We start from the raw sequence: 111883 nt of genomic DNA, 5'->3' as shown, positions 1-111883 counted from the left end.
GCGGGGCAGCCACCGGCCTCTTCCTCGGAGGCCTCCTCGTCGCCGCCACCGCGAGCTTCGCCGTGCCGGCCAAGGCGCAGACCGTCGAGAGCCGGCGCGACCAGCCGAACGCCTCGACCCTGCCCTCCGACTTCCCGACCCTCAAGGGCGACAAGGGACGCACGGACGGGCGCACGGAGGCGCGCGCCGAGGACCGCACCGGTGGCGTCGCACCCCCGAGCGCGATCCGCGCGACCACCGCGATCGTCCCGTCCGCCGACCGGCGCAAGGCGTCCGTCACCAACCCCCTCGACCACCTGCCTCCGCAGGACCGGGCCGGCCTCAAGGGGCGCCGGGAATAGGCGGACGTCGCGCTGGTGGGCGCTGGAGCTTCACGGCTCTCGCGACCATTCCGGCGGCGCGGCGGCTGAGCCGAACGCGCTTCGGGGCAAATTTCTACCTCTAGTGGTAGCAAGTATAGTCACAACCCATCATTGCGCTTTGACGATCCTTTAACGATTCGCATCAAACGTCGCGCCTGGATCGCCGCTGGCTATTCTTCTCCCGATTGAAGTCAGCCCTCGTTAGCATTTCTGGATGAGTTTGCGCCTGCGGGCAGAATCGCGCTCCGCACGGACGTGGACGATGTTCAGGCAGGACGAGCGGGGCGGGGTCGCGATCATCCTGGCCTTCGCCCTGCCGATGCTGCTCGTCGGGGTCGGCGGCGCGCTGGAGGCGTCCCGGGAGGCCACCTACCGGAACCGGGTCGCGAGCGCGACGGAGCTCGCCTGCCGGCAGGCCCAGTCCTACGTCAACGCCAACAAGCCCGACGACGTGAAGGTCGGCGACACTTCGAAGACCTACCCGACCCAGGTCCAGGACATCGCCGCCCGCAACTTCCAGGCGAAGGGCCTGACGAGTTCGGCCACGGTGACCGCCACCAACACGGACACGAACGTCCATGTCCAGGCGTCGGGCTCGCAGCCGCTCGTGTTCGGCACGCTCCTGCGCAAGTCCACCTTCTCGGTGAGCATGGCCCGCGACTGCGCCGTGATCTCGACGGCTGTCGCCATCACCACCGGCGCCAACGCGCCCGAACTCCTGATCTCGGAATCCTTCGAGCGGCCCTCCCACAGCGTGAACTACAACAGCTGGGACGTGCTCGGCGGCGCCCGCAACAGCAACACCTGGAACGGCTGGGGCACGGTCGCGGCGGGCATCGAGATCAACGGCCAGCGGGAACTGGCGAGCAACTCGATCCGCTTCGGCGACTTCTTCGCCGAGCTCGACAGCGACTGCAACACGGCCGCCAACAGCGGCGTCTCGGGCTGCCGCTCGAACTCCTCGATGAACCGCACCCTCAACCTGACGGCGGGCAGCTACCAGATCCGCTACTGGTACATCGCGCGCCTGCGCGACGCCGCCCGGCCCGGTCAGGTGATCTGCGGCACGAAGAGCAGCGACGTGGACTGGTACACGGTCGAGGGCCAGACCAACCGGATCGAGGTCTACGTCGACAAGGAGAAGAGCGGCGGCGGCTACAACCTGTCGAACCTGGTCGACGTCTGTGTGCAGGCCGATGCCTGGACCGAGCGGGTGATAAACTTCACCGTGGCCGCCACGGCGAACTACCGCATCACCTGGAAGGCGGCCGGCCGCGAGGACACCTATGGCGGGCTGATCGACTACCTGCGCATCTGCCGCAACGCCTGCCCGGGCTAGGAGGCGGCGATGGCGGATCTCCCGCGGCGGCCCGAGCGCGCGCCCCCTGCCCTCCCCGGCCGCTTCCGCCGCGCGACGCGCGGGTCGCTCGGCGTCGAGATGGCGGTGCTGATGTGGCCGCTCGTCATGCTGCTCGTCGGCATCACCCAGTTCCTGATGCACGCCTACACGCAGGTGCTGCTCTCGAACGCGCTGTTCGATTCCGCGGCGCGCCCCGAGACCGAGCTGACCGCGGGCGACGCCGCCGGCTACAAGACCAAGGTCTGCGCCAAGATCCTGCTCCTGACCCAGGCCGGCTGCCGGGCCCGGCTCGTCGTGGAGATGACGCAGCTCTCGTCCGCCGCGACCTCGGCCACCGCGGTCACCGGCGCCACGTTCAGCCCCGGCGCGACGAAGGACCTGCTGCTGCTGCGCGCGGCGCTCCCTTCCGTGCGCTACGTGCCGTTCCTGCCGGTCCTGACGGCGAAGGCCTCGGTCGTGTTCCGGAGGGCCTGATGGGGAGGCCGCGCCCCCGCTTCCGCCGCCCGTTCCTGCTCCCGGCGCGGGAGGGCAGCGCCATCGTCGAGTTCGCGATGGTGGCCACGACGCTGATCTACCTCGTCGCGGGGGTGATCGACCTCGTGGCGATGTCGGGGATCAACCGGGAGATCGAGCGCGCCTCGACGCAGCTCGCCGCCGCCATCGCGAGCTGCCCGACCGGCGGCTCGACGAGCTGCGTCACCGACACGATGGACCTCTACCGGACGCGCAAGGCCAACGTCCTGATGCGCTACCCCGCCGCCACGCTGAGCATGGCGCAGATCAACGAGGTGAGCGGCGCCATCAAGGTCTGCGCCGGCAACCTCACCTACCTCGACGCGGACGTGCAGACGAGCGCGCTCAGCCTCCTCTACGACCGCGACGTCGGCATCGTCGTGATGATCCAGATGGATTACCAGACGATCTTCCCTTCCGTGACGCGGCTCTTCACCGGCGCGTCGCTGCCGCACCTGCGCGGCTGGTCGGTGGCGGTGCAGATGAGCGACAAGCAGATCTGCTGAGGGCAACCGCGGCCGTGCCTGCGCCGTTGTCCCCGCATCTACGCGGGAGGACGTCATGGGTCTGCTCGATTCGGTGATCGGCGGGGTGCTGGGGCAGGTGCTCGGCGGCGGGCGCGGCCAGGGCCAGGGCGGCGGCTCGGCCGGTATGTCCCCGCTGGTGAAGGCGCTCCTGATGCTGCTGCTGGCCAAGGGCGCGAGCGGCGGCTTCGGCGACATCTTCGGGCGGGGCGGGCCGCGCCACCAGCCCGATTACGAGCCGGGGCCGGAGGACGACCGCGACCCCTCGGGCGACATCGGCGGCTTCAACCAGGGCGGCTACGACCCGAGCGGCGCCCGCCGCGACGGCCCGCCTCCGCGGGAGGGCGATTACAGCGACCTCTCCGGCATGCTCGACGGGCCGGGCGACGCGGGCCGCGCGCCCGGCGCCGGCCCCTACGCCCATCTCGACCGCGAGGCTGGGGATACCTCCGGGCCTGGCGGCCCGGGCGGGCCCGATCTCGGCGGCCTCGACGGCCTGATCGAGCGCTTCCAGCGCGGCGGCCTCGGCGACGTGATCGGCTCCTGGGTCGGCCACGGGCAGAACCGGCCGGTCCAGCCGACCCAGCTCGCCCAGGCGCTCGGCCCCGACACGCTCGACACGCTGGAGCGCCAGACCGGGATGGACCGCGACACGCTGCTCTCGCAGCTCGCGCAGGTGCTGCCGGAAGTGATCAACGGGCTGACGCCGCAGGGGCGGGTGCCGGGTCAGGAGGAGCGGCGAGGTTGGTGAATCTCCATGCACCGATTGGGTGCCAATCTTCCGCACGACAACTGTCGCCACGAGGAAGACTGCGGATCAGGCAAAGACCGACGAGATATTGATCGACAGACTGGCGCCCGACCAAAGCAAATAGAGCCGCCCCGATCTGAGGCGGCTCTATTCGCACGAGGATGATGATTTTACTTAATCCGTGGACCGGACAACAAGAGACGGTTAGTTAACCCGCCGCATCACCAGCGACGCATTCGTCCCACCGAACCCGAACGAGTTCGACAGCACCACGTCCACCCGCTTGCGCTTCGCCTCGTGCGGCACGAGGTCGATCTCGGTCTGGACGCTCGGGTTGTCGAGGTTGAGGGTCGGGGGCAGCACGCCGTCGCGGATGGCCAGCACCGAGAAGATCGCTTCGACCGAGCCGGCCGCACCCAGGAGGTGCCCGATGGCCGACTTCGTGGAGGACATCGAGGCCTTGGCGGCGGCGGGGCCGAGGAGGCGCTCGACGGCCTTCAGCTCAAGCTCGTCGCCCATCGGCGTCGAGGTGCCGTGCGCGTTGATGTAGTCGATCTCGGAGGGGTCGATGCCGGCGCGCTTCACGGCGGCCGTCATGCAGCGGAAGGCGCCGTCCCCGTCCGGCGAGGGCGAGGTGATGTGGTAGGCGTCGCCCGAGAGGCCGTAGCCGACGATCTCGGCGTAGATCTTGGCGCCGCGGGCCTTGGCGTGCTCGTACTCCTCCAGCACCACGATGCCGGCGCCCTCGCCCATGACGAAGCCGTCGCGGTCCTTGTCGTAGGGGCGGGAGGCGCGGGTCGGCTCCTCGTTGAAGCCGGTCGACAGCGCCCGGCAGGCGGCGAAGCCCGCGAGCGAGAGGCGGTTCACGGGCGATTCGGCGCCGCCCGCCACCATGACGTCGGCGTCGCCCAGGGCGATCAGGCGGGCGGCATCGCCCACCGCGTGCGCGCCCGTGGAGCAGGCGGTGACGACCGCGTGGTTCGGGCCTTTGAGCCCGTGCGCGATCGAGACCTGGCCGGAGGCGAGGTTGATGATGCGGCCGGGGATGAAGAACGGCGAGACGCGGCGCGGCCCCTTCTCGTGCAGCGTGATCGAGGCGTCGTAGATGCCGCCGATGCCGCCGATGCCGGAGCCGATCAGCACGCCGGTGGCGTACTGGTCGGCGTCGCTCTTCGGGTGCCAGCCGGCGTCGTCGAGGGCCTCGCCCGCCGCCGCCATCGCGTAGACGATGAAGGGATCGACCTTGCGCTGCTCCTTCACCTCCATCACCCGGTCGGGGTTGAAGGTGCCGTCCGTGCCGTCGCCGAACGGGATCGAGCAGGCGATCTTGCAGGCGAGATCCTCGGTGGCGAAGGCCGTGACCTTCGCCGCCCCGCTGTCGCCCGCGATCAGGCGGCTCCAGGTGTGCTCCACCCCGCTGCCCAGCGGCGTGACCATGCCCAGACCCGTAACGACAACCCGACGCATCGCGCTATCCCGAACCGTTCCGTCACCCATTGAACGGCGGGCGGGACGTTTCGGCCCCGGCCGCGCCGCTCGAAATTTTTTACGCGGAGTTCTTCTCGAGGAACTTCACCGCGTCGCCGACCGTCTGGATGGTCTCCGCGGCGTCGTCCGGGATCTCGACGTTGAACTCCTCCTCGAACGCCATCACGAGCTCGACGGTGTCGAGGCTGTCGGCGCCGAGATCGTCGATGAAGTTCGCGCCCTCGACCACCTTCTCGGGCTCCACGCCCAGGTGCTCGACGACGATCTTCTTCACGCGCTCAGCGATATCGCTCATTGTTGGTCCTCGTGTGTCCATCGTGATGGTGAAGGCGCCGTGGCCGCTCTCCCGTTGCCGGGCGTTTCGCTGGAGCGGCCGGTGTCCGATCGCGTGTCGTCTTGGACTTGCAACCCGCTGAACCGTCAACCCCCCTTGCACGGCTGCCGGGGTGTTAACACAGGGTTCCCGCGCTGGCGAGAGCCGGTTCACGAACCGTTCATCCCTGTGGTTTTCCGAACGTTTTCCTCGGGTTGTGCCCGGGACGGATGACGCGTCGCGGCAGGGTGCGCGGCCTCAATACATCGCCATGCCGCCGTTCACGTGCAGGGTGTGGCCGGTGACGTAGGCCGCCTCGTCCGAGGCGAGGTAGATCGTGGCCGCCGCGACCTCGGCGCCGGTGCCGAGCCGGCCCATCGGCACCCGGGTCAGGATGCCCTCGCGCTGCTTGTCGTTGAGCTCGTCCGTCATCGGCGAGGCGATGAAGCCCGGCGCGATGCAATTCACGGTGATGTTGCGGGAGGCGACCTCGGCGGCGAGCGCCTTGGTGAGGCCGACCAGGCCGGCCTTGGCCGCCGCGTAATTGCCCTGGCCCGGATTGCCGGTGGAGCCCACAACCGAGCCGATGTTGACGATGCGGCCGGAGCGGCGGCGCATCATGCCCTTCACGGCCGCGCGCGAGAGGCGGAAGGCGGCGGTGAGGTTGACCGCGAGCACCTGCTCCCACTCCTCGTCCTTCATGCGCAGGAACAGGTTGTCCCGGGTGATGCCGGCGTTGTTCACCAGGATGTCGAGGCCGCCGAGCGCCGATTCGGCCGCCGGCACCAGCGCCTCGACGGATTGCGCGTCGGCGAGGTTGCAGGGGACGACGTGGACGCGCTCCTGGCCGAGCTCGGCCGCGAGGGCGTCGAGCGCCTCCTGGCGGGTGCCCGAGAGCGCCACGCTGGCCCCTTGCGCATGCAGCGCCCGGGCGATCGCCCCGCCGAGGCCGCCGGTCGCGCCGGTGACGAGGGCCTTGCGGCCGGTGAGATCGAACATGGGCTTGCGTCCTTCGCGTGTGGCGAACGTGTCAGAGCGTGGGGAAGGAAGCGACGTCGTCTGGCGTTCCGACCGGGCTGGCGGCGGCGCCCGGCGCGATGCGCCGGACGAGGCCGGTCAGCACCTTGCCGGCCCCCAGCTCGTAGAACGTGTCGACGCCGCTCTCCGCCATCGCGGCGACGCATTCGCGCCAGCGCACGGTGCCGGTCACCTGCTCGACGAGGGCGGCGCGGATGGCTTCCGGATCCGTCACGGGCGCGGCGCGGACATTCGCGTAGACGGGGATGATCGGCGCCGCGATGCGAACTGCGGCCAGCGCCTCCCGCATCGCGTCCGCCGCCGGGCCCATCAGGCTGCAATGGAAGGGGGCGGAGACGTTGAGGAGCACGACCCGCTTGATGCCGCGCGCCTGCGCGACCGCCACGGCCCGCTCGACCGCCGCCTTGTTGCCGGACAGCACGACCTGCCCGGCGCCGTTGTCGTTCGCCACGTCGCAGATTGCGTCCTCCGCGGCCTCCGCGGCGATCTCGCGGGCGGCCTCCAGTTCCGCGCCGATGAGCGCGGCCATCGCGCCCTCGCCCGGCGCCACCGCCCGCTGCATGGCCTCGCCGCGGATGCGCAGGAGCCGCGCCGCATCCGCCACCGAGACCGTGCCGGCGGCGGCCAGCGCCGAGTATTCGCCCAGCGAATGGCCCGCCACGCAGGCGACGTCCCGGGCGAGGTCGAGGCCGCGCTCGGCCTCCAGCACCCGCAGCACCGCGAGGCTCGCCGCCATCAGGGCGGGCTGGGCGTTGGCCGTCAGGGTCAGGTCCTCGGCCGGGCCCTCGAACATGATCTTGGACAGATCCTGCGCGAGCGCGGCGTCGACCTCGGCGAACACGTCCCGGGCGGCCGGGTGCGCCTCGGCGAGCGCCTTGCCCATGCCCACGCTCTGGCTGCCCTGGCCGGGGAAGATGAGTGCTCGCGCCATGGAAAGCCGCCCGTTCGTCGCTCAGTGCCTTCGAGAAGCGCGGCGCAGTCGCATCGCAGGCCCCCGGGTGTCAACAATGCAGCGCACAAATCCGCCCGACCGCTCAGCTTGTTGCAGGGCGCCAACCGGTGTAAGACGCGCGATCATCTCCAAAAATCCTCGCGTCCCAAGTCCAGGAAGGAGCCGCCGCCGATGGCTCGCGTCACCGTTGAAGACTGCATCGACAAGGTCGAGAACCGCTTCGAGCTGGTCCTGCTCGCCAGCCACCGCGCCCGGCTGCTCGCCGCCGGCGCCCCGCTGACCGTCGACCGCGACCGCGACAAGAACCCCGTCGTGGCGCTGCGCGAGATCGGCGACGAGACCATCACGGCGGACGACCTCAAGGAGCAGCTGATCCACTCGATGCAGAAATACGTCGAGGTGGACGAGCCGGAGGCCGAGACCGTGCCGCTGCTCTCCTCCTCGCCCGCCGCCGCGGCGGTGGCCCCGCAGGCCGCCTCCAGCGACGACAGCGCGGTGCAGTTCGACCGGATGAGCGAGGAGGATCTCCTGCGCGGCCTGGAGAACCTCGCGCCGCCCGTCGAGACGGACGACGAGGGCGACTGAGCCTCGGGCGCACCCGCGCTTCCCCACGAAACCCGGCCTCGCGGCCGGGTTTTTTCGTTCGCGGCCGGAATTCCACGCCCCTGCGACGCCGAGGGTCTGGCGCGCGCCTGTGCGATGCGGGAGACTTGTCGCCCGATCGCGCGAGACACCGACCGCCGAGGTCTCGGGGCGACGCATGCCAGCAGGGGAAGGGTCCGTCGGCGGATGATGCGCCAGTATGAACTCGTGGAGCGGGTGAAACGCTACAACCCCGCCGCGAACGAGGCCCTGCTCAACCGCGCCTACGTCTACGCCATGCGGGCCCACGGCACGCAGAAGCGCGCCTCGGGCGACCCGTTCTTCGCCCATCCGCTGGAAGTCGCGGCGATCCTCACGGATCTGCGCCTCGACGACGCGACGATCGTCGCCGCGGTGCTGCACGACACGGTGGAGGACACCGCCGCCACCCTCGACGAGATCCGCGCGCTGTTCAGCCCCGAGATCGGCGCCCTCGTCGACGGCCTGACGAAGCTGAAGCGGCTCGATCTCGTCTCGAAGCGCGCCGCGCAGGGCGAGAATTTCCGCAAGCTCCTGCTGGCGGTCGCCGCGGACGTGCGCGTGCTCCTCGTGAAGCTCGCCGACCGCCTCCACAACATGCGCACCCTCCACCACATGCCGCCCGAGAAGCGGATTCGCATCGGCGAGGAGACGCTCGACATCTACGCGCCGCTCGCCGGCCGGATGGGCATGCAGGAATTGCGCGACGAGCTCGAGGATCTCGCCTTCCGCAACCTGAAGCCCGAGATCTACGGGACCATCACGCAGCGCCTCACCGACCTCTCGGCGAAGTCCGAGCGGCTCGTGGAGAGCATCGAGCAGGACCTGACGGCCAAGCTCGGCGCCCGAGGCATCAATGCGGAGGTGTCGGGGCGCCAGAAGCGGCCCTACTCGATCTGGTCGAAGATGGAGCGCAAGTCGGTCGCCTTCGAGCAGCTCTCCGACATCTTCGGCTTCCGCGTCGTCGTCGACACCGTGGCCGATTGCTACGGCGCGCTCGGCGTCGTCCACACGAGCTGGCCGATGGTTCCGGGCCGCTACAAGGACTACATCTCGACCCCGAAGCAGAACGATTACCGCTCGATCCACACCACCGTGATCGGGCCGAAGAGCCAGCGCGTCGAATTGCAGATCCGCACCGCGGAGATGGACGAGATCGCCGAGTACGGCATCGCGGCGCACGCCCATTACAAGGAGGCGAACAAGGCGGGCGACGGCTCGATCCACCCGAAGCTCGCCACCGAGAGCGGGGCCTACCAGTGGCTGCGCCGCACGATCGAGCTCCTCGCCGAGGGCGACAGCCCGGAGGAGTTCCTGGAGCACACCAAGCTGGAGCTGTTCCAGGACCAGGTCTTCTGCTTCACGCCGAAGGGCCGGCTCATCGCCCTGCCGCGGGGCGCGACGCCGATCGACTTCGCCTACGCGGTCCACACCGACATCGGCAACACGGCGGTCGGCGCCAAGATCAACGGCCGGATGGCGCCGCTCCTGCACGAGCTCGCCAACGGCGACGAGGTCGAGATCGCCCGCTCGGACGGGCAGACGCCGCCCGCGGCCTGGGAATCCCTCGTCGTCACCGGCAAGGCGCGCGCGGCGATCCGGCGGGCGACGCGCTCGGCCGTGCGGCGCCAATATGCGGGGCTCGGGCGCCAGATCCTCGACCGGGCCTTCGAGCGGGCGGGCAAGAGCTTCTCCGAGGACAAGCTGCGGGGCGCCCTCCCCCGCCTCGCCCGCGGCTCGACGGAGGACGTGTTCGCGGCGGTCGGGCGCGGCGAGATGTTCTCGGGCGACGTCGTGAAGGCGGTCTACCCCGATTACAAGGACGAGCGGCGCGCGGGCGGCTCCGCCGTGCCCCAGCCGCCGGCCAACGGCGCCGGCCGCCTCAGCCGCTCGAAGGACCAGACGATGCGGCTCACCTTCCCCGGCGGGAACGGCGCCGCCGAGGAGGGCCAGGCGGACGCGATCCCGATCCGGGGGCTCGCCGGCGACCTGCCCGTCAGCTTCGCGCCGAACGGCGGCGCCGTGCCGGGCGACCGCATCGTCGGCATCCTCACGCCCGGCATCGGCGTCACGATCTACCCGATCCAGTCCGCCGCGCTCGCCGCGTTCGACAACGAGCCCGACCGCTGGCTCGATGTGCGCTGGGACGTCGAGGCGGGATCGAGCGAGCGGTTTCCGGCCCGGATCGGCCTGCAATCGATCAACGAGCCCGGAACGCTGGCCCAGATCGCCCAGGTGATCGCCGACCACGATGGCAACATCGACAACGTCTCGATGAAGCGGCGCACGCAGGATTTCACCGAGATCGTGATCGACCTCTCGGTCTGGGATCTTCAGCACCTCAACGCGATCATCGCGGAACTGCGCGGCAAGCGCGCGGTGAGCCGCGTCGATCGCGTCAACGGCTGAGCCCGCGCAACCGCGTCTTGCTTGCCTCGTCCCGGCGCCGCTGCCACAAGCGGCCGGTTTCCCTCGTGCCGCGGAGTCCCGACCCCATGAATCCGGAGCAGGTGCTCGAAGAGTTCCGCAATGCCGGCGCCCTGCTGGAGGGCCACTTCATCCTCAGTTCCGGCCTGCATTCGGGCGTCTTCCTGCAGAAGATGGCGATCTTCTCGGAGCCGCCGCGCACGGAGCGCCTGTGCCGGGCGCTCGCCGATGCGATCCGCGCGCGCTTCGGGACGATCGACATCGTGGTCTCCCCGCGATTGGCGGCATCGTCCCCGGCTACGAGACGGCGCGCCATCTCGGCGCCCGCGCGATCTTCGTCGAGCGCGAGCCCGGCGGCCCCTTCCAGCTCCGGCGCGGCTTCGCGATCCCCGCGGGCGCGAAGGCCGTGATCGTCGAGGACATCGTCACCACCGGCCTATCGGCGCGCGAGTGCCTCGCCTCGCTCCAGGATCAGGCGGGCGAGGTCGTCGGCGCCGCCTGCCTGATCGACCGTTCGGGCGGGCGCGGCGAGATCGGCGTGCCGCTCCTCTCACTCGTCACCCTCGATATTTCCGCCTACCCGGCGGACGCGCTGCCGCCGGAGCTGGCGGCCATCCCGGCCGTGAAGCCGGGCAGCCGAGCCCTGCCGAAGGCGTAACGGACCTGCCGAAGGGCAGACGGATCTGGGCGCGCGAAAGCGAACGTGAGGCTGCTGCGCGGCGATCTCAGGTTTCGACTCGGCAGAAGTGAAAGCAACACGTTCTGCAAAGCACTTTACAGGATCGTTGCGGTGGCTTGACACGTATGAGTCTTGGCCACAAAGCTCATTGCAGATTCGTCGAACAAGTGGGTCGGAGAAAACCAGCAGTTTTTACTCGACAAGCCTGAAGCTCGACCTTGTCGCAAGTTTTTTCAAAGTTCTCCATCAATACTCTTCCTGGCGGCGGGAACGCCTCGGCCCCCAGGCACAATTCAGCATCCGCCGCGCGTCCCTGAAGCCGAAGACAGTCGCGGCTATTCCTCCGACCCATCGTTTTTCATAAGCGAACAGCGCCATGAGCACACAACAACGCAGCGCCCTTTTCATCGACGGCGCCAACCTGTACGCGACGACGAAGGCGCTGGGCTTCGACATCGACTACAAGCGCTTGCTGAAGGAATTCCAGGGCCGGGACAATCTGATCCGGGCGTTCTATTACACAGCCATGATCGAGGATCAGGAATATTCCTCGATCCGCCCGCTGATCGACTGGCTGGACTACAACGGCTACCGCGTCGTCACGAAGCCGGTGAAGGAATTCACCGATTCCGCGGGGCGCCGCAAGATCAAGGGCAACATGGACATCGAGCTCGCGATCGATGCCCTGGAGCTCGCCGCCTACATCGACCACATGGTGCTGTTCTCGGGCGACGGGGATTTCCGCTCGCTGGTCGAGGCCATGCAGCGCCGCGGCGTGCGGGTGACGGTGATCTCCACGATCCAGACCCAGCCCGCCATGATCGCCGACGACCTGCGCCGGCAGGCGGACGAGTTCCTCGACCTCGTTCACCTCCTGCCCAAGATCGGGCGCGACCCGGGCGAGCGGAATGCGCGCCCAGCGGGCGAGAACGGACGCCCGTCGCGCGACTTCGCCGAGCGGTCGCCGCCGCGGAGCAATCCGGGCCTCGAGAGCCGCTACGGCATCCGTCAGGGGCCGGCCCCCGACGAGTTCGGCGGGGATTAGGCGCCCGGGGCGCGCAGCCACGCGACGACGTCGGCGGCGCTGCGATCCGGCGGGAAGACCGGATAGAACACCTTCGAGACGATCCCATCGTCCACGATCATCGTCAGCCGCCGCAGCAGGGTCTGCCCCGCGGCGGCGAAGGTCGGCAGATCGAGCGCCTTCGTCAGGGCGAGGTGCGGGTCGGCGAGCAGCGTGAACGGCAGGTGCAGCCGCTCCGCGGCCTCGCGCTGGTAGGCGCTCGTCTGGGTCGAGAGCCCGTGCAGGTGTGCGACGCCGAGCCCGCGCAGCTCGGCGTGGTGGTCGCGGAAGCTGCAGGTCTGCGGGGTGCAGCCGCGGGCTCCGGGGATCAGGTCCCAATCCGGAACGAGGTTCGGGCGCCCCGGCTCGCCGGTGCGCGGATAGGCGTAGACGACGCTGCGCCCGCGCAGCGCCGAGAGCGTGACGCGCCCCCCGTCCGTCGCCTCCAGGGACACGTTCGGCAGGCGCCGCCCGACGAGGTGATCCGCCCCGCCATCATCCTCCGGCACCGGCAGGTCCGGGGGCAGGCTGAGATAGTCCGGTTCCATGGGAAGCCTCCGCGCGCACCCACCGTAGCCGCCAAATCCGCGAACGGCGAGACGGCCACGCCGCGCCCCCTCTCCCGTTCGGGAGAGGGTGGGGGTGAAGGGTGCGACCTCTCCGGATGAACCTGAACCCCTCACCCGGTCGGCTAACGCCGACTCGACCTCTCCCGAACGGGAGAGGTGGGCAGCGCTCGATCCCCGCCCTCTCAGCCCCGGTCCCGCAGGAGCCGGGCCCGGTCGCGCTCCCAGTCGCGCTGCTTGGCGCTCTCGCGCTTGTCGTGCAGCTGCTTGCCCTTGCCGAGGCCGAGCTCGACCTTCGCGCGGCCGCTCTCGTTGAAGTAGATCTTCAGCGGGACCACCGTGAAGCCCTGGCGCTGCGTCGCGCCGATCAGCTTGTCGATCTGGCGACGATGCAGGAGGAGCCGCCGGGGCCGCTTGGTGTCGTGGTTGAAGCGGTTCGCCTCGAGGTATTCGGGGATGTTGGCGTTGAACAGCATCAGGTCGTTGCCCGAGGGGCCCGCATAGGCCTCGCCGATCGTCGCCTTGCCGTTGCGCAGGGACTTCACCTCGGTGCCGGTGAGCGCGATTCCCGCCTCCAGCGTCTCCGTGATGGCGTAGTGGAAGCGCGCGGCGCGGTTGTCCGCGACGACGCGGCGGGACGGGTCAGTTTTCGGGGCCATCGCGCTGTTCGTTCAGGCCGACCGCCGGATGCGGCCGGGCCGGTGCATATGGGGTGGTTCCTCGCCCGCGGCGAGGCCGTTCAGCCCGCGAGCAGCCCGGCGTGGCGGAGCGCGGCGTCGACGATGCGGCGCGTCTCGGCGCCGACCGGCAGGAGCGGCAGGCGCACCTCCTCGCCCATGTGGCCGAGGCGCGCCAGGGCGTACTTCACCGGCGACGGGTTGGTCTCCAGGAACAGGCTCGTGTGCAACGGCAGCAGCCGGTCCTGAATTCGCAGTGCCTTCGCGTAGTCTCCGCCGAGCGTCGCCTCCTGCAGATCCGCGCAGAGGCGCGGCGCGACATTCGAGACGACGGAGATGCAGCCGCGCCCACCGTGCGCATTGAAACCGAGCGCCGTCGCATCTTCGCCAGAAAGCTGGATGAAATCTTCTCCCATGGCTTGGCGTTGCAGGCTGACGCGGTCGAGCTTGGCCGTGGCATCCTTCACGCCGGCGATGTTCCTGAGCTCGAACAGGCGCGCCATCGTCTCGACGCTCATGTCGACCACGGACCGGCCGGGGATGTTGTAGATGATGATCGGGATGCCGACCGCGTCGTTGACGGCCTTGAAGTGGGCGTACAGCCCGTCCTGCGTCGGCTTGTTGTAGTAGGGCGTGACGATGAGGACCGCGTCCGCCCCGGCCCGCTCCGCATGACGCGCGCGCTCGACGGCCTCCGCGGTCGAGTTCGATCCGGCGCCGGCCACGACCGGCACCCGGCCGCCCGCCTCGTCGATGCAGACCTCGACCACGCGATCGTGCTCCGCATGGCTCAGGGTCGGCGTCTCGCCGGTGGTGCCGACCGGCACGAGACCGTGGGTGCCCTGCTCGATCTGCCAATTCACGAAGGCCCGGAAGGCCGCCTCGTCGAAGGCGCCCTCGCGGAACGGGGTCGCCAGCGCGGTCATCGAGCCCCGGAGGCGCGCTTGTGTCTCGGTCATCCTGGCGTTCCCAGCCGTCGGTCTCATCGCTCGCCGGATGTCCGGCCGCTCCCCTCGGGAAGCGGCGCAGACATAGGGCTTCCGCTCCGCGCGCGCAAACAATCTGCGGGTGCGGTCAATGACTTCTTAACGGAGGAGGGGCGAGCCTGGGACATGCGCGCTCCCGTCGGGGACTGATCCGAGCCATGGCGACACTTCCCCGGCCCCCGCTTGCGGCCCTCGCCCTGACGCTGACGGCCGGCGTCGCTTTCGCGGCGACGCTCTCGACGGCGCCGGCCGCGCCGAATCCCGAGACGGCCGCCGCGACGGAGGCAGCCTCCCAGCCGACGCCGCCCGCGAGCGACGCGACCGCGCCCGCCGCCCAGGTGCAGGATGCGAAGGCCGCCATCGACCCGGTCGCGGCGGACGCCCTGCGGGTCGAGACCGCCACCACCGAATCGGCACCGGCGAAGGCGGTCCCATCGACCGCAGCGGCCTACGCCTCCGCCGATCCGGAGACGCCTCTGGCCTTCCCGCTGCCCGATGCCGGCGTGGCGCCGGCCGCGCCGGTGCCCGAGGTGCCGGACCCGGCCCGCGCCGCCCGCGGCGGCGAGACCGACGTGACGCAGCTGCGCCAGGCGATCGACCTCTACCGCAAGGGCAAGGTCTCGGACGGCGACCGCATGCGCGACGGCTTCACCGAGCCGGCGGCGCGCGCTCTCCTCGAATGGATCGCGATCCGCGCGGGCGCCGGCATCGGCTTCGAGCGCACCATGGCCTTCCAGCGCGCCAATCCGGACTGGCCGGCCGGCCCCCTCCTGCGCCGCCGGGCCGAGGAGGCGCTCCTCGCCGAGCGCAAGCCGGCCGCGACCGTGCGCGCCTTCTTCGCCACCGCGCGGCCGTCGAGCGCGCCGGGCCGCTTCGCCCTCGCCCTCGCCTTCCGGGCGGACGGGCTCAACGAGGACGCCGCCGCGCTGGTGCGCGAGATGTGGCGCGAGGACAGTTTCGGGCGCTCGCTCGAGTCGAAAGTGCTCGACGCGTTTCCGGGCGTGCTCACGCGGGCCGACCACCGCTACCGCATGGAGCGCGCGCTCCTGAAGGAGGATTGGGAGACGGCCGGCCGCGCCGCGGCGCAGGCGGGCGGCTCCTACGCCACCCTCGTGCGGGCGCGCCGCGCCGTCGAGGACAAGAGTTCGGGGGCGCTCGCCGCGCTCAACGCGGTGCCGCCGGGCCTGCGCAGCGATTCCTCCTACATCCTGTCCCGCGCGCAGTATCACCGCCGTGCCGACCGGGCGGCGGAGGCGGCGACGCTGCTCGCCGCCGCGCCGACGAACCCCGAGGTGCTCGCAGACGGCGACGAGTGGTGGGTCGAGCGCCGCATCGTCGCCCGCAAGCTGCTCGACCTCGGCGACGCCAAGGCCGCCTACGCGGTGGCGAGCGGCCACAGCGCCCGCACCGTGGAGAAGCGGATCGAGGCCGAGTTCCACGCGGGCTGGATCGCCCTGCGCTTCCGGCGCGACGCGGTGGCGGCCACCCTGCATTTCCGGCGCGCCGCCGACATCGCCGAGACGCCGATCTCGGTGGCGCGGGCCGCCTACTGGCAGGGCCGGGCCGCGGAGGTGCTCGACCAGCCGGCCGACGCCAAGGCGTTCTACGAGCGGGCGGCGCTTCAGCCGATCGCCTATTACGGGCAGCTCGCCCGGGCGAAGCTCGGCCAGACCAGCCTGCCCCTGCGCAGCCCCGCCGACCTCGACGCGGCCGCCCGCGCGGCCTTCGACAAGCGGCTCTGCGTGCGGGCCCTGCGCCTCCTCGGCGAGGCCTCGCTCAAGGAACTGGCGCTCCCCCTCTACATCGACGCGGCGCAGAAGCTCACCGACCCGGCCGAGCTGCAGGCGCTCGGCGACCTCGCCGTCGAGATGAAGGACGCCCGCGCCCTCGTCGCCATCGGCAAGCTCGCCGTGCAGCGGGGCCTGCCGCTCGACGCCCACGCCTACCCGACGATCGGCATCCCGGCCTACGAGGCGTTCTCCGCGGTCCCGCTCGTCGAGCGCGCGATGGTCTTCGCCATCGCCCGCCAGGAGAGCCAGTTCGACCCGCGCGCCCAATCGGGCGTCGGCGCCCGCGGCCTGATGCAGATGATGCCGGCCACCGCCCAGCGCACGGCCAAGCGGGTCAGCACGAGCTACGACCAAGACCGGCTGACGAGCGACCCGGCCTACAACGCCCGCCTCGGCCAGGCCCATCTCGGCGAGCTGATGGAGGATTGGCGCGGCTCCTACATCCTCGCCTTCGCCTCCTACAACGCGGGCGGCGGCAACGTGAAGAAGTGGATCGACGCCTACGGCGACCCGCGCAAGGGCGAGGTCGACGCGATCGACTGGGTCGAGCGCATCCCCTTCACCGAGACCCGGAACTACGTGCAGCGGGTGATGGAGAACCTGCAGGTCTACCGGAACCGGCTCGACGGCAAGAGCGCGCTCCTGATCGAGGGCGACCTGCAGCGCGGCGCGCGCTGAAGGCCGGGGACGGGCCGCTCCCAGGCGATGATCGCGATCTACGCGCCGTTGGCCGTTTGATGATCGCGGCGCGCGCGTTTCGTGAGCGCTCCGAGGACGCAGCCGCCGAGATAGGTCCAGAGCATCAGGGCCGCGCTCTCGACCCAGAATCCGCCCACCCCCGGAACCAGCCCGGCGAGCGCCGCCGCCCCGAGGAGCGAGGCCGCGGAGAGGAGCCCGAGGCCGGTCGCCAGCCCCCGCGGCCAGCCGCCGACGAAGCCGCAGCCGAGGCCGAGGCCGAGCGCGCCGGCAAGGCCCGGCCAGACTCCGCTGACGAGCAGGATCACGCCGTCCATCCCCTCACCCGCGCACCGAGAAGGCGACGGCCCGGACGGCCGCCTCCGGCGTTCCGGACGCGGGCGCGACCTGCTCGGACGCGGCGCCGGCCTGGAGCAGGTACTCGACGATGGCCTGGGCGCGCAGACGCGCGAGGTCCGGCTCGGGCTCCGCGGGGGCGGCCTCCGCCTTGTCGGTCTTGTCGGATTTGGCGGCTTTCGTGGCCTTGCCCGGCGCCTTCTTGTCGGCGGGCGGGGCCTTCGCAGCCTTGTCCTTCGCAGCCTTGTCCTTCGCCTCCTCGGCCTTGTCGATCGAGGCCGTGGTCTGAATCGCGCCGCCCTCCCCCGCCGGCTTCTCGCGCGGCGTTCCGGGCGGGTCGACATGACCCGCGATCTCGATCCTCAGGTCGGGACAGAGCTTGGCGAGGGCGGCGACCGCGTCGAGGACGGGGTAGAAATCCGCGCTGAAGGCGCTCGTGCCCGGCGCGAAATGCAGTGGGTGGGCGCGGGTCTCGGCCGCGAAGTCGCGACGGCAGCTCTCGGCGTCGCGCCGCGCGGGGGCGCCCGGCGTGCCGATGGTGGCGGAGGCGCGCCACGCGGCCGGCACCATCGTGGGCAGGGTCGCGGCGAGGCGGCGACCGCTCTCGGGATAGAGGCTCTCGCCCGAGAGCCTGACGTCCCGGTCGGCCACGGTGAGTTCCCCGTTCGCCAGCAGCGCGAGCTGCGGAATCACACTTCCCAGCACGGAAACGAGGTCGCCAGGGGCGCCCGCGGCGAGGCGGGTCCGGTCGACGACGCGCTCGCGGACGAACCGGGGGCGGATCGCCGCGAGAATCCGCTCGCGCGCGGCGGCATCGGGCAGGTGGCCGGTCAGCGTGACGGTATCCGCATCCCGCCGGAGCGCGACCCGGTAGGGCGACAATGGCGCGGCGCCGACCGCGATGCGGCCGAGCGACACGCCCGGCGGACGACGCTCGCGCAGCAGCGCCTCGACCTCGGCGATTGCCTGTCCGTCGAGTGCGTTGCCCTCGGCCGAGACGCGCGCACCGTCGAAGCTCACGCGCCCATCCCGCAGCAGGCCGGCGGCATCGAGAGCGAACCGCGTGAGCGCATCCGGATCGACCCCCGGCCCGAGACCCCGCGCGGTGCGCGTCCGGTCGTCCACGAAGGCGCCCTCGGCTGCCTCCTGGGCCGCCCTGCGCAGGGCGCTCCGCGCCGCCTCGGAGACGACGAAGCCTGTCAGGATCAGCCCCCCGTCGGCGCGCCGCTCGACGCCGAAGCTGAAATCGGCCACGCGGGGCGGCAGGATCTCGATCCGGCCGGCGCTGAACCCGGCGGGCAGGTTCGCAAGGTCCGCGCGCAATGCATCGTAGGCGTCCGGCCCCGCGGCCTCGCCCTGCAGGGACAGGGTGGTGTCGCGCAACGTCGCGACGGCGCCGGGTGTCAGGGCGCGCAGGCGCGCCACCGCGAAGGCCGCCGCCGCGAGGAAGTCGCGCGGCCCGCCGCGCGCGGCACGCGCGGCGTCGGCGAGCGTGACGGATGCCGGGAGGTCCGAGGTCAGCCGCGTCGCGAGGGCCGTGCGGCCGATCTCGGCCGGGCGGCTGCCCGACAGGTCGATCCGGTCTTCCCGAGCCTGCGTCGCGGTCCAGACGAAGGGTGAGGCCTCCTCGACGAGCCCCACGCTCGACATGATGCGCCGCGTTCCGGGCGTCTCGGACAGATGCCGGAGCAATGTCTCGCGCGACGCGACGTCCGGCGCATCGCCCTCGACATGCAGGTCCCGACCGCGGGCCGCGAGCCGGAACCAGGTCTCGCCGGTCGCGTCCACCGCCTCCTGGCGCCCGATGCCCCCGCGCGCGGCTGTCTCGACCGCACGCTCGACCTCGGGCTGCGCCTGGAGCGTCGCCGCGGCCCAGAGGAGGGCGAGCACTGGCAGGCCGAGGAGCCAGCCGTATCGCTGCCGGAAGGCGGGAGGAAGGAGTTTGGAGATCACGACACGTCCGGTGCAAGTCCTCAGGTGACGCGCTCGCAGCAGAGCGTGCCTTCACGGCAGCTTGAAGGCCATCCCCGCAATCCCCGCCGGGGAGACGCAACAAAAAACCCCGGCCTCTCGGCCGGGGTTCTGACACGCGGGGAGTGCCCGGTGCAGCGACTTAGAAGTCGCGCTGCACGCGGAAGCGGGCCTGGAAGGTGTCTTCCTTCGTGACGCTGTAGAGGGCGCCCGCCACGCCGGCGGCCGCAGTGTTGCGGTCGGCGTTGGCGACACGGCCGTTCAGCGTGCCGACGCGGATGTACTGGGCCTCGGCGCCGATATCGAGATCCTTCACCGGCGACCAGATCAGGCTGGCGCCCGCGACGACCTGGTAGGTGTCGCGCAGGACCGGGCTCAGGCCGAAGCCGAGGGTGCCCGGAGCAGCTGTGATCAGGTTGGTCGTCGGGTAGGCGGTGGCGCCGTTGGCGAGGGTGCCGGCGGCGGTGCCGATGTTGGCGAGGGCCGCACGGACGCCGGACGGGAAGCGCATCTCGCCGTAGCTACCGAAGAAGGCCGACCGCCACTCAGGCGCCCAGTAGTGGAGGTACGAACCGACCACCGTGAAGCTGTTCGACAGCTCGATGCGGCCCGTGTTTGGGTTCACGACGGCGTCGGCCAGCCACTGGTTGAACGGGTTGCCGCCGTAGACCGAGGTCTGGTTGATGTAGGTGCCGGTGAAGGCGGTGTAGCCCGTGTAGATCGAGGCGCCTTCGCCGTAGGCACCCTGCAGGTAGAGGGCGTCGCCGGGGGCGATGAAGGGCGCGTTGATCTTCACGCCGCCCTGGACGGCCCAACCGTAGGTGGTCTGGGCGCCGACGAAGGCGCCGGTCGCGACGCGAGCCGCAGCCGGGCCGCCCACGAAGGTGCTGGCAGCGCCGAGCGGACCGCCGACATTGACGTCCTTGACGGCCGCGGAGAGCTGGGCCGAGCCCCAGGCCGCGTCGTAGCGCAGCGCGCCGACGAAGTCGGGCATGCGGGAGCGCTCGACGGCGTCGATCTGGGTGACGCCGGTCACGACGCCCGCGGCGTTGCGCGAGATGATGATCGGGGTCGGAGCGGTCGTGCCCTGGAAGAAGGCGGACGCCGTGCCGGCGCCGGCCGCCGGACCCGCGACCTGCGAGTAGAGCGGGTTCTTCCGGAACATCGGATCTTCCATCGAGATCGTCGCCGAGAAGCCCTCACCGAACTTCGCCGTGTAGGCGAGGAGGTTCGTGGAAGGAACGTCGGAGCCGAGCGTCGAGGCGATGATCTCGAAGTCGTGGGCGTAGAAGTCGAAGAACGAGGACGCGCGACCGGCGGTCAGGCCGGCGAACTGCACGAACGCCTTGTCGGCAACCACGAATTCCTGCACGCGGCCGAACGTGTCCTGGCCGAAGGCCGGGAAGGCGTTGGCGATGCGCTGCTGCGTGCCCGAGGACATCTTGCTCTGGCCGGTGCGGCTCGCGATCTCGGCGCGGACGAAGGCGCGGAGCGTGCCGTAGCCGGTCTGGGTGCGCGCATCGAGGTTGAGGCGCAGCAGGCCGCGGGACTGGAAGGCGTCGCCGGCGCCGGAGACCTGACGGCTGCCGTCGGTCATGTAGCCGGCCTCGTAGCGGGCGCGGCCCGAGATACGAAGGCAGGTCTCGGTGCCCGGGATGTAGAAGAAGCCGGCTCCGTAGGCAGAGCAGACGCGGACGTACTCGACAGGAACGGCCTTCTTGACGGGAAGGTCCGCGGCCTGAGCCCCTGCGACGACGGTCAGCCCCGCCGCCGACCCCAGAAGAAGGCTCTTCACGAGCTTCATAGTGAAACCTCCAAAAGCTTCGAGACCCTCGGGACCGGACGTTATGTCGGCGCCAACTGCCCGTGGGCGCCGGCTTGTCCGTTCGTCCTTGTATCCCGCGGAGGTCTGGCCCTCCCCGCACGGGCATCGGCCGAACCTTGGGCGGGATTTCATCCCTGCCTTGGCCGTACCATGCGGGAGGGGCCGGCCCGCGGCAACATGGATCCGCGTCTTCAAACCCCCGTGAGGAGGCTTTGCGGGGGGCTGTTGCAGGCCGGCAACGAATCCGGCGGCGATTGAGCTTTCATTTGCTTGTCGCGGGCGAAGATTCCCCGATCGAAAGCCGACTTCGCGAATTCGTGGCAGGTATCGCCCGCAAATTGAGCGATCGGGAGAAAGTTAATCGCGGGCCGATGCAGCCTTTCGAATCGCAGTCGGCTCGGCGCCTTCAGGCACCGGACGTCTCGCGCAGCATCTCCAAGGTGAGCCAGCGCTCCTCCGCCGCGGCGAGCTCCGATTCCGCCTCGACCAGCGTGGCCGACGCCTTCTCGAACCGGCCCGGGTCGCGCGCATAGAGGTTCGGATCGGCCAGGATCTCGCGCAGCTTGACGATCGCCCTCTCCAGCTTTTCGATGCGCGCCGGCAGGGTCTTCAACTCGTGCTGCTCCTTGAAGCCGAGCTTCGTCCGCGCCGCGCTGGTCGCGGGCGCGTCCCCGCCCGACGGGCGCTCGCGGGGGGCCGATCTCGGCTTTGATGCGGATCGAGCCTGCACCCCGGCGCCGCGCTGGGTCACCATGTCGGAGTAGCCACCCGCATACTCGATCCAGCGCCCCTCCCCCTCGCTCACCAGCACGCTGCCGACGACCCGGTCGAGGAAGTCGCGGTCGTGGCTGACGAGGATCAGCGTGCCCGCGTACTCGCCGAGCATCTCCTGCAGCAGGTCGAGGGTCTCGAGGTCGAGGTCATTGGTCGGCTCGTCGAGGACGAGCAGGTTCGAGGGCTGCGCCAGCGCCTTGGCGATGAGGAGGCGGTTGCGCTCGCCGCCCGAGAGCACGCTGACGGGCGTGCGTGCCTGCTCGGGCGTGAACAGGAAGTCCTTCAGGTAGCCGATGACGTGTCGATTCTGGCCTCCGACCGAGATCGTGTCGCCGCGCCCGCCCGTCAGCACCTCGGTGACGGTCAGTCCGGGTTCAAGCACGGCACGCGCCTGGTCGAGCAGCATCATCCGGAGATTGGTGCCGAGCTGGATGGCCCCCGAATCGGGTTCGAGCTGCCCCGTGAGCAGGTTCACGAGCGTCGTCTTGCCGGCACCGTTCGCACCGACGATGCCCAGCCGGTCGCCGCGGGCGATGCGCAGCGACAGGCTGTCGACGATGCGCCGCGCGCCGTAGGATTTCGCGGCCGCGCGCGCCTCGACGACGATGGTGCCGGAGGTCTCGGCCTCGGTGGAGGTCATCGTCACGGTGCCGACAGGCCGGCGGTCCTCCCGGCGCTGCCTGCGCAGATCGTGGAGGTTGCCGAGGCGCCGGACGTTGCGCTTGCGTCGGGCGGTGACGCCGTAGCGCAGCCAGTCCTCCTCGGCGGCGATCTTGCGGTCGAGCTTGTGCCGGTCCCGCTCCTCCTCCTCGAAGAAGGCGTCCCTCCACGCCTCGAAGCCGGAGAAACCCTGCTCGATGCGGCGCGTGGTGCCGCGGTCGAGCCAGACCGTCGAGCGCGACAGGGCGGAGAGGAAGCGGCGGTCGTGGCTGATCAGGACGAGGGCGGAGCGCGTCCCCTTCAGCTCCGCTTCGAGCCACTCGATCGCCGGCAGGTCGAGATGGTTGGTCGGCTCGTCGAGAAGCAGGATGTCGGGCTCGGGCGCAAGCGCCTGAGCGAGTGCGGCGCGGCGCCCCTCGCCGCCGGAGAGCCGGCGCGGATCCTCGTCGCCGGTGAGGCCGAGGCTCTCCAGCAGGTAGCGGGCCCTGTGCGGATCGTCGCCCGGGGCGAGGCCAGCCTCCGCGAAGGCGAGAACCGATTCGTAGCCGGCGAAGTCGGGTTCCTGCGCGAGGTAGCGGATCGTCGCCCCCGGCTGCACGAAGCGCACGCCGCGGTCCGGCTCGACGAGCCCGGCGGCGATGCGCAGCAGGGTCGATTTGCCGGACCCGTTGCGCCCGACGAGGCAGGCGCGCTCGCCGGGCGCGATTGCGATCTCGGCGCGCTCGATCAGCGGCGTGCCGCCGAAGGTGAGCGCGACGTCCTGAAGGGTGAGGAGCGGGGGTGCAGCCATTCGCGGGCTTATGACAGCGCGCGGGGCCGCGAACAATCGAGCGGCCCGCCCCTCAGGCGGTCGGATTTGCCGGGCCGGTCGGCGCGGGATCGGGCGTGATCCGCGGGGATTCTGCCGGATCGTTGATCGGGATCTCGGCCGGACGCGTGCCCGGCGCCTCCTGTGGCGTCCCGCCCGGAATCTCCGGGCCGGGACTGGGCGTCGGGGTCTGCGGCGGCTCGTAGGGAGTCTCCGGAATCGGAGCCTCGGGGATCGGACCGGGGTTCGACATGCGCGACGTTCCTCTGGATTTCAGACAGGATATCGTCGCCAACGGGCCCTCAGGTGCGGCGGTTCCTCGTGGAGCGGGGCCGCGATCCCTACTTCTTCGTCAGCAGGAGGTTGCCCTCCTTGCCGAGCGACTTGCGGATCTTCTCGGCGAAGAGCGCGAGCAAGAGCGGGAGCCGCACCTCGACCCGGACGCTGTCCTGGCCGACGTCGATCTGGCCGTCGACGCTCTGCGTCAGCGCCGAGAGGGCGAAGTCGAGCCGGTCGCCCGTCCAGGCGAGGTTGCCGATGGTGACGCCGCTCTTGCCGAGCAGCGCCCGGCCCTGCTCCACGCCCGTCTCGATGCGGCGTCGGGCCTCGTCCCGCCCGAGCTCGTGCGGGATCTCGACGATGAGGGGCTTGGCCATCTGCGGGTTTCGTCCTTCTCGGGCTGTCCCGCTCAGATGGGGCCGGCCGGAGCCTGCGACAACGCCGGGCGCTGGGATGCTCAGTCGACGACCTGGAGCGACACGTAAGTGGTGCCGCCCATGCCGAGCGCCCGGGCCGAGCCGCGGGACAGGTCGATGATGCGGCCGCGGACGAAGGGGCCCCGATCGTTGATGCGGACCACGACCGATCGCCCGGTGCGGGCGTCGGCGACCCGGACGCGCGTGCCGAAGGGCAGGCTGCGATGGGCGGCGGTCAACCCGTTCGGATTGAAGCGCTCGCCATTCGCCGTCCGGCTGCCGCTGCCGTACCAGGACGCCGCGCCGGACTGTGCCGAGGCGGTGTTCAGGGCAGCGACGGAGAGGACGGTTCCGAAAATGGCGGCGGCGGTCCAGCGAACGGGCTTCGTGTGCATCCCGCATTCCCTTGTTGTTGATGATGACCGCGGAAAATGAAGCGGATCTCGTCCAAAATGAGACGCCGTGTTTTGCACGCCGTTCAGCCTCGGTTCAGGCTAATTCCCCAGCGGAAACTCGGCCGATTCAGCGAAAGTATCGCGCAAGGACTGATTTCTTTCCAGGAACTTGGAGGGATGATCGCGATACATCGCGCAACTGGCGTCGCAAGAAGACCGATAGTCGAGCGAAAACGGCGATCGCCGCGTCGAGATCTGCGCTGAGCGAAACCCTGCCCCTCGAGATGTGCGGGAACCGGATCCGAGTTGCCCTATTGGCTGCGATTTCAGGGACGGACTTTATCCGAGCGCGCGCGGAACACGCGCTCGCGCGAATGCACGTGTCGTGGGGACGGCTCCAGTTGCCTTCACAGAGCCTCGAATTGCCACGGGTCAGCGCCCCCTGAGGTGAAGCGCGCGTGTACGAAGCACAGCGACAATCTATCGCCCATTCCTGCTTGCATCACCGCGTCTTACCGCAGTGCAGCGCAGGCATTGCACCGATGAACTTCGTGAACCCGGCAAAATCTGCAGCCCCAAATCGAGACGCATTTTGCCGGAGCCGGCAACCCGACCTTTACCCTACCCGCAGCATGGTGCCCCGGTCAGTCGCGTAACCGGTGTTTGCCATGGCTTCCCCGCGTACCGTGGTCGCCGGCGCCGCCGCCCGGAAACAAGTCTCGCGTACCGGGCGGCTCGCGTCGGCGCCACGGATGGGTCTCGTACCCGCCGTCCAGCGTCTTCCCGTCGACGATATCCAGATTGGCGACTGCATCGCCGCGATGAACAGCCTGCCGGCTGCCTCGGTCGACTGCGTCTTCGCCGACCCGCCCTACAATCTCCAACTCGGAGAGGGCTCGCTGCTGCGCCCGGACCAGAGCCGCGTCGACGCCGTCGACGACGATTGGGACAAGTTCGCGAGCCTCTCGCAATACGACGCCTTCACCCGTGACTGGCTCACGGCCGCCCGCCGGGTGATGAAGCCGAACGCCACGCTGTGGGTAATCGGGTCCTACCACAACATCTTCCGCGTCGGCAGCGTGCTGCAGGATCTCGGTTTCTGGATCCTCAACGACATCGTCTGGCGCAAGGCCAACCCGATGCCGAATTTCCGCGGCAAGCGCTTCACGAACGCGCACGAGACGCTGATCTGGGCATCGCGCGATCCGAACGCGAAGTACACCTTCCACTACGAAGCGCTCAAAGGAGGCAACGAGGACCTCCAGATGCGCTCGGACTGGTTCATCCCCCTCTGCACGGGCGAGGAGCGGCTGAAAGGCGCCGACGGCCAGAAGGTCCACCCCACGCAGAAGCCGGAAGCCCTGCTGGCCCGGACGCTGCTCTCCGCGACGAACCCGGGCGATGTGGTACTCGACCCGTTCTTCGGGACCGGCACGACGGGCGCGGTCGCCAAGCGCCTCGGGCGCCGCTTCATCGGCATCGAGCGCGAGACCGTCTACGCGGACGCCGCCCGCCGCCGCATCGCCGCCGTCGAGCCCCTGTCGCAGGCGGCGCTTGCCCTGGCGCCCGCCAAGCGCGCCGAGCCGCGGGTGCCCTTCCTCAGCGTGATCGAGGCCGGCCATGTCCGCGCTGGCGAGACGCTCACCGACGCCCGGGGCCGCTTCAAGGCGGTGGTCCGGCCGGACGGGACCGTGATGACCGGTCCGGTCAGCGGCTCGATCCACAAGATCGGCGCGCTCGTCCAGGGCCTGCCCGCCTGCAACGGCTGGGATTTCTGGCACGCGGAGCGGAACGGCCGGCGCGTCGTCATCGATACCTTCCGCGCCGAGATGCGCGCGCAGATGGGCTGAGGCCCCGCGGGCCCTCTCAGCGCTTCGACGAGCGGGGCCGCCGCGACCGCGTCGGGGGCCTCGGAGCGGGCGGCGTCTCGCCGCCGGCCTCGTCTCCCCCGTCCTCATGCTCCGCGGGCCGCGCCGCCGGTCGCGGCGCCGGCTTCGGCACAGGCCGGAAGCGCGACGGGGACGCCGGCTCGGGCGCGGGCGGCTCTGCAATGGCGAGGAGCGGGGCCGGCTCGGGCTCCCGCTTCGGCCGCCCGCGCGGCTTCCGCTCCGCCTCGGGCTTCGGATCGAAGGCGTGGGCCAGCACCTTCCTCATCAGTCCGGGCAGCGGTTCCTCGGCAAGGTCGCGCCCGGCCGTGAACCGCATGCCCTCCGGCGCCGACGTGGCGAGGCCAACCCGGGCATGGAACACGGTGAGTTCCAGCGGGAAATGCGTGAAGCCGTGGCGGACGAGGCCGGGCAGGCGCTTCCAGCGCGCGTCGAGGGGCGCGTCCAGAAGGGCGCGGGCCGGGTCGTAATCGGGCTCCCACGGGCTCATCGGCGGCTCGGCCATCGCCCCGAGGAGGCCGCCCGCGGGCCGGGTCCGCAGGAGGATCGCCTCGTCGCCGCTGCGCACGGCGACGAAGGCCGCACCCCGCCGCAGCGTACCCTTCACCGCCCTGACCTTGCGTGGGAAGGTCTCCTGCAGCCCAAGATCGCGGGCGCGGCAGGGCAGCATCCACGGACAGAGGGCGCAGGCCGGGCGCTTCGGCGTGCAGATCGTGGCACCGAGATCCATCACGGCCTGCGCGAAGTCGCCCGGACGGTCGGCCGGAACCAGGGCCTGCGTCAGCCGGCGGATCTCCGGGCGGCTGCCCGGCAGCGGCGCCTCGAGCGCGAAGAGGCGCGTCATCACCCGCTCGACATTGCCGTCGACCGCCGCCTCCTGCCGATCGAAGGCGATCGCCGCGATGGCACCGGCCGTGTAGGCGCCGATGCCAGGGAGCTTGCGCAAGCCCTCCGCCGTGTCCGGGAAGCGGCCGGCGATCGCCACGGCCTTGGCGCAGGCGTGGAGGTTGCGGGCGCGCGAGTAGTAGCCGAGGCCCGCCCAGGCCGACATCACGGCCTCTTCCGGAGCCCCCGCCAGGGCCTCGACGGTCGAGAAGCGCTCGAGGAAGCGCGCGAAATACGGCTTCACGGCCGCGATCGTCGTCTGCTGCAGCATCACCTCGGAGAGCCAGACCCGGTACGGATCCGGCCGCTCGCCCGGCAGCGCCCGCCAGGGCAGGACGCGCCGGTGCCGGTCGTACCAGTGCAGGAGGTCGGCGGCCCGAGGTTGGCCGGTCTGGGTGCCAGGCTTTGCCATGCGCGCCGGTGCATAGCCTTGCGTCCGCGCCTCTCCAAGGGGCTGCCCGTCGGCACCGCCTGAACGAGGCAGGTTTCCCGAAAGCCTGCCCGCGCTACACTGCACCGAAGCAACCGTTCTCTATCTCGCACTGGCAATCGCATGGCGCGCGTCAAACCGCTCGGCGAACTCATCGAGGCCTGCGTCGGCCCTGCCTTCGCAGCGCAAGGTTTTGCCTCGACCGACATCCTGGCGGCGTGGCCCGACATCGTCGGCCCGCGCCTCGCCCGCTTCTGCCAGCCCTCGAAGCTCGAATGGCCGCGCCGGCGGCGCAAGGACGAGGAGGGCCGTCCGGAATCCGGCACCCTCGTCGTGCGCGTCGAGGGCGTCTTCGCCCTCGAATTGCAGCATCTCGCCCCCGTGGTGATCGAGCGGATCAACGCGCATTACGGGTGGGCCTGCGTCGGGCGCATCGTGATGAAGCAGGGCCGCGTCGGGACGGCAGGGCGCCGCGCGGAGGCGGCGCGCATCGATCCCGCCCGCCGTGGCGAGGTGGCGCTCGCCGTCTCGAAGATCGGCGACGAGGCCCTGCGGGACGCCCTCGACAGGCTGGGGACGGCCGTGGTCGCGTCGGCGCCGAAGCGCTGAGGGCCGCCCAGGGGCTGCCCAGGGCGACAGCGCGGCGCCTTGCCACGATCATCCCGAGATTCTACCGCAGGCCCTATCTCTCGCAGGATCTGCCACCGGAGCCCGTCACGACATGATCACCCGGCGCGACGCCCTCAAAGCCACCGGTCTCGCCCTCGGCGCAGCCGTCCTCCTGCCGAGGCTGACCCTCTCGGCGCTCGCTGAGAGCGAGAACGTCGCGGCCCTGATGCAGCCCGGCCCCCTCGGCGACGTCTGGCTCGGGCCGAAGGACGCCAAGGTCACGATCATCGAGTACGCCTCGATGACCTGCTCGCACTGCGCTGCCTTCCACCGCCAGACCTGGCCGGTGCTCAAGGAGCGCTACATCGACACCGGCAAGGTCCGCTTCACCCTGCGCGAATTCCCCCTTGATCCGCTCGCCACCGCTGCCTTCATGCTGGCGCGCTGTGACGGTGACGCGAAGTACTACCCGATCACCGACCTGCTCTTCGACCAGCAGGCGAACTGGGCCTTCGTCCAGAAGCCGCAATCGCCCGTCGACGCCCTGGAGGCGCTGCTGCGGCAGGCCGGCATCTCGAAGGAGAAGTTCGAGGCCTGCCTCAAGGACCAGAAGCTCTACGCCGGCATCAACGCCGTGAAGCAGCGCGGCCTCGACACCTTCAAGGTGGATTCGACGCCGACCTTCTTCATCAACGGGGAGCGCTACAAGGGCGAGATGTCGATCGACGGCATGGAGAAAGTCATCAAGCCGATCCTCGGCGCCTGACCGCCGGATCCGGGGGGCCCGCGACCGGCCGGGCCACCCTTCCGCGCAAGGGCCGAAGAACCTTTCGGACAATGCGCGTCGAAACCGTGTTTCTCGAATGAATACAATAACTTAAGTCGTATACCACTCGCCTTGACACCCAAGAAGGGCGAAACTATGGTGCGCCGCGCTTGAAGGGGGCGTTCCAGCCGGTTCCTCTCGCTCTCGCCAATGTTGTGAGTATCGCCGTGAGCGGCAACGACACGCGAGACGGGGAGGAAAACGGTCGGGCAGCGGCACCGGACAGCGATCTCTCCGCGAGGCTCAGACGTCTCGAGACGCAGATTGAACGGAAGCGGCCCTCGGCCTCTCCCGGTCCTTCGTCGCGTTCCGGGTCTACCGGGCCGTCCCCCCTCGGGCAGGCGATGCGACTCTCCACGGAGTTCGTCGCCGGCGTGATAGCGGGGGGCATCCTCGGCTGGATCTTCGATCATCTTCTGGGGACTAAGCCCTGGGGCCTGATCGTGTTCCTGATGCTGGGCTTCGTCACGGGCGTCTACAACGTGATGCGCGCGTCCGGCTTCGGCGGACGGCGCTCCGGACCGGACGACCGGCGGGGATCTTGAGAGACGGCAGGCTTCACGGGACGGCCCGGGGCGGAATCCCGGGGCGTCCGGCTGACAACAAGGGACGGAAGCGGGCATGGCGGTCAGTGTAGACCCGATCCACCAGTTCGAGCTGAAGCCGCTCGTGTCGCTGGGGCACATCGGCAACCAGGAAATCGCCTTCACGCAGTCGGCGCTGTACATGTTCGCAGCGGTCGGCGTCATCGCGCTGATCACGATCGTGGCCACCTCCAGCCGCTCGGTGGTGCCGAGCCGGATGCAGTCGCTGGCCGAGATCTTCTACGAGTTCATCGCCGACACGCTCCACCAGGCGACCGGCGACGAGGGCAAGCGCTTCCTGCCGCTCGTCTTCTCCCTCTTCATGTTCGTGCTGGTGCTCAACCTGTTCGGGATGATCCCCTACGCCTTCGCGGTCACGAGCCACCTCATCATCACCTTCGGCCTCGCGGCCCTCGTGATCGGCGTCGTCATCGGCTATGGCGTCATGAAGCACGGCTCGCACTTCTTCGGCCTGTTCGTGCCGTCGGGTGTGCCGAAGCCTCTGCTCGCGATCCTCGTGCCGATCGAGATCATCTCCTTCGTGTCGCGGCCGATCAGCCTCTCCGTCCGTCTCTTCGCGAACGTTCTGGCTGGCCATATCGCGATGAAGATCTTCGCGTTCTTCGTGGCGGCGCTGCTTTCCGCCGGCGCCTGGAGCGTGCTATCGCCCCTGCCGCTCGCACTGACGATCGCGCTCACCGCCCTCGAGTTCCTGGTGGCCGCGCTGCAGGCCTACGTCTTCGCGACGTTGACGGCGATCTACCTCAACGACGCTCTTCACCCCGGCCACTGACGGTCGGCTCCACCCGCCGAAAGCGATCACTCGTTCTTCCAACACCTCAGGAGTTTCTCATGGATCCCGTCGCTGCGAAGTACATCGGCGCCGGCCTCGCCTGCCTCGGCATGGCGGGTGCGGGCATCGGCCTCGGCAACCTCTTCGGTCAGTTCCTCGCCGGCGCCCTTCGCAACCCCTCCGCGGCCGACGGCCAGCGCGCCACCCTGCTCCTGGGCTTCGCCCTCACCGAGGCGCTCGGCATCTTCTCGCTGCTGATCGCGCTCCTGCTGCTCTTCGCCGTCTGAGATCGGCGGACCCGCTGCCTCCGCGGCACCGGCCGCGGAGAGCCGCTCGACACGGGTGAGCGCTCCGAATGTGCGGGGCGCTCCTTTTTCATCAGCCAACGGACGAGGCCATGGCGCAGCCCAACGCACTCACCACCCCCCCGCCTGGCTCCGACACGCATGTGGGCGCGCACAGCGAGCAGCCCGCGCCGCACGGGGGTGCCTTTCCGCCCTTCGAGAGCCACACCTTCCTCTCGCAGCTGGTCTGGCTCGCGCTCGCCTTCGGGCTCCTCTACTACCTGATGGACAAGGTCGCCCTGCCGCGGATCCAGGCGATCCTGCACGACCGGGCGAACCGTCTCTCCTCCGATCTCGACGAAGCCCAGCGGATGAAGGCCGAGGCCGACGCCGCTGGCGCGGCCTACGAGAAGTCGCTCGCCGACGCGCAAGCCAAGGCCCGCGACATCGCGCAGGAGACCCGCAACGCTCTCGCCGCCGAGGCCGAGACGAAGCGCAAGGCCCTCGAGGCCGACCTCAACCAGAAGCTCGCCGCCTCCGAGGCGACCATCCGCCAGCGCACCGGCGAGGCGATGGGCAACGTCCGCGAGATCGCGGGCGAGACCGCTTCGGCCATCGTGGAGCGCCTGACCGGGCAGGCGCCGGACGGCGCCAGCCTCGACCGGGCGCTCGATCGCGCCGCCACCGCGCACTGAGACGGGAACGACACCGATGCTGATGACAGCGGAATTCTGGGTCGCCGTCGCGTTCGTCGTCTTCCTGGCGATCGTCTGGAAGGTCGGCGGGTTCGGCATGATGACCAAGGGTCTCGACGGCCGCGCCAAGCGCGTCCGCTCCGAGCTCGACGAGGCGCGCCGCCTGCGCGAGGAGGCCGCCGCGGTGCTGGCCGACTACAAGCGCCGCCGCACCGAGGCCGAGCGCGAGGCCGAGGCGATCGTCGCCTCCGCCCGCGAGGAGGCAGAGCGCATCGCCGAGGAGGGTCATATCCGCCTCAACGACTTCGTCGCTCGCCGCACCAAGACGGCCGAGACCAAGATCGCCCAGGCCGAGGCCCAGGCCGCCGCCCAGGTACGGGCCGCGGCGGCCGACGCCGCCGTGCGGGTCTCGGAGACGATCCTGCGCGAGCGCATGCAGGGCGAGGCCGCTCAGGACCTCGTCCGCCTCAGCCTCGGCGAGGTGCGCAACCGTCTGCGCGCCTGATCTGCGCCGACGCCCTTCGAGAAGCCGCCTCCGGGCGGCTTTTTCGTTTCGGAAGGCCGGGCACTCGAAAGGCAGCCATGCAGCCGATCATCGAGATCGAGAATCTCTCGAAGACCTACGCGTCCGGCCTCGCAGCGCTGAGCGAGGTGAGCCTCGCGATCCGACGGGGCGAGATCTTCGCGCTTCTCGGGCCGAACGGGGCCGGCAAATCGACCCTCATCAACATCGTCTGCGGCATCGTCACGCCGACCTCCGGCCGGGTGCGGGCGAACGGGCACGACATCCTGAGCGATTACCGCGCCGCCCGCCGGACGATCGGCCTCGTGCCGCAGGAACTGACGACGGACGCCTTCGAAACCGTCTGGGACACGGTGAGCTTCACCCGCGGGTTGTTCGGTCTGCGCAAGGATCCCGGCCATATCGAGCGGGTGCTGCGCGACCTCTCCCTGTGGGAGAAGCGCGACAGCCGCATCATGACATTGTCGGGCGGCATGAAGCGGCGCGTCCTCATCGCGAAGGCGCTCTCGCACGAGCCGCAGATCCTCTTCCTCGACGAGCCGACCGCGGGCGTCGACGTGGCGCTCCGCCAGGACATGTGGCGGCTGGTGCGGCGCCTGCGCGAGCAGGGCGTCACCGTGATCCTGACCACGCATTACATCGAGGAGGCCGAGGAGATGGCCGACAGGGTCGGCGTGATCCGGGGCGGACGCATCATCCTGGTCGAGGAGAAGGCCGAGCTGATGCGCAAGCTCGGCCGCAAGCAGCTCACCCTCCAGTTGCAGGCGCCGCTCTCGGCCCTGCCCGAATCACTGTCCGGGTTCGAGCTCGAACTCGCCGGCGGTGGACAGGAACTCGTCTACACCTACGACACCAAGGGCGAGCGCACCGGCATCACCGGGCTTCTCACGGCTTTGTCGGCCGCCGGCATCCGCTTCAGCGATCTCAACACCAGCCAGAGTTCGCTGGAGGACATCTTCGTCGACCTCGTGAAGGAGCGCGCATGAACTGGCACGCGGTCCGCGCCATCTACGGCTTCGAGATGGCCCGGTTCTGGCGCACCTCGATGCAGAGCATCCTGGCGCCGGTCATCTCGACCTCGCTCTACTTCGTGGTCTTCGGTGCTGCGATCGGCTCGCGGGTCAGCGCGGTCGACGGGGTGCCCTACGGGCTCTTCATCGTGCCCGGCCTGATGATGCTGGCTCTCCTGACGCAGAGCATCTCCAACGCCTCGTTCGGCATCTACTTCCCGCGCTTCGCCGGCACGATCTACGAGATCCTGTCGGCGCCGATCTCGCCAGTCGAGGTGGTGCTGGGCTATGTCGGCGCGGCGGCCTCGAAATCGATCCTGATCGGGCTCATCATCCTGGCGACCTCGGCCCTGTTCGTGCCGCTGCACATCGAGCATCCGGCCTGGATGGTGGCCTTCCTGCTGTTGACCGCGATCACCTTCAGCCTGTTCGGCTTCGTGATCGGGTTGTGGGCGGACGGGTTCGAGAAGCTGCAGCTCGTACCGCTTCTCATCGTGACGCCCCTCACCTTCCTCGGGGGCAGCTTCTACGCGATCGAGATGCTGCCGCCCTTCTGGCGGGTGGTGAGCCTGTTCAACCCGGTCGTCTACCTGATCAGCGCCTTCCGCTGGAGCTTCTTCGGCAAGGCCGACGTCAGCCTCGGCGTCAGCGTCGCGATGACCTGCCTGTTCCTCGCCCTCTGCCTCGGCCTCGTCACCTACATCTTCCGCACCGGCTACCGGCTGAAGAGCTGATCCGTCAGGGCCGCGCGGCGAGGAAGGCGAGAACGCCGTCCCGGTGGGCCTTGGCGCCGACCGCGGTGCTGTGGTCGCGGTCGGGGAGCTCCAGCGCCCGGGCGTTCGGCATCAGGGCGGCGAGGCCCGCGGCGGAGCCCGCCACGGTGTCGAGGGTGCCGACGGTGACGAGGGCCGGCACCTCGATCTGGGCAATCTCGGCCCGCGACAGGGTCTGGCGCGAGCCCCGCATGCAGGCGGCGAGCGCCCGCAGGTCGCTCTTCGTCTGCTCGGCGAAGGTGCGGAAAGCCTGCGCGGTCGGATTCGGGGCCGGCGTGCCGGGGGGCGCCTCCAGCGCCTCGGCGATGCCGCTCGGAAGCCCCCTCCCCTCCACGAGATGCATCCCGAGGCCGCCGAACAGGGCCGAGCGGACCCGCTCCGCATGGTCGAGGGCGAGGTAGGCGGTGATGCGGGCGCCCATCGAGTAACCCATGATGTCGGCCCGCGCGATGCCGAGATGGTCCAGGAGGCGCCGCGCGTCGCCCGCCATCGCCTCGGAGCTGTAGGCCGCCGGATCGTAGAGCTTCTCGCTCTCGCCGTGGCCGCGATTGTCGAGGGCGACCACCCGGTAGCCGGCCTGGCTCAGCGTCTTCACCCAGAGCGTGTTGACCCAGTTGACCACGTGGTTCGAGGCGAAGCCGTGGATCAGCAGGACGGGATCGCCCTTGCCCAGGTCATCTCCGCCGCCGACGGCCGGCACGTCGATATAGGCGATGGTCACGCCGTCGGAATCGAAGGTCTGCATCTCGTCGCCGCCTCTCGGATCGTCGCCGACCCGCTTAGATCAGCCGAGCCGCGCGGCGCAATGCGCCCGCGGCTTGCGGCGTGACGATCCGGCTGGCATCACCATCGTCGATGAAGGACACGCAGCCCTACGGAACCTACGCGCCCGCCGGTCTCGTCGCGCGCATCGCCGATCGGACCGGGCGGTTCTCGCCGGATACCTGGCGCGGCCGCCGGCTCGCGCTGGCATTGCGCCGGCTCGCGATCACGCTGCTGCGCGGCCAGCCCCTCGACGTGGAGCGCTTCGGCGCCCGGATGCGGCTCTATCCCTACAACAACAACTGCGAGAAGAAGGTGCTCTTCACCCCGCAGTTCTTCGATCCGAAGGAGCGCGCCCTCCTGAAGGAGCGGCTGCCGCAGAACGGCGTCTTCCTCGACATCGGCGCCAATATCGGCGCCTACGCGCTGTTCGTGGCGGCCTTCGCCGGACCGCGCGCCCGCATCCTCGCCGTCGAGCCGCAGCCCGACGTGTTCGACCGGCTCACCTACAACATCGCCCAGAACCCGTTCGGTACCGTGAAGGCCATCGCCTGCGCGCTCGCCGACCGGGCGGGCGAACTCACGCTCTTCATTGACCCGCGCAACCGCGGCGAATCGAGCCTCAAGATCGTGGGCACCAACGAGGGCGCGCAGATCAAGGTCCCGGCCATGACGCTGCTCGATCTCGTGCGCGGCGAGGGCATCGAGCGGATCGACGCGATCAAGCTCGACGTGGAGGGCGCCGAGGATCTGATCCTGGAGCCGTTCCTGCGTGAGGCGCCGCCCGCGCTGCTGCCAAAGCTGCTGCTCGTGGAGAACGGCACCGACCGCTGGCAGCTCGACCTGCCGAAGCACCTCGAGGGCTACGGCTATCGGGAGATCACCCGGACCAAGCTGAACTTGGTGTTCGAGCGAGGGGCGTGAGGTAGAGGCTGGCTCAATCCGGCGTGACCACGGGGATCGCCTCGGCGATCGCCACACCACGCTCGTCGATCCGGCAACGATGGGCGTGCACCGCGACGCCCGCTTCTCGCGCCGCTCGGAACGCCCGGTCGAAGGCGGGGTCGATGTCCCGCGCCACGTCGAAGGCGGCGGCGTGCATCTGGACCACGATGATGACGACGGCTCGGCCGCCCGCCGCCACGACCGCGGCGAGCTCCTCCATGTGCCGGGCGCTGCGCGCGGCCTTGCAGTCGGGAAACTCCGCGAGCCCCGGGCGCCGCATGAGATGGCAGTTCTTCACCTCGACATGGCAGGGCGGCAGGCCCTCCGCCGTGGCGAGGAAGTCGACGCGGCTCGCCCGCCCGTACCGGACTTCCGGCCTGAGCGCCGTGTAGCCTGCCAGAACGGGAAGCCGCTCCTCGCCGAACGCCTCGGCCACCAGGGCGTTCGGGCGCATCGTGTTGATGCCGACCCATTGCGGGCCACCCGGCAGGTCCGCCTCCACCAGTTCCCAGGAATAGGCGAGCTTGCGGCCTGACCCGCTGGCCGGGGACAGGAGCACCCGGCTGCCCGGTGCGATGAGCCCGAGCATCGCGCCGGGATTCGCGCAATGGGCGGTGACCACCGATCCGTCCGCGAGCGCCACGTCGGCGAGGAAGCGCTTGTAGCGTTGGACGAGGCGTCCCTCGATGAGGGCGTGTGGAAACTGCATCGAAGACCTTGGGATTGGCAAGCGCGGCGGGAGATCCCGCATTTTCCCCGCCCTGGCGATGCGACGCAGTCGCGCTAAGTCGGTGGGACCCGCCCTCCCGCCCCGATCCTGATGACGACCGACCCGCACGCCGTGACCGCCGCCATCCTCGTCATCGGCGACGAGATCCTATCCGGCCGGACGAAAGACAAGAACATCGGCTCCATTGCCGACTACCTCACGGCGGTCGGCATCGACCTGCGCGAAGTCCGCATCGTGCCGGACGAGGCGCCCATGATCGTCGAGGCGGTGAACGCGCTTCGCGCCCGGTACACCTACCTCTTCACCACCGGCGGCATCGGACCGACGCACGACGACATCACGGCCGATTGCGTGGCGGAAGCCTTCGGAGTCGGCATCGACGTCGACCCGAGGGCGCGCGCGATGCTGCTCGAACGCATCAAGCCCGAGGATCTCAACGCCGCGCGCCTGCGCATGGCCCGCATCCCGGACGGCGCCGACCTCATCCCGAATCCGATCTCGAAGGCGCCCGGCTTCCGCATCGGCAACGTCTTCGTGATGGCGGGCGTGCCGGCGATCATGCAGGCCATGCTCGACGAGATCGGCCCGACGCTCCGGACCGGCGCCCGCGTGATCTCGGAGACGATCGAAGTCGGCAACATCCCCGAGGGGGCCTACGCCTCCGATCTCGCTTCGATCGCCGGCGCGCATCCGGGCGTCTCGATCGGCTCCTATCCGTCGATGACGCAAGGCGGGTTCCTCAATCGGATCGTGGTCCGCGGCAAGGACGCCGCCGCGGTCGCGGCGGCGCGGGCCGAGATCGCGGCGCTGGTGGCGCGGCTGCGCGCGTGAATGTTCACACCGTCGGGCGGCGGCCCGCCAAGCTGAGCGGAGACGATGACGGAGCGGGACCGAGCCGAAGCGATCGCCAAACACGATGCGATGATCGATGCCGTCGACGAGATCGGCCGGCCGGACGCCTTCGTTCTGCACGAGGTGATCCGCCACGAGGGCGACGAGGAGTTGCGCCGGCACGGGCTCGCCCTCTTCCTCTCGGCCTTCGCCGCGGGCCTCAGCATCGCCCTGTCGCTAATTGTCCCGGGCGTGCTGAAGGCGCACCTGCCCTCGACCGAGTGGGCGAAGCTCGTCACCACGATGGGCTACGCGGTTGGCTTCCTCGTCGTGGTGCTCGGGCGCCAGCAATTGTTCACCGAGAACACCATCACGCCGATCCTGCCCTTGCTCCACGACCGCTCGGCGAAGACCGCGTTCCGGGTGCTGCGCCTGTGGGCGATCGTGCTCGCCGGCAACATCCTCGCGACCGCCGCCATCGCCACGGTGCTGGCGCACTCGGACGCCTTCGGGCCGGGCGTGACGGCGGCGTTCGCCGAGATCAGCCACCACACCATCGCCTTCCCGTTCGGAGCGACCGTGATCAAGGCGATCTTCGCCGGCTGGATCATCGCCCTGATGGTGTGGATCCTGCCCGCGACCGGCACCGCGGCGCCCTTCATCATCCTCCTGATGACCTGGCTTGTCGCGATGTGCGGGCTCGCCCATGTCGTGGCGGGCTCGGTCGAGGCGTTCTTCCTGGTGGCGAGCGGCGCCGCCACCCTCAGCGACTACGCCTTCCGGTTCTTCCTGCCGACGCTCATCGGAAACGTGTTCGGCGGCGTCGCCCTCGTCGCCGTGCTGAATTACGGGCAGGTCGCGCCGGAGGTCGAGGAGAACCGGGAGGTCGAGGCCGGGCCGGCCGAGCGCTGAACCCGCTCAGGTCGCCGTCCTGTCCGCGTCGAGGGCGCCGCGGACATAGCCGCGCGAGATCAACCGGTCGCGGCGCAACGTCCGGCGCTCCGCCTCGCAGAGATCGGTTAAGGCGTCGCGGATGATCGCTAGCATGGCCGCCTCGGCGTCCCCTCGGCGGCGTCGAGATAGGCTGCCGCGATGGCCTCGACCGTCGGCGGGTGAGTGGATTCTGCGCTTCGTGCCGGGGCCATCGGGTGTCCTGTCGTGCGAACAGAACAAGAACACGCCACGGCGACAGGGGCTCGGTCAAGGGTGGCGCGGTTGCGAAACTGAACGAATGCACACGCTGACGCTCCGGCCGGGTTCAGACGAGCCTGCGGATGATCGCGCATGACGTCAGCCGCGCGATCCCGCCGGCCCGTCCCGGAGCCAGAATTCCGTGTCGAGTCCGATCCTGTTGCGCCTCTGCGGCCTCGCGGCCGTCGCGCTCGCCGGTAGCGCCCACGCTGCCGATTTCGACGCTCCCTATCCGCCGCGCGGCGGCGAGGTGGAGTTCGAGCGGGCCCCGCCACCCCCGCCTCCGCCGCCGGAGCCCCGACTTCACGGGCCGCGCTTCACGGCCGGCCCCCGATTCGAGCCGCCGGTCGACGAATGCCGGGTCATCGTGAAGCGGCGCCTGGACGCCTATGGCGACGAGGTGGTGCGGAGGGTGAAGATCTGCGACGAGCGGCCGGGCTTCGGCGGCGTCCCGCGTTTCAGCCGCGGCGATTACGATCCTCCGCTCCCGCCCGCTCCGATCCCGCATGCCGGCTGGGACGGGCCGCGCTGGTAGGATCGGGACCGGTTCGGCAGGCCCCCTCTCCCGGGTCGGGAGAGGGAATCCGCGGTCTCGACGATCAGGCTCGCGCCGGCGCCTTCTTCAGGGCGGCGGCGAAGGCCTTGAGCTGGCGGTTGAGGTCCGCCAGCTCGTTCAGCGCGATGGTCTTGTGGCCGTCCTTGACGGCGCGCTCGATGTCCTCGACCTGCGAGGCGGCCAGCCGCCTCAGCGCATCCGCGAGTTGCTCCCGATTCATCGCCGCTCCCCGTCTCCGCTGCGCGTGGCTCTCGGGCCCGTGATAGGGCGCCTATGCTTAACCGCAGGTTTTTCAGGGCGCGCCGAGGCTGAAAATCAGGTGCGCCAGGGATGCGCCGGCAACTCGGTCGCGCCGATCGCGCTGGCGCCGGCCTCGGCCACTGCGTGGTCGTTCTCGACGGTCGATCCGCTGACGCCGATGGCGCCCGACATCACGCCGTCCTTGTCCACGATCGGGATACCGCCCGGGAACGTGATGAGCCCGTCATTCGAGTGCTCGATGCCGTAGAGCGGTCCGCCGGGCTGCGAGAGCTGGCCGATCTGTCCGGTCGGCATGCCGAAGAACAGGGCCGTCTTGGCCTTCTTCTGCGAGATGTCGATCGAGCCGACCCAGGCATCGTCCATCCGATAGAACGCCTTCAGGTTGCCGCCCGAATCGACGACGGCGATGCACATCTGGGTGCCGAGCTCGACCGCCTTGGCGCGGGCAGCCTCGATGGCCTCGTGCGCGTCCTCGATCGTCACGTGCATGGCAGATCTCCTTCGAGCTTGGCCGCTGAACGCGGCCTGCGGGGAATGGCTAGGGGTGGCGGCCGGTTCCGTCGCCGGGACGGCGGGACAGCCACGCGACGGACACGTAGGCGCCGAGCCAGGAGCCCAGCGCCGCGAACGTCACGTAGAACGCGTTCTGCGTATAGCTGATGACCGCGAAGGCGGAGAGCAGGTACCAGATCGCGCTCCAGTTCGCGGCCCGGACCCGCTGGCGGGCGCCCACGGCCGCGTTGAAGAACACGTAGGCGGCGTCCGTCACACCGGTGGCGATGAGGACGCCGAGGGCGACGAGGGGATCGATCGATGTGATGGACATGGGCGGCTCCCGGCGCCGTCCTGCCTCTGAAGGGAACGCTGGTTCGGAGCGGCGGCATGATGGCGGACTGGTCGAGCCAGGATGCGCCGGGTCGCGCCGGGCCCGCAACGGATTGCCGTTAGCGTACGGGCCCGGGGCGTCTGGTGACGCGCGCCCCGGACCCCATGCCGGCATCCCGGTCACGCCTGCGGCGCGCCGGGATGCCTTGCGTCCTACTTCGCGTTCATCGCATTCGCCTTCTCGATCAGCGCCTCGGCCATGCGGATCGAGGCGATGTCGATGAGGCGGCCGTCGAGGGAGACGGCGCCGCGGCCGGCTTTGGCGGCCTCTTCCATCGCCTCGAGGATGCGGCGGGCCTTGGTGACCTCGGCCTCGGAGGGGGTGAAGACCTCGTTGGCGAGCTCGATCTGGGTCGGGTGGATCGCCCACTTGCCCTCGAAGCCCAGCGCCGCGCAGCGCTTGGCCGCCGAGACGTAGCCGTCCGGATCCGAGAAATCGCCGAAGGGCCCATCGATCGGGCGCAGGCCGTAGGCGCGGCAGGCCACCAGCATCCGGTTCTGGGCGAAGAGCCACGGGTCCTGCCAGTGGGTCTGGCGGTTGCCGCCCTCGTCCTTGTCGGTCAGCACGCTGTAATCCTGGTTCACGCCGCCGATCACGGTCGAGCGGGCGCGGGCCGAGGCCGCGTAGTCGGCGACGCCGAAGGACATCGCCTCAAGGCGCTTCGAGGATTGCGCGATCGCCTCGACATTCGCCATGCCGAGCGCGGTCTCGATCAGCACCTCGAAGCCGATCTTCTTGTCGCGCTTCTTGGCCTGCTCGATCTGGGTGACGAGCACGTCGATGGCGTAGACGTCGGCCGGCACGCCGACCTTGGGAATCAGGATCATGTCCAGGCGGGGACACGCCTCGACGATATCGACCACGTCGCGGTACATGTAGTGGGTGTCGAGACCATTGATGCGGATCATCATGGTCTTGTTGCCCCAGTCGATCTCATTGAGCGCCTGGATGATGTTGGTGCGGGCCTTCTCCTTGTCGTCGGGCGCCACGGCGTCCTCGAGGTCGAGGAAGATCACGTCCGCGGCCGATTTCGACGACTTCTCCATGAAGGTCGGGTTCGAGCCGGGCACGGCGAGTTCCGAGCGGTGCAGGCGCGGGGTGGCCTGCTGGATCAGGGTGAAGCTCATCGGGGTCCTCCTTGGTGTTATGAAATTCCGGCGGGCAGCTAGGGCGCGGCCCGCACACGTTGCAACCAGTCGTCCGGCAAGCCCTGAGACAGGGCAGCCGGATCGTCGGCTCATCCGGTGGCGCCGAAGCCCACCGCGATGCAGTTGATCGAGAGGAGCAGCGCGGATTTCACCGCCTCGCGCTTGTCCTCGTCCTCCTCGCTGCGGAAGCGGCGCAGCAGCTCGACCTGCTCGCGGCTGACTTGGTTGATCGTCGGCAGGCGCTCGTTCAGCCGGTCACGGAACAGGGGGAAGCGCTCGGCGAGATCCCGGTCGCCGCTGACGCGGAGCGCCATCTCGCAGGTGAGGCGGTACTCGTCCTCGATCATGCGGAAGATGTTCGTGCGCACGCTCTCGTCCGGCACGAGGCTCGCATAGTCGCGGGCGATCTCCAGATCGACCATCAGGAGCGTCTTCTCGACCTCGTCGAGGATGAGCCGGAACAGGCGCGAGTCGCGGAACATCCGCTTGAGCTGCATCTCCCCCTGCGCGCCGCGCACGTCGAGGAAACTCTGGAGCCCCGAACCGACGCCGTACCAGCCCGTGATGACATGCCGGTTCTGCGACCACGCGAACACCCACGGGATCGCCCGCAGGTCGCCGAGCGAGCGGGCGCCGAAGCGGCGGGCCGGCCGCGAGCCGATGTTGAGGAGCGCGATCTCGTCGAGCGGGCTCGCGCAGCCGAAATAGGTCACGAGATCCGGGTGCTGGATCAGCTTGACGTAGGCGGCGCGGCTCGCACCCGAGAAGGCTTCCAGCACGTCGTCGAACTCGGCCCGCGGCAGCGAGGCCGCCTCGCGCTCGGATTTCAGGGCATGCTCGAAGACCGAGGAGGCGAGAAGCTCCATCTGATAGGCCGCCGTGCCGCGGTTCGCGTACTTGAAGGAGACCACCTCGCCCTGCTCGGTGGTGCGGAAGCGCCCGTTGATCGAGCCTGCCGGCTGGGCGGCGATGGCCCGCGCGGTCGGAGCGCCGCCGCGGCTCACCGAGCCGCCCCGGCCATGGAAGAAGGCGATCGGCACGCCGAGATGCTTGCCGAGCAGGGTGAGCTTCGACTGCGCCTTGTAGAGTTCCCAGTTCGAGGCGACGAAACCGCCGTCCTTGTTCGAATCCGAGTAGCCGATCATCACCTCCTGCACGCCGCCCTGCCAGCGGGTGGAGCGGCGCACGACGGGAATCGCGAGCAGCTCCTTCATGATGACGGGCGCGGCGCGCAGGTCGTCGATCGTCTCGAAGAGGGGCACGATCGGCAGCGGGCAGATCTCGGTGCCCGCCGTGTCGAGGTAGATGCCGGCCTCCTTGGCCAGCAGGTAGGCGCCGAGGATGTCGGGCACCGAGCGCGTCATCGAGAGGATGAAGGCGCCGAAGGCCTCGCGGTCGAGCTGCTCGCGCATCTCGCCGACGAGGGCGAAGGTCTCCAGCGTCTCGCGGGCATCGTCCGGCAGATCGTCGAAGGAGCGCTCCGGGTTGCGGGGCTTGGCGAGCTCGGCCAGCAGCCACGCCTTCCATTCCGGCGCCTCGACGTCGGGCGGGGTCTTGGCCTCCCCGTATTGCTGCCGCCAGAGGGCCTGGAGCGCCTTCGTGGTGCGGGTGCTGTTCTCGCGCAGATCCAGCCGCACGGTGGAGAAGCGGAAGATCTCGACCATCCGCCGCACCGGCCGGACGAGGTCGGTCGCGAGCGAGTCGCATTTCGAGTCGGCCAGCCCCTGCTCCAGGGTGCGCAGGTCGTTGATGAGGCCGTCCGCGCTGGGATAGTCCGGGCCCGGGGCGCGCCGACCTTCGTTGCGGGCGATCGTCGCCTCGAGCTTGCGCAGGATGCAGGTTAGGAACTGGCGGAACGCCTCGCCGGGGTTGCGGCCAGCGATGGCCTTGGCGTCCCCGCTCTCCGCGAGGAGATGGGCGAGTTCCCGCTTGAAGCTCTCCGGCACCGGCAGCGAGCGCTCGGTGAGGGAGAGCATGCGGCCGAGCCCGTTCACGCCGTCGCGGTAGCGGTGGAGCGAGGCGAGGGCGTTGCGCTGAAGCGTCGCCCGGGTGACACTGGCGGTGACGTAGGGGTTGCCGTCGCGGTCGCCGCCGATCCAGGAGCCGAACTGGAAGAAGGCCGGCACCTCGAACTTCTCGTCCGGGTAATATTGGGCGAGGCTCTCCTCCAGGGAGTAGAGCACCTCCGGCAGCATCTCGAACAGCGTCTCGTCGAAGAAGTGCAGGCCCCAGGCGACCTCGCGCTCGACGGTCGGCTTCTCGAGATGCAGCTCGCCCGTCATCCAGACCAGCTCGATCTGGTCGCGCAGATCGTTCATCAGGCCGTTGCGCTCGCGCTCGGTCCAGCGGGGCAGTTCCAGCTCGCGCAGCAGCAGGTAGATCCGGCGGAACTTCTCCAGCACGGTCACGCGCTTGCCCTCGGTCGGGTGCGCCGTGATGGTCGGGCGGATGCGCAGATCCTTCAGGAGGCCGTGGATGTCGCCGGCCGCGATGCCATTGGAGGCGGCCTCGGCCAGGATCTTGCTGAAGCTGCCGCCGAGCGCCGCGCGGCCCTCGTTCCGCTCGATGTGGCGGCGGCGGCGCATCGCGGCGTTCTGCTCGGCGATCGAGAGGAGCTGGAACCAGATGCCCTGCACCTGCAGGGCTCGGGCGAGAAGCTCCGGCGAGAATTCCGAGATGTTGGCGTTGCCGTGCAGGACCACCTCGAGCTCGGGCTCGTGGCGGCGCGCGACGTCGAGCAGCGCGTGGAACAGGATGTCGAGCGCCTCCTTCGAGGAGGTGCCCGTGATCACTGGCGGCGCGAAGACATGGTCGACCGCGGCGCCCGGCGAGGCATGCAGGGTATTGGTCATGGCTGATCGGGCCTCCCGCGCGACGGCAGCTCTCCTCCCCCTTGCGGGGAGGAGTCGGAGGTGGGGATGGCGCAGGAGGCACCGCGGAGCCTCGCGCGGAACCACCCCCACGCGGGATCTTCGATCCCCAGCCCCATCCCGCAAGGGGGAGGGAAATGCGTGCGGCTCACGCCGCGCGCTTGCGCATCACCTCGGCGACGGTCGCGCCGAAGGAACCCGGGTCCGGCGCCACGGTGAGGCCGTAGGACCGCATGATCTCGGCCTTCTCGGCGGCACTGTCGCCGGTCGCCGAGATGATGGCGCCCGCATGCCCCATGCGGCGGCCCTTCGGGGCGGTGAGGCCGGCCACGAAACCGATCACCGGCTTCGTCATGTTTTCCTTGATCCAGGCCGAAGCCTCGGCCTCCTGCGGACCGCCGATCTCGCCGATCATCAGGACGGCGTGCGTGTCCGGATCCTGCTCGAACAGCGCGAGATGATCGAGGAAGGAGGAGCCGTTGATCGGATCACCGCCGATGCCGACCGAGGTCGAGATGCCGATCCCTTCCGCCTTCATCTGCGAGGCGGCCTCGTATCCGAGGGTGCCGGAGCGCGAGATGATGCCGACATTGCCCTGCAGGTAGATATGGCCGGGCATGATGCCGAGCATCGACTTGCCGGGCGAGATGATGCCGGCGCAGTTCGGCCCCACCACCATCGAGCGGCGGTCCTTCGGGTAGCGCATCAGGTAGCGCTTCACCCGCATCATGTCCTGGGCGGGGATGCCGTCGGTGATCGAGCAGATCAGCCGGACGCCGGCGTCGGCCGCCTCCATGATCGCGTCCGCCGCGAAGGGCGGCGCCACGAAGGTGATCGTCGTGGTGGCGCCCGTCTCGCGCACGGCCTCCTTCACGGTGTTGAACACCGGCACGCCCACATGGGTCTTGCCGCCCTTGCCAGGCGTGACGCCGCCGACGACGTTCGAGCCGTACTCGATCATCTCGCGGGCGTGGAACGTGCCCTTGTCGCCCGTGATGCCCTGAACGAGGATCGGGGTCTTCTCGTCGATGAGGATGCTCATTGGTCTGTTTCCTCCCGTCCGCTCAGTGGGCTGCCTTGGCGCCCTGGCAGGCCCGAACGGCCTTCTGGGCGGCCTCGGTCAGGGTGTCGGCGGTGATCAGGTCGAGCCCGCTCTCCGAGAGGATCTTCTTGCCTGCCTCCACGTTCGTGCCCGCGAGCCGCACCACGAGCGGCACGTCGATCTTCACCTCGCGCGCCGCCTTGACCACGCCCTCGGCGATCCAGTCGCAGCGATTGATGCCCGCGAAGATGTTGACGAGGATCGCCTTCACGTTGCGGTCGGACAAGACCAGCCGGAAGGCGGTAGCGACGCGCTCGGGCGATGCGCCGCCGCCGACGTCGAGGAAGTTCGCCGGCTCGCCGCCTGCGTGCTTGATCATGTCCATCGTCGCCATGGCGAGGCCGGCGCCATTGACGATGCAGCCGATCTCGCCGTCGAGGCCAATGTAGTTCAGATTATGCTCGGCGGCCTGCGCCTCGCGCGGATCGCTCTGGGACGGGTCGTGCATGTCCGCGATGTTGCGGCGGCGGAACATGGCGTTGTCGTCGAAGGACATCTTGGCGTCGAGCGCCAGCACCCGGTCGTCCTTCGTGACGACGAGCGGGTTGATCTCCAGCATGGTGCCGTCGCAATCGCGGAACGCCCGGTAGGCGTTCATGATGGTTTTCACCGCGGCCGAGACCTGCTTGATGTTGAGCCCGAGCTGGAAGGCGATCTCGCGGGCCTGGAATTGCTGCAGGCCGACCGCCGGCTCGACCACGACCTGGATCAGGGCCTCGGGCTCCTTGGCGGCGATCTCCTCGATGTCCATGCCGCCGCGCTGGGAGGCGATAACGCGGACGCGCTCTGCCTTCCGGTCGAGGACGTAGCCGAGGTAGAGCTCGCGCTCGAACGGGTCGGCGGTCTCGACGTAGACGCGCTGGACGGGCTTGCCGTCGGCGCCGGTCTGGATGGTGACGAGGCGCTTGCCGAGCAGGTCCTTCGCCGCGTCGCGCACCTCGTTGTAGGTGCGGCAGAGCTTGATCCCGCCGGCCTTGCCGCGGGCGCCCGCATGGATCTGGGCCTTCACGGCCCAGAACGAGCCGCCGAGCTCGGTCGCCGCGTAGACCGCCTGATCCGGGCTGAAGGCGACGGCACCCTTCGGCACGGCGACGCCGAAGCTCGCGAGCAGCTCTTTGGCTTGGTACTCGTGAACGTCCATCCGAGACCTCCTTTTCTGGCGCTTCCTTGCGAGCGATCATCCCGCAAATTTCATTTCGCGGGAAGCGCTCCAGCGTTTATATTTTTTTGCATTCTCTTTAAGTCTGCCTTGATAGGCGACCGGAATGCTTTTCGTATTCAGAGTTTCACCGTCCCCGGCGGCAGGAACCGGGGACGAAACTGGTGAGCCGGCTCGGCTGACCTTCGCTCAGTTCACCTTGGCCCTGACGACCTCATAAACCTTCTCGTTCAGCGCTCCGGCCTCCGCGAGCAGACCTTCGAGCTCCTTGAGACGCTCGTCGGCGAAGCCACGATCGTCGAGGCCCTTGGCGTTCACGTAGACGTTGAGCGCCGCGCTGCGCAGGCCCGCATAGGCCGACAGCACGGCAACGCCCGCGTCCGAGATGACGTTGAGGTTGCCCTTGTCCGCCGTGATCGCGGCGAGGTCGATCACCTCGCGGCAGACGCGGCAGCAGGCGAGCGGCACGTCGGTGGCGGTCTTGAGGGCCGCCTGGATCGTCTCGGACCGGGCAGCCTTCTCAGCGTCGGTGTTCTTCGGGAGCCCGTAGGCGGCCATCACCGCGTCGAACGCCTCGACGTCGTCCGCGATCATGCCGGTGAGCGTGGCCCGCAGCGCCTCGGACTTGGCCAGAACCTCCTTCAGCTCGGCCTCGACCTCGACGTACTTCTTCTTGCCGATGGTGAGGTTGCACACCATCGAGACGAGGGCCGCGCCCATCGCGCCGGAGATGGCGGCGGCACCGCCGCCGCCGGGTGTCGGGGCCGAGCTCGCCAGCCCATCGAGGAATTTCGAGATGGTCTCGTTCTCGGCCATGCTTATCTCCCCTCAGGCCATCTTCTTGGCCAGCGCATAGATCTCCTCGGCATCGAGCACCTGCTCGGTGTTGTCGAAGAGCTGGCCGACGCAGGCGCGGTGGAGCTTGAGCTTCAGGCCGCCGATGCCGAGGGCGCCGAACGACCGCTTGCCGTGGCGCTCCTTGCCCTTGTCCATGGCCTCGATGCCGCCGAAGCCGAGCGGGGGCTGGGCATTGTAATCGGCTACGAACTCGATGCTCGCCTCGTCCTTCCAGGCGTCCTCGGGCAGGAGTTCGAGACCGATGGCGCCGGCCGAGAACACGATGTTCTGGCCCTTCACGGCCCGGGCGCGGGAGCCGGCATCCGGCGTCTCGACGGCCGCCACCTTCACGTTGAAGCGCTTGTTGATGGCGTCCGCCGCGGCCTGGGCCTTGTCCAGCGAGCGGCCGGCGACGGTCACCTGCGCGCCCTCCTTGGCGAGCAGCGCGGCGGAGCGCATACCGACCGGGCCGGTGCCGGCCAGCACGATCGCCTTCTTGCCCTCAAGCGAGCCGGCAGCCTTGGCGACGAGCGCGACGCCCGCGGCCGCAGTGGTGTTCGAGCCGTTCGAGTCGAGCATCGTCGAGACGCGGAACGGGCCGAAGAAGCGCTTCTTGACCGCCTCCAGCACCGCCTCGCCGGCCGCCATGTTGCCGCCGCCCACGAAGATCGCGGTCGACTTCTTTTCCGAGCCGCCGCGGGTGTAGATCGTCCCGTCGACGAGAGCGCCCACGGTCTCGGGGGTCACGTTGCCGTAGCCCGTGATGTGGTCGGCGCCGCCGTCGTAGCCGACCACCGTGTCGAACACGCTCGGCACCGGATCCGTGTCGAACAGGAAAAGCAGCTTCTTCATTGGTTGTCCCTTCGTCCGCGCGGTTCGGCGCGGTTCAGCGTTTCCCAAACGGGCGCGAGCGCCCGGTTTGATCCCGGCAAATGGTCAGACGAGCCCTCACGGCCTCCGTCCCGCCCGCGCCTCCTCGTCGAGGTGCGGAGCGACAGGGAAGCCCGGATCAGGCTTCCCCACCGGCTCGATCCCTGAAGCCGCCCGAGGGACCGCCGACGCGGCACCTCAAGACACGGTCACGGCTGGAACGCCCGCCGTCTCAGGCCTCGACCACGTTCTTCGGCGAGCCCGCCACGAATGCCTCGACGTTGTCGACGAGCTGGTCGGCGAGAATCTGCATCGCCTGCTTGCTCGCCCAGGCCACGTGGGGCGTGACGATGAGGTTCGGCAGGTCGGCGTCGCACAGGATGTTGCCATTCTTCGGCGGCTCCTGCGCCACCACGTCGAAGCCCGCACCCCCGATGGTGCCGTTCTTGAGAGCCTCCAGCAGGGCCTCCTCGTCCACGAGGCCGCCGCGGGCCGTGTTGATGAGGATGGCGCTGCTCTTCATCTTCGCGAGCTGCTCGCGCCCGATCATGTTCTTGGTCTCGGGGGTGAGCGGCACGTGCAGCGTGATGACGTCGGATTCCTTGAGGATCGTCTCGAAGTCGACGAGCCCGTCCTGCGGGAAGACGTCGTAGGCGATGACCTTCATGCCGAGCGCCTCTGCCCGCTTGGCGATCGACTTGCCGAGGGCACCGTAGCCGACGATGCCGAGCGTCGATCCCGCGATGTCGTAGATCGGGTAGTCGAAGTAGCAGAACTGGGTCGACTTGTTCCAATCCCCCGGCGGACCGAATTGGCGTAGGGCACGATGGCGCGGCGCAGCGCGAACATCAGCGCGACGACGTGCTCGGGCACCGTGTTGAAGGCGTAATTGCGGATGTTCGAGACGGTGATGCCCTGCGCCTTGGCCTGGGCCTTGTCGACGACGTCCGTGCCGGTGGCGGCCACCGCGATCAGCTTCAGCTTCGGTAGCTGCTTCAGGACCTCGGCGCGCATCGGCACCTTGTTGATGAGCGCGATCTCCGCATCCTTCAGGCGCTCGACGATCTCCTCCGGCGTCCAGGTCGACTCGTACTCGGTGTACTCGTGCGGGAAGTTGAATTCGCGCACCTTGGCGTCGAGGGATTCGCGGTCGAGGAAGACGATTTTCTGCGTCATGGAGAACCCCTTTCAGAACCGGGCGGCCGGCGTGGCGTCCGCCCGGCCTTCGTCCGTGTCTCTACGCGAAGCGGGGCCGGCATCGGCCGGCCCCGTTCGGGTTTTCCACTAGGCCTTCGAGAGGGGGTTCTCCCGCAGGTAGCTCGACGCGGCGGCGACGCCCGAGCCGGGGGTCACCTTGATGCCGTTGTCGAGCATCGACATCTCGGCGCCCGCGATGGCGCCGAGCAGCGACAGCTCGTTCAGGTCGCCGACATGGCCGATGCGGAACACCTTGCCCGCCACTTCCGACAGACCCGCGCCGAGGGCGAGGTTGTAGCGGACATAGGCGTGCTTGATGATCTTGGCGGCGTCGACGCCCTCCGGCACGACGATCGCCGTGACGGTGTCGGAGTTCCACTTGGCATCCTTGGCGCAGGTCTTCAGGCCCCATGCCGCGACGGCCTGGCGAGTCGCCTCACCGAGCACCGCGTGCCGGTGGTAGACGTTCTCAAGACCCTCCTCGAACAGGCAGTCCAGCGCCTCGCGCAGGCCGTAGAGCAGCGGCAGCGGCGGGGTGTAGGGGAAGTAGCCGGTCGGGTTCGCCTTCCGCTGGTCGGCGTAATCGAAGTAGACCTTGGCGAGGCGATCGTTCTTGCCCGCCTGGCTCTCCGCGGCCTGCAGGCCCTTCGGGCTGATGCAGGCGACGCCGAGGCCGGCCGGCAGCATCAGGCCCTTCTGGGAACCCGCGATCGCCGCGTCGACCTTCCACTCGTCGGCCTTGAAGGGCAGCGAGCCGATCGACGACACGCCGTCGACGAAGAGCAGCGCCGGGTGGCCGGCCGCGTCGATCGCCTTGCGCACGGCGCCGATGTCGCTCGTCACGCCCGTGGCGGTCTCGTTGTGGACCACCATCACGGCCTTGATCTCGTGGTTCTTGTCGGCGCGCAGCGCCTCCTCGATCCGCTGCGGGTTCGCACCCGTGCCCCAGGTCTCCTCCTGGACGATCACGTCGAGGCCGAGGCGCTGCGCCATGTCGATCCAGAGATGGCTGAACTGGCCGAAGCGCGAGGACAGGACCTTGTCGCCGCGGGCCAGCGTGTTGCAGAGCGCGGATTCCCAGATGCCGGTGCCGGAGGCCGGGAACAGGAAGATGGTGCCGTCGGTCGAGCCGAAGACCTTCTTGGTGTCCTCGAACAGGGGCTTCGTCAGCGAGGGGAAGTCGACCGAGCGGTGATCCTCGGACTGCACCAGCATCGCGCGCAGCACGCGATCCGGGATATTGGTCGGCCCCGGCACGAAGAGATGGTTACGACCCGGCCGTCTCGTTGCCGCCATGTTGTGTCCTCCGATTTCCTAAACTGCTGGCCGGCCCATCGGCCGGCGCCAGAATGATGTCAGTGAGCCAGCGTCGCTCGGTGATGGCCCGTGGTTGCCGCGATCCGCGGGGCAGGCCCCTCGACCGCGAGGGTCGTCGGGGAGGTCGCGGACCGAGATGGTACGGTCCTCGCGGATCCCGTCGTCCGGGACGAGCCCGTTTCAGGGGCCGCGTTCCGTTCCGCCGACGTCGTCCATCCCAGGTCGGATCATGGCGCTGAGCGGAGCGGCGGGGCAGCCCCGCGGTCGCGGCACGGTTGCATGCCGGTCGCCTCCGATGAGCCGAGAGCCTCAATGCGTCGAGCCGGCCGCTCTTGCAAGCACTCCCGACGCGACTTGGACACCTTCCTTCCTGCCGCCGTTGATCCCATTGGCCGTTTCCGGCACCGAGCGAGCCCGGTGGTCTCCTTGGCCACGATTATGACCGCCTTCGCCGAGGAAGGAAAACTCAAAAAACTTGGGCGTGCGTCCAAAAAAATTGTCGTGCACTGCAACGTAAGCCTGTGCATGCGCTCAGTTTTCTTCGGCATCGCAACATGAGGCCGTCAGCGTCATCAAACTGATACGGGAATCCGGTTTGGCTCTGGCCGTGACCGTCGCCGGGAGACGCCCGTGGCCGAAGAAACGGAGAAGGCGATCCGCGTCCGGACGCTCTTCCTGTCCGACATGCACCTCGGCACGAAGGGCTGCCAGGCCGGCCTGCTGCTGAACTTCCTCAGGGATTACGACGCCGACGAAATCTACCTCGTCGGCGACATCGTCGACGGCTGGCAGCTCCGCTCCGGCTGGTACTGGCCCCAGGCGCACAACGACGTCGTGCAGAAGCTCCTGCGCAAGGTCCGAAAGGGCACGACCGTCGTCTACGTGCCGGGCAACCACGACGAGTTCCTGCGCGACTACATCGGCACCACCTTCGGCGGCATCGAGATCGCCGAGAGCCGGATCCACACCGCGGCGGACGGCAAGCGCTATCTCGTCATCCACGGCGACCAGTTCGATATGGTGGTGCGCCACGCCAAGTGGCTCGCCTATCTCGGCGACGGGGCCTACACGCTGGCGCTCTCCATCAACACGGTGCTCAACAAGGTCCGCCGCCGGCTCGGGCTCGCCTACTGGTCGCTCTCGGCCTGGGCGAAGCTGAAGGTGAAGAACGCGGTCAACTTCATCGGCAAGTTCGAGGAGTTCCTGGCGGCCGAGGCGCGCCGGGTCGGCGCCGACGGAGTGATCTGCGGCCACATCCACCACGCTGCGAACCGCGAGATCGACGGCCTGCGCTACCTGAACACGGGCGATTGGGTGGAATCCTGCACGGCGATCGTCGAGCATTACGACGGAAGGATGGAGGTGCTGCACTATCCGAGCCTGCTGCGCGCCCGCGAGGCGGAGGCCGCAGCGGAGCGGATCGCCCTGCAGCAGCAGGACGCGGCGCCGGGCCGGCGTGCCGTCGCGTGAGGCTCCTCATCGCCACTGACGCCTGGCACCCGCAGGTCAACGGCGTGGTGCGCTCGCTGGAGCACATGGCGCAGGCCGGACGCGGCCTCGGCGTCGACCCTGTCTTCCTGACGCATCAGGATTTCCCCTCGCTGCCCCTGCCGGGCTACCCGGAGATCCGCCTCGCCTATGCGGCGCGGCGCAAGCTCGAGGCGCGGCTCGCCGCCATCGCGCCGACCCACATCCACATCGCGACCGAGGGGACGGTGGGCTACGCCGCTCGGCGCTGCTGCCTCGCTCAGGGGCGCCCCTTCACCACGAGCTACCACACCCGCTTTCCCGAGTACCTCGCCGCCCGGGCGCCGGTGCCGCAGGCGTGGAGCTACGCCTGGCTGCGGCGCTTCCACGGCGCGGCGAGCGGCACGATGGTGAGTACCCCCTCCCTTGAGCGGGAGCTGACGGGGCGCGGCTTCACGAACCTGATGCGCTGGACGCGCGGCGTCGACACCGACCTGTTCCGGCCTCAGGATTCGGACGCGCTCGAAGGGCTGCGGCGCCCGCTGTTCCTGTTCGTCGGGCGCCTCGCGGTCGAGAAGAACGTCGCGGCGTTCCTCGCCCTCGATCTGCCGGGAACGAAGGTCGTCGTCGGCGACGGTCCGGACCGCGCACGTCTCGCGGCGCTGGCGCCGGAGGCCCGCTTCCTCGGAACGCGCACGGGCGTGGATCTGGCGCGGATCTACGCGGCGGCCGACGTCTTCGTCTTCCCGAGCCTCACCGACACGTTCGGCATCGTGCTCCTGGAGGCGCTGGCCTGCGGCCTGCCCGTCGCCGCCTACCCGGTCACGGGTCCCGTCGACGTGGTGGGTGAAACGGGGGCGGGCGTGCTCGACGCCGACCTCCGGCGGGCTGCGCTCGCCGCGCTCTCGATCCCGCGCGCGCGTTGCCGTGAGGAGGCGCTGCGCTACACATGGGCCGAGAGCGCGCGCCAGTTCTACGCGAATGTCGAGCTTGCCCATCAGCGCGGGGCCTCGCGCGAGCGCACGGAGAAAAGCACGGCGGCGGGCATGGTCGAGCTCGGCTAGGCCGGCACTCGGGAGACGGTGACGCGGACCGTCGATGATGCGAAGGGAGAGGCTCGCCCCACCCTCCCACGAGTTCGCCCCATGCCTCCCTTCGACCCCGCGCGCGCGGCGGATTATCCCGTCGTCATCGGCTGCGACGAGGTCGGGCGCGGCGCGCTGTGCGGCCCGGTCGTCGTGGCCGCGGTCTGGTTCGAACCGACCGCCCTGCCGCCCCCGATCCTCGGCCGGCTCGACGACAGCAAGCGGTTGAAGCGGGCGCAGCGCGAGGCGCTGGCACCCCTCATCCGTGCGCATGCGCGCGTCGCCGTCGCGGCGGGCTCGCGCGCCCTCGTCGACCGGCTCAACGTGCGGGCCGCGACCCTCGACGCGATGGCCCGAGCGGTGGCGCGGCTCGGCCTCGACGCGTCCGTGATGGTCGATGGCCGGGACGCGATTCCCGGGCTCGGGGACACCTGCCGGGCCGTGATCGGTGGTGACCGGCTGGTGCCGCAGATCGCCGCCGCCTCGATCGTCGCGAAGTGCCTGCGCGACGACCTGATGCGGACGCTCGCCCGCCGCCATCCTGACTATGCCTGGGATCGGAACGTCGGTTACGGCACCGCCGCCCACCTCGCCGGCCTCGCCCGGATCGGCCGGAGCCCCCACCACCGGATCAGCTTCACGCGATCGTTCGGCGCCTGACCTGCTCAGAACAGGCTGAGTTGCGCGCCCGGCGGCGCGAAGGCGTCGGCGTTGAGCGTGACGCGCTCGCCCGCGTAGCCGAGCCGGGCCTTGGCGAGCCGCATGCGCTCGACGATCAGCTCCGCGTAGGCTCCCTCCCCAACCATGCGACGCCCGAAGGCCGCGTCGTAGACCCTGCCGCCACGGGCCTGGCCGATCAGCGAGAAGACGTGGCGGGCCCTGTCGGGATAGTGCTCCGCGAACCAATCGGAGACGAGGGCATCGAGCTCGTGCGGCAGGCGCAGCAGCACGTGGTTCGCCTCCCCTGCCCCGCGTGCTCGGGCCTCGGCGAGGATCGCCTCGATCTCGTGATCGTTGAGCGAGGGGATGATGGGCGCCACGATCACCATCACCGGGATGCCGGCCGCGCTCAGCCGCTCGATTGCTTCGAGGCGCTTCCTCGGATGCGGGGCGCGCGGCTCCATCCGGCGGGCGAGCACCGGATCGAGGGTGGTGACCGAGACCGCAACCTTCACGAGACGCTCCGCCGCCATCGCCGCAAGGATGTCGATGTCCCGGGTCACGAGGTTCGACTTCGTGACGATGCCGACCGGGTGGCGGAAGCGGGCGAGCACCTCCAGCACGCTCCGGGTGATCCGGTGGGTCCGCTCGATCGGCTGGTAGGGGTCGGTCGCCGTGCCGAGCGCGATCGTGCGCGGGCGATAGCCCGGCGCGGAAAGCTCCCGCTCAAGGAGCTTGGCCGCATCGGGCTTGGCGAAGAGGCGCGTCTCGAAATCGAGGCCCGGCGAGAGCCCCGCATAGGCGTGGTTCGGCCGCGCGAAGCAGTAGATGCAGCCGTGCTCGCAGCCCCGGTAGGGGTTGATCGACCGGTCGAAGGGGATGTCCGGCGAGGCGTTGCGGGTGATGATGTGGCACGCGCGCTCGGGCAGGACGTGCGTGCGCAGGTGCGGCGTCTCACTGGGCCCCCAACCATCGTCGAAGGATTCCCGCCGCGACCGCTCGAAACGCCCCTCGGGATTTGCGGTAGCTCCGCGCCCGCGCCGGGCGTCGGCCTCCACGCTCGTCCCGGCCAAGCGGCGCGCAGGCCCGGCATCGACGTGCTCCAGATATCTCGGCATACGGTCGGATCTCGCCTCGGGTTGGGGCGATAGGACTAGAACATAACAAGAACACAAGCGAGGCCGCCTGCCTCAATTTCGAGCATTCCCGACGCCTTCTCCACGGGAGAGTCGCGGCACCGTCGAAGACGATGCTTTCGCCTATCTCTTTTGCGCGAAAATGGTTTATGGGCGCGCATGATCTCCGCCTTGACCTACGTGGCTCGACCGGCAGATCCGGACGCGATCGATCGCCTTGCGGACACCCTGAGCGCGCTCGTCACGGGGGTGGCCGCCGGCCTGATCGGCGATGCCGTGATCGTCACCGCCGTGCCGAACGAGACCGTCGCGACCGTGGCCGAAGCCACGGGTGCGGCCCTCGTGGTGCGCCCGCGGGGCGGCAGTCCCTGGGCCGCGGGTGCCCGTGGCGTCCGGCGCGAGTGGGTTCTGTGCCTGGAGGCGGGCGACGTCCCGGCCGAGGGTTGGATCCGCACCCTCGACCGCTTCGTGAACACCGCGCGGCCCGACGTCGCCCTGGCGCGGCTACGCCGGCCCCACGCGAACCTGCCTGCGCGCCTCGCGACGAAGGGCGAGCGCGTGCTCGGCGTCAGCGCGCCGCGCCCCGGCGACCTCGTGCGCCGCGAGCGCCTCGTCGCCGGCCCGCACTTCTCCCCGCGCTTGAAGCCGCGGATGCTGATGGCGCGGCTGGAACGGGCCTGAGGCTCGTCAGACCGCCACGGACGCGCCGCGGCGCAAGTGCTCGTCGAGGCGGGGCATGATCTCGACGAAATTGCAGGGCCGATGCCGGTAGTCGAGCTGCTGGGCGAGGATGCCGTCCCAGGCGTCCTTGCAGGCACCGGGCGAGCCCGGCAGGACGAAGACGTAGGTGGCGTTGACCACCCCCGCGGTCGCCCGCGACTGCAGGGTCGAGGTGCCGATCTTGTCGTAGGAGATCCGGTGGAACACCGCCGAGAAGCCGTCCATGCGCTTCTCGAACAGCGGCTCCAGGGCTTCGGGCGTCACGTCGCGGCCGGTGAAGCCGGTGCCGCCGGTCGTGATGACGACGTCGATTCCGGGATCGCGCGACCAGGCCTCGACCTGCCCGCGGATCGCCGGGACCTCGTCCGGCGCGATGGCGCGGGCCGCGAGGCCGTGGCCGGCCTCCGTGAGCCGTTGGACCAGCGTGTCGCCCGAGCGGTCGTCCTCCGGACGTCGCGTGTCCGAGACCGTCAGGACGGCGATCGAGAGCGGGATGAAGCTGCGCGCGGCGCTGGGGCTGGGCATGAGAGCGGACTCGCGAGGACTTGGCGGGGACGGTTCCCCGGATCGGACGTTGAGATAGGCTCGGCGGCGGGACCTGGAAAGCGGGCCGTGGAAAGGGCTTCGTCAACTTCTGCGCGTCAGACTACGAGCTCTCGACCCCGCGATGCCGACCGTTCCGCAGCAGCCTTGAAGCGCCCCCTCGACGATCTGACGGCCGGCGCGCGCCGGCCGCCGCACGGCATAGCGGACTGGCCCGGCAGCCGGCACCATTCCGTGATCGAGCGGCCGGCAACCCTGCCGGACGGGCGACCCTGGCCGCGCCTGCTCATCGTCACGGTCTCGGACGGGTCGGAGGCGGGCCTGGCCGACACGCTCGCTTCAGTCCTCGCCCAAGGCTATCCGGAGGCGCGTCACGACGTGCTGCCGGCGCGTGCGGCTGAGGCCGGGTCTTTCACCCCCTCCGACGGGTCGAGCGATCATGTCCTGATCCTGCCGGCCGGCGACCTTCTCGCACCGGGTGCCCTCGTCGCCCTCGCGCTCGAGGCCGCGCTGACGGGCGCCGCCGCGGTGGCGGGCCTGCGCGTCCGCTACGGCTCGGGCGTGACCGGCCTCGACGTGCCCTCGCTCCGCGGCGCCGCTCCGGCCGCGGATGCCGCGCCCTCGGGCGGCGAGATCCTGTTCGCGCGCGTGCACCTCGACGGGACTGCGATGTCCAGCCCTCCGGCCGCGCTCTGGACTCGGCTTGCGGCGTCCGGCGCGCGCCTCGCCCGGATCGGGCGGCCGGTCCTGCTGCAGCGCGCGCCGGAGCCGCCGCCGTGCCGGGGGTTGTCGATCGTGTCGCTCACCGGAACGGGGCGCCGGGGTGGGGCCGGCATCGCGCAGCGCCGCCTCGGGGAGGCCCTGGTGCTTGCCGGCCACCGCGTCGCGCCGATCGTACTGACCGACGAATCGCCCGCGGCAGCCGCGGAGTGGACCGACGCTTTCCCGCGTACCGAGGCGGCGATCCGGGATGCGGCGCCCGACCTCGTCATCGCGGGCAACCTGCACGGGGCAACCCGTAGCCTCGACATCCTGGGGCGACTGGGCACGACGATCCCCGTCGCGCTGGTACTGCACGACCTGTTTCCGCTCACGGGACGCTGCGCCTACCCGAAGGGCTGCACGCGGCTCGCCGCGGGCTGCGACGCGGCCTGCCCGACGCCGGACGAGTACCCGCAGCTCCGGCGCGGTCGCATCGCCGGCCACCATGCGGGCAAGCGCGCCATCCTCGGCGGCGCGAACCGGCCGCTGCTCCTCGCCAATTCCGAGTGGACGGCGGCGCGCGCGCGGGACTACGCGCCCGAAGGCGCACGCGTCGGGCAGATCGCCCTCGCCTTCCCGACCGGGATTTTCGCCCCCGGCGACAGGCGCGCCCTGCGCCGAAGGCTCGGCCTGCCGACCGATGACGTCCTGGTGATGTTCTCCGCCGTGATCGTCGACGCACCCGACAAGGGCGTCGCCGATCTCGTCGCCGCCCTGCGGCGCGTGGCGCGGCCCGGCATCGGCTTCGTCGCGATCGGCCGTCTCGATGACCCGGACCGCCTCGGCCTGCCGAACCTGCACGCCCCCGGCCCGATCGCCGAGGAGGCGGAACTCGCCGCCTGGTACGGCGCCTGCGACCTCCACGTCACTGCGAGCCGCCTGGAGACCCTCGGGCAGACGCCGATCGAGGCGGGCCTGTGCGGCACGCCGACCCTCGCCTATCGGGCGACGGGCCTCACCACCGCCGTGATCGACGGGGTGAGCGGGCGGCTCGTACCTGAGGAGCCCGGCGCGCTCGCCGCCGCGCTGGAAGAGCTCGTGGGGGATGCGGACACACGGCAGCGCCTCGGCGCCTTCGCGCGGATCGCCTTCGAGAACCGCTTCAGCCACGCCGCGGCGGCGATGTCCCTCGACGAGACTCTCGTCCGTGCCGGGCTCCTGCCGCCGCGCGGGGGGCGTCTGCGCTTCGCCCCCGCGATGCTCGCCCGCTTCGCCATGGCCGCGGAGCGCCACGGGGGCGAGGGCGGCACCGTCGACGCGCCCTCGCCCCGGTTCGTCCGGCGCCTGAGGCGCGTGAAGCACGCCGTTCTCGGCCGGAACCTGCCGTTCTGGATGCGCCGGAGCCTCTACTTCGCAGCACGGATGCGCGGCGCCCTGCGCCGGGCGGGAGCCGGAGCGTGAGGCCCCGCCGCATCTACGTCGACCAGACCCATATCCGCGGCCACGTCACGGGGATCGAGCGGGTCGCACGCGACCTGTTCGCGCCGGAGCGGCTCAGCCCTCACGAGGTCCGGCTCGTCCGGAGCCGTGGCCTGCCCGGGCTGCTCGCGGCCCAGCAGATCGGGATGCCCTGGAAGGGAATGAGGGAGCGCGACGCGCTCCTCGTCTTCCCGGGCTTTCCGCCCGGCCCCCTCTGCGCGCTGCTCGGCGAGCGCTGCATCCTCTACGTCCACGACACCTTCCTGCTGACGCGGCCGCAGGACCTGAGCTGGAAGAGCCAGCTCTACATGGCCCCGAGCTTCGCTCTGGCGATGCGCTACGGCCGGCGTTTCCTCGTCAACTCGCGGAGTACGGGAGCGGAATTGCGCCGTGTCTGCCGGCAGGATGCTCTCGTGGCGCTCCTGCGGCCCGCGGCCGGCGACGTGTTCGGGTTGGCGGACCTCCCCGCCCGGCCCTTCGCGAGCGCGCACGGCGAGCCGCTGCGCCTCCTCGCGATCGGCACGATCGAGCCGCGCAAGAACTACCCGGCCGCCCTCGCGATCATTGCGGCCCTCAACCGCATGGGCGTTCCCGCCGAGCTTCACATCGTCGGCCGGGTGGGCTGGGGGCGTCATCCCTTCCTCGACGACCCGCCGCCCTTCCTGACGCTGCACGGATACGTGGACGATGCGGGCCTGCGCCGCCTCGTCGAGACGAGTCACCTCCTGCTCTCGACCTCGAAGGCGGAGGGGCTGGGGCTCCCGCTGCTGGAGGTCCAGCACGGCGGCCTGCCCGTGGCGGCGCCGATCGGAGCCGTGTTCGAGGAAGTGCTCGGCGCGTCCGGCCTGTTCCTGCGCCCAGAGGATCCGGACGCTGCGGCCGCTTCGATCGCCGGCTGGGCGCGGGACGGCCGCCTCGCCGCGGCCGCGAGCGCCGCGCGGGCGAACGTCGCGGCCTGGAACAGGGAAGCCGAGGACGACGCCGCGCGATTCCGTGACTTCCTGGCGCGCGGACCAGCCGCTTACGCAAAAAGCGGCACCGTTGCGACAACGTGAAGCTGTGAAAGACACATTTTCGCGTTCTCGTTCGATCAGTGGTGGCAACCGGATTAATCTTAATCGTCGGTAACTGCCGATGATCTCGCGTTTGCACCGCCATGACTCCCGCGCGACAAGACATCCGCGCCGCGGCATGGTCTATCTCTCCGGCATGGCGGTTGCGACTGGTTGTTCGTTCGTCACCGTCGCTGGAAGAACCGTTCCGATTCGGCACGGGACGCCCAGAGGACGGGTCCGACGGGGCCACGCGTCCGCCCGGGAGGTTCCGGGACCGGACAGGTCAGGGGACGAGGCAGATGTTCGACTTCGCGACACCGATCCGCGGCGAGCCGGTGCAGGTGGTGCTCCAGCAACCGGACCACGAGCAGCCGAGCCTGCGCACGATCCTGCGTCGGCTCTGGAGCGGGGTGAGCTTCATCCTGCTCGGCGGCCTGTTCATGCTGGCGTTGGCAGTCGCGGTGATGGGCCTGCTGACGCCGAGCTACACCTCGACGATCCAGATCCTGATCGACCCGTCCGACCTACGCGTCGTCGAGAACGAGATCAGCGCGCGCACCCCCCAGGCCGATGCCGGCGTCTCGATCGCCGAGAGCCAGGTGCGGGTCATCCAGTCGGACAATGTGCTGCGCCGGGCCATCGGCACGGTCGGCCTCGCCGACGACGACGAGTACGTGAAGCCGGATTCCGACAACCCGGTCATCGTCGGGCTGAAGCGGGCGCTCGGGATGGTGCCCCCGCCCGCGAGCCGCGACCCCGTCAACCTCGCCCTCGATACCCTCCGCCAGAAGATGATCGTGCGCCGGGCCGAGCGCACCTTCGTGATCGAGGTCGCGGTACAGTCGCGCGATCCCGAGAAGGCGGCCCGCATCGCCAATGCGATCGGCGACGCCTATTTCGCCGAGGAGGCGGGCGCCCGCACCGAGGCCGCGCGCCGCGCGTCCGACTCGCTCACCGGGCGGCTGAACGCCCTGCGCCAGGACGTCGAGGCGGCCGAGAGCAAGGTCGTGCGCTACCGCGAGGATAACCGCCTCGTCGCATCCTCGGGCCGGCTCCTCACCGACCAGCAGCTCGGCGACCTGAACCAGCAGCTTGTCACGGCCTCGATCAAGACGGCGGAGGCCCGCTCGCGGCTCGACCAGGCCAAGAAGATGAAGGTGGGCGATGCCGGCACGGCGCTGCCCGAGATGCTGCAATCCCTCGAGATGCAGGCGCTGCGGCAGCAATACGCCACGCTCTCGCGCAACACTGCCGAGCTCGCGACCCGACTCGGCGAGCGCCACCCCGCCATGGCCGAGCAATACGCCCAGCAGCGCGACCTCCAGCGCATGATTCAGCGCGAGAAGGAGCGCATCATCGAGACGACGCAGAAGGACTACGACCGCGCTGCGGCGAGCGAGGCGGCCATCCAGAAGAATCTCGAGCGGGTGAAGACCGAGAACGCTGCGAGCGACCGCGCGAATGTCGGCCTGCGCGAGCTGGAGCGGACGGTCGAGTCGCGCCGCGGCATCTACGAATCCTTCCTGCGCCGCTCCCGGGAGGCCAGCGAGCAGGAGCGGCTCAACAACTCCAACGTGCGGGTCATCTCCCCCGCGACGCCGGCCCGCGAGCGGACGTGGCCGCCCTCTCCGAAGGTGGTTCTGCCGGTGGCCCTGATGCTCGGCCTCCTGCTCGGGGCCGGCATCGCCCTCGCGCTCGGCGCCGACCGCGACCGGCGACAGGCGCAGCGCAGGCACGTGGCCGCGCCGCCGACGCCGGTTCCGGCCCGCAGCTTTCGGGCGGCCGATGCCTGAGATCGAGCGCGCACCGCCGGCGCATGGGAGCCATCACCGCCTGTTCGGCCTCGACTTCTCCACCGCCGCCCCCGCGGAGATCCTCGCCGAGGCCGCCGCCCGGCCCGCCGCCGCCGCCCGCCTCGTGGTGACGGCGAACGTCGATCACATCGTCCTGCTCTCCGAGAACGCGGCCTTCCGCGCCGCCTACGAGAGCGCGGCGGCGCGCACCCTCGACGGCATGCCGCTTGTCTGGTTCTCCCGTCTCCTCGGACGGGCGGGGGCGCGGCGTGTCACGGGGCACGACCTCTTGGCCGCCGCGCTGGCCGAGCCGCCGGATCCAGAGGCCAGGATCTTCCTCGTCTGCCCGACGCCCCTTGCCGGCGAGGGGCTGCGGGCACGCCTCGTCCGCGCCGGGCACACCCCCGAGGCAATCGCCATCGCGGTACCGCCCTTCGGGTTCGAGAACGACGCGGCCTACGGGCAGCAACTCGCCGCGCGGGTGCGCCAGCACGGCACCACGCTCCTCGTGATGGGCGTCGGCGCGCCGAAATCGGAGATCTGGGTCCACCGCCAGGGCGCGGCGCTCGGAAGCCCGGTGACGCTCGCGGTCGGCGACGCCGTCAGCGTCGCGGCCGGCCTCGTGCCGCGGGCGCCGCTCCTGATGCAGCGGACCGGCTTCGAGTGGCTGTTCCGCTTCCTGCACGCTCCGCAGCGCCTCTTCCGGCGCTACTTCGTGCGGTCCTGGCGCTTCCTGCGCATCGCGGCGCAGGATCATCGCGCCGGGTCCGACAAGGCAGCGGCGCCGCGGGCGCGCTGAAGTGAGCCAGTACCTCGTCCTCAAGGCCCTGCACGTGCTCGGCGCCGCAATCCTCCTCGGCACGGGCACCGGAATCGCCTTCTTCATGCTGATGGCGCATCGCACCCGGGACGCGGCCTTCGTGGCGAGAACCGCCGCGACCGTGGTGGTGGCGGACGCGCTCTTCACCGCAACCGCGGTGATTGCGCAGCCGGTGACCGGCTACCTCCTCGTCCGCGAGACGGGCCGGTCCCTGACGGAGGGCTGGATCGCGCTGTCGCTCGGGCTCTACCTCGTCGCCGGCCTGTTCTGGCTGCCCGTGGTCTGGATCCAGGCACGGATGCGGGATCTCGCCGCGGAGGCGGCGCGCGGCCGCGGACCGCTGCCCGCGACCTACCATCGCCTGTTCCGGCTCTGGTTCACCTGCGGCGTCCCGGGGTTCGGATCGGTCCTGGCAACCGGCTGGCTGATGATCGCGAAGCCGTCCCTGTGGGGGTGAGCATGGACGTCCCGGCGCGGATCGCCGTTCTCGGCGCCTCGGGCCTGATCGGCCAAGCCCTCGCCGAGGCGCTGGCGCAGGAAGGATTTCCGGTCACCGCCATCGCTCGACGCTTCACCACGGCGCAGGCCACTTCCTTCGGCGCAGACGCCTGCCCTTGCCCCGTCGTCGATCTCGACGAGGCGGCCCTCGCCGGCCTCATCGCGCGGCATCGGCCGGACATCGTCGTGAATTGCCTCGGCGTGCTGCAGGACGGGCCGCGGGGCACGACCCGGGACGTACACGACGGCTTCGTCGCCCGGCTGCTGACGGCGATCGCCGCGCAGGACCGCCCCATCCTCCTGATCCATCTGTCCATCCCGGGGCGCGAGGCGGACGACGAAACGGCCTTCAGCCGGACGAAGCGCGAGGCCGAGCGCAGGATCGCGGGATCCGGCTGCCCATCCCTCGTCCTGCGGCCGGGCTTCGTGATCGCGCCGGGGGCCTATGGCGGCAGCGCCCTGATCCGTGCGCTCGCCGCCGCTCCGGTCGCCCTGCCGGAGGCGGTCGGCCGCCGCCCCTTCGCCGTGACGGCGATCGAGGATATCACCCGCACCGTATCCTCCGTAGCGCGGCGCTGGCAGGCGGGCGAGCAGGAGTGGCGGGCGGTCTGGGACGTCGTCGAGGCCCCGCCCTCCGAGGTCGGTGCCGTGGTCGGGGAGTTCCGACAGCGCTTCGGGGGCGCGAGCCCGCGCCTGACGCTCCCCGCCCCGCTCCTCGCGGCCGGCGCCCGGCTGGGCGACGCCGCGGCCTTCCTTGGCTGGTTGCCGCCGGTTCGGACGACGGCTCTGCGCGAGATGATGCGGGGCGTCGAGGGCGATCCGCGATCCTGGATGGCCGAGAGTGGGCTGGCGCCGACCGGCCTCGCGCGGACGCTCGCGCGCCTGCCCCTCACCGTTCAGGAGCGCTGGTTCGGCCGACTCTACCTCCTGAAGCCGCTCGTCATCGGCGTCCTCGCGGTCTTCTGGTGCGCCTCCGGGCTGATCGCGCTGATTCCGGCCTTCGCGCCGGCAACCGCGATCCTGACCGCGCACGGCATCCCCGACAGTCTCGCCCGCACGATCACGCTCGTCACCAGCCTCGCGGACATCGCGGTCGGCCTCGCGATCGCGGGCCGCCGCAGTTGCCGGGCCGGGCTCACCGCCGGAATCCTCCTGTCCCTTATGTACATGGTGGGGGCCGCCCTGCTCGCGCCGGACCTCTGGACGGAACCGCTCGGCGCCCTCGTGAAGACCGGGCCCGCGATCGTCCTGATGCTCGTCGCCCTGGCGACGCTCGACGAGCGCTGAGGCAGCGCCGCCCCGTCAGCGCGCGGCGAACAGGTCCGGCCGGCGCAGGCGCAGCGTCTGGACGAGGACGAGCGTCTTCATGTCGCTGAGTTCGCCGCGATCGCTCATCGCGGCCAATTCGGCGAGCGGCACCTCGTGCACGGTGATCGCCTCGTGCTCGTCGGCGACGCCGCCGCCCGGACCGGACCGGTCGGCGGCCGAGAACGCCCCGAGGAACAGGTCCATCTGCTCGGTCGAGATGCCCGGCATGCTCCAGCCGCGCACCACCCATTCGAGCGGGCCGAGCACGATCCCGGCCTCCTCGAATACCTCCCGGCGCGCGCCGTCCTCCGGCTCCCCCTCGTCGAGCAGGCCGGCCGGCGCTTCCAGGAGTTCGGGCAACCCGTCGGCGTAGAAGGCGGGCGCGCGGAACTGCGAGATCAGCACGGCGATGCGGCGCTCGGGATCGTAGGGCAGCACCCCGACGGCGCGGCCGTGATCCTCGATTTCCCGCTTGATCGGCGTGCCGTCGGGCATCGCCACCTCGGCCACGAGGAACCGGCTCCAGCCGTCGTGCACGGTGCGGGTGCCGCGGATGATAGGTGCCATGCCTCGATGCCTCCGCCGGGCCCGTCACGGGCCGATTCCGTCGGGCGTCTAGGAAAACCTTGTCGCAGGAATGAGGCGGGATCTATCCGCCGCCCCGGCGGATCGTGAAGCGCAGCGTTCCGTCCGCGCGCTCCTGCGCATCGAGCCGGTCGCCCTCCTCGCGGACGAGGTTCGGGATGTCGATCGCCGCCATCGGGTCGGTGCAGGCCACGACGAGCCGCGTGCCCGGAGGAAGGCCACGCAGGACCTTCCGGGTGCGCAGGACGGGCAGCGGGCATTTGAGGCCGCGCAGGTCCAGCTCGATCGGCATGTCGCCCACGCGAAAACCCCGCCGACGGCGGGGTGCCGTCGACGGGGTGTTTAGACGATGGCGGCTGCCGCGTCAGGCGGCGCGCCGATCGGGCTCAGTAGCCCCAGCCGTAGGCCGGGTAGCCGTAGCCACCATAGCCGTAGGCGGGATAGCTGTAGCCGTAGCCGTAGGCCGGGTAGCCGCCGTAGCCCGCGCCGTAATAGCCGTCGTAGTAACCGTAGCGGGGCGCCGAGCTCGCGGCGATGGCGCCGCCGATGATGCCGAGGGCGGCACCGGCCGCGAGTGCACCGCCGACGCCGCGGCGATAGCCGTAGCCGCGATAGCCGTAGCCGCCGCCGCGCCAGCCGACGCCGCGGTAGCCGCCGTAATAGCCGCCACCGCGCCAGCGAACCTGATCGACGTTACCGGCGGGTCCGCCGACCTGGGACGCGTTGAGGGCCGGGAGCGGCGCCGCCTCGGCGGCGGTGAAGGACCCGGCAGTCATGCCGATCGCGGCAGTGCCTGCGAGGGCGAGGGTCATGATGCGCGACATGCGAACGATCTCCTGAATCGAAGCCGTAGTGCCGTAGGAACGACGTCGCCCCGCTTCCGTTCCGCCGTCCTCGGCTTCCCCGTCCCTCTCCCGGTGCCATCACGCACATGTGTACAGTCAGGCTGGCCGGGATGGGCGTCCGGGCGATCCTGGCAGGCCGAACCGGTCGTGTCGAAGGGTCAGAACACGCATGTCTCGAAGGCGGGCGCGACCGAGCGCCCCCAATCTCCCTCGTACGCGGCGAGATGCTCCTCCGCCTGTGTCCGGCCGGCGGCGACGATCGCTTCCAGGGGTTGCAGGTAGACCGTTTCATCGCGGCCCGCGGCGTCGCGTCGCGCGCGGGTCTGGAGGCCGGAGCGGGCGATGGCGAGCGCCTCCGCCGCCACCTGCCCGAGGCTGCGGCCCGCCACCGGCGTCGCGAGTCCGAGCCGCGGCGCGGTGGCTCGCAGAGCCTCGCGCTCGGCCTCGCTCCAGGCCTTCGTCAGGTCGAGGGCGGCATCGAGGGCGCCCTCGTCGTAGAGGAGACCGGTCCAGAAGGCGGCCTGCGCCGCGATCATCGCCGGGCCGCCGACATCGGACCCGCGCATCTCGAGGAATCGCTTCAGGCGGACTTCGGGAAAGGCGGTGGACGCGTGGTTCGCCCAGTCCGAGACGGTCGCGTACTCGCCCGGAAGCTGGGGGAGCCTCCCGGCCATCAGGTCGCGGAAGGAGGCGCCCGAGACGTCGTGGTAGGTGTCGCCGCGCTTCACGAAATACATCGGCATGTCGAGGAGCCAGTCGACATAGGCCTCGTAGCCGAAGCCGGGCTGGAACGCCGCCGGCAGCATGCCGGTGCGATCGGCATCGGTGTCGCGCCAGATCTCAGAGCGGCGGGACAGGAAGCCGTTCGGTCGCCCGTCCGTGAAGGGGGAGTTCGCAAAGAGCGCCGTCGCCACGGGCTGGAGCGCGAGGGAGGCGCGCATCTTGCGCGCCATGTCGGCCTCCGAGCAGAAATCGACGTTCACCTGGACGGTCGCCGTGCGCAGCATCATGTCGAGGCCGAGCGAGCCGACCTTCGGCATGTAGGCCGCCATGATGCGGTAGCGGCTCTTCGGCATCACGGGGGTCTCCTCCCGCGTCCATTTCGGGCTCATGCCGAGGGTGAGGAAGCCGATACCGTGGGGCTCGGCGGCGCGCGCCGTCGCGTCGAGGTGGTCCTGCAGCTCCCGCACGGTGGCGTGGACGTCGGGCAGCGGCGCGCCGGAGAGTTCGAACTGGCCGCCGGGCTCGATCGAGATGCCCCCCCCTCCGCCCCGCGAGCCCGATGATGTTGTCGGAATCGACGATCGGCTCCCAGCCCGTCTCGCGGGCGAGCCCTTCGAGGAGCGCGCGGATGCCGTGTTCGCCGGAGTAGGGCACAGGGGTGCTTCCGGCGCGGTAGAACGGGATCTTCTCGTGCTCGGTCCCGATCGCGAACCGTTCGCGCGGCTTCTCGCCGGCAGCGAACCAAGCAATCAGTTCGGCGCGCTCGGTCAATGGGGTCGTGTCGGACGTATCGCGCGCCATGCGCTGCCTCGTCGTGCGGGATCGGTCGGGAGAGCGAGAGGTGCGCCGATCATCCGTACGGACGCGCCCATCAGCCTGATGTCGTGTCCTTAATCCAGCCCGCAAGGCGCGACAACGCGAGGCGGGGGCAGCTGCATTGCGCAGGACCGGCCGGGTGCACCGGCTTCCGGGAGGCCGGCACGCTCGATGTGCGTCCGCGCACGCGCTGACGGCGCGCAGAGGGTGCTCAGCGCGCGTCGCCGAGGACGGCTTGGACGAGGGTCATCACCGCGACGGCTGCCGTGTCGGCCCGCAGGATCCGCGGGCCGAGCGACAGTGCCACCGTGTTGGGGCGGGCCGCGATGAGGGTCCGCTCGTCCGGCGCGAAGCCGCCCTCGGGCCCGACGAGCACCGCGAGCGGGGGTGGTGCGATGGGATCCGCGATGGCGCGCAGGGCCGCGACGGGGTCGGCCACCGCCGCCTCCTCGTCGCAGAAGACGAGGAGGCGCTCGGGCGAGAGGTCGGCGAGGGCCACTGGCAGGCGTGCCGCCTCGGGCAGGTCGGGGATCGCCAGGATGCCGCATTGCTCGGCGGCCTCAATCGCGTTCGCGCGCAGCCGCTCGGCGTTGATCCGCTCGCCCTGCGTGAAGCGCGTGAAGACGGGGCGGATCGTGCCCGCACCCATCTCGACGGCCTTCTGGGCGAGGTAGTCGAGCCGCGCGGTCTTCAGTGGCGCGAACAGGTAATGCAGGTCGGCCCGAGCGGGTTGGGGCCGGGTCTGCGCTTCGAGGATGAGGTCGGCGCTCTTGCGGCCGGTCGGATCGAGGCGGGCGCGCCACTCGCCGTCGCGGCCGTTGAAGACGAGAACCGGGTCCTCCGGCGTCCGGCGCAGGACGGTGAGGAGATAATTCGCCTGCGCCCGATCGAGGGGCAGGCGCGCGCCGCGCCGAGATCGGCCTCGACGAAGAGGCGCGGAGCAGTGAAGTCGTAGGCGGCCATGGGGGCGAAGTCGCGTGGCGGAGCGGTCCTGTCAACGCACCCTGACGAAACGTTGCAGAAACGTTACACCACGGTCTTTTCGCGGATTTGCCCACGCGTGATCGGCGCCACCGGTTTGCGGCTCGAATGACGCCACATTCCTATGCAGAACCGAGCCCAAGCAGAACGGAACGATCCGGAACCCGCCGCCGGGCGGATGATCGCGCTTCTCGCGCGGACAAGCCGGCGGATCGGACGACGGCGCCAAGAGGGAAGACGGCATGCTCACGAAATCCATCGCCACCCTGGCCGCAGTGCTGACGGGCGCCGTGTTCTTCGGCGGCGCGGCCCTCGCGCAATCGGCCGATTGCGGCGCGATCCAGCAGACGCTGAAGACCCGGCAGGAACTTGTGGCGAAGGCGAACGCGGCCTCGCAATCGAAGAAGAAGATGACGCCGCAGGAGGCGTGCGCCCTGTTCGGCAAGCTGCAATCCAACGGCGCCGAGGGCGTCAAGTGGATCACCGCCAACAAGGAATGGTGCTCCATCCCGGATTCGTTCGCGGAAGGCTTCAAGGCCGACCACGTGAAGGTCTCGGGAATCCGCACCAAGATCTGCACGGTCGCCGCGCAGGCGAGCAAGATGGAGGCGCAGGCCCGCGCGCAGGCTGCGGCGGGCGGCGGCCAGGGCCCCGGCGGTCTCCTCGGCGGACCGGGCCTGAGCGGCTCCTTCAAGATGCCGCAGGGCGCGCTGTAGGATCGAAGCGCCTCGGCCGTCGCACCCGAACGCGCCTCCCCTCCCCGCAGGGGGAGGAGAGATGGCGTCGATGAACAGCCCCCACCGCATCCCCTCCCGCTTCGCCCGGCTTTTCCGGTGAACGGCCGCCCCCTTGAGGAGGGCCGGGTCGCCGATGCGGTCGCGGGGCACTGGGTCGATCGCCTCGCGCCGCGGCGCGCGCGGCCCTATCTGCGGCTCGCGCGGATCGACCGGCCGATCGGCTGGTGGCTGCTCGTTCTGCCCTGCTGGTGGTCGGCGGCGCTGGCGGCGACGGCCGCGGGGCGGCCCTATCCCGATCCCTGGCACCTCGTCCTGTTCCTGATCGGCGCCGTCGCGATGCGGGGGGCCGGCTCGACCTACAACGACATCGCCGACCGCGATCTCGACGCGCAGGTCGAGCGAACGCGCTCGCGCCCGCTCCCCTCGGGGCAGGTGAGCACCAAGGAAGCGGCCGTGTTCCTGGTCGCCCAGGCCCTCGTCGGTCTCGCGGTGCTGCTGCAATTCAACGGCACCGCCATCCTCGTCGGCATGGCCTCGCTGGTGCCGGTGGCAATCTACCCGTTCATGAAGCGGTTCATGTCGATGCCGCAGGCCGTCCTTGGCCTCGCCTTCGCCTGGGGCGCGCTGATGGGCTGGGTCGCCGTCTTCGGGCGGCTCGATCTCCCGGCCTACCTGCTCTACGCGGGGGCCGTCGCCTGGGTGATCGGCTACGACACGATCTACGCGGTTCAGGACATCGAGGACGACGAGATCGCCGGCATCCGGTCCTCGGCCCGCCTGTTCGGGGCGCGGCTGCGCCTCGCGGTCGGGTTCTGCTACGGGGCCTGCGCCCTGCTGATCGGCCTCGCGGCCATCGCGGCCGGCGCGGAGGCCCTGGGGTTTGCCGGGATCGCTCTGTTCTCAGCCCATCTCGGGCGGCAGGTCCTGCGGCTGCGCGAGCGCGACGGCCGGGGGGCGCTCGCCCTGTTCCGGTCGAACCGGGACGCGGGCCTGATCCTGTTCGCCGGCCTCGCCCTCGACGCGATCGTCAGGGCCTGGGCCGCCTGAACTCACGAGCGGGCGATGATCTCGTTCTCGCCCCGGTGGATCAGCGGACGCACCGGCAGTCGGCCGGTCTTCCGGCGCACGAGGAAGCGGGGGCGCCGGCCGCCGAGGAGCCCGCAGCGGCGGCGCATCCGGGTGGTGCCGAGCGCCACGCGGCCGATCTGGCGGGAGACGAGGCTCAAGGCCCCGTCCTCGCGCACGATCATCCGCGGCAGGCCGGTCCGGGTAGAGAGATCGCGCCAGATCGCCACGACATCCTCCTCCGCGAAGGGACCGAGCCGCGAGGCCACCTCGCCCTGATCGTCGACGAGGAGGAGATCGAAGCGATCCTCGCCGCTTCTCTCGGCATCGTCGGCCGCGAAGGCCAGCGCGATCCCGGTCGGCCGGGTGGCGCCCGCGAGGGTGCCGAGAATCGGGAGCGGCGAGGCGGCGAAGGCAGGAGACTTCGCCGAGGCCGGGTCGGGGCTGTGCGCGTTCATGCTCTGATAAGTGTTCATCTGCCTGACGCCCTGATGCAAGTGGCGATCTCTGTCGGATCGTCCGTTATGCCAAGCAAAATCGCGTCGAACCTCCTCAGGCGACCTTAAGAGTGAGCGTTAAGCGTTGGTGGAGATGCCTCTGATGCTCGGAATGCTCAACGCTTCCTTGCACAGATCGGGACAAACCCGGCGTATCCCATTCTGCGCGGCGCTGCTTGTGACGAATCGGGGCGCGACCTAGTTTCGGCTTGCGCTCGGCACGAGCCATGCCGCACCCTCTTTCGGGAGCGTCGCGACGTTGAGCCGGGGCGCCGCCGACCCGCCGCCCGCGCGAGGCCCCGAGGCCAGCGCGGACAGACCGCACCATCCGACCCGGATCTTCATGCCCGACACGATGTCCTCCGAGGCCGCGCAGGCCTTGATGCCGGCCTTGCGCGAGGCGGTCCGCGAGGCGGCCTCGCTCGCCCTGCCGCATTTCCGGTCGGGTGAGCAGACGCGCGCACGGATCTGGTCGAAGGCGGGCGGGTCTCCGGTGACGGAGGCGGACGTCGCCGTCGACGCCTTCCTGAAGGTGCGTCTGAGCCAGATCGTGCCGGCCGCCGCGTGGCTCTCGGAGGAGACGCGGGACGATCCCGTCCGGCTCAGATCCGGGTTGGTCTGGATCGTCGATCCGATCGACGGGACGCGCGCCTTCCTGTCGGGCCACCCCGACTGGTCGATCGCGGTCGGCCTGCTGTCCGCCGGCCAGCCCGTCATCGGGATCGTGCACGCGCCCGCGAGCGGGCATTTCTACGAGGCCGTGGCCGGCTGCGGCTCCCGGCGGGACGAGGCGCCGATCCGCGTCTCGGACCGCGCCGCGCTTCCCGGCGCCCGCGTCACCGGCCCCAAGCCGATGATCGAACGTCTCACGCGTGGGCTCACGCGCGAGGGGGCCGACCCGGACTTCGTCCGGATCGACCGTGTGCCCTCGCTCGCGCTCCGGGTCGCCCGGGTCGCGGAGGGCAGCATCGACGTGGGATTGGTGTCGTCGGACGCGCGGGACTGGGATCTCGCCGCGGCCGATCTCATCCTGCGCGAGGCGGGCGGGTCGGTCTGCGACCTCGCCGGCCGGCGCACGATCTACAACCGGGAGAACCCGGTGCACGGCGAACTCGTCGCCGTGCCGGACGGGTTGCTGGTGCCGGTCGTCGCGGCGCTGACGGCCTGAGCCTGACGCTCGGACGCATCCGGTCCGCCTCGTCACCGACGTCGTCAGTGCCGGGGTGCTCTGCCGATCTTGCGTGAGGAGCCCTCAGGCCCGCGCTTCGCGCACCGAGACGGCGGCGGGAGCCAGGCCGAAACGATCGGCCAGATGCCAGCGCAGTTCGCGGGGCGAATGGTAATTGTAGGAGCGATCGATGACGTGGGTGCAATCGAGGCCGGGCTTGCCGGCATTCGGGCCTGATTCAGGCGAGCCACACGGAAGGTCGCGGCGTCGGTGACGGGCGACCGGGCGCTACGGCGCCGGGTGTACTCAAACTGCATGTCGTTTCTTCTTATGATCCTTGGACCGGATATTCGCCTCTCGGCGGAGCCCGGCTCGTTTCTGGTTTGGTATCTTCACCATCCGGCGCGACCTCGGCCTTCAAGGCTCATCGGCGGCGTCGGAAGGTTCGGGCTCGGCGTCGGAGCCCTTCAGGAAACGCCAGTCCGCGCGAGCGGACTGGCGTTGGACGATCGCTCTCCGATCAGGCCGCCTGAAGGTTGCCCGCGGCATCCTTGCCGCTGCGCTTGTCCGTCAGGATCTCGTAGCTGATCTTCTGACCCTCCACGAGATTGCGCATGCCTGCGCGCTCGACAGCGGAGATGTGAACGAACACATCCTTGCCGCCATCATCGGGCTGGATGAAGCCATAGCCCTTGGTCTCGTTGAACCACTTAACAGTGCCGGTATTCACGAATTGAACCTCGTATCGTCCATTGGTCGACAGCACTCGTCCACACGGGGCGTGCGCGAAGACCTCTTCCGTAGTCTGACGGAGCGGCGGGGCTGGAGACGCAGGACCTGTAGAGCGCCCGTCTCACCAATCGCCCCCCGAGACCCTATGTAGGGGCTTCATGCGGCCGCAACAAGGCGTCGCCGTCGCGCCGGTCCGTGTTCTCATGCCGCGGACGGGGGACGGAGAGCACCGCAACCCTGTGTTTTTCGCGCCGCAGCGTGCATATATGAGTTCGGCTCCAGGCAGTTAGGCGATCCATGGCGGGTATCTCGGTCTCCCTCGAAGGCGGCAACATCCAGCTCTCGTTCCAGAAGGACGATCAGGCCACCGCCGTCGTGATGGACGCCCGGGCAGCCCGCGCCCTGGTGCGGGCGGTGGGGCAGCTCCTCACCGCGATCGACGAGACCGACGAGACCGACCTTCCCGAGGAGATGGGCGAGGAGGACATTGCGATGCTCGACGTCACCTCCTCCGCGATCGAGGTCGGCACCGACGAGCAGGGCCAGGCCGTGGTCGCCCTGCAGGCGGGAGCGCTGCCCCCGTTCCAGCTGCGCCTGACGGACGAAGAGGCCCGCCACGTCGCGACGAGCCTCTCCGAGATCCTCAACGCCCCGCGCGACGTCCGCGCCTCGCACGGGGGCACTGAGCGCCCTAGAGGCGGACGCCCGGATCGGTCGGGTTGCCCGGTAGGTAATCGGGCTCCGAGCCTGGGCCGGCCGGATCGTCGATGCCGGGATCGTCGACCGGATAGGGTGTCCGCGGCCCGGTCGGGCCGGTATCCGGCAGCTCGTCGGGCTGCGGCGGCGGCGGAAGATCGCCGGGGATGTTGCCGCCGGGCGTGGGTTCGGGAGTCGGAAGGCCGGGATTGGCCATGCGAAGCCTCCTCGCGCTGTAGGGATGTGGGAGACCAACGGCCCCGTTGCGCGCGGGGTTCCGACTTGGCCCCGTCTTGGCCCCGCCTCGGCCCCGTGCGGCATCGCGCGGCCCGGAGGCGCCGGAACCTCGCGCGGCGGCCGCAGTTTGCGCCTCCAGATCCCAACATGGAGGTGCACTCATGGCCGACATCAAGCAGGCCAAGATCCTGATTCTCGCTACCGACGGCTTCGAGGAGAGCGAGCTGACGGTGCCGCAGGCCAAGCTCAAGGAGGCCGGCGCGACCGTCCACGTCGCCGCCCCGCAATCGCGCCAGTCGAAGGATTCGATCCGCGGCTGGGACAAGACCGATTGGGGCAAGAGCGTGCCGGTCGATCACGACGTGGAGGGCGTGAACGCGGGCGACTACGACGCCCTCGTGCTTCCGGGCGGCCAGATCAATCCGGACAAGCTGCGGCTCGAGTCGAAGGCCCTCGAGGTGATCCGGGGCTTCCTCACCTCTGGCAAGGTGGTGGCCGCGATCTGCCACGCGCCGTGGCTGCTCATCGAGACCGGTGCCGTGAAGGGTCGCCAGCTCACCTCCTTTGCCTCCATCAAGCGCGACGTGACGAATGCCGGCGGCCACTGGCAGGACAAGGAGGTCGTGACCGATCAGGGCATCATCACGAGCCGCAATCCGGGCGACCTCGACGCGTTCTGCGCGAAGATCATCGAGGAGGTCCAGGAGGGCCGGCACGAGGCGCGCCAACTCGCAGCCTGAGGCAGAGCCGGGCCTCGCCTCTCCCGTTTGGGAGAGGTCGCGTGCGCGTCAGCGCACCGGGTGAGGGGTGCGGCATCGCCGGATAAGCCTGGATCCCTCACTCCGCCCTTTCCCGAGCGGAGGAGGGAGCGAGTCGCAGGTCTGGAGGATCAGCGTTTCGCCACCGCCTTCTGCACCTTCGGCTTGTCGCCGGTCGCGCTCGCGATGAGCGCGGACAGGTGATCCTGGTCGAGACCGCGCGGCGCGCCTTCGGCCAGCGACTGGCGGGCGGCACTCGCCTTCGGCGTCTCGATCGAGCCGGTGGTGACGGGGTCGGGAACCGCGGCGACCGCGGCCGGCCGGCCGGCGGGCTCGCGCTGGACGCGCATGGCCCAGTGGGCGGCGGTGGACAGGGCCGCGATCGCCAGGATCGCCTTGATGCCGCCGGAGAGGAGGCGCCGCATGATGGGTAACCTGAGGATACGCGGTGGAACGCGGCCGGTTGCACGGCCCAGCTCAGCTTCGCTCAGGAGCGTGAATGAACCCGCAAGCCGCACTAGGCCCGCCGGTCCCGGAATGGCGCAGGCGGCGTCGGCAGGCGCGCCCCGGAAGGCCGACACGGGCGGGACGACCCGGGCAGGACGACCCGGGGATGAGCAGGTGGGCCATGCGCCAAGGTCCGCGGTTCCTGTTCCCCGCGCTCCCGACACACCTGCAGCTACTCGGCCCACTGAGCCTCACAGGAGGAGCGCAGAGAACTGGTCCGCGCCGTCCCGTCACTGCCGCCCCGCCACCATGCAGCCCGAGAGGGCTCGCGAAACCGTCGGACGCATCGGTCGCTGGGGAGTGCCGATGTAGGGGGTGGCACCGAGCCGGGCAACCGCGGATCGCCAATTCTGTCACGCTGTGACGATCCGTCGGTCAGAGGCACGAAAAAGGCGCCCGGTGCAGGGCACCGGACGCCTGATCGCGTCGGCCGCGTGGCCGAGCTTACCGCAGCGAGCCGCAGAAGCGCTGGATGCGGTGGCAAGCCTCTTCTAGCGTCTTGTTCGAGGTCGCGTAGGAGATGCGCAGGTTGGGGCCGAGGCCGAAGGCCGAGCCGTGGACGGCGGCGACGCCTTCCGCCTGCAGCAGCTCCGTGACGAAATCCTCGTCCGTCTCGATGGTCTTACCGGACGGCGCCTTGCGCCCGATCGTCTCGGCGCAGGACGGGTAGACGTAGAAGGCGCCCTCCGGCACCGGGCATTGCAGGCCCTTGGTCTGGTTCAGCATCGAGACCACGAGGTCGCGCCGCTCCTGGAAGGCCGCCTTGAAGCGCGCGAGGTGCTCCTGCGTGCCGTCCAGCGCCGCGACGGCTGCCCATTGCGAGATCGACGAGGCGCCCGAGGTCTGCTGGCCCTGGACGAAGTCCATCGCCTTGATCAGGTGCTCCGGACCCGCCGCGTAGCCGATGCGCCAGCCGGTCATGGCGTAGGCCTTCGAGACGCCGTTCATGGTGAGCGTGCGCTCGTAGAGGCCCGGCTCGACCTGGGCCGGAGTGACGAACTCGAAGTCGCCGTAGGTCAGGTGCTCGTACATGTCGTCGGTGAGCACCCAGACGTGCGGATGGCGCATCAGCACGTCGGTGATCTTCTTCAGCTCGTCCCGCGAGTAGGCCGCGCCCGACGGGTTCGAGGGCGAGTTGAGGATGATCCACTTGGTCTTCGGCGTGATGACGCGCTCGAGATCCTCGGGCTGGAGCTTGAAATCGTGCGCCATGTCGGTGTCGGCGAACACGGGCGTCGCGCCGCACAGGATCACCATCTCGGGGTAGGAGACCCAGTAGGGGCGCGGGATCACGACCTCGTCGCCGGGGTTCAAGGTGGCGAGGAGCGCGTTGTAGATGACGTGCTTGCCGCCGGTGCCGACGATGGTCTGCGAGACCTTGTAGTCGAGCCCGTTCTCGCGCTTGAACTTCTTGACGATCGCCTCGCGCAGCGGATTGATGCCGGAGACCGGCGGGTACTTCGTCTCGCCGCGCCGGATCGCCTCGATCGCCGCTTCCTTGATGTGGTCGGGCGTGTCGAAATCGGGCTCGCCGACGGACAGGCTGATCACGTCCATCCCCTGCGCTTTCAGCTCACGCGCCTTCTGCGTCATCGCGATGGTCGCGGACGGCTTCACGCGGGAGAGGGCGTCGGCGAGAAAGCCCATGGGACGGTACTCCGATCGAATGTCAGGTGGTGTGCCAGGTTCCAGGCGGCGCGGACCCTAGTCGCGGCCGGTCCCAGGGGCAAGGTGGGGGAATCGCCCTCGGCCCGCGAATGTCATGCTTGGCCGGAATGTCGGGTCGGACCGGGGCGGACCCTGCGCGGGGCTCGCGCGGAAGCCGGCGCGTTCCCATCTCGCGGGCATGATCGCGATCTCCGTTCTCGACCTCTCATTCGTGATCGCTGGTGCGAGCCCGGCGCAGGCGCTCCAGGACTCGATCGCCCTCGCCCGCCACGTCGATGGGCTCGGCTACACCCGCTTCTGGCTCGCCGAGCACCACGCGCTGCCCTCGGTCGCGAGCCCGGCCCCCGAGATCATGATTGGCCAGATCGCCGCGGCGACCCGACATATCCGGGTCGGATCCGGCGGCATCATGCTGCCGAACCACGCGCCGCTGATGGTGGCGGAGCGCTTCAAGATGCTGGAGGCCTTGTTCCCCGGCCGCATCGACCTCGGCCTCGGGCGGGCACCCGGCACGGACGGCATCACCGCGCAGGCGCTGCGGCGGCGCCAAGTCCCGCTTGGGGGCGACGACTTCCTCGACCGGCTGCAGGAGCTGATGCTGTGGGAGACGGGGGATTTTCCCGCGGGCCATCCCTTCCGCAGCGTGGAGGTCATGCCCTCGGGCGCGCCGCTGCCGCCGCTCTTCCTGCTCGGCTCCTCGGACTACAGCGCGCATCTCGCGGGCCGGGTCGGCACCGGCTTCGCCTTCGCGCAGCATTTCGCGGCCTTCGATTCCGAGGCGGCGATGCTCGCCTACCGGCGCGGCTTCCGCCCCTCCCGCTGGCGGGAGCGGCCTCACGCCATCCTCGCCGCGGCGGCGATCTGCGCGGAGACCGACGCCGAGGCGGAGCGGCTGGCCCTCAGCGCCGAACTCGCGACGCTCCGGCGCGAGCGGGGCGAGTACCTGCCCCTGCCGAGCCCGCAGGAGGCCGCCGCCTATCCCTTCTCGCAGGCCGAGCGCGCGCGCCTCGAACGGGGACGCGCCCGGCTGCATGTCGGCTCGCCGGAGACCCTGCGGGCGCGCCTCGGTGCGCTGGCGGAGGTCACGCAGGCCGACGAGATCATGGTGTTCTCGGCGATCCATGATCAGGTGGCGCGGCGCAGATCCTACACCCTCCTCGCCGAGGCGTTCGGCCTCGGCGAAGGGGCAAAGCCCTGAGCCGGCCCTACCAGCGGCAGACGCGCCGCGGCCCGAACGGGGTCGGTCGGATGAAGCAGCGCCGGCCATAGAACGGGCGCGGACCGTAGAAGCGCCCGGGCCCGGCGAAAGGCCGGCAGCGGCCGTAGGCGCCGCGGCCCCAGCCGGGCCCGCAGCCCTGCGCGACCTGCTCGACGAGGGGCGTGGCCCCGGCCAAGCCCTGGGCCGCGCCGACTCCGAGCGGCGCAGCCTCCGCCGTCGAGACAGCCCCGAAGCCGCCCAGGGCGAGCGCGGCGCCGAGGCCGAGCATCCAGCGTTTCGACATGGCGATATTCTCCTGTTGGGTTGCCGGCCGCCCCGATCGCGCGGCGTGGCCGTTGCTCCATCTAGCGGTTCCGGGCCTTGCCGCGGCCTGTGCACGAGATGACGGTTTGGACAGGTTGTGGATGAAGCCCATGCCGCGGATCCGCTCCGCTGGGATCGTGAAACCATCGATTCGTCAGACACCTGGCTTCCGCACAGGTTAATGCGGTCCGGCGTGCATTTCCGCAAAGTATCACCAGTACGTGATTGGGAGTGGCTATGCCCCGTTACTTCATCGATGCCACCGTCGGGTCCCGCCGTCAGCGGGATTGCGAGGGCGTGATCGCTCTCGACGATCTGAGCGCCCACGAGATCGCCGTCGCGACCCTCCACGACCTCGCGCGGATCGCCACGGCGGAGGGTCGCGAGGCGCCGCTCAGCGCCGTCGTCCGCACGGAGGAGGACGAAAGCCTGTGCACGGTCTCGATGACGATCCGCACGGAGTGGAATCGGGACCGCAGGCAAGGTGTCGGGCAGATGCTGGAGGATGTCGTCTAACGCGCCCGCGGCAGGAACCAGCGTTGCACGGCCTCAGCCGTGTCGGTCGGCCGCGTGTTGAAGCAGAACTTCGCCTGCGGCGCGTGCACGTGGACGATGTTGATCAGCTTCTCGAACAGGGCGGTGTTCTCCACGATCAGGCGAACGCCTGCCCCGATCATCACCGCGTCGAAGAGCTTGCGCCGCAGGAGTTCCCGGACGACCGACTCGGCCGTCTGCCCGAAATCGACGAGGCAGATCTCCGGGGCATAGCCGAGTTCCCTGAGACGCGCCGCGTCCGCTTCGAGACCCGCTCGGACCTTGGCCGCATCGAGGCCCGGATAGGCGCTGTAGGCGGGCGCCGAGAAGTCGATCAGGTCGGGATCAAGGCCGATCAGGACGACGCTGACGGGAGCCATGATATTCTCCGCGACGGGAGCGGCGACGATCGCCGCGCCCGTCGAGGATAGTCCCATCGCGACGACCGGGCCATCCGAGCCCGAGACGGCGCCTCAGCCGCCGAACAAGCGGCGCAGGCCCGCCAGGATTCCACCCGGCCTCGTTGCTGCGGGAATCGGCGCGGCCATCTTGCCCCCTTGCGGGCGCGGCGCCTGGACGAGCCCGAGGGCCGCCGTGTCGGTGGTCTCGCGATCGATCAGGATCAGGCTGCCCGTGTCGCGGTTCTCGGCGTAGGGGTCGAAGGCGACCGCGCGGTCGAGGGTCAGCGTCACGTCGGCGATGTCGTTGGCCGCGAGGCGCTCGGCCGGGCCGGGCTGACCCGTTTCGGGATCGATGCGGGTCCGGATTGCGCTCACCGTGGCGTTCACCGTCACGGTGCCGATCTTGGCAAGCAGCGTCGCGCCGGGCTGGAGTTCCGTCTCGGCAGCCCAGAACAGGCGGGTGTCGAGCGTGTCGGAGACCTGCATCGGCGCGTTCTGCGCCGCGATCACGGCACCGCGAGAGGCGTCGACCTCGTCCGCCAGAACCAGCGTCACCGACTGGCCCTCCACCGCTTCCGCGAGTTCGCCGTCCGCCGTGACGATGCGGGCAATCGCGGTGGAGCGGCCGGAGGGCAGGACGGTGACCGGGTCGCCGGGGCGCACCCGCCCGCTGGCGATCAAGCCCGAGAATCCGCGGAATTCGGAGTTCGGGCGGTTCACCCACTGCACGGCCATGCGGAAGGGCGCAGCCTGCGCCTCCTCGTGCACCGGCACTTCCTCGAGATACTGGAGCAGCGGGCTGCCCGTGTACCACGTGGCGGCGGTGCCTGGCAGCACGACATTGTCGCCGTTCTTGGCCGAGAGCGGGATCGCCCGCACCTCCGCGAAGCCGAACGCGGCCGTGAACGTGTTGAACCCCGCGAGGATCGCGTCGAACTTGTCCTGCGACCAGCCGACAAGGTCCATCTTGTTCACGGCGAGCACGATCCGGCGGATGCCGAGCATCGAGACGAGGAGTGCGTGGCGCCGCGTCTGACGGGTCAGGCCCTGGCGGGCATCGACCAAGATCACCGCGACATCCGCCGTCGAGGCGCCGGTGGCCATGTTGCGGGTGTACTGCTCGTGGCCGGGCGTATCGGCGACGATGAAGGAGCGCTTGTCGGTCGAGAAGAACCGGTAGGCGACGTCGATCGTGATCCCCTGCTCGCGCTCGGCCTGGAGTCCGTCCACGAGGAGCGCGAGATCGACCTCGGCGCCCTGCGTGCCGTGCTTGCGCGAATCCCGCTGGAGGGCGGTGATCTGGTCGTCGAAGATCTGCTTGGTGTCGTGCAGGAGACGCCCGATCAGAGTCGACTTGCCGTCGTCGACCGAGCCGCAGGCGATGAAGCGCAGGACTTCCTTGCTCTGGTGGGCGGTGAGGAACGCCTCGTAGCCGAACGCCTCGGGTGACTGATGGATCGTCATCAGAAGTAGCCCTCCTGCTTCTTGCGCTCCATGGCGCCGGCGCCGTCCTTGTCGATCACCCGTCCCTGCCGCTCGGAGGTGCGAGCGGCGAGTGTCTCGCCGATGATCTCGGGCAGGGTCGCGGCGGGGCTCTCGACGGCCCCGGTGAGCGGGTAGTCGCCGAGCGTCCGGAACCGGACCTTGAGATGTTGCGGGGTCTCGCCGGGCGCGAGCGGCAGCCGCTCGTCATCCACCATGATGAGCTGCCCCTCGCGCTCGACGACGGGGCGCTCCTTGGCGAAGTAGAGCGGCACGATCGGAATCTGCTCCTGCTCGATGTAGAGCCAGATATCGAGCTCGGTCCAGTTCGAGAGCGGGAAGACGCGCAGGGATTCGCCTCGCTTCTTGCGCAGATTGTAGAGGTGCCAGGGCTCGGCTCGCTGACGCTTCGGGTCCCAGCGATGCTGGGCCGTACGCAGCGAGACGATCCGCTCCTTGGCACGCGATGCTTCCTCGTCGCGGCGGGCGCCGCCGAAGGCCGCGTCGAACTTGTGCTTGTCGAGCGCCTGACGCAGGGCCTGCGTCTTCATCACGTCGGTGTGCACCTCCGAGCCGTGGCTGATGGGGCCGATGCCCTTTGCCAAGCCATCCTGGTTCGTGTGCACGATCAGCTCGGCGCCGATCTCCGCGGCGCGCCGGTCCCGGAAGGCGATCATCTCGCGAAACTTCCAGGTCGTGTCGATGTGCATCAGCGGGAACGGCAGGCGTCCCGGCGCGAAGGCCTTCTGCGCGAGGTGCAGCAGGACCGAGGAATCCTTCCCGATCGAGTAGAGCATCACGGGGTTCTCGGTCTCGGCGACCGTCTCCCGCATGATGTGGATGCTCTCCGCCTCCAGGCGCTCGAGGTGGGTCAGGCGATCGTGGCCGAATCGGGCGGCCGTGGTCGCGGGGGCGGCGCTCATCGAGCCATCTCCGGTGTCTTGAGGTTCGTGGTCTCGAAGGCGGCCGCTTCCTGGCCGGGCTGCACGCTCGCCTCGGGGACGTGAACGTGCAGGCCGCATTCCTTCTTGGATTCCTGCTCCCACCACCAGCGGCCGGCGCGCTCGGGCTCGCCGACGCGCACCGCGCGCGTGCAGGGCGCGCAGCCGATCGAGGGGAAGCCCCGATCGTGCAGGACGTTATAGGGGATGAAGTTGTCGCGCACGAAGGCATCGACATCCGCCCGCGTCCAGTCGGCGAGCGGATTCACCTTGATCAGCCCGCGCGCCTCGTCGGCCTCGGCGAGCGGGGTATCGGACCGGTTCGCCGACTGCCCGGCCCGCAGGCCCGTGAACCAGACCTCCGCGCCGGCGAGGGCGCGGGCCAGCGGCTCGACCTTCCGGAACCCGCAGCATGCCTGCCTTGCGGCGACGGAATGGCGAAACCCGTTGATCCCATCCTCCCTGACGAAGCGCTCCTCGGCCTCGCGCTCCGGCGCGTAGGCGCGGATCCGGATGCCGTAGGCCGATTCGGTCTCGGCCCAGACGTCATAGGTCTCGGGAAAGAGGCGGCCGGTATCGAGGGTGACGATCTCCGTGCGCGACTTCGCCATCGCCAGGGCATGCGTGAGGGCCTGGTCCTCGATGCCGAGGCTGGTGGTGAAGACGAGGCGGCCGGGCACCGTCCGCTCGACGAGCGCGATGCGCCCGGCAAGATCGAGGCCGGTCATGGCAGCGGCGAGATCGTCCGCAGCCTGTGCGAGTTCGAGGGTCATCGGAGATCGAGCGGCGTGATGAATGGGGATACCTGCTTGTCCAGCCCCTGAAATGTTCGCTATAACGAACGGTGTCAAGGCTGATGCCGTCGAGTCGGCGGGGTCTTGCACTGCGGTAAGGTGTGGGTGAGCAACCGAGGAGCACGGCTGCCGGTTGCGTGGTTGAGAAAGATCCTTCTCATTCCGCGGTCTGCGTCCGTGCGGCCGCGCACCCGCCCCCTTCACGAATGAGAGGTCCGGCTTGGATTCGATCGACCTGAAGATCCTCGCGCTCCTGCAGCAGGACGCGACGCTCTCCATCGCCGCCATCGGCGAGAAGGTGGGCCTCTCGCAGACGCCGTGCTGGAAGCGCATCCAGCGCCTCGAGGCGGACGGCGTGATCGACCGGCGGGTGGCCGTGCTCGATCCCGTGAAGCTCGGCCTTGGCCTGACAGTGTTCGTCTCGATCGAGACGGCAGACCATTCCAAGGAGTGGCTCGACCGCTTCGCGGCCACCGTCGCGGCGATGCCCGAGGTGCTGGAATTCTACCGGATGGCCGGCGATGTCGATTACATGCTGCGCGTCGTGGTGGCCGACATGCGCGCCTACGACACCTTCTACAAGCAGCTCATCGCGACGCTGCCTCTCAAGAATGTGACCTCGCGCTTCGCGATGGAGAAGGTGAAGTCGACGACGGCCCTGCCGCTCCCCCCTCCGCCCACGAACACCCGGCACGTGCCTGCTCTGGCTCTGGTCGGAGAATAGTTTTCTCTTTCGCGCCGCAACAGCAGTCAGCTCCTTCTCCCGCAATGGCGTTCTGTAAAACGGACATTCCCCGTTGACAGAAGGCACAACGCAGACGACATGGTCTCGTGATGTCACGACAAGCACTCCTCCCCCGCACCGCGCCGTTCGGCGACACCGAGCGGGCCAGCCTCGACGCCGTCCTGGGCACGGCGACGCCGATCCAGCGCGCCTGGCTCGCTGGCTTCCTCGCCGGCCTCGACGCCGCGGGCGGCCAGCCGGCCGCATTGCCTGCAGCACCGCCGAAAGCGGCCGAGCCGCTGGCGATCATCTACGCGAGCGAATCCGGCAATTCGGAGAAGCTGGCCGGCGACGTGGCCAAGCTCGCCCGCAAGAGCGGCTTCAAGCCGAAAGTGATCGACTTCGCCGACTTGGAGGTGGCGAGCCTCGCCAACGAGAAGCGCATCGTCGCGATCGTCGCGACCTGGGGTGAGGGTGAGGCACCGGCCCGTGCGGTCCGCGCTTACAACGAGCTGATGGGCGACGGGGCGCCACGCCTCGACGGCGCCGAGTTCGGGGTGCTGGCGCTCGGCGACACGAGCTACGCCGAGTTCTGCGCCATCGGCAAGGCGCTCGATGCCCGCTTCGAGGCGCTGGGCGCGAAGCGGGCCCACGAGCGGGCCGATCTCGACCTCGACTTCGACAAGCCCGCAGCGGACTGGATCAAGGGCGCGCTGAAGGCGCTGAGCCCCCCCCCTCGGCGGCCGACAACGTCGTAGCGGTCGACTTCGCCCGCGGCGGCGCCCACGACGAGGATGCCGAGCCGAGCCGCGAGCCCGTCGTCGTCGAGGTCGTCGAGCACGTGAACCTCAATTCCTCGCGCTCCGACAAGGAGACGATCCACCTCGCGCTCGCCTTCGAGGACGGCGCACCGGCCTACGAGCCCGGCGACTCGCTGGAGATCTTCCCCGAGAACGACCCGCAACTCGTCGAGGACATCCTCAGGGTCGCGGGCCTTGCCGGGGACGAGACCCTGCGCCGCGCGCTCCTCTCCGAGCGCGACATCACCACGCTCTCGGCCACCACGGTCGAGCGTTTCGTCAAGGCGACCGGCCACGCCGAGGCGAAGCGCCTGATCGAGAGCGGAGAGGTCCGCGCCTGGATCGAGGGTCGCCACCTCATCGATCTGATCGAGTCCTACCCGTCCGAACTGACGGCCGAGCACCTCAACGCGGTGACGCGGCCGCTGCCGCCGCGGGCCTATTCCATCGCCTCCTCCCGCAAAGAAGTGGGCGACGAGGTCCACCTCGTGATTGCCGCCGTGCGCTACGAGACGCACGGCCGCGCCCGCTCCGGCGTCGCCTCGGTGCACGTGGCCGACCGGATCCGCAACGGCGCCAAGCTCCGGGTGAAGCTGAAGCCGAACCGCCACTTCCGCCTGCCGGCCGATCCTGCGACCGATATCATCATGGTCGGCCCCGGCACCGGCGTCGCGCCCTTCCGCGCCTTCGTGCAGGAGCGCCGCAACGTCGAGGCGCCCGGGCGGTCGTGGCTGTTCTTCGGCGACCGGCACTTCACCCACGACTTCCTGTACCAGCTCGAATGGCAGGAGGCGCTGGAGGACCGCTCGCTGACGCAGATCGACGTTGCCTTCTCCCGCGACCAGCCCGAAAAGATCTACGTGCAGGACCGCCTGTTCGAGCGCCGCAAGGAGCTCGTGGAATGGCTTGACGGGGGCGCCCACTTCTACGTCTGCGGCGACGCCAAGAACATGGCCAAGGACGTGCGGGCGGCCGTGGTCAGGGCCTACGCCGACGTGAAGGGCCTCTCGGAGGCCGACGCCGAGGCGGCCGTCGCGGGGCTCGAGCGGTCCCACCGCTATCAGCAGGACGTCTACTGAGCCCCATCAGGAACCACCCCCTCCCCGTCCGGGGAGGGACAGGGTGGGGGTGATGCCGGATCGACCTCCGCGGCGCAGTCCGCACCAGCCCCAACTCCGGCCCCTCCCCCGAAGGGAGGAGAGACGATTCCGAACCGGATCTCCGCCATGACCGACCGCAAGCCTTCCCCCGAGCGCGTCTACGAGACGCCGCCGACCGACCGGCCCATCTCCGAGGCTGAGGCCGCGCGGACCGCCGGGCTCGCCCACAACGAGCACATCAAGATCGCGAGCGGGTATCTCCGCGGCACCCTCGCCGACGGGCTCCTCAAGCACGCCACCGGCGCCATCTCGGAGGATGACGGGCAGCTCGTGAAGTTCCACGGGATGTACCTGCAGGACGACCGGGATCTCCGGCCGGAGCGCAGCAAGAAGAAGCTCGACAAGGCCTACAGCTTCATGATCCGGCTGCGCATCGCGGGCGGCGTCGTGACGCCGAAGCAGTGGCTGATCCTTGACAACATCGCCACCACCTACGCCAACGGCACGCTGCGGGCGACGACGCGCCAGACCTTCCAGTATCACGGCGTCATTAAGTCGAACCTGAAGCGGGCGATGGCCGGCATCGATGCGGCGCTGCTCGACACGATCGCCGCCTGCGGGGACGTGAACCGCAACGTGATGGCGGCGACGAACCCGGCTCAGACCGGCGCCCACAGAGCTGCCTACGACCTCGCCAAGACCATCTCGGATTCCCTGCTGCCGAAGACAAGCGCGTGGCGCGAGATCTGGCTCGACGGCGAGCGCGTGGTCGGCGGCGAAGAGGCGGCGGAGGTCGAGCCGATTTACGGCAAGACCTACCTGCCGAGGAAGTTCAAAACCGTGATCGCGGTGCCGCCTTCCAACGAGGTCGACATCTTCGCTCACGATCTCGGCTTCATCGCGATCCTCGACAAGAAGGGCAAGGTGACGGGCTGGAACGTCACCGTCGGCGGCGGCATGGGCATGACCCACGGCGAGACCGACACCTTCCCGCGCACCGCCGACGTGATGCTGTTCTGTGAGCCCGCCGACGCCCTGAAGGTGGCCGAGGCGGTGATGACGGTGCAGCGCGATTGGGGCAATCGCAAGAGCCGCAAGAACGCGCGTCTCAAGTACACGATCGAGCGCTACGGCCTCGCGGCCTTCCGGGCCGAGGTCGAGAAGCGCGTCGGCAAGAAGCTCGCCGACCCGAAGCCCTTCAAATTCGACGGCAACGGCGACCGCTACGGCTGGGTCGAGGGCGAGGATGGGCGCCATCACCTGACGCTCTACGTACCGTCCGGCCGCGTGAAGGACATTGACGGGGGGGCGCGATTCCTGTCGGGCCTGCGCCGCATCGCCGAGGTGCACGAGGGCGATTTCCGGCTCACCGGCAACCAGAACGTCATCATCGCGAACGTCCCGGCGGCCAAGCGCCCCGAGATCGACGCCCTCGTCGACGAATACGGCCTGACGAAGGGTGCGAGCGCGCTCCGTCGCAACAGCATGGCCTGCGTCGCCCTGCCGACCTGCGGCCTCGCGCTCGCCGAGAGCGAGCGCTATCTGCCCGACCTCCTGACCGAGTTGGAGGAGAGTCTCGCCAGCCACGGCTTGGCGGAGGACGAGATCACCATCCGCATGACGGGCTGCCCGAATGGCTGCGCCCGGCCCTTCATCGCCGAGATCGGTCTCGTCGGCCGCGGTCCGGAGCGCTACCACCTGTATCTCGGCGCCGCCTTCGACGGCTCGCGCCTCGGGAAACTCTACGCCGAGGACGTGACGGCGGCCGAGCTTCGCACGGTGCTCGACCCGCTCTTCGCCGCCTACGCCAAGGGCCGTAAGGCTGGCGAGCGCTTCGGCGACTACCTGATCCGGGCGGGCTACGTGGCGCAGACCATCAACGGCCCTGACTTCCACGAGAGGACGGGATCGCTGAAGAGCGCAGCTTGAGGAGGCGTGCACCCCGCGCCTGACAGGGCTTTCTCAAGCTTGACCGGTACGATCGCAGACTGAAACTGCCACGCTTCCCCTCACGGGATGCGAAAAAGCTTCGCGTCCCGTGAACCGTTGCTTGATCCGACCGTTGTAAGCTTGAGTTCGGTCGGGAGGGGCACATGGCCAAGCACGAGATTCTCGGCTACTTCGAGCATCGCCGGGACGGCGCCTGGGTCTGCGTGAAGCCGTTCACGCTGACGACCAAGAGCGCGAGCGTCGACATTCGCCAGGGAATGCGCTTCGATTACGGGAAGCGCGTCGGCGGGGTCGATCTCGCGGAATACCTCGAGCAGCTCGGCTCCCAATTCGGCTCCTGATCCGACGCCTCAGCACCGAGCAGACCGGGCCGAGCCTTTCAAGGCGCCGGCCCTCTTCGTGTCAGAACCGATAGGCCGTCCGGCAAGCGCCCCAATGCCGTCCATGGACGCGGATCGGCGCGTCGACTTCCCGCACCATCACGATCTGACCGCCGACCTCGCGCCGATAGACCTGAACCGTGGCCGGTCGCTGCGAGCGCGCCGCGGTGATGCCCGTACGATCGTCGAAGATTCGCAAGTTGCGGCAATGGGCGTTGTTCCAGACCGGATCGTCCGGACGCTGAGCTTGCGAGACGCGCCGGTTGTGGACCGGGACGAAGCCGTTCCGGTCCGCGACGATGCAGAACAGCATGGTCCCGTCGCGCACCAGTTCCGGCTCTAGGATATCCGGCAACAGGCGCTCCAGGGGCTCAACGGACACAGTACGGAATTGCTGCGGGTTCGTGCCCGCGACTGGCCGGTAATCGGTGTCGAACAGGATTGAGGACGCGAGGCGTCCGGCGTCGATCTCCGCCTCCAGCAGGCCCCCGATGCGTGCGGCCAGATCCTGCGCCCGGACGATCAGCGGCCTGTAGGCCGTCTCGACGGCGGCCAGCGTCTCCTGCAGCCGGGCCCGCTCGGCTTGCGCGATCTCGCCGAAGGCGCAGTGGAGGCCCATCGGTGTCACGGCAACGATCGTCGCGGGTAGACAGCCGATTCCGGCGAGGCCGAGCGTCAGCCGGTGCCCGGCCGACAGGGGAACGCCGCCCTCCGGCGCCGCGAGCAGGACGCCGCCCGCGCTGATGTCCTGGATGCGCGTGCGCCGCCCGTCTCCGAGATCGGCGCCGATGTCGACGGGATAGCGATCCGAGCGGCGCCGGTCGCCGATCTCGCTCTGCCGGATCACCGCGACGAATCGGCGGCCGAGCCCGGCCGCCTGCTCGCCAGCGTGGCTGGAGGCCGTCTCCATCGCGGCGGCCTGGGCGTCGAGGGCCACCGTGGCGTGGCTCGCCGCCCCCGCCTCCGCGTTCACCGCCGCCACGAGTTCGGCCGCTTGCGAGGCGCCGGACGCGACGCCAGCCACGATTGCAGCCTGCTCGTCCGAGATGCCGCGGACCGTGGCGAAGGCCGGCCGCACCGCGTCGATGGCCCCTGCCACGGACTCGATCGCCGCGCCGGAGGCCGTCGCTCCCTCGCGCAGCCGGGCAATCCGGGCGCGGACCTCGTCGGCGGCTCGGGCGGTCTCGACCGACAGCGCCTTCACCTCGTTCGCCACCACCGCGAAGCCGCGGCCCGCCTCGCCGGCGCGCGCGGCTTCGATGGTGGCATTCAGCGCCAGCAGGTTCGTCTGGCGGGCCACCGCCGAGATGGTGTCGACGATGCTCGCGATCTCGTTGCCGGCCTGGGCGAGCGCCGCGACGAGGGTTCGCGCCTCGGCGCCGCGAGCGCCCGCGTGGTCGAGATGCGTGCCTGCATCCGACATCGCGTCCGCGATCCGACCGGTGGTCGCCGAGAGGAGGCCCGTCGTCTCGGTGAGACCACCGCTCGCTCCCGCCCCGGCTTCTGCAGCCCCGGCAAGCGAGCCCAGCTGCGTGCGGATGCCGGCAAGACCCGCCTGCATCTGCTCGACCTCCGCCCGCGCCGCGGCGATCGACCGGCCGACCCCGCCGATCGCGGCGAGCACATCGGCCTCGATGACGTCGAGAACATCGGTGCCATCCCGCGCGGGCATCGCGCTCGGGGCCGGCGCGACAGGCTGAACGTCGGAATGCGCGTGTGTCGCCGGTTCGAGCGGCGATGGCGGACGACGGGTGGGGAGGGAAAATCGCATGCCTTTCGTTACCAAGGCACGCCTAATGATCCCTTAAATCCCGGATGCAACAAAGCATTCGTGCAGCTGCCGCTATGGCATCGGGGGAGTGTATTCAGGCTCCGCCCCACTGCATCGTCAGTCCTCCATCGACGACCCAGGTCTGACCGGTGACGTAATCTGCGTCGTCGGAGGCGAGGAAGAGGGCGACCTTGGCAATCTCGTCCGGTTGGCCGGCGCGATGCCAGGGGATTTTCTTGAGCGAGGCTTCGATCTTCTCAGGCTGCTCGAAGCGTTGCTGGGTCATCGGCGTCTGGATCAGGCCGGGCGCGATGTTGTTGACGTTGATCCTGTCCTCGGCGAGTTCGCGCGCGAGGCAGCGGGTCAGCGAGCCGACGCCGGCCTTCGACATGCCGTAGGGCGCGCTCTCCGGGGTCGGGAGATGCTCGGCGACGGACGAGATCGTGACGATCCGCCCGCGCCCGCCCGCCGCACGGCGGACCTTGATGAAGGACCGGGAGCAGAAGAGCGGCCCCATCAGGTTGACCCGCAGGATCTGCTCCAGCCTCGCGTCCTCCATCTCGGCGACTTCCATGCCGCTCATGGCCTGGCCGGCATTGTTGACGAGGATGTCGAGGACACCGAGATCGCGGGCGATCCGCTCGAAGGCCGCGTTGACCGAAGCGGGATCGCCGACATCACCCTGAAGCACGAGGGCCTTGCGGCCTGCGGCCTCGACACGGCGGGCGGTCTCGGCGGCGCCCGCCTCGTCGGTGTGGTAGAGGATCGCCACGTCCGCGCCCGCTTCGGCGAACAGCGCCGCTGTGGCTTGGCCGATGCCGGAATCCGCGCCCGTGACGAGGGCCTTCCTGCCGTGCAGCGTCATGAAATTCCTTCGAACATGAGGGGACGGGCGGAGCCGCTGCCCTGGCAATCGCCCCCTCCGACCGGATGTTCCCCGGTTTCATCGCGCGCAAGTGATGCGGCGACGGCACTTCGCCGGCTATTCGGAATTGTTTCTTCGATGTTGCTTTGACGCCCGGGATACCCCAGCCTAGGTTCCGGCCATGACCCACCCAGCCGATCAGGAGCTCATCGTCGCGGAGGAGAGCGCGCCGACGACCCGTTGCCGCATCCTGGCGACGGCCGAGCGCTTCTTCCGGGAAATCGGCTACCAGAAGACCACGGTCGCCGACATCGCCAAGACTTTGCGGATGAGCCCGGCCAACGTCTACCGGTTCTTCGACTCGAAGAAGGCGATCAACGAGGCGGTGGTCGAGCGGGTGACTCGGGAGGTCGAGGCTCTGATCGCGACGATCGCCGCCACCCCCGGCTTGTCGGCCTCCGACCGCATCGCCGAGATCGTACGGAGCCTGCACGTCGACTGCTTGGAGCGCTGCCGGGAGAACCCCCGGATCCACGAAATGGTGGAGGCGGCGATGACCGAGAGCTGGGACGTCTGCCGCCACCATGTCGACCGGATCAGCGGCGTGCTGGGGCGTGTGGTGACGGACGGCGTGCGCAACGGCGAGTTCGCCGCGGAGGACCCGACCATGGCTGCCCAGTGCGTCCACGTGGCGATCGTGCGCTACTGCCACCCGGTCCTGGTCAGCCAGTACCCGAACGGGCCGGCCCCGCCGATCGAGACGATGATCGCCTTCCTGCTCCGCGCGCTGCAGGCGCGGCCGCAGCGCGCCTGAGCTCCTACTCCGAGGCCGGGTTGGCAGGCTGCGGCGGAGCGCCCGCACCCGGCTGCTCGCCGTCGTATCCCTCGATGACGATGAGGTCCGTCTCCGCCCCGCCCTTCTGCTTGGCGCGGGCCGCCTGATAGACGTCCGAATGCCAGCAGGCGAGCGCCGCCGCGTAGGTGGGGAACTCGATCACGACGTTGCGGGCCCGGGCCGAGCCGGACACCGCCTCGAAGGCGCCGCCCCGCACGAGGAAGCGGCCGCCGAACTGCGCGAAGGCGGCGCCGTTCGCCGCCGCGTAATCCCGGTAGGCGTCGGCGTCCCGGACATCGACCCGGACGATCCAGTATCCGCGTGCCATCGCTATCTCCTTGAGTTTCAAGCCATTTCAGCGACGATGCGGCGGGCCACCGCAGACGGGTCGGCGGCACCCGTGATCGGGCGGCCGACGACGACGTGGTCGATGCCGGCGGCGCGGGCCTCTGCCGGCGTCATCACGCGCTTCTGGTCGCCGAAATCCGAGCCGGACGGGCGGATGCCCGGGGTGACGATCAGCCGGTCCGGCCCGACGACGGAACGGACGGAGGCCGCTTCCTCCGCGCTGCAGACGATGCCGTCGATGCCGATCTCGAGCGCCTGGGCCGCCCGCTGCGCCACGAGGTCCCGCACGGGCAGAGCGTAGCCGGCCTCCCGGGCGTCCGCCTCGTCGTAGGAGGTCAGCACCGTAACCGCGAGGATCTTCAAGGGGTTGGCACCACGGCCGCGTAGGGCGGCCCGCATGGTCTGGGGGTAGGCGTGGACCGTCAGGAAGGTCGCGCCGAGGGAGGTCAGCGAGCGGACCCCCTCCTCCACGGTGTTGCCGATGTCGTGGAGCTTGAGGTCGAGGAAGACCTTGAGGCCGCGCTCGGCGAGCCTCGGCACGAGAGCGAGGCCGCCCGCATAGGCGAGGCGGTAGCCGATCTTGTAGAAGGTGGCGGCGTCGCCGATGCGCTCCACCAGCGCCTCGGCCTCGGCCACGTCGCCGAGGTCGAGGGCGACGATGAGGCGGTCGCGGGGGTCGGCGAGATCGGGCATCGGGCACTCCGGAGGAACGCCGGCAGCGATCACGGAGACGACCGCCTGTCAATGATCGCGATCATCCGGGGGCGCCATCACCCGTGCAACCTCCGGGCGCAATACGGGCAGCAGCTCGGCCTCGAACCAGGGATGCCGCCTCAGCCAGCCATTGTTGCGCCAGGAGGGGTGCGGCAGGGGGAGCACGCGGGGTCGGCGCGGCGCCGCGAGGATCTCGCGCCAGCGTGCGACGGTGCCGGTGAGGCCCCCCTCCGGCTGCCCGAGATGCCACTTCTGCGCGTATTGGCCGATCACCAGGATCAGTTCGAGTTCCGGCAACCCGGAAAAGATCGCTTCCCGCCAGCGCTCGGCGCATTCCCGGCGCGGCGGCCGGTCGCCGCCCTTGGCGTCGAGGCCCGGGAAACAGGAGCCCATCGGCACGATCGCGACCCGGGCCGCGTCGTAGAAATCCGCCTCGCCGAGGCCGAGCCAGGCGCGCAGGCGCACGCCCGACGGATCGGTGAAGGGCCGGCCGGTGCGGTGGGCCCGGGTGCCCGGCGCCTGCGAGGCGATGCAGAGGCGGGCGGTGGCGCTTCCCTGCAGGATCGGCCGCGGCTCGTGCGGGAGAGGCTGGCCGTAGACCGGCGCGTCGCGGCAGAGGCGGCAGGCGCGCAGCCGCGCGGCGGTCTCGTCGAAGGCGGATGGCATCGATTGGGGCGGCATCGGGAAGGCCGCAGATGGGTTTCGGCCCGTCGAACGAAAAGACGGCGCGGTGTTGAGCCGCGCCGTCGTGAAGTGGGTCGAAACCTTTGGGGTGAGGTGACCCTGCGCCTCGGGGGCCCGGAGGTCTGTGCGTTTCCTCACACCCCTCCGGATCCGACACCCAGGGTCAGACCCCCAGGATCAGACTCCCAGGATCAGACTCCCCTGAGGCTCGCGAGGTCGAGGGGCAGCGAGCGCAGGCGCTGGCCGGTGGCGGCGAAGATGGCGTTCGAGATGGCGGGGGCGAGCACGGGCACGCCCGGCTCGCCGATGCCGGTCGGCGCGGCCTGCGAGGGCACGATGTGCACCTCGACCACGGGCATCTCGCTCATCCGGGTCGGCTCGTAGCTGTCGAAGTTCCGCTCCTGCACCACGCCGTCCTTGAGCGTGATCCGGTTGCGGAGCACCGAGGAGAGCGCGAAGCCGACCGCGCCCTCGACCTGGGCCCGGATGATGTCCGGGTTGACCGCGATGCCGACATCGACCGCCGCGACGATGCGGTTCACCTTGACGCCCGCCTCCTGCACCGAGACGTCGGCCACCATGGCGACGTAGGAGCCGAAGGATTCGTGCGCCGAGACGCCGAGGCCGTGGCCCTTCTCGCGGGTGCGCTCGGCCCAGTTCGCCTTCTCGGCGGCGAGCCTCAGCGCGGCGGAGAGGCGGGGCGCCTGGTTGAGGAGCGCGAGGCGGTAGGCCAGGGGGTCGACATTCGCCGCGTGGGCGAGTTCGTCGATGAAGACCTCCATGACCTGCGCCGTATGGGTGTGGCCGACCGAGCGCCACCACAGGACCGGCACGCCCTCGCGGGCGTTGTGGACCTCGAACCGGTAGGCCGGGAGCGCGTAGGGCGTGTCGGAGGCGCCCTCGACGGTGGTGCCGTCGATGCCGTTCTTGACGATCATCGCCTCGAAGGGCGAGCCGATCATGATCGACTTGCCGACCATCACGTGCTGCCAGCCCGTGATGGCGCCCTTGGCGTCGAGGCCGGCGCGCAGCTTGTGGTAGACGGTCGGGCGATAGTACCCGCCCGTCATGTCGTCCTCGCGGGTCCAGACGAGGTGGACGGGCGCCTTGGCCCCCGTGGCCTTCACGATGCTCGCGGCCTCGGCGAGGTAGTCGGCGCCGGGCGTCGCCCTCCGGCCGAAGGAGCCGCCGGCCCAGAGCGTGTGCAGCCGGACCTTGTCGGTCGTGACGCCGAGGATCGCGGCGATGACCGCCTGCTCGACGGTCTGGAGCTGGCAGCCCGCATGGACGTCGTAGGTGCCGTCCGAGGCCCGCTCGATCGTGGCGTTGAGGGGCTCCATCGCGGCGTGGGCGAGGTAGGGGAAGCTGAACTCCGCCTCCAGCACCTTCGCCGCGCCCTTGATGCCCGCCTCCGGGTCGCCGCGCTCCGAGGCGACGAGACCGGGGCGCTTGGCCGTCTCCCGGTACTCGGCGAGGATGGCCTCGGAGGAGCGGGCCTCCGCGCCCGCATCGTCCCAGGTGACGGCGAGGGCGTCGCGGCCCTTCATGGCGGCGAAGGTGTCCTTCGCGATCACGGCGACGCCGGTCGGGATGGTGACCACGTCGAGGACGCCCGTGACGGCGCGGGCGGCCTTGTCGTCGACGCTCTTCACGGTGGCGCCGAAGCGGGGCGGATGCGCGACGACCGCCGTGACCTGGCCGGGGCGGCGGATGTCGAGGGAGTAGACCGCGCTGCCGTTCGTCTTGGCCACCGAGTCGAGGCGGGGCACCCGCTGGCCGATCAGCCGCCACTCGCCCGGCTGCTTGAGGCGCGGCTCCTGCGGCACCGGCAGGGTCGCGGCCGAGGCGGCGAGCGCGCCGAACCGGGCCTCGCGCTTCGAGGCAGCGTGGCGCACGACGCCGTTCTCCACCGTGATCTCGGAGACCGGCACCTTCCACTGGTAGGCGGCGGCCGCCACCAGCATCTCGCGGGCGGCCGCACCCGCCTTGCGCAGCTGGAACCAGGAATTGGCGATGGCGGTCGAGCCGCCGGTGCCCTGCACCGGGCCCATCAGGGTGTTGTTGTAGAGCGCGGCGTCGGCGGGCGCGAATTCGGTGCGAACCGTCGCCCAATCCGCGTCGAGCTCGTCGGCGAGGATGGTGGCGAGCCCGGTCGTGTTGCCCTGGCCCATGTCGAGATGCTTGCAGATGACCGTGACGGTGTCGTCCGAGGCGATCCGCACGAAGGCGTTGGGCATCGCCTTGACCGTCGAGAGGTCCGGCCCGCCCGCGGCGTAGGACGGTCCCTTCGGGTCGAGGCGGAAGCCGATCACGATGGCGCCCGTCGCGGCGGCACCGCCGAGGAAGCTGCGGCGGGAGACGCGCGGGGCGCGGCCTCCGGCCTTCGACCGACCGATTGTCAGCATGTCTGTGCTCCAGTCAGGACGAACGGGGATCAGGCGAGGGTTCGTGCGGCTTCGTGGATCGCCGCGCGGATGCGCTGATAGGTGCCGCAGCGGCAGATGTTGCCATCCATGGCGCCCGAGATGTCGGAATCCGAGGGCTTCGGATTGTCGGTGAGGAGCCCGATGGCGGACATGATCTGGCCGGACTGGCAGTAGCCGCACTGGACCACGTCGAGCTTGCGCCACGCCGTCTGGACCGCCTCGGCCACCCGGCCCGAGACGCCCTCGATCGTCGTGACCTTGGCCTCGCCGACATCCCCGATCCGGGTCTGGCAGGAGCGGACCGGCTGCCCGTCGAGATGGACGGTGCAGGCTCCGCACTGCGCGATGCCGCAGCCGTACTTGGTGCCCGTCTTGTCGAGATGGTCGCGCAGCACCCAGAGGAGCGGCGTCTCGGGATCGGCCTCGACCTCGTGGGCCCTGCCGTTGACGGTCAGCTTGATCATCCCGATGCCCTCCGGTCCGGTGAGGATGGCCGAGCGGTAGACCTCTCCCGCGCGCGGCCGATGTGCGGCCGCGCACCTGCCATGCGATGCCCGCAGGGCGGGGTCCCGGCAGGCCGGGGGCCCTTTCCCGGATGCGGACAATGCGAGCGGAGGCGGCAGGCGGTTCTTAACACATTCATACCATCCTGAGGCCGGTCGCGTTTCGGCACGCCCCCTCCGAACCGTCCGCCGCCGCCCTCAGCGTAAACTTCGAGACCGATGTCCGACCTGACTGTGGAGATGGTCCAGCGGGGGCGCGGCCCGTCCGCCGAGGAGGCCAACCGGCGCCGCGGCATCGCCCGCGACATGCGCTCGGCCCGGGAGAAGCTGACCTCCTCGACCGGCCTGGAGCGCGCCTTCGACTACGAGCTGCTACGCCTCTATGCGCAGTACCGGATCGGCGCCGGCATCCCGCTTGGCCTGTTCGCGGTGGTGATGGCCGGGGCCTCGGTGTTCTGGGTGCCGCACGCGATCGCGGCGGCCTGGGCCCTGTGCGTCTTCCTCGCGATCACGCTGATCTCGTCGCTCAGCCGCCGCTTCCTGCGGCAGGACAAGGCGGAGGTCTCCCTCGCGCAGTGGCGGCGCCTCTTCGTCGCCGGCGAGGCGATCCAGGGCCTGTGCTGGTCGGCGATGATCGGGCTCGGCGCCACCGGGGGCCGCACCTTCGCCCTGTTCGGCCTCGTCATCGCCGCCGCGATCGCGACCATGCTCGCCGCCACCGTTCCGGCCGCCGCCGTCGCGGGCCTCGTGCCGCTGGCGCTCGCGACGCTGTCGCTCCTCCTGTTCTCGCAGCACATGGACGCGCTGCTCCTCGTCGTGATGGCGGTCGGCGCGCAGCTCTTCTTCCTGGGGCTGGCGCGGCGCCTCTACACCTCGACGGTCGGCGCGCTCCAGTCGCGCGCGGAGAAGGACGCGATCTTCACCGAGCTGGAGGAGGCCAAGGCCAATTCCGACGAGGCGCGGCGGCGCGCGGAGGAGGCGAACCTCGCCAAGTCCCGCTTCCTCGCGACGATGAGCCACGAGCTGCGCACGCCGCTCAACGCGATCCTCGGCTTCTCGGAGGTGATGAAGAACGAGGTCTTCGGCCCCCACACCACGGCGAGCTACCAGGAATACTCGACCGACATCCACGATAGCGGGATGCACCTCCTCAACCTCATCAACGAGATCCTGGACCTCTCGCGGATCGAGGCGGGACGCTACGAGATGAACGAGGAGGCGGTGCTCCTCGCCCACATCGTCGAGGAATGCCGCCACATGATGGGCCTGCGCGCCCGCTCGAAGGGGCAGACCTTCCACGATTTCGTGGACGATTCCCTGCCCAAGATCTGGGCCGACGAGCGGGGGCTGCGCCAGATCGTGCTGAACCTCCTCTCGAACGCCGTGAAGTTCACGCCGCCGGGCGGCGAGATCACCATCAAGGTCGGCTGGACGAGTTCGGGGGGCCAGTACGTCGCCGTGAAGGACAGCGGCCCCGGCATCCCGGAGGACGAGCTCGGCACCGTCATGTCGTCCTTCGGCCGCGGCTCGCTCGCCATCAAGACCGCCGAGCAGGGCTCGGGGCTCGGCCTGCCGATCGTGAAGGGCCTCGTCGACCTGCACGGCGGCCATTTCCAGCTCGTCTCCCGGCCCCGAGAGGGCACGGAGGTTATCGTCACCCTGCCGGCGAGCCGGGTGATGGACACGCTGCCGGCCGTGGACGTCGCGGCCGAGGCGCCCCCGCCAAGGCGCAGCAGGCCGCGCGGGCGGCCTGAGGCGGCGCACCTCTCCCGTGTGGGAGAGGTCGAGTCCGCAGGATGCGGACCGGGAGACGGATCAGGTCTTTCCGGACAGGTCGCACCCCTCACCCTGTCCCTCTCCCGAACGGGAGAGGGGACCTGCGCGTGACGGGCCGGTGTCGCGCCAGCCGCTGCGATCGTCGGTCCGCTACCCGTCCGAGCGCCCCGACACCCCCGCCTGCTCGAAGGTCGCCATGTCGCGGTGGCAGGCGAGCGCGCCCTTGAGGAGGCCCATCCCGAGCGCCGCGCCGGAGCCCTCGCCGAGGCGCATGCCGAGCGCCAGCAGCGGCACGAGGCCGAGGCGCTCCAGGACGTCGGCGTGCGCGCCCTCCGCCGAGACGTGGCCCGCGAGGCAATGGTCGAGGGCGGAGGGGTCGATCGCGTGCAGGATCGCCGCCGCCGCGGTGGCGACGTAGCCGTCGAGGACCACCGGCACCCGCTGCAGGCGGGCGGCGAGGATCGCGCCCGCCATCGCGGCGATCTCGCGCCCGCCGACGCGGGACAGGACCTCCAGCGGATCGGCGAGGTGGCCGGCATGGCGGGCGAGCGCCGCCTCGACCGCCGCGACCTTGCGGGCGATGCCGGCGTCGTCGATGCCGGTGCCGCGCCCGACCCAGTGGCGCGCCTCGCCCCCGAAGAGCGCCGCGTAGATCGCCGCCGCGACCGTGGTGTTGCCGATGCCCATCTCGCCGACCGCGAGGCAATCGGTGCCGGCCGCCACCGCCTCCATGCCGAAGGCCATGGTGGCCACGCACGCCTTCTCGTCGAAGGCTGGCCCGACCGTGATGTCGCCGGTCGGCAGGTCGATCGCGAGGTCGAACACCTTGAAGCCGAGGCCGTAGGCCGCGCAGATCTGGTTGATGGCCGCGCCCCCGGCGGCGAAATTCTCGAGCATCTGCCGGTTGACCGCGTCGGGATAGGCCGAGACGCCGCGGGCCGTGACCCCGTGGCTGCCGGCGAAGACGCAGACGAGGGGCCGGTCGAGGGTCGGGCTCGCCTTGCCCTGCCAGGACCCGAGCCACGCGACGAGGTGCTCCAGGCGACCGAGGGCGCCGGCCGGCTTCGTCAGCCGTGCCTCCCGCGTGGCGATGGCGGCGGCCGCCTCCCGGTCCGGGCCCGGCATGGAGGCGATCAGGCCGCGGATATCCGCGAAGGGGCCGGTCTCGGTCATGGCACGAACAATCCTGTGGGCGGGCCCCGCCCGCGCGAGGCCGGCCGCGGCCGGAGCTATAACGGGGCGGGATGCGGGGTGAAGGCGAGGCGCGATGGCCGACGATCCGAGGCGCACCGGCGAGGCCGACATGCCGGGCCTCGACCTCCTCTACGACCTCGCCGCCTGCCTGCGCTTCTTCTCGCGCCTGCCGGTGCCGCGCTTGCCCGGCGAGCCCGATCCGCACCTGCCCCCCGATTTCCGCACGGTGCCGCGGATGCTGCCGCTCGCGGGCCTCGTCCTCGCGCTGCCTTCCGCCCTGGTGCTGCTGGCGGGGCGCGGCCTCGGCCTCGGGCCGTTCCTCGCCGCGACGCTCGCCGTCGCCGCCCTGGTCCTGGCCACGGGGGCGCTGCACGAGGACGGGCTCGCCGACGTGGCGGACGGGTTCGGCGGCGGGACCACGCCCGAGCGGCGCCTCGAGATCATGCGCGACAGCCGGATCGGCGCCTACGGAGGGGCGGCCCTCGTCCTCGCGCTGGCGCTGCGGATCGGCGCGCTGGCGACCCTGCTCGACCGGACCGGGGCGGCGGCCGCCATCGCCCTGATGCTCGCAGCAAGCCTCTCGCGCACGGCGGCGCTCGCCCCGATGGTGATGCTGGCGCCCGCCCGGACCGGCGGCGCGGCGGCCTCGGTGGGCCGGCCGACCAAGGCGACGGCCGGGATCGCCACGGGGATCGCCGCGATCCTGACCCTGCTGGCCCTGCCCTTCGGGCTGCCCTTCGGCGGCCTCCTGCTGATGCTCGTCCTGGCTCTCGGCGCGAGCCTCGCGGTGAGCGCGCTCGCCCGCGCCCGGATCGGCGGCCAGACCGGCGACGTGATCGGCGCCTGCCAGCAGGCGGCCGAGATCGCGGCGCTCCTCGGCCTGATCGTCGCCGTGCCGATGTGAGGCGGCGGGCGGGGTTGATCCTCCGGCGGCCTTGCGGGCATGGGTGAGCGCATGAGCCCGCCCCCGAAGCCGTCGAGTCCCTGCACCAAGGTCTGCGTCCTCGACGACGCGACGGGCCTCTGCCGTGGCTGCGGGCGCACCCGCGACGAGATCGCCGCCTGGGGCTCGCTCGGCGAGGCGCGGCGCCTTGCCATCATGGCCGGCCTCGAAGCGCGGCTGCGGGATGCCTATCTCAAGCCCCGGGAGGCTCCGGCCTCCCCGTGATCCGACGCCCCGGGGTGACGCGTCCATGATGGTACCCTCATGCTGATTCTCGGGCTCGTCGTCCTCGGCGTGGCGCTCCTCGTCCTCGTCCTGGCGGATGGCGGCCGGATCGGGGGCGTGGTCGAGCCCGACCAGCTCGCGGGGCTCGCCTCCGGCATCGCCGTCCTCCTCCTCGTGCTGGCGGGCTTCCGGCACCGGTTCCGCGAGGGGGTGGGCACGAACCTGCGCCACCTGCTGATCTGGGGTCTGATCGGCCTCGCCTGCGTGGCGGTCTACGCCTATCGCGACACCGCGCAGGAGGTGGGCGCGCGGGTGATGGGCGAGCTCAACCCCGGCAGCGCCACGGTCGGACCCGGCGGCACCGTCACCATCACGCGGCGGGCGGACGGGCCCTTCGCGGTCAAGGCCGAGGTCAACGGCAGCACCCAGAGCTTCCTGTTCGACACGGGGGCCAGCGCGGTGGTGCTCACCGCCGAGAACGCGGCGGCGCTCGGGATCCGCCCGGGCGAGGACGCCTTCACCACCCGCGTCGCGACGGCCAACGGCGTCACCTTCGCCGCGCCCATCCTCCTCGACAGCCTCCGGATCGGGCCGATCCTCGAGCGGCGCGTCTCGGCGATGGTGAGCCGGCCGGGCGCGCTCTCCGGCAACCTGCTGGGCCAGAGCTTCCTGAACCGCCTGCCCTCCTACGAGGTGCGCGGCGACCGGCTGATCCTGAAGGGCAAGTAGGCGTCCTCAGGCCGCCTCGGGGACCGCGCGCGAGACCATTGCAACGGCCTCCCGCAGGGTGGCGAGGCCGGCCTCGGGGCGCATGCCGTGGGTGGCGAGGTGGCGGCGGAAGGCGCGGGCGCCCGGGCGCCCATTGAACAGGCCGAGCATGTGCCGCGTCAGGCTGTGGAGCCGGGTGCCCGCGGCGAGCGCCTCGGCCGCGTAGGGCTCGAACGCCTCGACCGCCGCGAAGGCGTCGGCCACCGGCGCAGCCTCGCCGAACAAGTCGGGATCGACCGCGAGGAGTTCCGCCGGGTCGCTGTAGGCGGCCCGCCCCATCATGACGCCGTCGAGGTCGCGGAGGTGCTCGCGCGCCTCCGCGACCGTGGTGATCCCGCCATTGACCGCGACCGGCAGCCCGGGCCGGGCCCGCTTCAGGCGCACGACGCGGCCGTAATCGAGGGGCGGGATGTCCCGGTTCTCCTTCGGCGACAGGCCCTGCAGCCACGCCTTGCGGGCGTGGACGACGAGCGCGTCGACGCCCGCTGCGACCACGATGCCGGCCAGCGCGTCGAGGGCGGCTTCCGGGTCCTGATCGTCGACGCCGATGCGGCACTTCACCGTGACGGGCACGGAAACGGCGCCCTTCATGGCGGCGACGCATTCGCCAACGAGGCCGGGCTCGCGCATCAGGCAGGCGCCGAAGCGCCCGTCCTGCACCCGGTCCGAGGGGCAGCCGACATTGAGGTTGACCTCGTCGTAGCCGAACCCCTCGGCGATCCGCGCGGCCTCTGCGAGCTCGGCCGGGTCGGAGCCGCCAAGCTGGAGCGCCACCGGATGCTCGACCGCCGAGAAGCCGAGCAGCCGCTCGCGCGGCCCATGGAGCACGGCGCCCGTCGTCACCATCTCGGTGTAGAGCCGGGCGCGCCGCGACAGGACGCGGTGGAAGGCGCGGCAATGCCGGTCGGTCCAATCCATCATCGGAGCGACGGAAAAGCGCCAAGCGCTGGAAGCGTTCAATTTTTCAGCCTTTGCCGTCACTTACGCGTCAATCCCTGCTGCACCGTGCGCGATGGTTTTCACCGATTCCCGCCTATTTCGTTGCCGAAAGTACAGCAATGCTGTACCTCTCGCCCTTGTGCTGTACCAGCTGGAGGCAAGCATGGGTACGATCCTAGAACGCAAGCGGAAGGACGGGTCGACCGGTTATCATGCACAGGTGGTGGTGAAAAAGGCGGGCGTCACCCACCGGGAGACACGGACATTCGATCGCCGGCCGGCAGCCCGCGCATGGATTGAGAAGCGGCAAAAGGAGCTCGCGCAGCCCGGTGCCCTTGCCGCAGCCAAGATCGAGGATCCAACATTGGCCGAAGTGATCGACCGTTATGTCGGCGATTCACGTCGACCGCTCGGGCGCACGAAGGCGCAGGTGCTGAAGGCGATAAAGGGCTACGACATCGCGGGCAAGTCCTGCTCCGCGATCTCCAGCGCCGAGGTGGTGGCCTTCGCCTCCGAACTTTCGGCTGGGCGCCAGCCGCAGACAGTCAGCAACTATCTCGCCCACCTTGGCTCGGTGTTTGCCATCGCCCGGCCCGCATGGGGCTACCCGCTCAACTCCACGGTCATGGATGACGCGCTGAAGGTTGCGCGCAGGCTGGGGCTGACGGCGAAATCACGTGCACGCGATCGACGTCCGACGCTCACGGAGCTAGATCAGTTGATGCGCCACTTTGGGGACGTGCGAAAGCGTCGGCCGAGCTCTCTCCCGATGCAGCATGTTATCGCATTCGCGATCTTCTCGACGCGTCGGCAGGAGGAGATCACGCGACTGACTTGGTTAGATCTCGATGGGTCTAGCGGCCGCATCCTCGTGCGGGACATGAAGAACCCGGGGCAGAAGATCGGCAACGACGTCTGGTGCGAGCTGCCAGCAGAAGCGCTGGCGATCGTTCGCGCCTTGCCGCAGGTTGAGACGCGGATCTTCCCCTACTCCACAGACGCGATCTCCGCCGCGTTCACGCGTGCCTGCGCGCTGCTCGGCATCGATGATCTGCATTTCCACGATCTGCGCCACGAGGGTGTGTCGCGGCTCTTCGAGATGGGGCGTACCGTTCCCTTGGCCGCCTTGGTATCGGGACACCGCTCTTGGCAGAGCCTTCAGCGATACACGCACGTCCGACTGGTGGGCGACAAGTACGCAAAGTGGCCGTGGTTCGAAGTTGTCGCCCAACCTGAGGCCCACCCAAGTCATTGATTCAGAGGGACGTTACCAGCATCACCTCATGGCCTCGATCGCGACAAACTGGTTGAGAGCCAAGCCCACTGTCGGCCAGAACGCCAGCAGACCTTCCGCTTTGCGCCGATTGTGTTGAAAAACTCCGTTTGCCACTCTTTCGAAGACATCAACCTAGAACACCTGGGGTTGCATCGGGCGACGAATACCAGATATAGAGAACTTCGACCGCGCCGCGGGGTTTTTCAACACAATCCGCCCGTTGCTGCCGTTCAGCCGACTCCGGCAGCTTCTTTGAAGCGGACGTTGCAGCAGCTCAGCTTGGAGGTCTAAGCTGCAACAGCCCTGTCGCTGGAGTGCCGTACATGTACGGCCCGACCGTCACCTTCTATGGGCAGCGCTATAGCCAAGAGCAGCTCATAGCTGAGATGCGCAGAGCGATCCAGCAATGGCCTTCACGACGGTACGTTCATCGGCCGGGTACCATGCAGATCAGCTGCAACGTGCCTGCCCAGAAATGTGCGGCTCGCTCTATCATTGACTTTGACGTCAGCAACTCGCGTCACGGCACCACCAAGCAAGGTTATAGGGCTTCGAACAATTCCGCAGGCTTAGCCTCCGACTGCGGCTGCTGAACCGGCTGCACCATCAGAGGTTCAACGGTCTCAGAGACCGGCTTTGGCAATTCCGGCAGGGGGAAGGCTTCGGCCCAGCCGCCTGCAACTCCCTCCAGCAGACCGTCCCACTGAGTGCCGCGACCGCGTATGAGGCGACGAGAAATGATCATAGCTGGAGCCGAGGCAAGCGGGGCAATTCCTACTGTCTAAAACCTCACTGTGCAGAAAAGGTTTCTCCCCGATCTTTGCTGGAAACCGAACGCAGCCAAAAGTCCAATTGCGCGCAATCTGGATGGTCCGTCACGGTGTAGGTGGCGGGTGACGCTGACGGCGGTCCGCCTTCGAGACTGGCACCTTTGAGCGCACTTCCCTGGAGGTGCGCTCGTCTTTTGGCATCAGGCGTCAGCACAAGGAGTGACGCGCCACCGCTGGCGCGTCCCTTAGCCTGCACAACCGCTTGATGCTGAGACGGATCTTGGGGTGTGTAGCGGGCCGTCCACTCCTCAACCGTGAGCGGCGGCTGCATCAGGATTTCAGGTCTTTCCCAGTTCGGGCCCGCGCCACCGTCAGACAATTGATGCTCAGCTAACTGGCTCGCTGCATCCTGACCTCAGGCCACATTGCGTACCGGCCCGATCCCCGTCGTGTGGACACGACGCGCCCCGTCGCCGTAATCCCCAACTCGCGGCAAGGGCACGACGGTCAGCCTGTACTTTCCGCGCTCGACCGACCCAGCTGGCGAGGAGACGGGCGCCGGTTCGGCGAGTTCGATCCCGCTGCGCCGCGCCGGCGAGGGCGAGACGGTCCTGCTGGTCGAGAATGACGAGCAGGTGCTCGGGATGGCTGTCGAGAGCCTGGAGGAGTTGCGCTACCGGGTCATCGTCGCTCGCAACGCCGCCGAGGCTCTGGAGCACCTTCGGGGCGTAGAGCGCATCGACATCCTGTTCTCTGACGTAGTGATGCCAGGCGGCATGAACGGGTCGCAGTTGGCGATCGAGGCACAGAAGCTTCGGCCCGGCGTCAAGGTCCTGCTCACGTCAGGCTATGTGGCGAACCTCGACGAAGGTCAGGTCATCGGCCACGGCGAGATGCCGGTCCTGAACAAGCCCTACCGCCGCGACGAGCTCGCCCGCTCGCTGCGCCTAGTGCTGGGGGAGAAGGACGTTGACCCGTCAGCGAGGGCGCCAACGACTGGCGTGAGTCCGGCGGCAACGGCGCACATAGGAGCCTGAGGCCGGCGCGTTGTGGCTGCCTACGTGCAAGAGGTCCGCTTGCTGTCAGGAGACGGACCTTCGATTTGCGCAAACCCAAGGTCCAGATCGGGTCATGTGAGGCATTCAGCTGAACCGCACCGAACGTCCGCTTTCTCACGATTGTGTTGAAAAACTCCGCGGCGCGATCAAAGTCCTCTATAGCTAGTATTTGTCGCTCGATACGAACCCAGGTGTTGTAGGTTGATGTCCTCGAAAGGGGGGCAAACGGAGTTTTTCAACACAATCTCACGATCTAAGCCCCGAAGCGGACGGGCTGCCTCCGGCCACATCCGGTCGTTTGAGGGCATTGAACTCAAACCGCCGGAGAGCAGACGCTTCAAGGGCCTGGACGGAATCGCGAGTTGCCGCCTTCGGTTCTGCGGCCGCATCTGCGTTGCTCAGGCTTGGCAGCATACGGCGGGGCAAACAGGGTGCTCCGGAGATCAGCAGGCTTTGTGCAGAAGAGACCTTCATGTCCCCTCCCCCGTTATCCGGCCATGACCGATCCTTTTGACCTTGCAAGGTTCGTGGACGCTCAGAGCGGTGTCTATGAGCAGGCGCTGCGGGAGCTGATGGCGGGGCATAAGCGTAGCCATTGGATGTGGTTCATCTTTCCTCAGATCGCCGGTCTCGGGTTCAGCGCCATGGCCCAGCGTTACGCTGTCGGTTCGCTCGACGAGGCTCGCGCGTACCTGCAGCACCCTCTGCTCGGACCTCGCCTGGGGCGCTGCACAGAGGCTGTGAACCGGGTGTCAGGGCGCTCGGCGCATGCCATCTTCGGCTCTCCCGACGACATGAAGTTCCGCTCGAGCATGACTTTGTTCGGGCGCGCTGCGCCAGACGCATTACCCTTTCGGACGGCCCTCGATCGGTACTTCGGCGGGCAAGAGGATCCGCGTACCCTGGAGAAACTGCAGGCGTCCTGCCGGTGAGGTCCGTTGCGCCAGTGGCTTCATCAAATCAGGCCTCGCCGGGAGAGTTCATTCTTGAGGTAGGCGTAGAAGATCGGTGCAGCGATGAGGCCCGGAACGCCGAAAATTGCCTCCATGTACAGCATCGTCACCAGCAATTCCCAAGCGCGGCCAGGTGAGTGCTCTCACAAGGGGCCGCTGACTTGGCAACGGCCGGAGGCATTGGACGTCGGTCATGGATCGCGTTCCGGGCTGATTGCCGGGTCGCCCACCAGCCGGATTGAAGCTGCGACTGGGTGATCTGGGGCGGCGAAGTCTTCCAGCAGCCGTCCGCTCGACCACAGCTCAGCTCTCAGCCCCTGAGTCAGTTCGCCAGCCAGACGCTTCGCCTCGGTCTCGTTACAGGCTGGGACGAGCACCGTGGCTTGCAGATTGCCGTCGTAGGCGAACCGATGAAGCTTGTAGACGGACGCAGTTCTGTGAGGTCGGCCAGGGAATTTGATAAGGTTAGCCATTGCCCACCCGTTGGGTCACAGGCGGGGGCGTCGAGCCCTCAGTCGCCGGAGCCCGGGTTTAGCTCATCCGGCGATGCGGGCACTCTGCGCCGACGGGTGTGGGAAAGATAGGCCCGAGCCGGTACGGCCCAGCAGTGGGTGGTCCGCTCCGCATTGCGCTTGGCCATAGCCGAGCCTTGACGCACCCGCCGGTCACAAGCTCGAAGACCGACACGTGACGAGCGGCCCAAATGCGGGCCGCTCGCTTGCAAGTGTCAGACTGCCTTCAGGTTGGCAGCACTTTCCTTGCCGCTCCGTCGGTCAGCCTCGACCTCGTAGGAGATTTTCTGCCCCTCGTTGAGGCTGCGCATCCCGGCGCGCTCGACAGCGGAGATGTGCACGAACACGTCCTTGCCGCCGTCATCGGGTTGGATGAAGCCGTAGCCCTTGGTCTCGTTGAACCACTTCACGGTACCGGTGCTCATGACATCCTCGGTCCCTCGCAGGCGGTCATCGGATTGGAGCCGCGGCCGGTTGCCTGCCGGGCGGCGTGATCGACGGGGAGCGACGGGAGACAAGGACCGGCCTGCGAGGGCGTGACGGTCCAAGTGATCCGGTCACGTGCCGATGCTCACGTCCTACGTTGCGAAGGTGCACCTCGCAAGGCAAGCCCGCGGCTTCCGTAATGTGCCATCCATCCGGCTCGGGCGGCAGCTGGGAAAAGAACGTTCGCGGACTGGGCATTGCCGAGCGCCCGGTGATATCGCTGCGGCAGCTCGAGGGAATGCAGCGTTGTCCGTCATCCAGCGACACAACACCAAACTGGCGGGGACTGGGCCTACAGCGATGGTCTTCGCTCACGGCTTCGGTTGTGACCAGAACATGTGGCGGTTCGTGGCTCCGGCCTTCGAGGACGGGTTCCGCACGATCCTGTTCGACTACGTCGGGGCTGGTGGCTCAAATGTCTCAGCCTACGATCCGGAGAAGTACGCCTCGCTGAATGGCTACGCCGACGACGTGGTCGACCTCTGCCGCTTCTTGGACGTGCGGAGTGGCATCTTCGTCGGCCATTCGGTCAGCGCCATGGTTGGGGTCCTGGCCTCGAAGAAGGCTCCCGAACTCTTCGACAGCCTCGTCATGGTGTGCCCCTCCCCCCGGTACATCAACGACGCCGATTACGAGGGCGGCTTCAGTGAGGCTCAGATCCAGGAGCTGCTGGATTTCCTCGACAGCAACCACATGGGCTGGTCACAAGCGATGGCGCCGGTGATCATGGGCAATCCCGGCCGCCCCGAGTTGGGCGAGGAACTCACAAACAGCTTCTGTCGCACGGATCCCGACATCGCCAAGCGCTTCGCCCGGACAACCTTCTTGTCGGACAATCGCGCCGACCTTGCGGATGTGAAGGTTCGGTGTCTCGTGGTCCAGTGCTCAGAAGACGTGATCGCGCCGCAGTCCGTGGGTGAGTACGTCCACCGCAACCTCCCAGAGAGCGAGATGGCTCTCATTGACGCCACAGGACATTGCCCGAACCTGAGCGCGCCCGAGCAGACGATCGCGGCGATCAAGACTTTCCTTCGAGGGCAATAAGTTGAACGAGGTGGGTCCCGCTGCCCAGGCTCCCGGCAGCGATGACCTGGAGGATCTCTTCGAGAATGCGCCCTGCGGGTACATCTCCGCGCTGGCCAATGGGCGCATCGCGAAGGTCAATCGAACCTTCGCAGTCTGGACCGCTTACGAAGCCGAGCATCTGGTCGGGCGCCGCTTCCTCGATTTCCTGACCATAGCCGGCAAGATCTATTACGAGACCCACTTCGCGCCGCTGCTGCGGATGCAGGGCTTCTTCAACGAGGTCGCGCTCGACCTTGTCTGTGCGGATGGCACGACATTGCCTGTCCTCGCGAACGCCGTGGTGCGGCGGGATGGGGCGGGAGGCATCCGGTTCATTCGCGTGACGGTGTTCAACGCCTCGGATCGCCGGCGGTACGAACGAGAGCTCCTCGAGGCGCGCCGAACCGCCGAACAGGCCAGCCTTGCCTTGCAGGACTTCAACGCGATGTTGGAAGCCCGCGTAGCGGAGCGCTCCCGCGCACTGGATCGTGCTTGGCGCCTCTCGCCAGACCTCCTCATGATAGCTGGATCGGACGGTGTTCTGAGCGCGGTGAATGGCGCCTGGGCGGACCTGCTGGGGTGGGAGGCATCCGAGCTTGTTGGACAACGCTTCGAGGTGTTCACCCATCCTGAGGATCTGGCAGCCACACAGGCTGTGTTCGCGGGCATCGTCGAGGCTCCCCTCACCAGGCCGTACGAGGGACGCTTGCGCCATTCGGACGGTTCCTACCGCTGGTTCGCCTGGACGGGCGCATTCGAGGACGGACAGGTCTACGCAACCGGACGTCACACGACAGCCGAGCACGAACAAGCCGCCGTGCTGGCTCAGGCGGAGGATGCACTGCGGCAAGCGCAGAAGATGGAGGCGGTCGGTCAGCTCACGGGCGGGTTGGCGCACGACTTCAACAACCTGCTGGCAGGCATCTCCGGGAGCCTGGAACTCATGCAGACGCGCATGAGCCAGGGACGCCTGTCGGACCTCGATCGTTACATGAACGCTGCCCAGGGAGCCGCGAAGCGCGCCGCGGCCCTGACGCACCGGCTACTCGCCTTCTCACGACGGCAGACGCTCGATCCGAAGCCCACCGACGTGAATCGGCTCGTGGCGGGCATGGAAGAGATGATCCGGCGCACCGTTGGTCCAGGCATACACATCGAGGTGGTCGGAGCCTCCGGGCCGTGGCCAGCCTTCATCGATCTGCCGCAGCTTGAAAACGCGTTACTCAACCTTTGCATCAACGCCCGCGACGCGATGCCAGAGGGTGGGCGCATCACCATCGAGACCGCCAACAAGTGGCTCGACGACCGTGCTGCGCACGAGCACGACCTGCCCCCAGGCCAGTTCCTCTCGCTTTGCGTGACCGACACGGGCACCGGCATGACGCCGGACGTGATCGCGCGCGCCTTCGACCCATTCTTCACCACCAAGCCGACGGGCCAGGGCACAGGCCTGGGGCTAAGCATGATCTACGGCTTCGCTCGACAATCGGGCGGGCAGGTGCGGATCTACTCGGAGGTGGGTCAGGGCACGACGATGTGCCTCTATCTGCCCCGCCACTATGGTTCGGTGGATGCAGAGGGTGCGCTGCTAGCCCACCCCGCCGTGCTTCGCGCGGAGCAGGATGCGACGGTGCTCGTCGTCGACGATGAGCCGACGGTGCGGATGTTGGTGACGGACGTCCTCGAAGAGCTGGGCTACACGGCCATTGAGGCAGCTGACAGCGGCGCGGGCCTGAGGGTGCTGCAATCGAACGTGCGCATCGACCTGCTGGTGACGGATGTGGGTTTGCCAGGCGGCATGAACGGGCGGCAGATGGCGGATGCGGGGCGTCTGGCGCGGCCGGGCCTGAAGGTCCTGTTCATCACGGGCTATGCCGAGAACGCAGCAGTCGGCAACGGCCTGCTGGAACCGGGTATGCAGGTCCTGACGAAGCCGTTTGCGATCGACGCGCTTGCCTCCCGCATCAGAAATCTCATTCCTGGCTGACTCCGTAGGACCCCACGACGAGAGGCCGCTTTGCGCCGATTTCGTTGAAAAACTCGCGGTTGGCCTGGATTGAGATTTGACCGGGTGCTTGGCCGGGGGGGCTCCCGCCAGCCGGTCAGGCTAGGCTCGGCTGCCCCAGCGGGATCAGCTTGGCCAGCTTCCGTAGGTTCTGGGCGGCGGCCGCGAGGTGGAACTCGTCTCGGGCCCCGTCTGGCCCCCGCAACCGAAGCCGATCCAGCCGCAGGATCCGCTTAAGGTGGGCAAACAGCATCTCGACCTTCTTGCGCTCACGCCGCGAGGTACGGCCCGCCTCCGAGGCGCAGATGTCGCGCGCCATCTGCCGGGCGCCCTCGTGGATCGAGCGTGGGATCTTGCGGGCGGATGCGTTGGGGCAGCATCGTGGCTTCAGCGCGCAAGCTTCGCAGTCGTACTTGCTCGCGCGGTAGCGCAGCATCCCGTCTGCGTCGACGAGCGGGGGCGGTGACCGATAGACCTTCTGGCGTTGCCGCAGGTGCTTGCCGGCCGGGCAGGTGTAGGCGTCGGCGCCAGGGTCGTAGGTGAAGGCCGACCGGCTGAAGGTGCCGTCGCGGCGCTCGGACTTATCGAAGACGGGGATGTGCGGCTCGATGCCCTGCTCGTGGGCGAGCCAGCCCAGCATCGCGGCCGAGCCGTAACCGCTGTCACCGGCGAGCCGGGCCGGGTAGAGGTCGAAGCGCTCGCGCGAGCGCACGATCATGCGCTTGGCGGCCGTGACCTCGGCCTGCCGGATCGCGGTGGTCGGCTCGACGTCCACGATGACCGCGTGGTCGAGGTCGATCAGGTAGTTGGCCGCGTAGGCGAAGTAGGCCAGCCCACCGTCCGCACCCGTCCAGCGCGCGGCCGGGTCGGCGGGGGAAACGAGCTTAGGCACGACCGGCGTCGCAGCTCCGAACGCGGCGTCGTCGAGCACAGCCAGGTACTCCCGGGCGGCGCGGCTGACGCTCTCGGGTGGCAGGCCGTTCGTACCCTCAACACCCTTCTGCCGGTTGGCATCAGCCTTGATAAGGCTGGCGTCGACCGCGAAGCCCTCGCCGCCCACGAGCCCCTCGGCGATGCAGCGGGCGAGCACGGTCTCGAACAAGCAGCGCAGCAGGTCGCTGTCGCGGAAGCGGCCATGGCGGTTCTTGGAGAAGGTCGAATGGTCCGGCACCCGGCCGTCGAGCCCGAGCCGGCAGAACCAGCGATAGGCGAGATTGAGGTGGACCTCGTCGCACAGGCGGCGCTCGGATCGGATGCCGAAGCAGTAGCCGATGAGCAGCATGCGGATCATCAACTCGGGGTCGACCGAGGGCCGGCCCGTCGAGCTGTAGAACGGCTGCAGGTGCGCGCGTAGACCCGACAGGTCAACGAAGCGGTCGATGGCGCGCAGCAGATGGTCGGCTGGGATATGTGTATCGAGCGAGAACTCGTAGAACAGGGCACCCTGCTCGACTTGCCGAGGTCCCATCATCTGCTTCGGTCTCCGTCTCTCGACAGAAGTGAATCACCTCACGACTACCGCCGCAACACCCGAGTTTTTCAACACAATCCGCCGATTGTGTTCTCTAATGGGTCAAGGGGCGGCAACTCGGTCCTGAGCGTTCGACGCTTTCGGGTGCCTGCGTTCTCTACGTGCTCGTGCGGCACTTGATGGGGTCAGCTGGGTGCAGAGCGGCTCGGTTGAAACCGCAGTCGGCGCAAGGCCGCCTGCTACAAAATCGGCGCCGTCTTCCACTCCCTCCCTCGGGCGTCGCTCCCGCTCGGGAGCTCGGTTCGGCCTCCTGTCCGGCGACGTGGACCATTACGCAGGCTTGAACTCAGTGCCCTGGCGCAGCATCGCGTGCATGATGATCGCCAGCCGGCGCGCGAGCGCGATGCGAGCCTTGCGCATCGTCGAACGCTTCGCGATGGCCAAAGCCCACTCCCTCAGCTTCAGAGGCCGCCTGCAGCGCGTCAGCATCACGTTGGCGGCTTCGTAGAGCAGCGTTCTGACCCGCCGGTCGCCGCACTTCGAGATGCTGCCGGTGTAGTCGACCTCGCCCGACTGGTAGCGTCGTGGAACGAGACCGAGATACGGCCCAACGTCGCGGGAACGCCTGAAGCGCTCAGGGTCATCGACGGCTGCTGCGAAGGCGAGTGCGGTGAGTTGACCGACGCCCGGGATCGTCATCAAGCGACGGCAGGCCTCCGACATCCGGACGATCTTCTTGATATCTGCGTCGATGGCGGCGACGGCCGCCAGCACGGCGGCTCGCGCACCGATCAGGCCGCGCATGGCAGCGGACAGCCCATCGATCCCCTCGCTCGAACGCAGTGCCTGCTCGATGAAGGCAGGGCTGAGCGCCCGCGGCAGCCGCACTCCGAACACGACGGCAAGGCCGCGGATCTGATTCTCCAGCGTGACCCGCTGGCCGACCAGCTTCTTGCGCGCGATGATCAAGGACCTCACGGCGTGTGCCGGCAGCGACTTCACGTGCACCGGCTTGAAGAAGCCGGTTCGTGCCAGGTGAGCGAGACCGCGCGCATCGTTGCGGTCGGTCTTAAGGGTCGTGAGCGACTTCAGGGCTTGGTAAGCCTGCCGGCCCTCGACGCAGACGACCGGCACATCGTGCTCGACCAAGCCGTGGAACAGCATCGGAGCCATCCGGCCGGTCTCGAACACCACCCGGCGGCAGGCGGCTGCCTTCGCGAGTTCCTGCGCGATGTCGGCGGGCGTAGACGCCACCTTCGCCTGATGGATGACTACTCCGTCGCGGTCGACCACGCAGACGTGCGTCTCCTCCATCGAGACATCCAAGCCAGCGAAATACTCCATGATCAGCCTCCTCTTCCGGCAGCGGAGCCGATCCTATCGGCCTTCCGCGGAAGAGCTGCCGTCCATTACCCGATGTTGAAAAACTCCGTTTGCCACTCTTTCGAGGACATCAACCTACAACACCCGTGGTTTTATCGGGCGACGAATACCAGATATAGAGAACTTCGACCGCGCCGCGGGGTTTTTCAACACAATCCGCCCATTGCTGCCATTCAGCCGATTCGGTCGGCAACCCTAAAGCGGCCATTCGCCGACTGGGAGAAATGGAATGCCATAGGATGAGGAGCCGGTCAGCTTACGCACCGCGACTGGATGGTGTGCTCGTTCGAGATCGCGGAAGAGAGCCCACTGCCCATGCTCACGGTGCCCTTCAGCGACACCGTCCCGGAGGAGGAAGGCTGGGACTGACATAGGGCGGAGCTACGTGGGCATGCGCAGCCCCGGCCACGGGCTCGGCAGCCGGATTAGGAGGCAGACGCTTACCTGTGCTAACGTATAGGGCCGAGGCTGTGCCCAGGAGTCTGGGTCATGGACTGGCAGCCCACCGATGATCTCTCTCAACACCTCGTGTCTCGCCGAAGGCGCGCGACGATGCGACCTGCAGCGAGCAATGATCGCTTACCTGAGAGCGAGCGAGCACGATATTGCTGCGGCCGACACATCTCTCGTCAGCTTTGAGCGCACTTAGCTCTATGCGTGAGCACCATCAGCGCCTCTGGGCATCACGGAGATTCCCATGAGCGAAACCCCACTTGCAGCTGCAATCCGGCATGTGGTTGAGGCTGAGCAGCGCTGGGACCGCCAGATCGGTCT

107 protein-coding genes and 7 pseudogenes (1 of these 114 only partly in view) are annotated in these 111883 nt (G+C 69.5%); 56 read left to right on the top strand and 58 right to left on the bottom strand.

From position 1 onward, the window contains the following. The 5 genes from DK389_RS15580 to DK389_RS15560 form a co-directional block, all read left to right on the top strand. Positions 1-341 carry the 3' portion of a hypothetical protein gene (locus DK389_RS15580; RefSeq protein WP_109890897.1) on the top strand. It extends 37 nt beyond the left edge of the window, so only the last 341 of its 378 coding nucleotides appear in the window; its start codon lies beyond the left edge, outside the window; it ends in the stop codon at positions 339-341. 283 nt (positions 342-624) lie between these two features. Further along, positions 625-1701 (top strand): TadE/TadG family type IV pilus assembly protein, encoded by a 1077-nt coding sequence (locus DK389_RS15575; RefSeq protein ID WP_109890895.1) that lies wholly within the window; start codon positions 625-627, stop codon positions 1699-1701. 9 nt (positions 1702-1710) lie between these two features. Next, positions 1711-2196, top strand: coding sequence for a TadE/TadG family type IV pilus assembly protein (locus DK389_RS15570; protein ID WP_109890893.1), 486 nt, complete (start codon positions 1711-1713; stop codon positions 2194-2196). Beyond that, the gene (locus DK389_RS15565; RefSeq protein WP_109890891.1) at positions 2196-2741 is read left to right on the top strand and encodes a hypothetical protein; all 546 of its coding nucleotides are present in this window, start codon (positions 2196-2198) and stop codon (positions 2739-2741) included. The genes DK389_RS15570 and DK389_RS15565 overlap by 1 nt, the downstream gene beginning before the upstream one ends. Positions 2742-2796: 55 nt before the next feature. Next, positions 2797-3510 carry a YidB family protein gene (locus tag DK389_RS15560; protein ID WP_109890889.1) on the top strand — a complete coding sequence of 238 codons (714 nt, stop codon included), beginning with the start codon at positions 2797-2799 and terminating at the stop codon, positions 3508-3510. A gap of 204 nt (positions 3511-3714) precedes the next feature. Here the strand turns inward: DK389_RS15560 and fabF are convergent, their stop codons facing one another. The 4 genes from fabF to fabD all read right to left on the bottom strand — a co-directional run bounded on the left by fabF (position 3715) and on the right by fabD (position 7280). Further along, entirely contained in the window at positions 3715-4977 is a 1263-nt protein-coding gene (gene fabF / locus DK389_RS15555; RefSeq protein ID WP_109890887.1) for a beta-ketoacyl-ACP synthase II, read from the bottom strand. A gap of 79 nt (positions 4978-5056) precedes the next feature. Continuing rightward, positions 5057-5293 (bottom strand): acyl carrier protein, encoded by a 237-nt coding sequence (locus DK389_RS15550; RefSeq protein ID WP_018044468.1) that lies wholly within the window; start codon positions 5291-5293, stop codon positions 5057-5059. A 276-nt stretch (positions 5294-5569) separates the two neighbouring features. Continuing rightward, positions 5570-6310 carry a 3-oxoacyl-[acyl-carrier-protein] reductase gene (gene fabG, locus DK389_RS15545; RefSeq protein ID WP_109890885.1) on the bottom strand — a complete coding sequence of 247 codons (741 nt, stop codon included), beginning with the start codon at positions 6308-6310 and terminating at the stop codon, positions 5570-5572. A gap of 31 nt (positions 6311-6341) precedes the next feature. Further along, positions 6342-7280, bottom strand: a complete 939-nt coding sequence (gene fabD / locus DK389_RS15540; RefSeq protein ID WP_109890883.1) for an ACP S-malonyltransferase — start codon at positions 7278-7280, stop codon at positions 6342-6344. 192 nt (positions 7281-7472) lie between these two features. On the opposite strand from fabD, the gene rpoZ reads away from it, so the two are divergent. From rpoZ to DK389_RS15520, 4 genes and pseudogenes are all read left to right on the top strand, one after another. Then, the gene (gene rpoZ, locus DK389_RS15535) at positions 7473-7886 is read left to right on the top strand and encodes a DNA-directed RNA polymerase subunit omega (protein ID WP_109890881.1); all 414 of its coding nucleotides are present in this window, start codon (positions 7473-7475) and stop codon (positions 7884-7886) included. Between the two features lie 204 nt (positions 7887-8090). After that, positions 8091-10331, top strand: coding sequence for a RelA/SpoT family protein (locus tag DK389_RS15530; protein WP_109890879.1), 2241 nt, complete (start codon positions 8091-8093; stop codon positions 10329-10331). A gap of 86 nt (positions 10332-10417) precedes the next feature. Continuing rightward, positions 10418-11007, top strand: a pseudogene (gene pyrE / locus DK389_RS15525) (orotate phosphoribosyltransferase). Between the two features lie 397 nt (positions 11008-11404). Continuing rightward, positions 11405-12073: a LabA-like NYN domain-containing protein gene (locus tag DK389_RS15520; protein WP_109890877.1), complete on the top strand. Its 669-nt coding sequence runs from the start codon at positions 11405-11407 to the stop codon at positions 12071-12073. Here DK389_RS15520 and DK389_RS15515 read toward each other — a convergent pair. From DK389_RS15515 to dapA, 3 genes are all read right to left on the bottom strand, one after another. Continuing rightward, positions 12070-12639 (bottom strand): peroxiredoxin, encoded by a 570-nt coding sequence (locus DK389_RS15515; protein WP_109890875.1) that lies wholly within the window; start codon positions 12637-12639, stop codon positions 12070-12072. The two genes, DK389_RS15520 and DK389_RS15515, sit on opposite strands and share 4 nt — an antisense overlap. Before the next feature lie 203 nt (positions 12640-12842). After that, complete coding sequence (smpB, locus tag DK389_RS15510; RefSeq protein WP_109890873.1) at positions 12843-13316, bottom strand: SsrA-binding protein SmpB; 474 nt, start codon at positions 13314-13316, stop codon at positions 12843-12845. Between the two features lie 80 nt (positions 13317-13396). Continuing rightward, a complete protein-coding gene (gene dapA, locus DK389_RS15505; RefSeq protein ID WP_109890871.1) occupies positions 13397-14293 on the bottom strand; it encodes a 4-hydroxy-tetrahydrodipicolinate synthase in 897 nt (298 codons plus the stop codon). A 185-nt stretch (positions 14294-14478) separates the two neighbouring features. On the opposite strand from dapA, the gene DK389_RS15500 reads away from it, so the two are divergent. Continuing rightward, positions 14479-16788: a lytic transglycosylase domain-containing protein gene (locus tag DK389_RS15500; protein ID WP_109890869.1), complete on the top strand. Its 2310-nt coding sequence runs from the start codon at positions 14479-14481 to the stop codon at positions 16786-16788. Between the two features lie 38 nt (positions 16789-16826). On the opposite strand, the gene DK389_RS15495 is transcribed toward DK389_RS15500, so the two are convergent. The 7 genes from DK389_RS15495 to DK389_RS15465 all read right to left on the bottom strand — a co-directional run bounded on the left by DK389_RS15495 (position 16827) and on the right by DK389_RS15465 (position 24270). Beyond that, positions 16827-17123 (bottom strand): hypothetical protein, encoded by a 297-nt coding sequence (locus DK389_RS15495; RefSeq protein WP_236960902.1) that lies wholly within the window; start codon positions 17121-17123, stop codon positions 16827-16829. 4 nt (positions 17124-17127) lie between these two features. Further along, entirely contained in the window at positions 17128-19095 is a 1968-nt protein-coding gene (locus DK389_RS15490; protein WP_109890867.1) for an OmpA family protein, read from the bottom strand. A 160-nt stretch (positions 19096-19255) separates the two neighbouring features. Further along, positions 19256-20917, bottom strand: a complete 1662-nt coding sequence (locus DK389_RS15485; protein ID WP_109890865.1) for a porin — start codon at positions 20915-20917, stop codon at positions 19256-19258. Between the two features lie 427 nt (positions 20918-21344). Next, the gene (locus DK389_RS15480; protein ID WP_109890863.1) at positions 21345-23162 is read right to left on the bottom strand and encodes an ABC-F family ATP-binding cassette domain-containing protein; all 1818 of its coding nucleotides are present in this window, start codon (positions 23160-23162) and stop codon (positions 21345-21347) included. Positions 23163-23214: 52 nt separating this feature from the next. Continuing rightward, complete coding sequence (locus tag DK389_RS15475; protein WP_109890861.1) at positions 23215-23433, bottom strand: hypothetical protein; 219 nt, start codon at positions 23431-23433, stop codon at positions 23215-23217. An 88-nt stretch (positions 23434-23521) separates the two neighbouring features. Continuing rightward, positions 23522-23836 carry a polyhydroxyalkanoic acid system family protein gene (locus DK389_RS15470; protein ID WP_109890859.1) on the bottom strand — a complete coding sequence of 105 codons (315 nt, stop codon included), beginning with the start codon at positions 23834-23836 and terminating at the stop codon, positions 23522-23524. An 80-nt stretch (positions 23837-23916) separates the two neighbouring features. Continuing rightward, positions 23917-24270, bottom strand: a complete 354-nt coding sequence (locus DK389_RS15465) for a septal ring lytic transglycosylase RlpA family protein (protein ID WP_109890857.1) — start codon at positions 24268-24270, stop codon at positions 23917-23919. Positions 24271-24938: 668 nt separating this feature from the next. Here DK389_RS15465 and DK389_RS15460 point away from each other — a divergent pair. After that, on the top strand, positions 24939-26120 hold the full coding sequence (locus DK389_RS15460; RefSeq protein WP_109890855.1) for a site-specific DNA-methyltransferase: 1182 nt from the start codon (positions 24939-24941) through the stop codon (positions 26118-26120). 16 nt (positions 26121-26136) lie between these two features. On the opposite strand, the gene DK389_RS15455 is transcribed toward DK389_RS15460, so the two are convergent. Next, a complete protein-coding gene (locus DK389_RS15455; RefSeq protein WP_109890853.1) occupies positions 26137-27453 on the bottom strand; it encodes an A/G-specific adenine glycosylase in 1317 nt (438 codons plus the stop codon). Positions 27454-27594: 141 nt separating this feature from the next. Here DK389_RS15455 and DK389_RS15450 point away from each other — a divergent pair, with 141 nt between their 5' ends. The 9 genes from DK389_RS15450 to DK389_RS15410 all read left to right on the top strand — a co-directional run bounded on the left by DK389_RS15450 (position 27595) and on the right by DK389_RS15410 (position 33529). Then, positions 27595-28080: a DUF721 domain-containing protein gene (locus DK389_RS15450; protein WP_109890851.1), complete on the top strand. Its 486-nt coding sequence runs from the start codon at positions 27595-27597 to the stop codon at positions 28078-28080. Positions 28081-28192: 112 nt separating this feature from the next. Beyond that, a complete protein-coding gene (locus DK389_RS15445) occupies positions 28193-28846 on the top strand; it encodes a DsbA family protein (protein ID WP_109890849.1) in 654 nt (217 codons plus the stop codon). Positions 28847-29073: 227 nt separating this feature from the next. After that, entirely contained in the window at positions 29074-29451 is a 378-nt protein-coding gene (locus DK389_RS15440; protein ID WP_109896428.1) for an AtpZ/AtpI family protein, read from the top strand. Between the two features lie 76 nt (positions 29452-29527). Continuing rightward, positions 29528-30283 carry a F0F1 ATP synthase subunit A gene (locus DK389_RS15435; RefSeq protein ID WP_109890847.1) on the top strand — a complete coding sequence of 252 codons (756 nt, stop codon included), beginning with the start codon at positions 29528-29530 and terminating at the stop codon, positions 30281-30283. Between the two features lie 59 nt (positions 30284-30342). After that, positions 30343-30570: a F0F1 ATP synthase subunit C gene (locus tag DK389_RS15430; protein WP_007566773.1), complete on the top strand. Its 228-nt coding sequence runs from the start codon at positions 30343-30345 to the stop codon at positions 30568-30570. Between the two features lie 110 nt (positions 30571-30680). After that, positions 30681-31262: a F0F1 ATP synthase subunit B gene (locus DK389_RS15425; protein ID WP_109890845.1), complete on the top strand. Its 582-nt coding sequence runs from the start codon at positions 30681-30683 to the stop codon at positions 31260-31262. A 19-nt stretch (positions 31263-31281) separates the two neighbouring features. Then, the gene (locus tag DK389_RS15420) at positions 31282-31767 is read left to right on the top strand and encodes a F0F1 ATP synthase subunit B family protein (RefSeq protein ID WP_194075237.1); all 486 of its coding nucleotides are present in this window, start codon (positions 31282-31284) and stop codon (positions 31765-31767) included. A 77-nt stretch (positions 31768-31844) separates the two neighbouring features. Next, positions 31845-32771, top strand: a complete 927-nt coding sequence (locus DK389_RS15415) for an ABC transporter ATP-binding protein (RefSeq protein WP_109890841.1) — start codon at positions 31845-31847, stop codon at positions 32769-32771. Then, positions 32768-33529, top strand: coding sequence for an ABC transporter permease (locus DK389_RS15410; RefSeq protein WP_109890839.1), 762 nt, complete (start codon positions 32768-32770; stop codon positions 33527-33529). The genes DK389_RS15415 and DK389_RS15410 overlap by 4 nt, the downstream gene beginning before the upstream one ends. 4 nt (positions 33530-33533) lie before the next feature. Here DK389_RS15410 and DK389_RS15405 read toward each other — a convergent pair whose 3' ends face one another. Continuing rightward, positions 33534-34313: an alpha/beta fold hydrolase gene (locus tag DK389_RS15405; protein WP_109890837.1), complete on the bottom strand. Its 780-nt coding sequence runs from the start codon at positions 34311-34313 to the stop codon at positions 33534-33536. Between the two features lie 110 nt (positions 34314-34423). Here DK389_RS15405 and DK389_RS15400 point away from each other — a divergent pair, with 110 nt between their 5' ends. Then, positions 34424-35254: an FkbM family methyltransferase gene (locus tag DK389_RS15400; protein WP_109890835.1), complete on the top strand. Its 831-nt coding sequence runs from the start codon at positions 34424-34426 to the stop codon at positions 35252-35254. Positions 35255-35267: 13 nt separating this feature from the next. Here the strand turns inward: DK389_RS15400 and sfsA are convergent, their stop codons facing one another. Then, positions 35268-35984 carry a DNA/RNA nuclease SfsA gene (sfsA, locus tag DK389_RS15395; protein WP_109890833.1) on the bottom strand — a complete coding sequence of 239 codons (717 nt, stop codon included), beginning with the start codon at positions 35982-35984 and terminating at the stop codon, positions 35268-35270. A 111-nt stretch (positions 35985-36095) separates the two neighbouring features. On the opposite strand from sfsA, the gene DK389_RS15390 reads away from it, so the two are divergent. Then, entirely contained in the window at positions 36096-36836 is a 741-nt protein-coding gene (locus DK389_RS15390) for a competence/damage-inducible protein A (protein WP_109890831.1), read from the top strand. A 45-nt stretch (positions 36837-36881) separates the two neighbouring features. Continuing rightward, on the top strand, positions 36882-37748 hold the full coding sequence (locus tag DK389_RS15385; protein ID WP_109890829.1) for a formate/nitrite transporter family protein: 867 nt from the start codon (positions 36882-36884) through the stop codon (positions 37746-37748). Positions 37749-37754: 6 nt separating this feature from the next. Here DK389_RS15385 and DK389_RS35265 read toward each other — a convergent pair whose 3' ends face one another. Beyond that, positions 37755-37883 (bottom strand): hypothetical protein, encoded by a 129-nt coding sequence (locus DK389_RS35265; protein ID WP_335645558.1) that lies wholly within the window; start codon positions 37881-37883, stop codon positions 37755-37757. A 286-nt stretch (positions 37884-38169) separates the two neighbouring features. On the opposite strand from DK389_RS35265, the gene DK389_RS15375 reads away from it, so the two are divergent. Continuing rightward, positions 38170-38562: a hypothetical protein gene (locus tag DK389_RS15375; RefSeq protein ID WP_109890827.1), complete on the top strand. Its 393-nt coding sequence runs from the start codon at positions 38170-38172 to the stop codon at positions 38560-38562. Positions 38563-38626: 64 nt separating this feature from the next. Here DK389_RS15375 and DK389_RS33440 read toward each other — a convergent pair whose 3' ends face one another. The 11 genes and pseudogenes from DK389_RS33440 to DK389_RS15325 form a co-directional block, all read right to left on the bottom strand. After that, the gene (locus DK389_RS33440; protein WP_165937749.1) at positions 38627-38803 is read right to left on the bottom strand and encodes a hypothetical protein; all 177 of its coding nucleotides are present in this window, start codon (positions 38801-38803) and stop codon (positions 38627-38629) included. A gap of 95 nt (positions 38804-38898) precedes the next feature. Next, positions 38899-39333: a GlcG/HbpS family heme-binding protein gene (locus tag DK389_RS15370; RefSeq protein WP_109890825.1), complete on the bottom strand. Its 435-nt coding sequence runs from the start codon at positions 39331-39333 to the stop codon at positions 38899-38901. 49 nt (positions 39334-39382) lie between these two features. Beyond that, a complete protein-coding gene (locus DK389_RS15365) occupies positions 39383-39670 on the bottom strand; it encodes a hypothetical protein (RefSeq protein ID WP_109890823.1) in 288 nt (95 codons plus the stop codon). 212 nt (positions 39671-39882) lie between these two features. Further along, complete coding sequence (locus tag DK389_RS15360) at positions 39883-40857, bottom strand: HpcH/HpaI aldolase/citrate lyase family protein (RefSeq protein ID WP_109890821.1); 975 nt, start codon at positions 40855-40857, stop codon at positions 39883-39885. A gap of 110 nt (positions 40858-40967) precedes the next feature. After that, a complete protein-coding gene (locus DK389_RS15355) occupies positions 40968-43730 on the bottom strand; it encodes a phosphoenolpyruvate carboxylase (RefSeq protein ID WP_109890819.1) in 2763 nt (920 codons plus the stop codon). Positions 43731-43896: 166 nt separating this feature from the next. Beyond that, positions 43897-44790, bottom strand: a complete 894-nt coding sequence (sucD, locus tag DK389_RS15350) for a succinate--CoA ligase subunit alpha (protein ID WP_109890817.1) — start codon at positions 44788-44790, stop codon at positions 43897-43899. Between the two features lie 22 nt (positions 44791-44812). After that, complete coding sequence (locus DK389_RS15345; protein WP_109890815.1) at positions 44813-45991, bottom strand: malate--CoA ligase subunit beta; 1179 nt, start codon at positions 45989-45991, stop codon at positions 44813-44815. Between the two features lie 207 nt (positions 45992-46198). Then, positions 46199-46825 (bottom strand): methenyltetrahydrofolate cyclohydrolase, encoded by a 627-nt coding sequence (fchA, locus tag DK389_RS15340; RefSeq protein WP_109890813.1) that lies wholly within the window; start codon positions 46823-46825, stop codon positions 46199-46201. A gap of 12 nt (positions 46826-46837) precedes the next feature. Continuing rightward, entirely contained in the window at positions 46838-47698 is an 861-nt protein-coding gene (locus DK389_RS15335) for an NADP-dependent methylenetetrahydromethanopterin/methylenetetrahydrofolate dehydrogenase (protein WP_109890811.1), read from the bottom strand. Between the two features lie 250 nt (positions 47699-47948). After that, positions 47949-48892: pseudogene (locus tag DK389_RS15330) on the bottom strand (D-2-hydroxyacid dehydrogenase). Between the two features lie 108 nt (positions 48893-49000). Beyond that, positions 49001-50209: an aminotransferase class V-fold PLP-dependent enzyme gene (locus DK389_RS15325; protein WP_109890809.1), complete on the bottom strand. Its 1209-nt coding sequence runs from the start codon at positions 50207-50209 to the stop codon at positions 49001-49003. 375 nt (positions 50210-50584) lie between these two features. Between DK389_RS15325 and DK389_RS32415 the strand changes: the two genes are divergently transcribed. The 4 genes from DK389_RS32415 (at position 50585) to DK389_RS15310 (ending at position 53442) form a co-directional block, all read left to right on the top strand. Further along, the gene (locus DK389_RS32415; RefSeq protein ID WP_162560662.1) at positions 50585-50788 is read left to right on the top strand and encodes a hypothetical protein; all 204 of its coding nucleotides are present in this window, start codon (positions 50585-50587) and stop codon (positions 50786-50788) included. Positions 50789-50914: 126 nt separating this feature from the next. Further along, positions 50915-51700 (top strand): UDP-2,3-diacylglucosamine diphosphatase, encoded by a 786-nt coding sequence (locus tag DK389_RS15320; RefSeq protein WP_418292061.1) that lies wholly within the window; start codon positions 50915-50917, stop codon positions 51698-51700. Next, a complete protein-coding gene (locus tag DK389_RS15315; protein WP_109890805.1) occupies positions 51697-52761 on the top strand; it encodes a glycosyltransferase family 4 protein in 1065 nt (354 codons plus the stop codon). The genes DK389_RS15320 and DK389_RS15315 overlap by 4 nt, the downstream gene beginning before the upstream one ends. Positions 52762-52842: 81 nt before the next feature. Beyond that, positions 52843-53442 carry a ribonuclease HII gene (locus DK389_RS15310; RefSeq protein ID WP_109890803.1) on the top strand — a complete coding sequence of 200 codons (600 nt, stop codon included), beginning with the start codon at positions 52843-52845 and terminating at the stop codon, positions 53440-53442. Positions 53443-53447: 5 nt separating this feature from the next. On the opposite strand, the gene DK389_RS15305 is transcribed toward DK389_RS15310, so the two are convergent. Continuing rightward, the gene (locus DK389_RS15305) at positions 53448-54560 is read right to left on the bottom strand and encodes a PA0069 family radical SAM protein (RefSeq protein WP_109890801.1); all 1113 of its coding nucleotides are present in this window, start codon (positions 54558-54560) and stop codon (positions 53448-53450) included. A gap of 177 nt (positions 54561-54737) precedes the next feature. On the opposite strand from DK389_RS15305, the gene DK389_RS15300 reads away from it, so the two are divergent. Beyond that, positions 54738-55259 carry a hypothetical protein gene (locus DK389_RS15300; protein WP_109890799.1) on the top strand — a complete coding sequence of 174 codons (522 nt, stop codon included), beginning with the start codon at positions 54738-54740 and terminating at the stop codon, positions 55257-55259. 6 nt (positions 55260-55265) lie between these two features. Here DK389_RS15300 and moaB read toward each other — a convergent pair whose 3' ends face one another. Then, entirely contained in the window at positions 55266-55823 is a 558-nt protein-coding gene (gene moaB, locus DK389_RS15295) for a molybdenum cofactor biosynthesis protein B (protein WP_109890797.1), read from the bottom strand. Positions 55824-55988: 165 nt separating this feature from the next. Here moaB and DK389_RS15290 point away from each other — a divergent pair, with 165 nt between their 5' ends. From DK389_RS15290 to DK389_RS15265, 6 genes are all read left to right on the top strand, one after another. After that, a complete protein-coding gene (locus DK389_RS15290) occupies positions 55989-58004 on the top strand; it encodes a glycosyltransferase (protein ID WP_236960898.1) in 2016 nt (671 codons plus the stop codon). Beyond that, positions 58001-59077, top strand: a complete 1077-nt coding sequence (locus tag DK389_RS15285; protein WP_236960896.1) for a glycosyltransferase — start codon at positions 58001-58003, stop codon at positions 59075-59077. Before DK389_RS15290 ends, DK389_RS15285 begins: the two co-directional genes overlap by 4 nt. A 299-nt stretch (positions 59078-59376) precedes the next feature. Then, entirely contained in the window at positions 59377-60870 is a 1494-nt protein-coding gene (locus tag DK389_RS15280; RefSeq protein ID WP_109890793.1) for a GumC family protein, read from the top strand. Then, a complete protein-coding gene (locus tag DK389_RS15275) occupies positions 60863-61669 on the top strand; it encodes a WecB/TagA/CpsF family glycosyltransferase (protein ID WP_109890791.1) in 807 nt (268 codons plus the stop codon). Before DK389_RS15280 ends, DK389_RS15275 begins: the two co-directional genes overlap by 8 nt. Position 61670: 1 nt before the next feature. After that, positions 61671-62147, top strand: a complete 477-nt coding sequence (locus tag DK389_RS15270; protein ID WP_109890789.1) for a DUF2269 family protein — start codon at positions 61671-61673, stop codon at positions 62145-62147. A gap of 2 nt (positions 62148-62149) precedes the next feature. Then, positions 62150-63475, top strand: coding sequence for an SDR family oxidoreductase (locus tag DK389_RS15265; RefSeq protein ID WP_109890787.1), 1326 nt, complete (start codon positions 62150-62152; stop codon positions 63473-63475). Positions 63476-63490: 15 nt separating this feature from the next. Here DK389_RS15265 and DK389_RS15260 read toward each other — a convergent pair whose 3' ends face one another. From DK389_RS15260 to DK389_RS15240, 5 genes and pseudogenes are all read right to left on the bottom strand, one after another. After that, positions 63491-64063 carry an NUDIX domain-containing protein gene (locus tag DK389_RS15260; protein WP_109890785.1) on the bottom strand — a complete coding sequence of 191 codons (573 nt, stop codon included), beginning with the start codon at positions 64061-64063 and terminating at the stop codon, positions 63491-63493. An 82-nt stretch (positions 64064-64145) separates the two neighbouring features. Next, complete coding sequence (locus tag DK389_RS15255) at positions 64146-64373, bottom strand: sulfurtransferase TusA family protein (protein WP_109896424.1); 228 nt, start codon at positions 64371-64373, stop codon at positions 64146-64148. Positions 64374-64467: 94 nt separating this feature from the next. Then, the gene (locus tag DK389_RS15250; protein WP_109890783.1) at positions 64468-64905 is read right to left on the bottom strand and encodes a hypothetical protein; all 438 of its coding nucleotides are present in this window, start codon (positions 64903-64905) and stop codon (positions 64468-64470) included. A gap of 179 nt (positions 64906-65084) precedes the next feature. Further along, positions 65085-66450 (bottom strand): annotated as a pseudogene (locus DK389_RS15245) (glutamate--cysteine ligase). 226 nt (positions 66451-66676) lie between these two features. Further along, positions 66677-67428 (bottom strand): annotated as a pseudogene (locus tag DK389_RS15240) (16S rRNA (uracil(1498)-N(3))-methyltransferase). Between the two features lie 260 nt (positions 67429-67688). Here DK389_RS15240 and DK389_RS15235 point away from each other — a divergent pair. Both DK389_RS15235 and ubiA read left to right on the top strand, forming a co-directional pair. Further along, positions 67689-68162, top strand: coding sequence for a hypothetical protein (locus DK389_RS15235; RefSeq protein ID WP_109890781.1), 474 nt, complete (start codon positions 67689-67691; stop codon positions 68160-68162). A 117-nt stretch (positions 68163-68279) separates the two neighbouring features. Further along, positions 68280-69230: a 4-hydroxybenzoate octaprenyltransferase gene (gene ubiA / locus DK389_RS15230; protein ID WP_109890779.1), complete on the top strand. Its 951-nt coding sequence runs from the start codon at positions 68280-68282 to the stop codon at positions 69228-69230. A gap of 2 nt (positions 69231-69232) precedes the next feature. On the opposite strand, the gene DK389_RS15225 is transcribed toward ubiA, so the two are convergent. After that, positions 69233-69724, bottom strand: a complete 492-nt coding sequence (locus DK389_RS15225) for a DUF6101 family protein (protein WP_418292037.1) — start codon at positions 69722-69724, stop codon at positions 69233-69235. Positions 69725-70088: 364 nt separating this feature from the next. Between DK389_RS15225 and DK389_RS15220 the strand changes: the two genes are divergently transcribed. Beyond that, the gene (locus DK389_RS15220; RefSeq protein ID WP_109896420.1) at positions 70089-70913 is read left to right on the top strand and encodes a 3'(2'),5'-bisphosphate nucleotidase CysQ; all 825 of its coding nucleotides are present in this window, start codon (positions 70089-70091) and stop codon (positions 70911-70913) included. A 520-nt stretch (positions 70914-71433) separates the two neighbouring features. On the opposite strand, the gene DK389_RS15210 is transcribed toward DK389_RS15220, so the two are convergent. Continuing rightward, the gene (locus DK389_RS15210) at positions 71434-71643 is read right to left on the bottom strand and encodes a cold-shock protein (protein ID WP_109896418.1); all 210 of its coding nucleotides are present in this window, start codon (positions 71641-71643) and stop codon (positions 71434-71436) included. Positions 71644-71942: 299 nt separating this feature from the next. Here DK389_RS15210 and DK389_RS34270 point away from each other — a divergent pair. Further along, positions 71943-72326: pseudogene (locus tag DK389_RS34270) on the top strand (hypothetical protein); the annotation flags it as partial. 10 nt (positions 72327-72336) lie between these two features. Here DK389_RS34270 and DK389_RS15200 read toward each other — a convergent pair. Then, positions 72337-72558, bottom strand: coding sequence for a hypothetical protein (locus DK389_RS15200; RefSeq protein WP_109890777.1), 222 nt, complete (start codon positions 72556-72558; stop codon positions 72337-72339). Positions 72559-72739: 181 nt separating this feature from the next. On the opposite strand from DK389_RS15200, the gene DK389_RS15195 reads away from it, so the two are divergent. Beyond that, positions 72740-73318 (top strand): type 1 glutamine amidotransferase domain-containing protein, encoded by a 579-nt coding sequence (locus DK389_RS15195; protein WP_109890775.1) that lies wholly within the window; start codon positions 72740-72742, stop codon positions 73316-73318. 149 nt (positions 73319-73467) lie between these two features. Here the strand turns inward: DK389_RS15195 and DK389_RS15190 are convergent, their stop codons facing one another. Next, positions 73468-73761, bottom strand: a complete 294-nt coding sequence (locus DK389_RS15190; protein ID WP_109890773.1) for a hypothetical protein — start codon at positions 73759-73761, stop codon at positions 73468-73470. Positions 73762-74287: 526 nt separating this feature from the next. Next, on the bottom strand, positions 74288-75490 hold the full coding sequence (locus DK389_RS15185) for a pyridoxal phosphate-dependent aminotransferase (protein WP_109890771.1): 1203 nt from the start codon (positions 75488-75490) through the stop codon (positions 74288-74290). Positions 75491-75689: 199 nt separating this feature from the next. Between DK389_RS15185 and DK389_RS15180 the strand changes: the two genes are divergently transcribed. After that, complete coding sequence (locus tag DK389_RS15180) at positions 75690-76709, top strand: LLM class flavin-dependent oxidoreductase (protein WP_109890769.1); 1020 nt, start codon at positions 75690-75692, stop codon at positions 76707-76709. A 7-nt stretch (positions 76710-76716) separates the two neighbouring features. Here the strand turns inward: DK389_RS15180 and DK389_RS15175 are convergent, their stop codons facing one another. Beyond that, positions 76717-77013: a GCG_CRPN prefix-to-repeats domain-containing protein gene (locus tag DK389_RS15175; protein WP_109890767.1), complete on the bottom strand. Its 297-nt coding sequence runs from the start codon at positions 77011-77013 to the stop codon at positions 76717-76719. Positions 77014-77270: 257 nt separating this feature from the next. Between DK389_RS15175 and DK389_RS15170 the strand changes: the two genes are divergently transcribed. After that, positions 77271-77549, top strand: coding sequence for a DUF6894 family protein (locus DK389_RS15170; RefSeq protein WP_109890765.1), 279 nt, complete (start codon positions 77271-77273; stop codon positions 77547-77549). On the opposite strand, the gene DK389_RS15165 is transcribed toward DK389_RS15170, so the two are convergent. The 4 genes from DK389_RS15165 to DK389_RS15150 all read right to left on the bottom strand — a co-directional run bounded on the left by DK389_RS15165 (position 77546) and on the right by DK389_RS15150 (position 81164). Beyond that, positions 77546-77947, bottom strand: a complete 402-nt coding sequence (locus DK389_RS15165) for a hypothetical protein (protein ID WP_236960894.1) — start codon at positions 77945-77947, stop codon at positions 77546-77548. The genes DK389_RS15170 and DK389_RS15165 overlap by 4 nt on opposite strands. 93 nt (positions 77948-78040) lie before the next feature. Then, positions 78041-79432 carry a sulfate adenylyltransferase subunit CysN gene (cysN, locus tag DK389_RS15160; protein WP_109890763.1) on the bottom strand — a complete coding sequence of 464 codons (1392 nt, stop codon included), beginning with the start codon at positions 79430-79432 and terminating at the stop codon, positions 78041-78043. After that, the gene (gene cysD, locus DK389_RS15155) at positions 79432-80373 is read right to left on the bottom strand and encodes a sulfate adenylyltransferase subunit CysD (RefSeq protein ID WP_109890761.1); all 942 of its coding nucleotides are present in this window, start codon (positions 80371-80373) and stop codon (positions 79432-79434) included. The genes cysN and cysD overlap by 1 nt, the downstream gene beginning before the upstream one ends. Next, on the bottom strand, positions 80370-81164 hold the full coding sequence (locus tag DK389_RS15150) for a phosphoadenylyl-sulfate reductase (RefSeq protein ID WP_109890759.1): 795 nt from the start codon (positions 81162-81164) through the stop codon (positions 80370-80372). The genes cysD and DK389_RS15150 overlap by 4 nt, the downstream gene beginning before the upstream one ends. 241 nt (positions 81165-81405) lie before the next feature. On the opposite strand from DK389_RS15150, the gene DK389_RS15145 reads away from it, so the two are divergent. The 4 genes and pseudogenes from DK389_RS15145 to DK389_RS15130 all read left to right on the top strand — a co-directional run bounded on the left by DK389_RS15145 (position 81406) and on the right by DK389_RS15130 (position 86100). Then, positions 81406-81909, top strand: a complete 504-nt coding sequence (locus tag DK389_RS15145; protein ID WP_109890757.1) for an Lrp/AsnC family transcriptional regulator — start codon at positions 81406-81408, stop codon at positions 81907-81909. Positions 81910-82019: 110 nt separating this feature from the next. Then, positions 82020-83788 (top strand): annotated as a pseudogene (locus DK389_RS15140) (diflavin oxidoreductase). A gap of 147 nt (positions 83789-83935) precedes the next feature. Next, positions 83936-85738, top strand: coding sequence for an NADPH-dependent assimilatory sulfite reductase hemoprotein subunit (locus tag DK389_RS15135; RefSeq protein ID WP_109890755.1), 1803 nt, complete (start codon positions 83936-83938; stop codon positions 85736-85738). Between the two features lie 164 nt (positions 85739-85902). Beyond that, the gene (locus DK389_RS15130) at positions 85903-86100 is read left to right on the top strand and encodes a hypothetical protein (protein ID WP_109890753.1); all 198 of its coding nucleotides are present in this window, start codon (positions 85903-85905) and stop codon (positions 86098-86100) included. 61 nt (positions 86101-86161) lie between these two features. On the opposite strand, the gene DK389_RS15125 is transcribed toward DK389_RS15130, so the two are convergent. Beyond that, positions 86162-87811, bottom strand: a complete 1650-nt coding sequence (locus DK389_RS15125; protein ID WP_162560661.1) for a methyl-accepting chemotaxis protein — start codon at positions 87809-87811, stop codon at positions 86162-86164. A gap of 193 nt (positions 87812-88004) precedes the next feature. Next, positions 88005-88775, bottom strand: coding sequence for an SDR family NAD(P)-dependent oxidoreductase (locus tag DK389_RS15120; protein ID WP_109890749.1), 771 nt, complete (start codon positions 88773-88775; stop codon positions 88005-88007). 181 nt (positions 88776-88956) lie between these two features. Here DK389_RS15120 and DK389_RS15115 point away from each other — a divergent pair, with 181 nt between their 5' ends. Next, positions 88957-89589: a TetR/AcrR family transcriptional regulator gene (locus DK389_RS15115; RefSeq protein WP_109890747.1), complete on the top strand. Its 633-nt coding sequence runs from the start codon at positions 88957-88959 to the stop codon at positions 89587-89589. Between the two features lie 4 nt (positions 89590-89593). Here the strand turns inward: DK389_RS15115 and DK389_RS15110 are convergent, their stop codons facing one another. The 5 genes from DK389_RS15110 to DK389_RS15090 form a co-directional block, all read right to left on the bottom strand. Further along, complete coding sequence (locus DK389_RS15110) at positions 89594-89938, bottom strand: DUF1330 domain-containing protein (RefSeq protein WP_109890745.1); 345 nt, start codon at positions 89936-89938, stop codon at positions 89594-89596. Between the two features lie 17 nt (positions 89939-89955). Then, entirely contained in the window at positions 89956-90651 is a 696-nt protein-coding gene (gene pyrF, locus DK389_RS15105) for an orotidine-5'-phosphate decarboxylase (RefSeq protein WP_109890743.1), read from the bottom strand. Between the two features lie 48 nt (positions 90652-90699). Continuing rightward, positions 90700-91338, bottom strand: a complete 639-nt coding sequence (locus tag DK389_RS15100; protein WP_109896414.1) for a uracil-DNA glycosylase family protein — start codon at positions 91336-91338, stop codon at positions 90700-90702. A gap of 209 nt (positions 91339-91547) precedes the next feature. Next, positions 91548-93761: a xanthine dehydrogenase family protein molybdopterin-binding subunit gene (locus DK389_RS15095; RefSeq protein ID WP_109890741.1), complete on the bottom strand. Its 2214-nt coding sequence runs from the start codon at positions 93759-93761 to the stop codon at positions 91548-91550. 29 nt (positions 93762-93790) lie between these two features. Continuing rightward, a complete protein-coding gene (locus DK389_RS15090; RefSeq protein WP_109890739.1) occupies positions 93791-94246 on the bottom strand; it encodes a (2Fe-2S)-binding protein in 456 nt (151 codons plus the stop codon). A gap of 258 nt (positions 94247-94504) precedes the next feature. Here DK389_RS15090 and DK389_RS15085 point away from each other — a divergent pair, with 258 nt between their 5' ends. Then, positions 94505-96172: a sensor histidine kinase gene (locus tag DK389_RS15085; RefSeq protein ID WP_109890737.1), complete on the top strand. Its 1668-nt coding sequence runs from the start codon at positions 94505-94507 to the stop codon at positions 96170-96172. A gap of 39 nt (positions 96173-96211) precedes the next feature. Here DK389_RS15085 and cobT read toward each other — a convergent pair whose 3' ends face one another. After that, positions 96212-97234 carry a nicotinate-nucleotide--dimethylbenzimidazole phosphoribosyltransferase gene (cobT, locus tag DK389_RS15080; protein ID WP_109890735.1) on the bottom strand — a complete coding sequence of 341 codons (1023 nt, stop codon included), beginning with the start codon at positions 97232-97234 and terminating at the stop codon, positions 96212-96214. Between the two features lie 94 nt (positions 97235-97328). Between cobT and cobS the strand changes: the two genes are divergently transcribed. The 3 genes from cobS to DK389_RS15065 are packed head-to-tail and all read left to right on the top strand — an operon-like array spanning position 97329 to position 99152. Beyond that, a complete protein-coding gene (cobS, locus tag DK389_RS15075) occupies positions 97329-98159 on the top strand; it encodes an adenosylcobinamide-GDP ribazoletransferase (protein WP_109890733.1) in 831 nt (276 codons plus the stop codon). 51 nt (positions 98160-98210) lie between these two features. Beyond that, positions 98211-98423, top strand: a complete 213-nt coding sequence (locus DK389_RS15070; RefSeq protein ID WP_109896412.1) for a DUF1289 domain-containing protein — start codon at positions 98211-98213, stop codon at positions 98421-98423. 39 nt (positions 98424-98462) lie between these two features. Beyond that, positions 98463-99152 (top strand): retropepsin-like aspartic protease family protein, encoded by a 690-nt coding sequence (locus tag DK389_RS15065; protein WP_109890731.1) that lies wholly within the window; start codon positions 98463-98465, stop codon positions 99150-99152. Between the two features lie 6 nt (positions 99153-99158). Here DK389_RS15065 and dusA read toward each other — a convergent pair whose 3' ends face one another. Beyond that, positions 99159-100172, bottom strand: coding sequence for a tRNA dihydrouridine(20/20a) synthase DusA (dusA, locus tag DK389_RS15060; RefSeq protein ID WP_109890729.1), 1014 nt, complete (start codon positions 100170-100172; stop codon positions 99159-99161). Between the two features lie 121 nt (positions 100173-100293). On the opposite strand from dusA, the gene DK389_RS15055 reads away from it, so the two are divergent. From DK389_RS15055 to DK389_RS15040, 3 genes and pseudogenes are all read left to right on the top strand, one after another. Then, complete coding sequence (locus DK389_RS15055; protein ID WP_109896410.1) at positions 100294-101385, top strand: site-specific integrase; 1092 nt, start codon at positions 100294-100296, stop codon at positions 101383-101385. 1282 nt (positions 101386-102667) lie between these two features. Further along, positions 102668-103135 (top strand): annotated as a pseudogene (locus DK389_RS15045) (response regulator); the annotation flags it as partial. Positions 103136-103731: 596 nt separating this feature from the next. Further along, on the top strand, positions 103732-104166 hold the full coding sequence (locus tag DK389_RS15040; protein WP_109890727.1) for a DUF1810 domain-containing protein: 435 nt from the start codon (positions 103732-103734) through the stop codon (positions 104164-104166). Positions 104167-104914: 748 nt separating this feature from the next. Here the strand turns inward: DK389_RS15040 and DK389_RS15035 are convergent. Continuing rightward, on the bottom strand, positions 104915-105124 hold the full coding sequence (locus tag DK389_RS15035; protein ID WP_109890725.1) for a cold-shock protein: 210 nt from the start codon (positions 105122-105124) through the stop codon (positions 104915-104917). A 307-nt stretch (positions 105125-105431) separates the two neighbouring features. Here DK389_RS15035 and DK389_RS15030 point away from each other — a divergent pair, with 307 nt between their 5' ends. Next, positions 105432-106229 carry an alpha/beta fold hydrolase gene (locus DK389_RS15030; protein WP_210206765.1) on the top strand — a complete coding sequence of 266 codons (798 nt, stop codon included), beginning with the start codon at positions 105432-105434 and terminating at the stop codon, positions 106227-106229. 1 nt (position 106230) lies between these two features. Beyond that, the gene (locus tag DK389_RS15025) at positions 106231-108237 is read left to right on the top strand and encodes a PAS domain S-box protein (RefSeq protein ID WP_109890721.1); all 2007 of its coding nucleotides are present in this window, start codon (positions 106231-106233) and stop codon (positions 108235-108237) included. A 115-nt stretch (positions 108238-108352) separates the two neighbouring features. Here DK389_RS15025 and DK389_RS15020 read toward each other — a convergent pair whose 3' ends face one another. Beyond that, positions 108353-109726, bottom strand: coding sequence for a transposase (locus DK389_RS15020; protein WP_109887551.1), 1374 nt, complete (start codon positions 109724-109726; stop codon positions 108353-108355). 330 nt (positions 109727-110056) lie between these two features. Further along, positions 110057-111070 (bottom strand): IS110 family RNA-guided transposase, encoded by a 1014-nt coding sequence (locus DK389_RS15015; RefSeq protein ID WP_109890719.1) that lies wholly within the window; start codon positions 111068-111070, stop codon positions 110057-110059. Positions 111071-111883 lie beyond the last annotated feature (813 nt).

The sequence above is a fragment of the Methylobacterium durans genome (assembly GCF_003173715.1).
GTDB classification, from domain to species: Bacteria; Pseudomonadota; Alphaproteobacteria; order Rhizobiales; family Beijerinckiaceae; genus Methylobacterium; species Methylobacterium durans.
Note: the sequence above shows the minus strand (reverse complement) of the source record. Positions and strands in the feature narration are given on the sequence as shown.

Coding starts and splice junctions, on each gene's coding strand:
- DK389_RS15575 (WP_109890895.1), top strand. CDS start 625: ATGTTCAGGCAGGACGAGCGGGGCGGGGTCGCGATCATCCTGGCCTTC.
- DK389_RS15570 (WP_109890893.1), top strand. CDS start 1,711: ATGGCGGATCTCCCGCGGCGGCCCGAGCGCGCGCCCCCTGCCCTCCCC.
- DK389_RS15565 (WP_109890891.1), top strand. CDS start 2,196: ATGGGGAGGCCGCGCCCCCGCTTCCGCCGCCCGTTCCTGCTCCCGGCG.
- DK389_RS15560 (WP_109890889.1), top strand. CDS start 2,797: ATGGGTCTGCTCGATTCGGTGATCGGCGGGGTGCTGGGGCAGGTGCTC.
- fabF (WP_109890887.1), bottom strand. CDS start 4,977: ATGCGTCGGGTTGTCGTTACGGGTCTGGGCATGGTCACGCCGCTGGGC.
- DK389_RS15550 (WP_018044468.1), bottom strand. CDS start 5,293: ATGAGCGATATCGCTGAGCGCGTGAAGAAGATCGTCGTCGAGCACCTG.
- fabG (WP_109890885.1), bottom strand. CDS start 6,310: ATGTTCGATCTCACCGGCCGCAAGGCCCTCGTCACCGGCGCGACCGGC.
- fabD (WP_109890883.1), bottom strand. CDS start 7,280: ATGGCGCGAGCACTCATCTTCCCCGGCCAGGGCAGCCAGAGCGTGGGC.
- rpoZ (WP_109890881.1), top strand. CDS start 7,473: ATGGCTCGCGTCACCGTTGAAGACTGCATCGACAAGGTCGAGAACCGC.
- DK389_RS15530 (WP_109890879.1), top strand. CDS start 8,091: ATGATGCGCCAGTATGAACTCGTGGAGCGGGTGAAACGCTACAACCCC.
- DK389_RS15520 (WP_109890877.1), top strand. CDS start 11,405: ATGAGCACACAACAACGCAGCGCCCTTTTCATCGACGGCGCCAACCTG.
- DK389_RS15515 (WP_109890875.1), bottom strand. CDS start 12,639: ATGGAACCGGACTATCTCAGCCTGCCCCCGGACCTGCCGGTGCCGGAG.
- smpB (WP_109890873.1), bottom strand. CDS start 13,316: ATGGCCCCGAAAACTGACCCGTCCCGCCGCGTCGTCGCGGACAACCGC.
- dapA (WP_109890871.1), bottom strand. CDS start 14,293: ATGACCGAGACACAAGCGCGCCTCCGGGGCTCGATGACCGCGCTGGCG.
- DK389_RS15500 (WP_109890869.1), top strand. CDS start 14,479: ATGGCGACACTTCCCCGGCCCCCGCTTGCGGCCCTCGCCCTGACGCTG.
- DK389_RS15495 (WP_236960902.1), bottom strand. CDS start 17,123: ATGGACGGCGTGATCCTGCTCGTCAGCGGAGTCTGGCCGGGCCTTGCC.
- DK389_RS15485 (WP_109890865.1), bottom strand. CDS start 20,917: ATGAAGCTCGTGAAGAGCCTTCTTCTGGGGTCGGCGGCGGGGCTGACC.
- DK389_RS15480 (WP_109890863.1), bottom strand. CDS start 23,162: ATGGCTGCACCCCCGCTCCTCACCCTTCAGGACGTCGCGCTCACCTTC.
- DK389_RS15475 (WP_109890861.1), bottom strand. CDS start 23,433: ATGTCGAACCCCGGTCCGATCCCCGAGGCTCCGATTCCGGAGACTCCC.
- DK389_RS15470 (WP_109890859.1), bottom strand. CDS start 23,836: ATGGCCAAGCCCCTCATCGTCGAGATCCCGCACGAGCTCGGGCGGGAC.
- DK389_RS15465 (WP_109890857.1), bottom strand. CDS start 24,270: ATGCACACGAAGCCCGTTCGCTGGACCGCCGCCGCCATTTTCGGAACC.
- DK389_RS15460 (WP_109890855.1), top strand. CDS start 24,939: ATGGCTTCCCCGCGTACCGTGGTCGCCGGCGCCGCCGCCCGGAAACAA.
- DK389_RS15455 (WP_109890853.1), bottom strand. CDS start 27,453: ATGGCAAAGCCTGGCACCCAGACCGGCCAACCTCGGGCCGCCGACCTC.
- DK389_RS15450 (WP_109890851.1), top strand. CDS start 27,595: ATGGCGCGCGTCAAACCGCTCGGCGAACTCATCGAGGCCTGCGTCGGC.
- DK389_RS15445 (WP_109890849.1), top strand. CDS start 28,193: ATGATCACCCGGCGCGACGCCCTCAAAGCCACCGGTCTCGCCCTCGGC.
- DK389_RS15435 (WP_109890847.1), top strand. CDS start 29,528: ATGGCGGTCAGTGTAGACCCGATCCACCAGTTCGAGCTGAAGCCGCTC.
- DK389_RS15430 (WP_007566773.1), top strand. CDS start 30,343: ATGGATCCCGTCGCTGCGAAGTACATCGGCGCCGGCCTCGCCTGCCTC.
- DK389_RS15425 (WP_109890845.1), top strand. CDS start 30,681: ATGGCGCAGCCCAACGCACTCACCACCCCCCCGCCTGGCTCCGACACG.
- DK389_RS15415 (WP_109890841.1), top strand. CDS start 31,845: ATGCAGCCGATCATCGAGATCGAGAATCTCTCGAAGACCTACGCGTCC.
- DK389_RS15410 (WP_109890839.1), top strand. CDS start 32,768: ATGAACTGGCACGCGGTCCGCGCCATCTACGGCTTCGAGATGGCCCGG.
- DK389_RS15405 (WP_109890837.1), bottom strand. CDS start 34,313: ATGCAGACCTTCGATTCCGACGGCGTGACCATCGCCTATATCGACGTG.
- DK389_RS15400 (WP_109890835.1), top strand. CDS start 34,424: ATGAAGGACACGCAGCCCTACGGAACCTACGCGCCCGCCGGTCTCGTC.
- sfsA (WP_109890833.1), bottom strand. CDS start 35,984: ATGCAGTTTCCACACGCCCTCATCGAGGGACGCCTCGTCCAACGCTAC.
- DK389_RS15390 (WP_109890831.1), top strand. CDS start 36,096: ATGACGACCGACCCGCACGCCGTGACCGCCGCCATCCTCGTCATCGGC.
- DK389_RS15385 (WP_109890829.1), top strand. CDS start 36,882: ATGACGGAGCGGGACCGAGCCGAAGCGATCGCCAAACACGATGCGATG.
- DK389_RS35265 (WP_335645558.1), bottom strand. CDS start 37,883: ATGCTAGCGATCATCCGCGACGCCTTAACCGATCTCTGCGAGGCGGAG.
- DK389_RS33440 (WP_165937749.1), bottom strand. CDS start 38,803: ATGAATCGGGAGCAACTCGCGGATGCGCTGAGGCGGCTGGCCGCCTCG.
- DK389_RS15370 (WP_109890825.1), bottom strand. CDS start 39,333: ATGCACGTGACGATCGAGGACGCGCACGAGGCCATCGAGGCTGCCCGC.
- DK389_RS15365 (WP_109890823.1), bottom strand. CDS start 39,670: ATGTCCATCACATCGATCGATCCCCTCGTCGCCCTCGGCGTCCTCATC.
- DK389_RS15360 (WP_109890821.1), bottom strand. CDS start 40,857: ATGAGCTTCACCCTGATCCAGCAGGCCACCCCGCGCCTGCACCGCTCG.
- DK389_RS15355 (WP_109890819.1), bottom strand. CDS start 43,730: ATGACCAATACCCTGCATGCCTCGCCGGGCGCCGCGGTCGACCATGTC.
- sucD (WP_109890817.1), bottom strand. CDS start 44,790: ATGAGCATCCTCATCGACGAGAAGACCCCGATCCTCGTTCAGGGCATC.
- DK389_RS15345 (WP_109890815.1), bottom strand. CDS start 45,991: ATGGACGTTCACGAGTACCAAGCCAAAGAGCTGCTCGCGAGCTTCGGC.
- fchA (WP_109890813.1), bottom strand. CDS start 46,825: ATGGCCGAGAACGAGACCATCTCGAAATTCCTCGATGGGCTGGCGAGC.
- DK389_RS15335 (WP_109890811.1), bottom strand. CDS start 47,698: ATGAAGAAGCTGCTTTTCCTGTTCGACACGGATCCGGTGCCGAGCGTG.
- DK389_RS15325 (WP_109890809.1), bottom strand. CDS start 50,209: ATGGCGGCAACGAGACGGCCGGGTCGTAACCATCTCTTCGTGCCGGGG.
- DK389_RS15320 (WP_418292061.1), top strand. CDS start 50,915: ATGCACCTCGGCACGAAGGGCTGCCAGGCCGGCCTGCTGCTGAACTTC.
- DK389_RS15310 (WP_109890803.1), top strand. CDS start 52,843: ATGCCTCCCTTCGACCCCGCGCGCGCGGCGGATTATCCCGTCGTCATC.
- DK389_RS15305 (WP_109890801.1), bottom strand. CDS start 54,560: ATGCCGAGATATCTGGAGCACGTCGATGCCGGGCCTGCGCGCCGCTTG.
- DK389_RS15300 (WP_109890799.1), top strand. CDS start 54,738: ATGATCTCCGCCTTGACCTACGTGGCTCGACCGGCAGATCCGGACGCG.
- moaB (WP_109890797.1), bottom strand. CDS start 55,823: ATGCCCAGCCCCAGCGCCGCGCGCAGCTTCATCCCGCTCTCGATCGCC.
- DK389_RS15280 (WP_109890793.1), top strand. CDS start 59,377: ATGTTCGACTTCGCGACACCGATCCGCGGCGAGCCGGTGCAGGTGGTG.
- DK389_RS15275 (WP_109890791.1), top strand. CDS start 60,863: ATGCCTGAGATCGAGCGCGCACCGCCGGCGCATGGGAGCCATCACCGC.
- DK389_RS15265 (WP_109890787.1), top strand. CDS start 62,150: ATGGACGTCCCGGCGCGGATCGCCGTTCTCGGCGCCTCGGGCCTGATC.
- DK389_RS15260 (WP_109890785.1), bottom strand. CDS start 64,063: ATGGCACCTATCATCCGCGGCACCCGCACCGTGCACGACGGCTGGAGC.
- DK389_RS15255 (WP_109896424.1), bottom strand. CDS start 64,373: ATGCCGATCGAGCTGGACCTGCGCGGCCTCAAATGCCCGCTGCCCGTC.
- DK389_RS15250 (WP_109890783.1), bottom strand. CDS start 64,905: ATGTCGCGCATCATGACCCTCGCCCTCGCAGGCACTGCCGCGATCGGC.
- DK389_RS15235 (WP_109890781.1), top strand. CDS start 67,689: ATGCTCACGAAATCCATCGCCACCCTGGCCGCAGTGCTGACGGGCGCC.
- DK389_RS15225 (WP_418292037.1), bottom strand. CDS start 69,724: ATGAACACTTATCAGAGCATGAACGCGCACAGCCCCGACCCGGCCTCG.
- DK389_RS15220 (WP_109896420.1), top strand. CDS start 70,089: ATGCCCGACACGATGTCCTCCGAGGCCGCGCAGGCCTTGATGCCGGCC.
- DK389_RS15200 (WP_109890777.1), bottom strand. CDS start 72,558: ATGGCCAATCCCGGCCTTCCGACTCCCGAACCCACGCCCGGCGGCAAC.
- DK389_RS15195 (WP_109890775.1), top strand. CDS start 72,740: ATGGCCGACATCAAGCAGGCCAAGATCCTGATTCTCGCTACCGACGGC.
- DK389_RS15190 (WP_109890773.1), bottom strand. CDS start 73,761: ATGCGGCGCCTCCTCTCCGGCGGCATCAAGGCGATCCTGGCGATCGCG.
- DK389_RS15185 (WP_109890771.1), bottom strand. CDS start 75,490: ATGGGCTTTCTCGCCGACGCCCTCTCCCGCGTGAAGCCGTCCGCGACC.
- DK389_RS15180 (WP_109890769.1), top strand. CDS start 75,690: ATGATCGCGATCTCCGTTCTCGACCTCTCATTCGTGATCGCTGGTGCG.
- DK389_RS15175 (WP_109890767.1), bottom strand. CDS start 77,013: ATGTCGAAACGCTGGATGCTCGGCCTCGGCGCCGCGCTCGCCCTGGGC.
- DK389_RS15170 (WP_109890765.1), top strand. CDS start 77,271: ATGCCCCGTTACTTCATCGATGCCACCGTCGGGTCCCGCCGTCAGCGG.
- DK389_RS15165 (WP_236960894.1), bottom strand. CDS start 77,947: ATGGCTCCCGTCAGCGTCGTCCTGATCGGCCTTGATCCCGACCTGATC.
- cysN (WP_109890763.1), bottom strand. CDS start 79,432: ATGACGATCCATCAGTCACCCGAGGCGTTCGGCTACGAGGCGTTCCTC.
- cysD (WP_109890761.1), bottom strand. CDS start 80,373: ATGAGCGCCGCCCCCGCGACCACGGCCGCCCGATTCGGCCACGATCGC.
- DK389_RS15150 (WP_109890759.1), bottom strand. CDS start 81,164: ATGACCCTCGAACTCGCACAGGCTGCGGACGATCTCGCCGCTGCCATG.
- DK389_RS15135 (WP_109890755.1), top strand. CDS start 83,936: ATGACCGACCGCAAGCCTTCCCCCGAGCGCGTCTACGAGACGCCGCCG.
- DK389_RS15130 (WP_109890753.1), top strand. CDS start 85,903: ATGGCCAAGCACGAGATTCTCGGCTACTTCGAGCATCGCCGGGACGGC.
- DK389_RS15125 (WP_162560661.1), bottom strand. CDS start 87,811: ATGCCCGCGCGGGATGGCACCGATGTTCTCGACGTCATCGAGGCCGAT.
- DK389_RS15120 (WP_109890749.1), bottom strand. CDS start 88,775: ATGACGCTGCACGGCAGGAAGGCCCTCGTCACGGGCGCGGATTCCGGC.
- DK389_RS15115 (WP_109890747.1), top strand. CDS start 88,957: ATGACCCACCCAGCCGATCAGGAGCTCATCGTCGCGGAGGAGAGCGCG.
- DK389_RS15110 (WP_109890745.1), bottom strand. CDS start 89,938: ATGGCACGCGGATACTGGATCGTCCGGGTCGATGTCCGGGACGCCGAC.
- pyrF (WP_109890743.1), bottom strand. CDS start 90,651: ATGCCCGATCTCGCCGACCCCCGCGACCGCCTCATCGTCGCCCTCGAC.
- DK389_RS15100 (WP_109896414.1), bottom strand. CDS start 91,338: ATGCCATCCGCCTTCGACGAGACCGCCGCGCGGCTGCGCGCCTGCCGC.
- DK389_RS15095 (WP_109890741.1), bottom strand. CDS start 93,761: ATGCTGACAATCGGTCGGTCGAAGGCCGGAGGCCGCGCCCCGCGCGTC.
- DK389_RS15090 (WP_109890739.1), bottom strand. CDS start 94,246: ATGATCAAGCTGACCGTCAACGGCAGGGCCCACGAGGTCGAGGCCGAT.
- DK389_RS15085 (WP_109890737.1), top strand. CDS start 94,505: ATGTCCGACCTGACTGTGGAGATGGTCCAGCGGGGGCGCGGCCCGTCC.
- cobT (WP_109890735.1), bottom strand. CDS start 97,234: ATGACCGAGACCGGCCCCTTCGCGGATATCCGCGGCCTGATCGCCTCC.
- cobS (WP_109890733.1), top strand. CDS start 97,329: ATGGCCGACGATCCGAGGCGCACCGGCGAGGCCGACATGCCGGGCCTC.
- DK389_RS15070 (WP_109896412.1), top strand. CDS start 98,211: ATGAGCCCGCCCCCGAAGCCGTCGAGTCCCTGCACCAAGGTCTGCGTC.
- DK389_RS15065 (WP_109890731.1), top strand. CDS start 98,463: ATGCTGATTCTCGGGCTCGTCGTCCTCGGCGTGGCGCTCCTCGTCCTC.
- DK389_RS15055 (WP_109896410.1), top strand. CDS start 100,294: ATGGGTACGATCCTAGAACGCAAGCGGAAGGACGGGTCGACCGGTTAT.
- DK389_RS15040 (WP_109890727.1), top strand. CDS start 103,732: ATGACCGATCCTTTTGACCTTGCAAGGTTCGTGGACGCTCAGAGCGGT.
- DK389_RS15035 (WP_109890725.1), bottom strand. CDS start 105,124: ATGAGCACCGGTACCGTGAAGTGGTTCAACGAGACCAAGGGCTACGGC.
- DK389_RS15020 (WP_109887551.1), bottom strand. CDS start 109,726: ATGATGGGACCTCGGCAAGTCGAGCAGGGTGCCCTGTTCTACGAGTTC.
- DK389_RS15015 (WP_109890719.1), bottom strand. CDS start 111,070: ATGGAGTATTTCGCTGGCTTGGATGTCTCGATGGAGGAGACGCACGTC.